This is a genomic window from Desulfosporosinus sp. I2 (genome assembly GCF_000960765.1).
GTDB lineage: Bacteria > Bacillota > Desulfitobacteriia > Desulfitobacteriales > Desulfitobacteriaceae > Desulfosporosinus.
Genome location: NZ_JYNH01000007.1, coordinates 1 through 89,985, shown reverse-complemented (window position 1 = coordinate 89,985; position 89,985 = coordinate 1). Strand labels below are relative to the sequence as shown.

At 42.0% G+C, this 89,985-nt stretch carries 90 protein-coding genes and 2 riboswitches; of the genes, 71 read left to right on the top strand and 19 right to left on the bottom strand.

Going from position 1 to position 89,985, the window contains the following annotated elements:
* The first annotated feature begins 445 nt into the window (after positions 1 to 445).
* The 18 genes from UF75_RS03675 (at position 446) to UF75_RS03585 (ending at position 21,817) form a co-directional block, all read left to right on the top strand.
* On the top strand, positions 446 to 1,795 hold the full coding sequence (locus UF75_RS03675; protein WP_045573241.1) for a nucleobase:cation symporter-2 family protein: 1,350 nt from the start codon (positions 446 to 448) through the stop codon (positions 1,793 to 1,795).
* A gap of 81 nt (positions 1,796 to 1,876) precedes the next feature.
* Positions 1,877 to 3,061 carry an NAD-dependent dihydropyrimidine dehydrogenase subunit PreA gene (gene preA / locus UF75_RS03670; RefSeq protein ID WP_045573240.1) on the top strand — a complete coding sequence of 395 codons (1,185 nt, stop codon included), beginning with the start codon at positions 1,877 to 1,879 and terminating at the stop codon, positions 3,059 to 3,061.
* A gap of 89 nt (positions 3,062 to 3,150) precedes the next feature.
* The gene (gene ssnA, locus UF75_RS03665; protein ID WP_045573239.1) at positions 3,151 to 4,479 is read left to right on the top strand and encodes a putative aminohydrolase SsnA; all 1,329 of its coding nucleotides are present in this window, start codon (positions 3,151 to 3,153) and stop codon (positions 4,477 to 4,479) included.
* Between the two features lie 10 nt (positions 4,480 to 4,489).
* Complete coding sequence (thrC, locus tag UF75_RS03660) at positions 4,490 to 5,761, top strand: threonine synthase (RefSeq protein ID WP_045573238.1); 1,272 nt, start codon at positions 4,490 to 4,492, stop codon at positions 5,759 to 5,761.
* Positions 5,762 to 5,895: 134 nt separating this feature from the next.
* Positions 5,896 to 7,377: a pyridoxal-phosphate dependent enzyme gene (locus UF75_RS03655; RefSeq protein WP_045573237.1), complete on the top strand. Its 1,482-nt coding sequence runs from the start codon at positions 5,896 to 5,898 to the stop codon at positions 7,375 to 7,377.
* A 450-nt stretch (positions 7,378 to 7,827) separates the two neighbouring features.
* A complete protein-coding gene (locus tag UF75_RS03650; protein ID WP_045573236.1) occupies positions 7,828 to 8,625 on the top strand; it encodes a methyltetrahydrofolate cobalamin methyltransferase in 798 nt (265 codons plus the stop codon).
* 85 nt (positions 8,626 to 8,710) lie between these two features.
* Positions 8,711 to 9,340 carry a cobalamin-dependent protein gene (locus tag UF75_RS03645; protein ID WP_045573235.1) on the top strand — a complete coding sequence of 210 codons (630 nt, stop codon included), beginning with the start codon at positions 8,711 to 8,713 and terminating at the stop codon, positions 9,338 to 9,340.
* A 2-nt stretch (positions 9,341 to 9,342) separates the two neighbouring features.
* Positions 9,343 to 10,452, top strand: coding sequence for a uroporphyrinogen decarboxylase family protein (locus tag UF75_RS03640; RefSeq protein ID WP_045573234.1), 1,110 nt, complete (start codon positions 9,343 to 9,345; stop codon positions 10,450 to 10,452).
* Positions 10,453 to 10,592: 140 nt separating this feature from the next.
* Positions 10,593 to 12,434, top strand: a complete 1,842-nt coding sequence (locus UF75_RS03635) for an ASKHA domain-containing protein (RefSeq protein WP_242860099.1) — start codon at positions 10,593 to 10,595, stop codon at positions 12,432 to 12,434.
* Positions 12,434 to 13,165, top strand: a complete 732-nt coding sequence (locus UF75_RS03630) for a GntR family transcriptional regulator (RefSeq protein ID WP_045573233.1) — start codon at positions 12,434 to 12,436, stop codon at positions 13,163 to 13,165. Before UF75_RS03635 ends, UF75_RS03630 begins: the two co-directional genes overlap by 1 nt.
* 4 nt (positions 13,166 to 13,169) lie before the next feature.
* A complete protein-coding gene (locus tag UF75_RS03625) occupies positions 13,170 to 13,856 on the top strand; it encodes a cobalamin-dependent protein (protein WP_045573232.1) in 687 nt (228 codons plus the stop codon).
* A gap of 17 nt (positions 13,857 to 13,873) precedes the next feature.
* Positions 13,874 to 14,578: a DUF1638 domain-containing protein gene (locus tag UF75_RS03620; protein ID WP_045573231.1), complete on the top strand. Its 705-nt coding sequence runs from the start codon at positions 13,874 to 13,876 to the stop codon at positions 14,576 to 14,578.
* 11 nt (positions 14,579 to 14,589) lie between these two features.
* On the top strand, positions 14,590 to 15,222 hold the full coding sequence (locus tag UF75_RS03615) for a GTP-binding protein (RefSeq protein WP_045573230.1): 633 nt from the start codon (positions 14,590 to 14,592) through the stop codon (positions 15,220 to 15,222).
* Positions 15,219 to 15,647, top strand: a complete 429-nt coding sequence (locus UF75_RS03610) for a hypothetical protein (RefSeq protein ID WP_045573229.1) — start codon at positions 15,219 to 15,221, stop codon at positions 15,645 to 15,647. The genes UF75_RS03615 and UF75_RS03610 overlap by 4 nt, the downstream gene beginning before the upstream one ends.
* 42 nt (positions 15,648 to 15,689) lie before the next feature.
* The gene (locus UF75_RS03605; RefSeq protein ID WP_045573228.1) at positions 15,690 to 16,388 is read left to right on the top strand and encodes a Vitamin B12 dependent methionine synthase activation subunit; all 699 of its coding nucleotides are present in this window, start codon (positions 15,690 to 15,692) and stop codon (positions 16,386 to 16,388) included.
* 706 nt (positions 16,389 to 17,094) lie between these two features.
* Complete coding sequence (dpaL, locus tag UF75_RS03600) at positions 17,095 to 18,318, top strand: diaminopropionate ammonia-lyase (protein ID WP_045573227.1); 1,224 nt, start codon at positions 17,095 to 17,097, stop codon at positions 18,316 to 18,318.
* 172 nt (positions 18,319 to 18,490) lie between these two features.
* Positions 18,491 to 20,254, top strand: a complete 1,764-nt coding sequence (locus UF75_RS03595) for a sigma 54-interacting transcriptional regulator (protein WP_242860098.1) — start codon at positions 18,491 to 18,493, stop codon at positions 20,252 to 20,254.
* A 318-nt stretch (positions 20,255 to 20,572) separates the two neighbouring features.
* Positions 20,573 to 21,817 (top strand): YgeY family selenium metabolism-linked hydrolase, encoded by a 1,245-nt coding sequence (locus UF75_RS03585; RefSeq protein WP_045573225.1) that lies wholly within the window; start codon positions 20,573 to 20,575, stop codon positions 21,815 to 21,817.
* A gap of 12 nt (positions 21,818 to 21,829) precedes the next feature.
* On the opposite strand, the gene UF75_RS27970 is transcribed toward UF75_RS03585, so the two are convergent.
* Positions 21,830 to 21,976 carry a hypothetical protein gene (locus tag UF75_RS27970; protein WP_156146201.1) on the bottom strand — a complete coding sequence of 49 codons (147 nt, stop codon included), beginning with the start codon at positions 21,974 to 21,976 and terminating at the stop codon, positions 21,830 to 21,832.
* A 289-nt stretch (positions 21,977 to 22,265) separates the two neighbouring features.
* Between UF75_RS27970 and UF75_RS03580 the strand changes: the two genes are divergently transcribed.
* The 16 genes from UF75_RS03580 to UF75_RS03505 all read left to right on the top strand — a co-directional run bounded on the left by UF75_RS03580 (position 22,266) and on the right by UF75_RS03505 (position 42,676).
* Positions 22,266 to 23,270: an ornithine carbamoyltransferase gene (locus tag UF75_RS03580; RefSeq protein WP_045573224.1), complete on the top strand. Its 1,005-nt coding sequence runs from the start codon at positions 22,266 to 22,268 to the stop codon at positions 23,268 to 23,270.
* A 2-nt stretch (positions 23,271 to 23,272) separates the two neighbouring features.
* Positions 23,273 to 24,223: a carbamate kinase gene (gene arcC, locus UF75_RS03575; RefSeq protein WP_045573223.1), complete on the top strand. Its 951-nt coding sequence runs from the start codon at positions 23,273 to 23,275 to the stop codon at positions 24,221 to 24,223.
* 356 nt (positions 24,224 to 24,579) lie between these two features.
* The gene (gene hydA, locus UF75_RS03570) at positions 24,580 to 25,983 is read left to right on the top strand and encodes a dihydropyrimidinase (protein ID WP_045573222.1); all 1,404 of its coding nucleotides are present in this window, start codon (positions 24,580 to 24,582) and stop codon (positions 25,981 to 25,983) included.
* Positions 25,976 to 28,534 (top strand): selenium-dependent xanthine dehydrogenase, encoded by a 2,559-nt coding sequence (gene xdh / locus UF75_RS03565; protein ID WP_045573221.1) that lies wholly within the window; start codon positions 25,976 to 25,978, stop codon positions 28,532 to 28,534. The genes hydA and xdh overlap by 8 nt, the downstream gene beginning before the upstream one ends.
* A 123-nt stretch (positions 28,535 to 28,657) precedes the next feature.
* A complete protein-coding gene (locus UF75_RS03560) occupies positions 28,658 to 29,557 on the top strand; it encodes a hypothetical protein (RefSeq protein ID WP_045573220.1) in 900 nt (299 codons plus the stop codon).
* Positions 29,539 to 30,150 carry a nucleotidyltransferase family protein gene (locus UF75_RS03555; protein ID WP_045573219.1) on the top strand — a complete coding sequence of 204 codons (612 nt, stop codon included), beginning with the start codon at positions 29,539 to 29,541 and terminating at the stop codon, positions 30,148 to 30,150. The genes UF75_RS03560 and UF75_RS03555 overlap by 19 nt, the downstream gene beginning before the upstream one ends.
* An 18-nt stretch (positions 30,151 to 30,168) precedes the next feature.
* Positions 30,169 to 31,017, top strand: a complete 849-nt coding sequence (gene yqeB, locus UF75_RS03550; RefSeq protein ID WP_045573218.1) for a selenium-dependent molybdenum cofactor biosynthesis protein YqeB — start codon at positions 30,169 to 30,171, stop codon at positions 31,015 to 31,017.
* A gap of 110 nt (positions 31,018 to 31,127) precedes the next feature.
* Positions 31,128 to 31,227: riboswitch (purine riboswitch) on the top strand.
* A 57-nt stretch (positions 31,228 to 31,284) separates the two neighbouring features.
* Positions 31,285 to 32,127: an FAD binding domain-containing protein gene (locus tag UF75_RS03545; protein ID WP_045573217.1), complete on the top strand. Its 843-nt coding sequence runs from the start codon at positions 31,285 to 31,287 to the stop codon at positions 32,125 to 32,127.
* Positions 32,124 to 32,588 (top strand): (2Fe-2S)-binding protein, encoded by a 465-nt coding sequence (locus UF75_RS03540; protein WP_045573216.1) that lies wholly within the window; start codon positions 32,124 to 32,126, stop codon positions 32,586 to 32,588. Before UF75_RS03545 ends, UF75_RS03540 begins: the two co-directional genes overlap by 4 nt.
* Positions 32,588 to 33,853, top strand: a complete 1,266-nt coding sequence (locus tag UF75_RS30670) for a molybdopterin cofactor-binding domain-containing protein (protein ID WP_045573215.1) — start codon at positions 32,588 to 32,590, stop codon at positions 33,851 to 33,853. Before UF75_RS03540 ends, UF75_RS30670 begins: the two co-directional genes overlap by 1 nt.
* On the top strand, positions 33,850 to 34,863 hold the full coding sequence (locus UF75_RS30665; protein WP_045573214.1) for a molybdopterin cofactor-binding domain-containing protein: 1,014 nt from the start codon (positions 33,850 to 33,852) through the stop codon (positions 34,861 to 34,863). The genes UF75_RS30670 and UF75_RS30665 overlap by 4 nt, the downstream gene beginning before the upstream one ends.
* Before the next feature lie 217 nt (positions 34,864 to 35,080).
* Positions 35,081 to 36,442 carry an NCS2 family permease gene (locus UF75_RS03525; protein ID WP_045573213.1) on the top strand — a complete coding sequence of 454 codons (1,362 nt, stop codon included), beginning with the start codon at positions 35,081 to 35,083 and terminating at the stop codon, positions 36,440 to 36,442.
* Positions 36,443 to 36,650: 208 nt separating this feature from the next.
* Positions 36,651 to 37,982 carry a 5'-deoxyadenosine deaminase gene (locus UF75_RS03520; RefSeq protein ID WP_045573212.1) on the top strand — a complete coding sequence of 444 codons (1,332 nt, stop codon included), beginning with the start codon at positions 36,651 to 36,653 and terminating at the stop codon, positions 37,980 to 37,982.
* Positions 37,983 to 38,111: 129 nt separating this feature from the next.
* Entirely contained in the window at positions 38,112 to 39,872 is a 1,761-nt protein-coding gene (gene ade, locus UF75_RS03515) for an adenine deaminase (protein ID WP_045573211.1), read from the top strand.
* Between the two features lie 165 nt (positions 39,873 to 40,037).
* Positions 40,038 to 41,405, top strand: a complete 1,368-nt coding sequence (locus tag UF75_RS03510; protein WP_045573210.1) for a sodium-dependent transporter — start codon at positions 40,038 to 40,040, stop codon at positions 41,403 to 41,405.
* 203 nt (positions 41,406 to 41,608) lie between these two features.
* Entirely contained in the window at positions 41,609 to 42,676 is a 1,068-nt protein-coding gene (locus UF75_RS03505) for an HD-GYP domain-containing protein (protein WP_045573209.1), read from the top strand.
* Between the two features lie 107 nt (positions 42,677 to 42,783).
* On the opposite strand, the gene UF75_RS03500 is transcribed toward UF75_RS03505, so the two are convergent.
* Entirely contained in the window at positions 42,784 to 44,919 is a 2,136-nt protein-coding gene (locus UF75_RS03500) for a thioredoxin domain-containing protein (protein WP_045573208.1), read from the bottom strand.
* 309 nt (positions 44,920 to 45,228) lie between these two features.
* Between UF75_RS03500 and bioF the strand changes: the two genes are divergently transcribed.
* The 7 genes from bioF to bioA are packed head-to-tail and all read left to right on the top strand — an operon-like array spanning position 45,229 to position 51,110.
* Positions 45,229 to 46,407, top strand: a complete 1,179-nt coding sequence (bioF, locus tag UF75_RS03495; protein ID WP_045573207.1) for an 8-amino-7-oxononanoate synthase — start codon at positions 45,229 to 45,231, stop codon at positions 46,405 to 46,407.
* Positions 46,408 to 46,424: 17 nt separating this feature from the next.
* Positions 46,425 to 47,213, top strand: coding sequence for an alpha/beta fold hydrolase (locus UF75_RS03490; RefSeq protein ID WP_082074994.1), 789 nt, complete (start codon positions 46,425 to 46,427; stop codon positions 47,211 to 47,213).
* Positions 47,210 to 47,431, top strand: coding sequence for a hypothetical protein (locus tag UF75_RS28940; protein ID WP_197079312.1), 222 nt, complete (start codon positions 47,210 to 47,212; stop codon positions 47,429 to 47,431). Before UF75_RS03490 ends, UF75_RS28940 begins: the two co-directional genes overlap by 4 nt.
* On the top strand, positions 47,364 to 48,056 hold the full coding sequence (locus tag UF75_RS03485; protein ID WP_045573205.1) for a methyltransferase domain-containing protein: 693 nt from the start codon (positions 47,364 to 47,366) through the stop codon (positions 48,054 to 48,056). The genes UF75_RS28940 and UF75_RS03485 overlap by 68 nt, the downstream gene beginning before the upstream one ends.
* 45 nt (positions 48,057 to 48,101) lie before the next feature.
* Complete coding sequence (gene bioB, locus UF75_RS03480) at positions 48,102 to 49,067, top strand: biotin synthase BioB (protein WP_045573204.1); 966 nt, start codon at positions 48,102 to 48,104, stop codon at positions 49,065 to 49,067.
* Positions 49,064 to 49,750: a dethiobiotin synthase gene (bioD, locus tag UF75_RS03475; RefSeq protein ID WP_045573203.1), complete on the top strand. Its 687-nt coding sequence runs from the start codon at positions 49,064 to 49,066 to the stop codon at positions 49,748 to 49,750. Before bioB ends, bioD begins: the two co-directional genes overlap by 4 nt.
* A 16-nt stretch (positions 49,751 to 49,766) precedes the next feature.
* Positions 49,767 to 51,110, top strand: a complete 1,344-nt coding sequence (bioA, locus tag UF75_RS03470; RefSeq protein WP_045573202.1) for an adenosylmethionine--8-amino-7-oxononanoate transaminase — start codon at positions 49,767 to 49,769, stop codon at positions 51,108 to 51,110.
* An 89-nt stretch (positions 51,111 to 51,199) separates the two neighbouring features.
* Here bioA and UF75_RS26800 read toward each other — a convergent pair whose 3' ends face one another.
* The gene (locus UF75_RS26800) at positions 51,200 to 51,373 is read right to left on the bottom strand and encodes a DUF255 domain-containing protein (protein WP_242860097.1); all 174 of its coding nucleotides are present in this window, start codon (positions 51,371 to 51,373) and stop codon (positions 51,200 to 51,202) included.
* Positions 51,374 to 51,567: 194 nt separating this feature from the next.
* Here UF75_RS26800 and UF75_RS03465 point away from each other — a divergent pair, with 194 nt between their 5' ends.
* The 3 genes from UF75_RS03465 to UF75_RS27965 all read left to right on the top strand — a co-directional run bounded on the left by UF75_RS03465 (position 51,568) and on the right by UF75_RS27965 (position 52,693).
* Positions 51,568 to 51,816 carry a type II toxin-antitoxin system prevent-host-death family antitoxin gene (locus tag UF75_RS03465; RefSeq protein WP_045573201.1) on the top strand — a complete coding sequence of 83 codons (249 nt, stop codon included), beginning with the start codon at positions 51,568 to 51,570 and terminating at the stop codon, positions 51,814 to 51,816.
* A gap of 2 nt (positions 51,817 to 51,818) precedes the next feature.
* A complete protein-coding gene (locus UF75_RS03460; RefSeq protein ID WP_052692979.1) occupies positions 51,819 to 52,157 on the top strand; it encodes a type II toxin-antitoxin system RelE/ParE family toxin in 339 nt (112 codons plus the stop codon).
* Positions 52,158 to 52,525: 368 nt separating this feature from the next.
* Positions 52,526 to 52,693, top strand: a complete 168-nt coding sequence (locus UF75_RS27965) for a hypothetical protein (protein ID WP_156146197.1) — start codon at positions 52,526 to 52,528, stop codon at positions 52,691 to 52,693.
* 108 nt (positions 52,694 to 52,801) lie between these two features.
* Here the strand turns inward: UF75_RS27965 and UF75_RS03455 are convergent, their stop codons facing one another.
* A complete protein-coding gene (locus tag UF75_RS03455) occupies positions 52,802 to 53,212 on the bottom strand; it encodes a hypothetical protein (RefSeq protein WP_045573200.1) in 411 nt (136 codons plus the stop codon).
* A gap of 320 nt (positions 53,213 to 53,532) precedes the next feature.
* On the opposite strand from UF75_RS03455, the gene UF75_RS30660 reads away from it, so the two are divergent.
* The 8 genes from UF75_RS30660 (at position 53,533) to UF75_RS03420 (ending at position 59,991) form a co-directional block, all read left to right on the top strand.
* Positions 53,533 to 53,745, top strand: a complete 213-nt coding sequence (locus UF75_RS30660) for a pentapeptide repeat-containing protein (RefSeq protein ID WP_082074993.1) — start codon at positions 53,533 to 53,535, stop codon at positions 53,743 to 53,745.
* A gap of 316 nt (positions 53,746 to 54,061) precedes the next feature.
* A complete protein-coding gene (locus UF75_RS03450) occupies positions 54,062 to 55,342 on the top strand; it encodes a VTT domain-containing protein (protein ID WP_045573199.1) in 1,281 nt (426 codons plus the stop codon).
* Between the two features lie 162 nt (positions 55,343 to 55,504).
* Entirely contained in the window at positions 55,505 to 56,056 is a 552-nt protein-coding gene (locus tag UF75_RS03445) for a sigma-70 family RNA polymerase sigma factor (protein WP_045573198.1), read from the top strand.
* Positions 56,057 to 56,058: 2 nt separating this feature from the next.
* Positions 56,059 to 56,340 carry a hypothetical protein gene (locus UF75_RS03440; protein WP_156146195.1) on the top strand — a complete coding sequence of 94 codons (282 nt, stop codon included), beginning with the start codon at positions 56,059 to 56,061 and terminating at the stop codon, positions 56,338 to 56,340.
* Complete coding sequence (locus tag UF75_RS03435; RefSeq protein WP_045573196.1) at positions 56,337 to 57,284, top strand: zinc ribbon domain-containing protein; 948 nt, start codon at positions 56,337 to 56,339, stop codon at positions 57,282 to 57,284. Before UF75_RS03440 ends, UF75_RS03435 begins: the two co-directional genes overlap by 4 nt.
* Before the next feature lie 82 nt (positions 57,285 to 57,366).
* The gene (locus UF75_RS03430) at positions 57,367 to 57,936 is read left to right on the top strand and encodes a phosphatase PAP2 family protein (RefSeq protein ID WP_045573195.1); all 570 of its coding nucleotides are present in this window, start codon (positions 57,367 to 57,369) and stop codon (positions 57,934 to 57,936) included.
* Between the two features lie 117 nt (positions 57,937 to 58,053).
* Entirely contained in the window at positions 58,054 to 58,662 is a 609-nt protein-coding gene (locus UF75_RS03425; RefSeq protein ID WP_052692978.1) for an undecaprenyl-diphosphatase, read from the top strand.
* Between the two features lie 585 nt (positions 58,663 to 59,247).
* Positions 59,248 to 59,991 (top strand): DUF421 domain-containing protein, encoded by a 744-nt coding sequence (locus tag UF75_RS03420; protein WP_045573194.1) that lies wholly within the window; start codon positions 59,248 to 59,250, stop codon positions 59,989 to 59,991.
* A 58-nt stretch (positions 59,992 to 60,049) separates the two neighbouring features.
* On the opposite strand, the gene ilvD is transcribed toward UF75_RS03420, so the two are convergent.
* Together ilvD and UF75_RS03410 are read right to left on the bottom strand one after the other, a co-directional pair.
* Positions 60,050 to 61,708, bottom strand: a complete 1,659-nt coding sequence (gene ilvD, locus UF75_RS03415) for a dihydroxy-acid dehydratase (RefSeq protein WP_045573193.1) — start codon at positions 61,706 to 61,708, stop codon at positions 60,050 to 60,052.
* Positions 61,709 to 61,912: 204 nt separating this feature from the next.
* Positions 61,913 to 62,599 carry a FadR/GntR family transcriptional regulator gene (locus UF75_RS03410; RefSeq protein WP_045573192.1) on the bottom strand — a complete coding sequence of 229 codons (687 nt, stop codon included), beginning with the start codon at positions 62,597 to 62,599 and terminating at the stop codon, positions 61,913 to 61,915.
* A gap of 544 nt (positions 62,600 to 63,143) precedes the next feature.
* On the opposite strand from UF75_RS03410, the gene UF75_RS03405 reads away from it, so the two are divergent.
* The 3 genes from UF75_RS03405 to hgcB are packed head-to-tail and all read left to right on the top strand — an operon-like array spanning position 63,144 to position 64,921.
* Positions 63,144 to 63,602: a MarR family winged helix-turn-helix transcriptional regulator gene (locus UF75_RS03405; RefSeq protein WP_045573191.1), complete on the top strand. Its 459-nt coding sequence runs from the start codon at positions 63,144 to 63,146 to the stop codon at positions 63,600 to 63,602.
* A 1-nt stretch (position 63,603) separates the two neighbouring features.
* Complete coding sequence (gene hgcA / locus UF75_RS03400) at positions 63,604 to 64,602, top strand: mercury methylation corrinoid protein HgcA (protein WP_045573190.1); 999 nt, start codon at positions 63,604 to 63,606, stop codon at positions 64,600 to 64,602.
* A gap of 19 nt (positions 64,603 to 64,621) precedes the next feature.
* The gene (gene hgcB, locus UF75_RS03395) at positions 64,622 to 64,921 is read left to right on the top strand and encodes a mercury methylation ferredoxin HgcB (RefSeq protein ID WP_045573189.1); all 300 of its coding nucleotides are present in this window, start codon (positions 64,622 to 64,624) and stop codon (positions 64,919 to 64,921) included.
* Positions 64,922 to 65,056: 135 nt separating this feature from the next.
* Here the strand turns inward: hgcB and UF75_RS03390 are convergent, their stop codons facing one another.
* The gene (locus UF75_RS03390) at positions 65,057 to 65,980 is read right to left on the bottom strand and encodes a LysR family transcriptional regulator (protein WP_045573246.1); all 924 of its coding nucleotides are present in this window, start codon (positions 65,978 to 65,980) and stop codon (positions 65,057 to 65,059) included.
* Positions 65,981 to 66,148: 168 nt separating this feature from the next.
* Between UF75_RS03390 and UF75_RS29820 the strand changes: the two genes are divergently transcribed.
* The 4 genes from UF75_RS29820 (at position 66,149) to UF75_RS03375 (ending at position 68,248) form a co-directional block, all read left to right on the top strand.
* Positions 66,149 to 66,688: a CidA/LrgA family protein gene (locus UF75_RS29820; RefSeq protein WP_348983025.1), complete on the top strand. Its 540-nt coding sequence runs from the start codon at positions 66,149 to 66,151 to the stop codon at positions 66,686 to 66,688.
* The gene (locus UF75_RS03385) at positions 66,573 to 67,220 is read left to right on the top strand and encodes an LrgB family protein (RefSeq protein ID WP_242860100.1); all 648 of its coding nucleotides are present in this window, start codon (positions 66,573 to 66,575) and stop codon (positions 67,218 to 67,220) included. The genes UF75_RS29820 and UF75_RS03385 overlap by 116 nt, the downstream gene beginning before the upstream one ends.
* A gap of 26 nt (positions 67,221 to 67,246) precedes the next feature.
* Complete coding sequence (locus UF75_RS03380) at positions 67,247 to 67,456, top strand: DUF3231 family protein (protein WP_242860096.1); 210 nt, start codon at positions 67,247 to 67,249, stop codon at positions 67,454 to 67,456.
* 282 nt (positions 67,457 to 67,738) lie between these two features.
* The gene (locus UF75_RS03375; protein WP_045573186.1) at positions 67,739 to 68,248 is read left to right on the top strand and encodes a GNAT family N-acetyltransferase; all 510 of its coding nucleotides are present in this window, start codon (positions 67,739 to 67,741) and stop codon (positions 68,246 to 68,248) included.
* Between the two features lie 29 nt (positions 68,249 to 68,277).
* On the opposite strand, the gene UF75_RS03370 is transcribed toward UF75_RS03375, so the two are convergent.
* A complete protein-coding gene (locus UF75_RS03370) occupies positions 68,278 to 69,237 on the bottom strand; it encodes a cation diffusion facilitator family transporter (protein ID WP_045573185.1) in 960 nt (319 codons plus the stop codon).
* 133 nt (positions 69,238 to 69,370) lie between these two features.
* Between UF75_RS03370 and UF75_RS03365 the strand changes: the two genes are divergently transcribed.
* Positions 69,371 to 69,991 carry an SGNH/GDSL hydrolase family protein gene (locus tag UF75_RS03365; RefSeq protein WP_045573245.1) on the top strand — a complete coding sequence of 207 codons (621 nt, stop codon included), beginning with the start codon at positions 69,371 to 69,373 and terminating at the stop codon, positions 69,989 to 69,991.
* A gap of 11 nt (positions 69,992 to 70,002) precedes the next feature.
* On the opposite strand, the gene UF75_RS03360 is transcribed toward UF75_RS03365, so the two are convergent.
* A complete protein-coding gene (locus tag UF75_RS03360; RefSeq protein WP_045573184.1) occupies positions 70,003 to 70,653 on the bottom strand; it encodes a VTT domain-containing protein in 651 nt (216 codons plus the stop codon).
* Positions 70,654 to 70,816: 163 nt separating this feature from the next.
* On the opposite strand from UF75_RS03360, the gene UF75_RS03355 reads away from it, so the two are divergent.
* Positions 70,817 to 72,370 carry a sensor domain-containing diguanylate cyclase gene (locus UF75_RS03355; RefSeq protein ID WP_045573183.1) on the top strand — a complete coding sequence of 518 codons (1,554 nt, stop codon included), beginning with the start codon at positions 70,817 to 70,819 and terminating at the stop codon, positions 72,368 to 72,370.
* Between the two features lie 14 nt (positions 72,371 to 72,384).
* On the opposite strand, the gene UF75_RS03350 is transcribed toward UF75_RS03355, so the two are convergent.
* The 5 genes from UF75_RS03350 to cobT form a co-directional block, all read right to left on the bottom strand.
* Entirely contained in the window at positions 72,385 to 72,891 is a 507-nt protein-coding gene (locus tag UF75_RS03350; protein WP_045573182.1) for an HD domain-containing protein, read from the bottom strand.
* Positions 72,892 to 72,904: 13 nt separating this feature from the next.
* Positions 72,905 to 73,642 (bottom strand): putative ABC transporter permease, encoded by a 738-nt coding sequence (locus UF75_RS03345; protein WP_045573181.1) that lies wholly within the window; start codon positions 73,640 to 73,642, stop codon positions 72,905 to 72,907.
* 307 nt (positions 73,643 to 73,949) lie between these two features.
* Positions 73,950 to 74,681, bottom strand: coding sequence for an adenosylcobinamide-GDP ribazoletransferase (cobS, locus tag UF75_RS03340; protein ID WP_045573180.1), 732 nt, complete (start codon positions 74,679 to 74,681; stop codon positions 73,950 to 73,952).
* Between the two features lie 6 nt (positions 74,682 to 74,687).
* Positions 74,688 to 75,335, bottom strand: a complete 648-nt coding sequence (gene cobU, locus UF75_RS03335; protein WP_045573179.1) for a bifunctional adenosylcobinamide kinase/adenosylcobinamide-phosphate guanylyltransferase — start codon at positions 75,333 to 75,335, stop codon at positions 74,688 to 74,690.
* A gap of 50 nt (positions 75,336 to 75,385) precedes the next feature.
* Positions 75,386 to 76,465: a nicotinate-nucleotide--dimethylbenzimidazole phosphoribosyltransferase gene (gene cobT / locus UF75_RS03330; protein WP_045573178.1), complete on the bottom strand. Its 1,080-nt coding sequence runs from the start codon at positions 76,463 to 76,465 to the stop codon at positions 75,386 to 75,388.
* Between the two features lie 107 nt (positions 76,466 to 76,572).
* Positions 76,573 to 76,748, bottom strand: a riboswitch (cobalamin riboswitch).
* Between the two features lie 170 nt (positions 76,749 to 76,918).
* On the opposite strand from cobT, the gene UF75_RS03325 reads away from it, so the two are divergent.
* From UF75_RS03325 to UF75_RS03285, 9 genes are all read left to right on the top strand, one after another.
* Positions 76,919 to 78,028, top strand: coding sequence for a ParM/StbA family protein (locus UF75_RS03325; protein WP_045573177.1), 1,110 nt, complete (start codon positions 76,919 to 76,921; stop codon positions 78,026 to 78,028).
* Entirely contained in the window at positions 78,025 to 78,450 is a 426-nt protein-coding gene (locus tag UF75_RS03320; RefSeq protein ID WP_045573176.1) for a hypothetical protein, read from the top strand. Before UF75_RS03325 ends, UF75_RS03320 begins: the two co-directional genes overlap by 4 nt.
* 173 nt (positions 78,451 to 78,623) lie before the next feature.
* Entirely contained in the window at positions 78,624 to 79,925 is a 1,302-nt protein-coding gene (locus tag UF75_RS03315) for a hemolysin family protein (RefSeq protein WP_045573175.1), read from the top strand.
* Positions 79,926 to 80,015: 90 nt separating this feature from the next.
* Complete coding sequence (locus UF75_RS03310; RefSeq protein ID WP_242860095.1) at positions 80,016 to 80,441, top strand: PaaI family thioesterase; 426 nt, start codon at positions 80,016 to 80,018, stop codon at positions 80,439 to 80,441.
* Entirely contained in the window at positions 80,434 to 80,892 is a 459-nt protein-coding gene (locus UF75_RS03305) for a thioredoxin family protein (RefSeq protein WP_242860094.1), read from the top strand. Before UF75_RS03310 ends, UF75_RS03305 begins: the two co-directional genes overlap by 8 nt.
* The gene (locus UF75_RS03300) at positions 80,889 to 81,284 is read left to right on the top strand and encodes a MauE/DoxX family redox-associated membrane protein (RefSeq protein ID WP_045573173.1); all 396 of its coding nucleotides are present in this window, start codon (positions 80,889 to 80,891) and stop codon (positions 81,282 to 81,284) included. Before UF75_RS03305 ends, UF75_RS03300 begins: the two co-directional genes overlap by 4 nt.
* A 49-nt stretch (positions 81,285 to 81,333) precedes the next feature.
* Entirely contained in the window at positions 81,334 to 82,128 is a 795-nt protein-coding gene (gene nudC, locus UF75_RS03295) for an NAD(+) diphosphatase (protein WP_045573172.1), read from the top strand.
* Between the two features lie 126 nt (positions 82,129 to 82,254).
* A complete protein-coding gene (locus UF75_RS03290; protein WP_045573171.1) occupies positions 82,255 to 83,433 on the top strand; it encodes a cyclopropane-fatty-acyl-phospholipid synthase family protein in 1,179 nt (392 codons plus the stop codon).
* A gap of 73 nt (positions 83,434 to 83,506) precedes the next feature.
* Positions 83,507 to 83,977, top strand: a complete 471-nt coding sequence (locus UF75_RS03285) for a hypothetical protein (protein WP_045573170.1) — start codon at positions 83,507 to 83,509, stop codon at positions 83,975 to 83,977.
* A gap of 52 nt (positions 83,978 to 84,029) precedes the next feature.
* Here the strand turns inward: UF75_RS03285 and asnB are convergent, their stop codons facing one another.
* The gene (gene asnB, locus UF75_RS03280; protein ID WP_045573169.1) at positions 84,030 to 85,916 is read right to left on the bottom strand and encodes an asparagine synthase (glutamine-hydrolyzing); all 1,887 of its coding nucleotides are present in this window, start codon (positions 85,914 to 85,916) and stop codon (positions 84,030 to 84,032) included.
* A gap of 268 nt (positions 85,917 to 86,184) precedes the next feature.
* Here asnB and UF75_RS03275 point away from each other — a divergent pair, with 268 nt between their 5' ends.
* Entirely contained in the window at positions 86,185 to 86,616 is a 432-nt protein-coding gene (locus UF75_RS03275) for a DUF2695 domain-containing protein (RefSeq protein ID WP_045573168.1), read from the top strand.
* Between the two features lie 99 nt (positions 86,617 to 86,715).
* Here UF75_RS03275 and UF75_RS03270 read toward each other — a convergent pair whose 3' ends face one another.
* The 4 genes from UF75_RS03270 to UF75_RS03255 form a co-directional block, all read right to left on the bottom strand.
* Entirely contained in the window at positions 86,716 to 87,600 is an 885-nt protein-coding gene (locus UF75_RS03270) for a CAP domain-containing protein (RefSeq protein WP_348983024.1), read from the bottom strand.
* Positions 87,601 to 87,825: 225 nt separating this feature from the next.
* Positions 87,826 to 88,551, bottom strand: a complete 726-nt coding sequence (locus UF75_RS03265; protein WP_045573242.1) for an amino acid ABC transporter ATP-binding protein — start codon at positions 88,549 to 88,551, stop codon at positions 87,826 to 87,828.
* Positions 88,552 to 88,583: 32 nt separating this feature from the next.
* Positions 88,584 to 89,252, bottom strand: coding sequence for an amino acid ABC transporter permease (locus tag UF75_RS03260; RefSeq protein ID WP_045573167.1), 669 nt, complete (start codon positions 89,250 to 89,252; stop codon positions 88,584 to 88,586).
* Between the two features lie 53 nt (positions 89,253 to 89,305).
* The coding region (locus UF75_RS03255) for an ABC transporter substrate-binding protein (RefSeq protein ID WP_045573166.1) at positions 89,306 to 89,985 on the bottom strand (680 nt) is incomplete at its 5' end.

Here is an 89,985-nt window from a genome sequence, read left to right as displayed (position 1 = left end):
ACTTTCTAGGAGTGCTTTGTTGCAAGGGAACTCATTTCGATAAGAACGTTTATCAAAATGATTAGCCTCCTTAAGGTTATAATTCGCTGAATTAATACATAGTTCGATAGAAAATTTCCGAATTATCTGGAAGGTTTGGAGCTTGAACTTATCATTTTGAGAAATTGGTTATCGCGAATGCCTTGTTAAAGCGCTTTTAAGAGGGATATAGGCTTATATGTCGAGTTGGCACGAATCTTGCTACATTCTTTCGATAATACGGAACTGTATCTTAGATGATTCATGCATAGTTTGTTTTCAACCGACCCTTTAACGTCAACTCAACAGGTCGGTTGAAATAGGCACCTTGATACAGTTGCGGGACTAGATTCAAGGACGAAGAGCCAGGAGGTGATTTGGTTTAAAGATCTGTGCCCCGATTTTAAAATAAGGAGGAATGCAAATAATGGCTAATACTAATCACGGGGTAGCGCCAGTCGACGAAATGCTACCTGCTGGGAAACTTTTTCTATACGGGTTACAACACGTACTGGCTATGTATGCCGGAGCAGTTGCTGTTCCTTTGATCATTGCCGGAGCAGCCGGTTTAAATCAAGCACAAACTGCCTTTTTGATTAACGCTGACTTATTTACTTGTGGTATTGCTACACTGCTTCAAACCTTAGGGATTTGGAAGATTGGCATTAAGATTCCTGTGATTCAAGGGGTTACCTTTGCTGCCGTTACGCCTATGGTTATCATGGCTAAACAGGGCGGGTTGACGATGATCTTTGGATCCGTAATTGTGGCTGGTCTATTTACATTTTTAATGGCACCATTCTTTAGTAAGTTAATACGCTTTTTCCCACCGATTGTTACGGGTAGCATCATCACAATCATTGGGGTATCTCTCTTGCCGGTGGGTGTAAACTGGGCCGCAGGGGGAGTTGGAAATAAGAATTTTGGTTCGTTAACGTTCATAGCGGTTGCTACAATTGTGCTCTTAGCTATTCTCCTGATCAATAAACTATTTAAAGGGTTTGTCTCCCATATCGCAGTTTTACTCGGTTTGGTCGTCGGTCTTATTGTAGCCATGCCCTTAGGACTTGTGAACTTTTCGGGGGTTGCTTCTGCCCCTTGGATTGGTATTGATACTCCTTTTTTCTACGGATTTCCGACGTTTGATCTGGGTTCGATCATCGCTATGATTCTTGTCATGTTGGTTGTCATGGTTGAGTCAACGGGGGATTTTCTGGCCATTGGTGAGATGGTTGGTAAAAAGATCGGTGAAAAAGAACTTACAGCTGGATTACGAGCGGATGGATTAGCCACTGCACTCGGCGGTATATTCAATGCCTTCCCGTACACAGCCTTTGCACAGAATGTTGGATTGGTCGGGTTAACAGGGGTTAAGAGTCGTTTTGTCGTCGCGACGTCCGGTGTAATCTTGGTGGTCATGGGTTTATTTCCTAAGTTGGCCACAATCATTGCCTCCTTGCCAAACGCAGTCCTAGGGGGAGCTGGAATTGCCATGTTCGGAATCGTGGCTGCCAGTGGGATTAAGACTCTTGCTAAAGTCGATTTCGAGAAGAATGTTAATAATATTTTTATTGTTGCGATCAGTATCGGAATTGGTCTAATCCCAGTAGTAGTTCCTAATTTCTTTCAACATTTCCCAGCGTGGAGTCAAACGATTATGCATAGTGGAATTACCTTAGGTTCAATCACGGCTATTGTCCTTAATGCTTTCTTTAATGGTGGCAAAGGCGCAGGAGATTTAGATGAACTCAAAGCTCATGCAGGTATTCGAGAGTAATAATCAATAGTGTGGGAGAGAGATCCTCTCCCACACTCTCTAGATATTATTTAACCAGCATGTTAGAAGGGGTTATAGGATATGACAGTTGATTTATCCGTGGATTTTTGCGGAATCAAATTTGAAAACCCCTTTATCTTGGCCCCTTCGCCTTGTACAGATCATATCGATCTCCTAATACAGGCTTTTAAAGAAGGCTGGGCTGGGGCTGTCTTAAAGACCGTTGCGGTCGATTCAAGAATCGTAAGTCGAGTTTTCCCATTGGTTACCCGAATTGAGCAACAAGGTAAATTTATCGGTCTACAAAATATAGATCTCGTCTCGGAACATACTGTGGAGATTATCGAGCAAACTGTAAGAACCTTAAAAAAACGATTTCCGGGTAAAATTGTGATCCCCAGTATTATGGCTAGTACCAAAGAAGATTGGCAATTGTTAGCTAAGCGATTTGTGGACGCTGGCGCTGATATGATTGAATGTAGTATTTGGCACCCCCATGGTACAGAGTGGGGGTTATGTACTAAAGTACAAGAGCCTGTGGGGACAGAACATATTGTGCGCTGGGTAAAGGAAGTAGTTGGAGACGTTCCCGTAGTCATTAAATTATCTGCGCAAGATTCCGATCTTATTGCCACGGCAAAAGCGGTTAAACGTGGTGGTGCAGATGGGGTTAGCGCAATAAATACGATAAAAAGTATCACTGGAGTCAACTTAGATACCTTAATTCCCTATCCGAATGTAGCCGGGCTATCGACCTATGGAGGGCTTTCAGGTGCGGCGTTGAAACCGATTGCCTTGCGTTGTACTGCTGAAATTGCACAACAAGTGGATATTGATATCACGGCAAGTGGTGGGATAACTACTTGGCAAGATGGAGCTGAATTCCTTCTTCTTGGGGCAAGTACCTTGCAAATTTGTACGGCGGTATTGCGTTTCGGTTTAGGGATCATCAGGGACTTATTACGTGGTTTGGAAGGGTTTATGGAGGAAAAGGGTTTTCAAAGTTTAACAGATGTGATCGGCAGATCATTACCTTATCTAGTGGAGCATTCCCAACTCCCAAGGGGCATTCAGGTAGTCGCAAACATTCAATCAGAGGTCTGCGTTGGTTGTGGTACCTGTTATACTGCTTGCCGAACGGGTGGACATGATGCTATAGTCCTAATTAAAGGGCGTCCACAAGTTGAAATAAGTAAGTGTATAGGGTGTGGAATATGCCGAGCGATGTGTTCTTCAAAGGCTATTTCCTTAGCCAGACCGATCTAATCAATATTCATCTTACCTGACATTTAGTAAGAATCCCCCGTTTGTAGAGATAAGGGGGTTGGAAAAATTAGATAGAGAGGATGTTGACCATGTTATTAATCGGTAATGGTACGGTTTTAACTTTAGGCAAGCTAAATCAAGTCATTCCAAAGGGTGGCGTGCTAATCCAAGATAAAAAGATTTTGGAAATTGGTTCAACTCAAGATTTACAAACACGGTTTCCAGATGCCGAGTTTATCGATGCCCATGGAAAATTGATCATGCCCGGAATGATCAATACCCACATGCATCTTTACAGTACGTTTGCTCGGGGAATGGATTCGAAGAGTAAGCCTCCTAAAAATTTTGGAGATATTCTCGAAGGACTTTGGTGGAAACTTGATAAATTACTCACCCTGGAGGATGTCTATTATAGCGGACTCACACCATTAATCGAATGTATTAAAACAGGAACAACCACCATCATTGACCATCATGCCAGCCCTATGGCTATTACAGGAAGTTTGTCCACGCTGGCTAAAGCGGCCCGAGAAATTGGAGTTCGTGCGGCTTTTTGCTATGAGGTCTCTGATCGGGATGGGGATAAAATTGCCCAAGAAGGAATCAAAGAGAACGCTGACTTTATTGCAGCTTGTCAGGCCCAACCGGATGAGATGGTTGCCGGTATGTTCGGACTGCACGCCTCTCTGACGTTATCCGATCGCACTTTGTATAAATGCAGTGAAGAGGCTAAACGTCTGGGAGCAGGATTTCACGTTCATGTTGCCGAAGGAAGAGAAGATTTAGAAGATAGCCTTTCCAAATATGGAGTGAGAGTAGTCGAGCGTTTAGAAGGATTTGATGTTTTGGGACCTAAGACCATCGCGGTGCATTGTGTACATATCGATGATCACGAGATTGAGCTCCTTAAAAAGTCGCACACACAAGTAGTGCACAATCCAGAATCTAATATGGGGAATGCTGTTGGAGTAACCCCTGTTCTGAAAATGTTAAGCGAAGGGGTTAAAGTAGGGCTTGGAACGGATGGGTATACCTGTGATATGTTTGAAAGCGCAAAAGTAGGGAATGTGCTTCACAAACATGCCGCGGCTGATCCTAGTGTTGCGTGGGGCGAAATTCCGCAAATGCTCTATGGGAATAACCCTGAAATCGCTTCCCAATTGTTTGGTGGGAAGTTAGGAGAGTTGTCAGAAGGAGCTTGGGCTGACGTCATCGTGGTCGATTACACGCCACCGACTCCACTGGATTCTAATAACTGGGGTGGACATCTTCTCTTTGGTGTCTCAGGTCGGTCTGTTGAAACAACCGTCATCAACGGGCGCGTGCGCATGCTGGAGAGAAAGCTTATAGATATTGACGAAGAAGCGATTGGTGCTCGGTCAAGGGAGTTAGCTCAGGAAGTTTGGAATAGAATTTGAGGTGATCTTAATGAAAAATGTGTTAGGACTCCGCTGTATTGATTGTGGAAAGCTAGTCCCAGCTGTAGCTGGGACGTATACTTGTCCGGTATGTGGCAAAACGGGCGGCATTATGGATGTCGAATACGATTACCAAGAGATTAATCGGTTGACCTCTCGTGAGCAATTAACCCAGTCCAGAGACTATTCTATTTTTCGCTATCTTCCTTTTCTGCCAATTGAGCCAGATTCTGTTCGCCCTCATCTGAGAGTGGGCTGGAGCCCACTTTATAAACCGCAGGGACTTGGGAAGAGTTTAGGCATGAGTAACCTGTATGTGAAAGATGACGGACAGAATCCGACCGCTTCACTGAAAGACAGGGCCTCGATCATTGCGGTGATTAAAGCGGTGGAGGAAAAGGCTCCTACGGTTGCCGCTTCTTCAACGGGTAATGCGGCCTCATCCTTAGCAGGAAGCGCTGCAGCGATGGGTATTAAATCCGTCATTTTTGTCCCAAGCCGTGCTCCACAAGGGAAGATCGCTCAATTGTTGATCTTTGGAGCGACAGTCATTAGTGTTCAGGGGTCTTATGAAGATACGTTCAGACTTTCCGCAGAAGCAATTGATCGCTTTGGTTGGTATAATCGAAATGCGGCTATTAACCCGTACTTGGTCGAAGGGAAGAAGACGGTCGCACTGGAGATTGCCGAGCAATTAAACTGGGAAGTGCCTGACTGGGTGATTCTTTCGGTCGGGGACGGTTGCACCATTGCAGGAGTTTGGAAAGGCTTTAAGGATCTTTACAATGCTGGATGGATCGAACGCATGCCTAAGATTGCTGGAGTTCAGTCCACAGGTTGCTGTCCACTCGTTGATGCTTTCTTGGAAAATCGACCCTGGCGTCCCAAGGAAGAGAATACAATTGCCGATAGTATTGCGGTCGGAGTGCCGCGTAATCCAGATAAAGCTTTAAATGCTGTTCGAGAATCAGGTGGCACGATGGTGGCTGTATCGGATGAAGCGATCTTGGATGCCATGCGCGAACTGGGTAGAACCAGCGGTATTTTTGGGGAACCGGCGGGTGTGACTGGAACGGCTGGACTTAAGGTTTTGGTGGAAAAAGGGGTCATTGGAGCCGACGAAAAAGTGGTTTCAATCGTCACCGGTAATGGGTTGAAGGATGTTCAAAACGCCATTAAAGCAGTGGGTGAGCCCATTAAAGTCGAACCTTCGCTGAAAGAATTGCTGGTGAAGCTTGGTGGGAGGCTCGATGCGCGAGGCATGAGGTACTACGATTCTTGATTCAGTGGCACAATTTAGAGTTCACAAATACTGCATTTCGATGATCTTACTTTGATGCGAAAAGCACGTGGATGAAGCAAATATTCGAACATCGAGTCTCGAACATCGAGCCTCGATAATAAGGGAGGGCAACTATGAAAAGCTTGATTGATTTAACCGTTAATGAAGAGCAGCTTATAAAGACGGTGCAGAGCGTTAAGGAAAAAAACATTGTTATCCCAACCATGGCTCAGATGAAGGACCCTAATAAGATACCTGCATCAGTCAAGGAGAAGTTAAAGAAGACAGGGTTATGGGATGTTAACCCGATCAACTTGTTTAGAATTTCTTGGAAAAACCAGCCTGTTAAAGATGGCGGCTTATTCAATCCGTTGCCAAACTATGTAGAAATCCCTTCTGAAATTTCGGGAGTTAAAGCTAGAATTATCGCCATGTCAGGAAAGTATTTTCCAACCGGAGCACATAAGGTTGGTGCGAGCTTTGCTTGTTTAGTTCCACGCTTAGTAAGTGGACAATTTGATCCTAAATATCATGAAGCAGTTTGGCCTTCAACGGGTAATTACTGTCGTGGTGGAGCCTATAATTCCGCCTTGTTAGGGTGTAAATCGATTGCTATTTTGCCGGAGAATATGAGTAAAGAGCGTTTTGATTGGCTTAAAACAGTTGCTGGAGAAGTCATCGCAACTCCTGGCAGTGAAAGTAATGTCAAGGAAATTTATGATAAAACCTGGGAACTCCGTAGAACCCGAGATAACGTTGTGATCTTTAATCAATTTGGAGAATTGGGTAATCATTTATGGCATTATGAAGTCACGGGAAATGCTATGCATGATATTATTAAAGCGGAAATCGGCTCGAAGGGAAAATTTGCAGGGGTATGCTTAACTTCAGGTTCTGCTGGCACGCTTGGTAGCGGAGATTACTTAAAAGATCAATACCCACATGCCAAACTTGCCGTTGGTGAAGCCTTACAATGCCCAACCTTACTCAATAATGGTTTTGGGGAACATAGAATTGAAGGGATCGGAGATAAACATATCCCTTGGATTCACAACGTGAAGAATACAGATATGGTTATTGCCATTGATGACAATGATAGTCTAGGTATGTTCCGCCTCTTTAATGAACCAGCTGGACAAGACTATTTAAGAGAGCAAGGTATTTCCGAAGAAGTCATTTCCAAACTTTCCTGGGTAGGGATTTCCGGAGCGGCCAATATTCTATCCTGTATTAAATTTGCTAAATACTATGAGTTAACAGAGAATGATATTGTAATCACTGTGCTTACGGACTCCGCGGAAATGTATCAGTCAAGATTGCAAGAAATGCAAGCAGAAAGAGGCCAAGAGTATAGTTCCTTGAATGCTGCCATCGACCATAATAAAAATGTATTGGGCGTTAGGACCGACAGTATGGAAGAATTAACTTACATGAGCAAAAAGCGCATTCATAACCTTAAGTACTACACTTGGATTGAACAACAAGAGTATGATTTGAGTGAGCTAAATGCACAATGGTATGATTATGACAATTACTGGGGTAAGCTACACCAAATGGGACCAGAACTTGATAAACTCATTGAAGAGTTCAATGAGAAAACTGGGGTCGCGAAATAACGATTCCCCATCACGATTTAGAGATATACTAGCTACAAGGGTCTGTTAATAGAATATGTAATAGATTGTATAGAGGCAGCGGTTCTTGCTCAGGAACCGCTGCCTCTTTTTAGAGAAAGGGGATAATACTATGTCCATTTTGAGGGTTTCAATTTTCCTCTTAGAACGTTCTGATTACCATAGAGACATGTTTTGGTGAAATTATCTGAGATAATATCACCATTTTTTTAATGAACGGCGGTATTTTCTACTGGAGATACCGCTTTGAAATACTGCAAATGTAGTTTTTTCACTATTGACAAAAAAGTAAAAAGTTTATAATATAAAAGCAAATATACACGTGTACACCAGTGCAAATTTTCGTTCTGATGTATTGATGTACTGATGGAATTAGGTTCATCTATGAATTCGCAAGAGTACACGTGTATACTAGAGATAAGGAGGTTTGAGATGGTTGTCGTAGGAGAATTGATAAACACTAGCCGAAAAGCAATTCGCGAAGCGGTCGAGAAGAGAGATGCTGACTACATTCAACAAATTGCCAAAGCTCAGGAAGAATCGGGTGCCCACTACTTAGACATTAACTGTGGTACTATGATTGGCGAAGAAGTTGCAATTATGGAGTGGCTCGTTAATACAGTCCAGGAGGTTACGAACCTCCCTTTGTGTATTGACAGCCCTAGCACCGAAGCTTTAGTCGCGGGTTTGAAACTTACTAAAGCACCCAATCCTATGATCAACTCTATAACCGCTGAAGAAAAGCGGTTTCAAAGCGTACTCCCCTTAATTAAAAAATACAATGCAAAGATTATTGCTCTCTGTATCGAGGATGCCGGGATGCCAGAAACAGCGCAGGACAGACTACGGATTGCACGGGATTTGGTGACAAAGCTGGAAGCTGAGGGTATCCCCCAGGGAGATATTTACCTCGATCCATTGATTAAGCCTATAAGCGCAGGAGATAAGTATGGCAGGGAAGTATTAGAGAGCATTAGACTTATCAAGGAGGCATTTCCTGAGGTTCATTTCATGTGTGGCTTAAGTAATGTTTCTTATGGCCTCCCAAATAGGGCACTTGTAAATCGATTGTTTATGGTTCAGACCATGGCAGTAGGAATGGATGGATATATTTTGGACCCCACAAACAGAGACATGATGGGTGCTTTGTATGTTGCCACAGCTCTAACTGGTCAGGATAAGTACTGTAGAGGATACTTAAAAGCACATCGTAAAGGGCTATATAGTTAGAACTATGTCGTGGCCGTCGAATTAGTGGGAAATTATGTTACTCGCCTGTAGAGGCTTAGATAAAAAATATGAGGAGGAAGAGACTATGTACGAGGAAATTTCCAAAGCATTGGCGGAATTAGAAGAGGATTTACTATTAGATGGTGTTAAAAATTTATATGAAAAAGGGGTTCCTGTTTTTGATATTCTGGCTGCCCTTCAAAAAGGAATGGAGGAAGTGGGCAAGAAGTTTGAAGCTAAAGAATACTTTCTCTCTGAACTTATTATGTCTGCCGACGTTTTTAAGGAGGCCACTGGCCTTTTAGGGGATGCGTTTGCTGGAAATACTTCGGAAATGCTAGGAACCGTAGTCATGGGTACGGTCAAAGAAGACATTCACGATATTGGTAAAGATATTGTGGTCACGATCTTAAAGTGTAATGGATTTCATGTCATTGATTTGGGCGTTGATGTGCCTTATGAGAAGTTTGTCGAGGCCATCAAGGAACATAATCCACAGATTATTGGTTTGTCCTGTCTTTTAACTTCCGCATTTGAGAATATGAAAGAAACGATTGTTTCTATTGAAGAGGCAGGGTTAAGAGAAGGGCGGACAATTTTAATTGGCGGAGGCCCGACGGATCAGAAGGTTTGTGATTATGTCAGAGCGGACCTTATTTGTAAAAATGCCCAAGAAGCCGTAGAAACTTGTAAAAAGATTGTGGGGGTGAACTAAGGATGGATAATCAAATGTTGTTAGCCGAAAGAAAGGACAGAATTGCCAAAGCAGTAGCACTCGAAAAAACAGATCGAACACCAGTAGTCCTAGAGATGGCGGCATTTAGCGCAAGAACCGAAAAAATGCCAATCGCAAAGTGGGGAAGCGATAGCTTAATCTCGGCTCAGGCAATGATAAATACCTTTAAAAAGGTCGGTGGAGCAGATGGAGTAGATTACGGTAGCCTATATCCACCAGTGCTTTCATTATTATGGCTGAGTAAGGTAAAGTTAGCGGGTAAAGAACTGCCAGAAGATTCCCTCTGGCAAGTGTCAGAAGCTGAGTTAATGACTAAAGAAGACTATGACAGAATTATCGCAGAAGGCTATCCAAACTGGATGATGTCCTTTTTCCAAGAAAAGATTGGAGGTGATGTATTTCAAAAAATTATGGGCGAAATGGAAAAGGGCCCAAAAATACAAGAGATGTGGAAAAATGAAGGAATACCTGTGATGCAAAGTGGGATTGCATCTATACCTTTTGAATATTTTTGTGGAGCACGTTCTTTTGCGAAATTTGTTCGTGATCTATACAAGATACCGGATAAAGTACAGGCAGCGATGGATGCGGCACTACCATTTATGGCTCCCCAAGCGATTCAAGGGAACATAGCACTGGGCAATGAGTATATTTGGGTAGGGGGATGGCGCTCAGCGGGCTCTATGCTTTCTCAACCTCTATGGGATCGCTTTGTTTTCCCATATTTTGAAAGAGTCATTAACGAAACCATTGATGCTGGGTTGATCCCGATTCTCCATTTTGATTCTGATTGGACCCGAGATTTGGAACGGTTTAAGGTCTTTCCTAAAGGTAAATGTATTTTGGAATTAGATGGCTTGACTGATATTTTCAAAGCTAAAGAAATTCTGGGAGATACCATGTGTATTATGGGAGATGTGCCAGCTTCTCTGTTTACGCTTGGGACCCCCGACGAGGTATACAAATACAGCTGTAAACTAATTGATGAGATAGGCCCCAAAGGATTCATCCTCCATTCAGGTTGTGACATTCCAGTTGATGCAAAGTTAGAGAATGTGCAGGCCATGGTAGCAGCGGCAACAGGTAAATAAGATTTAAATAAAATTTTACAAATTAATTTAATCGGGTGGTAGCAATTTTAGTTCCAACAGATTCGCTGCCACCTTTATTACTTATTGACGGTCGAAATATCAAGAAGCTATAATAGATGTGTATACAAGTAGGTGGTAGAATGGAAAAGACAACTGGCAAGAAAAAGGTAAAATTAACAATTAGCGGTACCCGGGCTTTTGAAGTACCGACTCACGAAACTTTACTTCGTTCTCTGACTGAGGCGGGAATCATGCTCGAAGCCACTTGCGGTGGTCAGGGTTCTTGCGGAAAGTGCAGAATCAGGGTGCTTAGCGGGAAGGTTGTTGATGGGCAGGAAAATCTGGTTGAACCAATGGAGGATGATTGGTATCTGGCTTGTCAAGTATACCCCGCTGAGGATCTTGTGATTGACAAAACGACTCAAGCTAAGGTCAATAGCAAGGGGGAAATAAGTGATCGATTCTTAGAAAATGTCGACTTACTTCCTTCAATTAGAAAGGAACTTATAAAACCAGTTTATCCCACATTGCAGAATAACTACTCTCTTCAGGAGATGATTAGACAGGCTAGCGGTGGAGATGAAGATATATCGATTGATATCAGTGCTTTGAAAGAATTGGCCCGGGTAGCTCCCCAAAAGTTAGACGAGATTACGATACTCCGCAGTGCCAACCAAATCATGGCTTTTGAGGCTGGGGATACCTCAGCGTCATTGTATGGCGTGGCGTTCGACATTGGTAGCACCACGGTAGCAGGAATGTTGGTGGATTTAAATCAAGGCAAAGTCATTGCTGCAGCTGCTGAGACAAACCCTCAGGCAGCGTATGGAGCTGATGTCATTTCCAGAATCAAAGCTGCTAGGACTGAAGACGGGTTGAACACGCTGACGTCAGTCGTTAGAAAATGCTTAAATGATTTAGTGGCCAAATTGTGTACAACGGCGGGTATTTTCAATAAGGATATCTATTGGGTCACAGTAGCAGGTAACTCAACGATGGAACACCTGTTACTGGGTGTCTCGCCTGAGTATCTTACCGTCAGCCCTTATGTACCAGTATTTAACGATGTACCACAGTTTCCTCCAGACGTTATAGACTTAGATATTAACACTGGCGGTAGAATCATAGTATTACCCAATATAGCGAGCTTTGTGGGAGCAGACACTGTGGCCGCGATAGTTGGGGTTGATCAGGATCTAACCACCAAGATGACGTTACTCATCGATCTTGGCACTAACGGTGAAATAGTACTCGGAAACAAGGATAAGATGCTCGTCTGTTCTACTGCAGCTGGTCCCGCTTTTGAAGGCGCCCAGTTAAGCTCCGGGATGCGGGCTGCCAATGGGGCTATTGATGATGTTGCCATTGCGGATGATGTCTACTTTCACACGATTAAGGAGGAATTGGCTAGGGGAATTTGCGGTTCAGGAGTAATAAAGGCCATTGCCGAATTCGTCAAAGTAGGAATCATAACGACTTCCGGCAGATTTGTTAGTAACGACCGGATTGCCCTCTTGCCCGATAATATAGGAAAGAGGCTTATAGTCCAAGACGGCCAAAAGGAATTTGTCCTTGTTTTTGCGGAGAAGAGCGCAACCGGAAGGGATATATCGATTACTCAGGGGGATATCCGAGAAATACAATTAGTAAAGTCATCGATCTTTACGGGTGTTGAAATCTTAATGGAGAGTTACGGGATCGCGTTTGAAGAAATTGAGCAGGTACTGATTGCGGGAGCCTTCGGTAATCACCTTGATTTAGAGAGTGCTTTGGCAATTGGTCTAGTGCCGCTTGCTGACCGGAAGAAGATTATCCCAGTGGGTAATGCAGCGGGAACGGGTGCAGTCAAAGCAATGTTATCCGAACGTATTATGGAACGGTGTCGTTCTATCTCGAGTAGAGCAAAGTTTATAGAGCTTGCTAATCACCCGGGGTTTCAGAAGAAATTTATTAAAAACATATCGTTTCCGGAGGGGATTTAATGAAATCTAATAGGGACTTTATGCCGGTATATTATCAATTGGCCGATGATTTGAAACAGCAGATCGAATCCGGGGAATTAAAGCCTGGAGATGCCGTTCCATCAGAATCCCAGCTGGTTAGTGACTACGGTATCAGTAGGGTAACCGTCAGACGAGGGTTGGCTATATTGTTAGAAGCGGGATTGCTGGAGACCGTAAGAGGAATCGGTAACTTTGTGGCCAAACCTAAATTGAATCAGGCGACCTTGACCTTTCAGGAGAATGATCCCCTTAAAGAAAATAAGCTCAACTATCAACTGCTAGAAGTGAAACGAATTAGTGCTGATGATATAACCGCTTGCAAGCTTGGTGTTTTCGAAGGGACAAAAGTCTTTATGATTAGGCGGTTGATTAAGGGCGATACTGGTCCTGTAGGAATTGATATGAAGTATCTGCCTTATATTAAGGGTCAGCCGATGCTGGAAAATGAAATAGAATATGCTGATTTCCCTGCGATCGTCGCCAAACATACCAACGTGACGATTCACAAAATTGAAATGGGGATATCTGCAACGCCATTGTCAGTTGAAGAAGCAAAGCTGCTTAAGACCGTTGCCGGACACCCTGCGTTATGTGTTCATCGGGCTTTTTACGCTAAGGATGGAAAGACATTAGGTTTTTCCAGAACGATTTACCGGGGAGAATCCTTTGAATTAAGTGCCGTCTCTTATCCATACTCTGCAAAGGTGTGATTAGATGGGTATTAAGAATAATGTTGAAGAATTCAAAGCAAGACGATTCCTTACGCATGCGATGGGAAAACTGGATGAAGACACTGTGCTCAACCTTGTTAGACTAGGACTCGAACAAGGTGTGGATACTCTTGAACTGATCGAAGAAGCGAGGGCCGGTATGGAAAAGGTCGGGGAACTCTACGATGAGGGTAAGTATTTTCTCTGCGATTTAATGGTGGGAGCGGAGATATTTACGGACGCCATAAATTTAGTCTTAAAGTCAACGAACATTGAGCCCGTTTCTATTTTCCCACCGATTATTTTCGGTACAGTAGGTGGAGACATTCATGATATAGGGAAAAATATTATGATTTCGGTCCTAAAAAGCAAAGGTTGCCAAATCTATGACTTAGGAGTGGATGTTCCTGAAGCCGCCTTTATAAAAGCCGTTAAGGAAACAGGAAGTTCCGTGCTTTGTCTTTCGGGGTTAATTACCACTGCTTACGAATCCATGAAAAAGATTGTGGATTTGTTAGAAAAAGAAGGGTTGCGGTCTAAAGTTTCTGTAGTAATTGGTGGATTGGTAAACGAAGCTGTCAAAAATTATACGGGTGCTGATTATTGGGTTACGGATTGTGGCAAGGGCTCAGAACTTTGTATACGAATTATGCACGATCACAGCAGCAAGCAAGCGATTGCCTGTTTGTAAGGAAGGAATTAACTGAATTGAGTACAATCATCGTTGCTTGTCAAACTATAAGGGATGAAGTAAATCTGGCAATTTCAGAAACCGGAGTTAATTATCCTGTGCTTTGGGTTGAATCTGGACTGCATAATTTTCCAGATCGACTAGGCCAGAAAATTCAGAAAGTGATTGATAGAATCGAAAATATTGAAACCATTCTTCTGGCCTTTGGTTATTGCGGGAATAGCTTATTAGGCATAAAATCGTCACGAGCTCAATTGGTCATTCCTAGAGTAGATGACTGTATCTCACTTCTTTTAGGTTCATATGAACGGAGGCAGAACCTATACAAAGAAGTTGGAACTTATTTTTTAACCAAAGGTTGGTTAGAAAACGAACAGAATCTCTTATCGGAATATGAACGCTGTGTTGCGAGGTATGGCAAGGATAAAGCACTTAGGGTTATGAAGATGATGCTCAATAATTATCACCGTTTAATGGTAATTAATACCCAAGCGTATCATTTTGAAGATATCCTCATAAAGACAAAGGGTTTTGCAGACGCCTTAGGGCTGACTCACGAGAAAATCGAAGGATCAACGAGATTTTTAAAGAAACTTCTACTCGGCCCGTGGGATAAAGAGTTCGTGGTAATCGCACCGGGCGAAGTAATAACGCTAGAGCATATGGTAATTAATGACGTAGAGGACCAATGTAACAACCAAGCTTTGTTTGGTTATTCTTAAGGAGTAAACTAATGAATATTTTGCTGTTTGGAGGGTTCTTAGGTTCGGGCAAAACTTCAATCATATTGCAGGTAGCGAGACACCTTGTGGGAGATATAGAAGAAGGATTTTCGACAAGGCAGTCAGATGGCGGAAAAACTTCCTTGGTAATTATTGAAAACGAAGTAGGGGAAACGGGTATTGATGATAAAATCCTAAAAGCAGAAGGACTAAGCGTTCGGGATCTCTTTGCGGGGTGTATTTGCTGCACGCTGAATGCAGAACTTACTATTTGCCTCAATGAAATTCAGGAGGAATTGTCTCCCAAATGGGTGATTATTGAGACAACGGGAATGGCCTTCCCAGATAGAGTTGCGGAAACGATCACTAAGTATGGTAAAGATATTGAAAGTCTAAAAACAATTGTGGTGGCTGATGCGGAACGATGGGATGAACTTTCTACGGTCATGCCCGGGTTGGTCGAAGGGCAAATTTCTAAAGCAGACGTTATCCTCTTGAACAAAATTGATTGTCTAGAACCTGAGCAAGTTAGCGACGTCGAAGAAAGGGTCAGGGGGATAAATTCTTCAGCGCTTTTCTACGCAATATCTGCACAGCATGAAGTTGATTCGCAAATCTGGCGCGAGGCGGTGACCGGAAAGTGAGTGAAGAGCGGCACGAACACTTGCCAGAGCATTCGCATCAACATATACTTGAGTGCTCGAATCAACAACCTGACCCAGCTATCTTTTCTGAAACACATGGTTTGGTGTTTCTAGAAAAGGTGAGCTCTGAGAAAATTCAACAAGCCCTCACTCAATGGGTCGAAGAGATTAGAGAGTGGGCAAAAAGTAATGCTTATTTGGTTGGACATATCAAATTATTTGTTGAAGGTCCGGAAAATTTATGGTTATCTTCTACTGGTAGGAGCATTAATATCAAGCACTCCCAAGGGTGGAGTGAATGGTTTACATACAGGGTCAACCTAAACGTGACGGCCATTATTTTTGGGACATCAAAGAAAGCTTTGGGGGAAGTAGCGCAAGTAAGGCTTCAGGCCTGTATAAAGAGGATAGACTCCGATGAGTAAGAAACACCGCCAGGTTCTTTTATCAACGGATGGAGGGGGAAAATGAAAGAGCCAGTCATTTGGGACATTCCCATACCTGAGATTACTTTAGATGAAGTGTTTCAGGCAGAAGGGGCCGATTATAGTCAACGTCTTCCGCATCCAAGGATACTGAAATCACACCACCAAATTATGGAGGAAGCCGCAAGCTTGGTGCGACCAACTGCAATTTGGGTCGAGGTTGGAGTGACAAGTACAGGCGTTGGTGAACTTTTTCTAGAGGACGGATATAAGTTTACCAGCAATCTTCTACCCAAGGTCGCTGGGACAGCAGAAAAAATGCTCTTAATCTCGATTACCATCGGAACCGCGATTGACGATCGTATGGAGGAGTATAAAAAAGCAGGAAAAATGTCTGAAGCATTTGCCTTAGATGCGTGTGCGACAGCATACGTGGCTAAAGCTAGTACGACAGCTATGAGTCGGGTAGAAGATGCTTATCATCTTGAAGGCATGAAAACAACCTTTCCAATGGGTCCAGGTCACTCCTATTGGAAGGGGTTGGAGGACATGCAGGTTATTTTTCATTTTCTTAGAGCAGAACGTATCGGCCTTCATCTAAACGATTCGAACTTGATCATACCCCGTAAGTCGGTGGCGATGGTGATGGGAGTGGGCCATGATCTCTCTGATTATAAGGGGAAGACACATTGTAACTTCTGTAATTTACAAACAACTTGTCCACTTAGTCAGGCTGTGTAGGCAAAACGAAACTCGCTGATGCCAAAGGGGCATTCAGTGAATTTCACAGTAGATTTAATACCCTACCGTGAGGCAGGTCGGTCGGAGAAAAAACACCGTCATCGGACACTATTGATATGTTGCGATGGCAGTGTTTTTCTTTTTGAGTAATATTTAGCTTTTCGGGTATGTAAATAGTTTGGTTTCAAAGCAGACGATAGTGATCCAGCTGCTTATTGTTTTTTACCTGTAACTTGTGTGCTGCCTTAAACAGAAGGTCTTCTAAAAGGCAGCACCTTGGCTATGTTTTTCTTTGGTAATGGGTCCCTGTCGTTGCATGATTCAAACCCAACCGCCACAGCCAGTTTTATTGCCAATAAATACTTTGCGTCACCGCCATTTTTCGTCTATTAGCTCTACATGGGTCTCCACTTCATACTGGGGTCCACGTTGCTGATTGGCTAATCTGGATTACCTTATGCAAGGTAATCTTTATCTCCATCGTTAATTCTGAAGGGTCTGAAAACTAGAGTTCTATTTATTTTGTAGGTCCAGTGTCATTCCTTTGGTATTGGCATAATAATTGCATAAGATATTATCCGAAGTTAGCTCAATAATTCATTAGGGGGAGATAGGACATTATTATAAGAAAACAAGAAATTGTTTTTTCAATACGGTATCAAAAGGCTAGTTTCGTTACAAAATACTAAAAAAGAGGAGATTGGACATGAACGAAGAAATACGTTGGATACAAAATAATATGCAAAAAAAGAGCGGTGCTGGAGTTTCTACTGGTCTTTTCAGTAAGACGGAGATCGAAAAGGCTATTAATTTTCATCGGACATTCCCGAGTTATCAACCAACCCCGCTTCGTCAGCTCAACAAACTTGCTGCGAATATGGGGGTCGGTGGAATTTATGTTAAAGATGAGTCATATCGTTTTGGCTTAAATGCCTTCAAAGCCCTCGGCGGTTCGTATGCGATCGGCAGGTACCTGGCTCAACGACTTAATAAAGATATTAGTGAATTACCTTACGAAGTTCTTACATCTCCCGAAGTAAAGAAACAATTAGGGGATATTACCTTTGCCACCACAACCGACGGCAATCATGGCCGAGGAATCGCTTGGACCGCTCGACAATTAGGCCAGAAATCGGTGGTCTACATGCCAAAAGGTTCTTCGCAATTCCGTTTAGATAAGATTAGGGAGGAAGGTGCAGAGGCCTCCATTACAGATCTCAATTATGATGATGCTGTGCGTATGACAGCTGTGGAGGCCGAAAAAAATGGTTGGGTAGTAGTACAAGATACTTCTTGGGAGGGGTATGAGGAAATTCCAAGTTGGATCATGCAAGGCTATGGGACGATGTCTGCTGAGGCTCTGGAAGAGATGAACAATTACGGGGTGAAGAAACCGACTCACATTTTCATTCAAGCAGGAGTTGGTGCCCTAGCGGGGTCTGTTCAAGGGTATTTTGAATCCATATTTCAAGAGGATCGCCCTAAAGTTGTGGTCGTTGAAGCTGATAAAGCGGATTGCCTCTATAAATCGGCAGTAGCTGGGGATGGAAAACCGCGGGTGGTCGGCGGGGATATGTCCACAATTATGGCTGGATTAGCTTGTGGAGAACCCAATCTGATTGGCTGGAATATTTTAAGGGATTATAGTGACATGTTTGTTTCTTCTCCCGACTGGGTTGCGGCGAGGGGAATGCGGGTATTGGCTAATCCTCTCTTAGGGGACCCTAAGGTTATTTCAGGCGAATCAGGTGCTGTTACTGCAGGATTGATCAGCGTGATTATGAAAGACGATGCCTTTAAAGGGGCACGAGAGGCGCTCCAACTTAACGAGACTTCACAGGTCTTAATTTTTAACACCGAGGGAAACACGGATCCCTTTAAATATCGTAGCATTGTTTGGGATGGAGAATTACCATCGGCTGGTCGATAATCTCAAATTTATTAGTAATATGGAAGTGCAAATGGGAAGTTCTGTGCTTCCCATTTTTAATGTTAGTTATTTTTTCTTAATGTTTCAGGTAGAAGTAGGTACAAGGGACAATAGTTGTATATAATGCAACTAATAGCAAATAATATGAGGTGTAAAGCAATGTATCACCTTCGTGACATTTAAGAGCACAGTTCAACAAACTGCAGAGGCCATCGCTGCAGCTCTAAAAATTGAAGTGGAAATTGCGGATGCGGATCTCATTCGAGTTGCCGGGACAGGGAAATATAAAAGCCGATGTGGTTGCGCAATGGATGATGGTTTTGTCTACCGGCATGTAATTAAGACAGGAATGCCAGTGATCATTGACAATCCAGGCTTTAATCAACTCTGTCAACCTTGTCCATGCCGTGGAAACTGTGTGGAGTATGCAGAAGTTGCCATCCCTATCCGAGCTGAGAATCAAATTATTGGAGTGATTGGCTTAGTAAGCTTCAGCGAGGAACAAACAAAACGGCTGATGGATAATAAGCAATCTCTACAGCTATTCTTAGAAAAAATGGCCGAACTCCTTGTCGGGAAAGTAATCGGAAATCAGCAGAACCATGAGCAAAAACTGCTCACAAGTCAACTACTTACAGTGCTGAATCTTTTGCATGATGGGATTTTACTCATTAACACTCAACAGCAAGTGACGCATTTTAATACATTGGCTGCTAAACTACTGGATATTGATCCGCAACAAGAACAGGTTTTATATCAATTATTGGACAATAAAAAACTTTGGCTTGCTGTAGAACAAGGGGAATCATTTTCTGGCCCAATTCAGGGAAAGAGGGTCGCTACACAACTCTACTGTGACGTAGTGCCGATTAAAAATAATGGAGTTATTGAAGGGGCAGTTATTACGCTGAAGGATATTCAGCAAATCAAAAAGTTAGTTAAAGCGGCTACTGTCAGTGAGATAGAAACGCATTTTTCTCAGATTGTCGGGGATTCTCCCAAGATGAAAGAACTTAAGGCCATGGCTTTGCATGTAGCTCCAAGTAAAGCAACCCTTTTAATTCAGGGGGAGAGCGGAACGGGGAAGGAACTTTTAGCTCGTGCCATTCACCAGAGTAGTACTCGAAAAGGGCATGCCTTTATCGCGATTAATTGCGGAGCTATTCCTGAAAATTTACTGGAAAGTGAATTATTTGGCTATGAAGAAGGTTCGTTTACGGGAGCCAAACGAGGGGGCAAACTGGGCAAATTTGAGCTTTCCCATAATGGGACGATTTTTTTGGATGAAATAGGGGACATGCCACTCCACTTACAAGTCAAGATCTTAAGAGTACTGCAAGAAAGAAGGGTTGAGCGTATAGGAAGCACACGTTCTACCCCAGTGGATGTGCGGGTTATTGCGGCTACTCACCGAGATCTCGATAATATGGTGAAAACGGGAGAGTTTCGAGAAGACCTTTATTATCGTTTAAATGTCATTCCCTTAACGATTCCACCACTTCGTGAACGTTTGGCGGATGTACCCATTTTGGTTCAGTTTTATCTGGATTATTATGCTACCGTTACCGATAGGAAAGTGAGCGGAATTACACCTGAAGCAATTGAGCTTTTGTCTAATTTTGATTGGCCTGGCAATGTCCGTGAACTGGGTAACGCCATTGAATATTGCGTGACAATGGTAGCTGGGGGAATGATTACTGCTGATACGTTGCCTAAACGGATTAAACAGGGACCCAAATCTAACCCACAAAGCTCTTCCATTAGCTCAACTTTAAATCTAAAACTTTTAGAACGGGATGCGATCATGAGAGCCTTAACTCTGGTTGATCCTGAAGGGCATAAGGAAGATGTGGCAAAATTATTGGGGATTAGCCGTGCCTCTCTCTATCGCAAGATTAAGGAATACCAAATTGATGAAAGTAAAACCTTTTCCTAATTTAAATTGCAGGTAGATCCTCTTAAAAGGGTGTTTCAAACATAGACGAATGTATCAAAATGAGACTGGACGCAAAAATCGGGGAAATTAAGGTTAACTTAAAGAATATTGCCCCCTTTACTCTTTTATCACGTCTCAATTTGAGACGTGATAAAAGGAGCAGAATAATGGTTAAAGGAAATAAGGTAGTAAACAAGCTAAAAAAGAATGTTAAGAGTAAAAGCAAGGTTTGGCATAGAATTTGCAATATATAATCTCCGAACGATGATTACACTGTTTCATAATATCAAACGTAGCGAAAGGGGAATTTATTTAAACATGGAATTTAAAAAAGTTCTTGAACTGGCCCAAAAATATGAACCTGATATGAGTCGATTTTTAAGAGATCTTATCGCTATCCCTGGGGAAAGCTGTGATGAAAAAGGGACAGTACTTCGCATCAAGGAAGAGATGGAAAAAGTCGGCTTTGATAAAGTTGAGATTGACCCACAGGGTAACATTCTTGGTTATATCGGCCATGGTAAACACTTAATTGCTATGGATGCACATATTGACACGGTGGGCGTTGGGAGCCTGGAAAATTGGCAGTATGACCCATATAAAGGTTTTGAAGATGATGAGATCATTATTGGCCGAGGTGCCTCTGACCAAATCGGTGGTATGGCATCAATGGTTTATGCTGGTAAGATTATCAAGGATCTTGGCATGGAAGGCGAATACACTTTGGTGGTTGTTGGTTCTGTACAGGAAGAAGATTGTGACGGATTATGCTGGCAGTACATTATCAAAGAAGACAAGCTAGTACCCGAATTTGTTGTTATTACTGAACCAACCGATGGAAAGATTTATCGTGGACATCGTGGCCGGATGGAAATCAAGGTCATGACAAAAGGAGTTAGCTGTCATGGTTCTGCACCAGAACGTGGCGACAATGCAATTTATAAAATGGCACCGATTTTACAAGAGCTTCGCAGCTTACACGAAAACCTCATCGACCATCCGTTTCTCGGTAAAGGTAGCTTGACTGTTTCGGAAATCTTCCACACTTCCCCTTCTCGCTGTGCAGTTGCAGATAGTTGCTGGATTTCCGTCGATCGTCGCTTAACTGCCGGAGAATCATGGGAGTATGCTGTTCAACAAATTAAAAACCTTCCGTCTGTAAAAGCCGCTGGCGCAGAAGTTACGATGTATATGTATGATAGACCATCCTATACTAACCTTGTTTACCCGACAGAATGCTATTTCCCAACCTGGCTCATCGAAGAGGGACATCCAGTAACCAGCACTCTAGAAGATGCTTACAAAGGATTATTTGGTAAAGATCCAGTGGTAGACAAGTGGACATTCTCGACAAATGGTGTTTCTATCATGGGACGTTATGGAATTCCTTGTATCGGTTTTGGACCAGGACATGAGGACCAAGCACATGCTCCAAATGAGCGGACCTGGAAAAAGGAATTGGTTGATTGCGCAGCTATGTATGCAGCAATTCCAAGCATTTATGTTAAGGAGTATGCTGATAAGATGCCGAAGGATACGGAGAATTTAGTAGAGATTAAGTAGGGCGAGGCGTGATTACGCCGGTCGCACACGTTCCGTCGCTACTCCGGTCAAAGCTGAGGCTAAAACGGGGCGAGTCGTGATTACGCCGATCGTACACGTTCCGTTGCTACTCCGGTCAGCACTCAGGCTAAAACGTCGAAACCTCCTAGCTTTCTGCAAGTCAACCTCGACGTTTCTTCACGCCTCAGCACTAACCTCCGTTTAACGCAACTCCACTAACGTGCTCACTCTGTAATAACGCCCCGCCTGGCTGGGGACGACGGGGGGGTTGTCGCGATTCGGCGTTGACCTTCGGTTAACGCTACTGCGCTCCTGCTGTGTAACCTTCGGTTACTTCGGAGGTTACCGCGGAGGTTACTACGGACGTTGACTTGTTGAGATAAATTAACAAGTTTGTAGCTTTATTGGCTACTGTAAATAAAGTAAAAAAATATTGGAGGAATAATAAATGAATACAGTATTTAGAGGAAGACATTTTATTAACTTAGAGGACTTTACTAAAGAAGAAATAGACACAATGCTTGATGTTTCTTTAGATCTTAAGAGAAAGTTTGCAATGGGTGAAGATACTAATTATCTTCATAACAAAACGGGCTTTTTGATGTTCTTCGAGCAATCCACTCGGACCAGAAACTCGATGGAAGCTGGTATGGCTCAATTGGGTGGTCATGCAGGATTCTTGGATTCCAGCACAATGCAGGTTGCACATGGTGAGACTGCGAAGGATACAGCGATTATCCTTTCACGTTTTGGACACATGATTGCTTGCCGTTATTGCAACTGGGGTAGAGGTAATGTCTACTTGAACGAGATGGCTAAATGGTCGTCAGCTCCGATCATGAACTTGCAGGATGACCTTTATCATCCATTCCAAGGTTTAGCAGATTTACTGACGATTAAGGAGAAACTTCCTGATTTGCGTCGTAAAAAGATTTCAATCATTTGGGCGTATGCTGAGAGCCACAAGAAACCGATTTCAGTGCCTGTAACCCAAGTTCTTCTCTTCCCTCGTTATGGTATGGATGTATGGTTGGCTTATCCAAAAGGTTGGGAGCTTCCTGAGTGGGTTATTTCTCAAGCTAAAGCAAATGCTGAGAAGCATGGTGGTACTCTGACAATTACTCATGACGAAGCTGCAGCGTATAAAGATGCAGATATCGTTATTCCAAAAAGCTGGGGTAACTGGGTTACTGACCAAACTGGTGCTTCTGCTGCGGGCGCAACTAAAGTTATTGATGATGCTCTTATTGCAAATAAGAGCTGGAAGTGCACGGAAGCCAAAATGGCTACGGCTAGCAAAGATGTAATGTATATGCATGCACTGCCTGCTGACCGTAACAATGAAGTTGAGGATTCTGTTATTGACGGCCCACATTCCATTGCTTATGATGCTGCTGAAAACCGTTTGCATACAGCTAAAGCTGTTATGACCCTGTTGGTAGGTGGAAAATAATAGTGAGTACATTAGCTGTAGTAGCCATCGGTGGAAATTCTCTGATTCGTGATAACGCGCATGAGTCCGTTGAGGATCAATATCAGGCTGTCGTAGAAACAGCTAAGCATATTGTAGGAATGATCAGTCAGGGCTATGAAGTCATTGTAACGCATGGCAATGGTCCACAAGTTGGGTTTATCTTACGAAGGTCGGAAATTGCGAAGGATGTTGCAGCAATGCATCAGGTACCGTTGGTCAGCTGCGGGGCAGATACCCAAGGGGCAATCGGTTACCAAATTCAGCAAGCTATGGATAATGAATTCCGAAAAAGGGGCATGGATAAAACTGCAGTCACGGTTGTGACACAAGTAGTCGTTGCGGAAAATGATCCAGCCTTTCAAAAACCGACTAAACCTATTGGCTCATTTTACAGTAAGGAGCAGACGGAGCAAATTCAAAAGGCTAACCCATCGTGGGTAATGATTGAAGATGCTGGTCGAGGGTATCGTCGGATGGTAGCCTCCCCTCAACCGCAAGAGATTGTCGAAAAAGAAGTTATCAACAAGCTCGTACGCGATGGTTATTGTGTTATTAGTGTGGGTGGCGGCGGTATTCCTGTGGTTAAACGTGCGGACGGCATGTTGCAGGGTGTCGATGCGGTAATCGATAAAGATTTTGCGACGAGTCTTTTGGCCTCGGATATTAAGGCAGACTTGTTAATTATTTCAACGGGCGTACCAACCGTTTATTTAAACTACGGTAAACCTAATGAAAAGGCTCTTGACAAGGTGACATTAGCGGAACTAAAACAATATGTGTCGGAGAACCATTTTGCTCCTGGAAGCATGCTCCCGAAAATTCAAGCTGTGATTAGCTTTTTGGAAAATGGCGGAAAAGAAGCGATCATTACTAACCCAGAGTCGTTAGAAGAGGCTGTTGCAGGAAAGACCGGGACCCATATTTTCGCCTAAACGTCTATAACAAGACTTGAGATGGAGCTAAAACTCCATCTCAAGTAAGTTCCTATTTAGTTCTAGTTATTAGATTAAGTAGGGAACGTAGAATTGGATAAGTAGAGAGAGATCAATTTCGAGAAAAATTGAATAGGTTCATGGAATATAAAAGAGTACGTGGTTTTTTAAGATACGGAATCAGTACTCTGGAATGGCTGATTGGGAAGTGCTCTGCGTTGAGGTTCGAGGTTCGAGGTGCGAAGTCTGAAATCCGAGAATAAGGTCTAAAGGTTCGGGAGTTGGAATTATAAGTCCGATGTTGACGCATCGCGCATCGCGCATCGCACTTCATGCATCGCAAAGGAGAAATGAACATGGGTATAGTATTACACGGTGGAACGATTGTTACGGCTGCAGATATGTATCAAGCAGACGTCCGCATTGAAGGCGAGAGAATTGTAGCCATAGGCTACGAGATCAAGCAACCTGGAGATCAGGCAATAGATGTGGATGGCTGCTTTTTATTTCCAGGTGGAATTGATCCGCATACTCACTTTGATCTGCCTATGGGGACATTTTCTACTTCGGACGATTTTTTTACGGGGTCGAAAGCGGCTTTGTTGGGCGGAACAACGACCATCCTTGATTTTGCTACTCAGTTTAAAAGAGAATCCCTAAAAGAAGCTTTGGGAAATTGGCATGCCAAAGCTGAGGGCAAGTGTTATGTCGATTATGGTTTTCATATGGCCATTACAGATTGGAATCAACAAATTTCACGAGAGATTACAGATTTAGTTCAATTAGAAGGTGTGCCCTCCTTTAAACTATATATGGCCTATAAGAATACCTTACAAGTGGATGATGGCGCTTTGTTGCAAGCTTTGCGCCGGGCTGGAGAGAGTGGAGCTTTAGTTTGTGTTCATTGTGAAAATGGAGATGTCATCGAGGATTTAGTCCATGAGGCTATTGCCCAAGGAAATACGTCTCCGAAATATCACCCGTTAACTCGACCTCCAGAAGCGGAAGAGGAAGCGACTGTGCGTGTTATTACCCTTGCCCAAATAGCAAATGCCCCTGTTTATATAGTCCATCTTACCAATCAGGGAGCGCTCCAAGCTGTGGCTAACGCCAAGTTGAAAGGAAATGAGGTTTACGCAGAAACCTGTCCTCAATACCTTTTGCTCGACAACAGCTATTACGACTTAGAAGGGTTTAACAGTGCTAAGTATGTAATTTCTCCCCCCCTACGACCGATTGAAAATCAAAAAACCTTGTGGTCAGGTCTTCGAACAGGGGTTTTAGATGTGGTGGCGACGGATCATTGTGCCTTTAACTACAAAGGACAAAAGGAGTTAGGCCTAAACGACTTTAGTAAAATCCCCAACGGAGCTCCTGGAGTGGAAACTAGGATGGGATTACTCTATACCTATGGGGTTATGGCTGGAAAACTATCAATTTCTGAATTCGTGGCCCTAACTTCTACAAATGCAGCAAAGTTATTTGGACTGTTTCCTCGCAAAGGAACGATTGCTCCGGGAAGTGATGCAGACTTAATAGTCTGGGATCCTCGCATCTCGTCCGTCATTACAGTGGATTCATTGCATCAGCACGTCGATTATACTCCTTACGAGGGGTTCAAACAAATCGGTCAAGCCACTCACGTATTTTTACGTGGCAAGTTAGTGGTTCAGAATGGGCAGCTTGTTGAAGATAAACCCTTGGGAATCTATGTATCCCGTAAACCATTCCTTAAGAGAAAGGGTGAGGAAAATGTATAACATTGATATTAATAACACAGTTTACTCTGTGCAAGAGGATATGAATCTACTGGATTTTTTGCGTGACGAAGCACAGGTTACTTCTCTGAAAAATGGGTGCGGAGAAGGGGCTTGTGGTGCTTGCATGTTGCTGGTTGATGGTAAAGCAATGCGAGCTTGCTTATTAACGGTGGCGAAAGCCTCTGACAAGAAACTTCTGACGGTGGAAGGGTTATCCGAACGGGAAAAGGATACCTATACTTGGGCATTTGCGGAAGCTGGGGCGGTTCAATGTGGCTTCTGCATTCCAGGGATGATTATTAGTGCTAAAGCCTTACTTGATAAGACCCCTAATCCGACAACCCAGGAAATAAAGCAGAGTATACGTGGCAATATATGTCGTTGCACCGGGTATGTAAAAATTGAACTAGGTATTTCCTTAGCGGCTCGGGTTTTAAGGGGAGAACTTCATCCTAAGTCTCTCACGCAGCCTGGTGCAGGAATCGGAACTAATTTGCACCGTGTAGATGCTCGCGAAAAGGCCATGGGAACGGGAGAATATGTGGATGATATGCATGTCGAGGGGATGTTGTATGCTGCCGTTCTTAGGACTCCCTATCCACGTGCGATTGTCAAAGGGATTGATATTACTGCAGCGCGCGCTTATCTTGGTGTGGAAGCTGTTTTAACGGCTGAGGATATTCCTGGAGACCATGATCACGGTCATATATTCCATGATTGGCCGACCTTAGTTTCTATCGGCCAAGAAACCCGTTATATTGGAGATGCGATCGCGTTAGTTGCTGCCCAAACTAAAAAACAAGCTCGGGAGGCTGTGGCCTTAATTAAAGTGGAGTACGAGGAATTGGAACCGATACTCAGTCCCACAGAAGCCCTAGCGGATCAAGCTCCCAAGATTCATCCTAAAGGAAATCTTTTGAGCACCACTAAAATCTTCAGAGGAAATCCTCAAGAAGAATTAGCCAAATCTGCCCATGTAGTCACGAATCACTATTCGACTCCACCCACGGAACATGCCTTTATGGAGCCCGAAAGTGCTTTGGCGATCCCTCAGGAAGATGGGGGAATTACCATCTATGTTGGGGACCAAAGTGTCTACGATGACCAACATGGAATTATGGCTATGCTCGGACTACCCGCGGATAAAGTTCGCGTGATAAGCAAATTGGTGGGTGGAGGATTTGGTGGCAAAGAAGATTTAAGCGTTCAGCATCATGCTGCGCTGTTGGCTATGAAAACAAAAAAACCTGTCAAACTGACGTTTACCCGTCAAGAAAGTATTTTAGTACATCCGAAGCGACATGCCATGGAATTAGAAATCACAACCGGTTGTGATGCAGATGGAAAGCTAACGGTGATGGTTGCTAAGATTGTGGCGGATACAGGTGCTTATGCTTCCTTGGGAACAGCTGTTTTGCAACGGGCCTGTACTCATGCCAGCGGTCCTTATCAGTTAACAAATGTCGATATTACTGGGCTTTGTGTTTATACCAATAATCCTCCAGCAGGAGCTTTTAGGGGCTTCGGTGTTCCACAAGCGTCCTTTGCCGCTGAAATGAACATGGATCTTTTGGCTGAAAAGGTTGGAATTTCCCCTTGGCAAATTCGCTATATCAACGCTTTGGAACCGGGAATGGTTAATTCTACGGGACAGATCACGGATGAGGGGACAGCGATTAAAGAAACTCTCCGGGCGGTCCGTGAAGTCTATGAATCTCACCCTCATGCCGCAGGAATTGCATGTGCTATGAAAAATACCGGGATTGGAGTGGGCCTCCCTGATACTGGTCGGGTAAAACTCAAGATTCTGAATGGAAAAGCTTTGGTACTTACTAGTGCTGCTTGTATAGGTCAAGGCTTTGCCACGATTGCAACCCAGATTGTCAATGAGGCCACTGGTTTACCCATTCATCAGATTGACGTAGGGGCTCCTGATACATTTTTGACTCCCAATTCTGGTACAACGACTGCATCGCGCCAGACCATGTTTAGTGGTGAGGCGGTGCGTCAAGCCGCGCTTAAATTACAACAAGCCTTGCATAAATCAACGTTCGAAGAATTAGAGGGCTATGAGTTTGATGGTGAATATTTAGGGGTGACGGATCCGATGGATTCAGATAAACCGAATCCGATTAGCCATGTGGCTTATAGTTATGCAACTCATGTTGTTTTATTAAATGAACAGGGAATTGTTGAAAAAGTTGTCGCTGCCCACGATGTGGGTCGGGCGATCAATCCAAGAGCCATAGAAGGACAGATCGAAGGCGGAGTTGCCATGGGATTAGGGTATGCTCTACGCGAGGATTTCCCACTCAACAAAGGCGTGCCGACTGTGAAGTATGCGAAGCTAGGGCTTTTCCGTTCGACAGAAATGCCTGAAATTGAGTCCGTTATCATCGAAAAGAATTCCTCCCCGCTAGCTTATGGTGCCAAAGGGGTAGGAGAGATCGCTTCTATACCGGTTGCCCCTGCAGTTGCGTCAGCTTATTATAAGTTCGATGGTAAGTTAAGATTATCTCTTCCTTTACAAGGAACGCCTTATAAGAAATAACGGTTGACAAGTCAATTATTGACAAGTCTTAAGAGGTATGTGAAGACTTGTGGAACCATTGAACTTTATTTCAAATTAATGTAAACTAAACAAAACTAATAAAACGCCATTAGGAGAAAGAATGTGGCTAGTTCAGACACAGGGCTGCAAAACGGTTGGGGATCTGGTGGCTTGTGGGATATGACTCGGCGTGTACAGGTGGTTACGTTTATTGGTGCTGGCGGAAAAACAACGTGTCTGCACTCGATCACTCAAGAACTGGAGTCTTTCGGAAAGCAGGTCATTGCTACGACAACGACGAAAGTTTTCCCGGAGGAACACATGACCGCTTGGATAAGTGATGATGTGCCCAAATCGCAAGATAAGGCTTGTTTTTGGTACGCTAAAGTGGAAGATAAAAGCGGGAAGTGGATTGGTCCCACCGTTAACGCGGTCGATACTGCCATCTCTGATGATCTTCTTTCGTTTAAGTGCCAAGACAATCAAGAGTCGGAACAAACTAAGAAATCAAGGTATGCAAGTTCAGGAACCGTCCCTAACTTGCATACCTTGCATTGGGTTATTGAAGGAGATGGGGCTCGGGGTCTTCAGTTAAAGTGCTGGGAGTCCCATGAGCCTCAAATTCCTTTGCAATCAAATTGTGCAGTGTTAGTGTTGGATCGAGGGTTATGGGGAAACGTCCTGCAGCCCAATCAAGTTCACCGGCCTCAAAGGTGTTCTGACCTTCTCGGACGCGTTTGGAATGCTGAAAGCTCATGGCACTATTTCTTAGGCTCTCCTGTTTTTTCAACTCTATATCGGGATTTTGCTTGGGTTATTCTCTTGAATGGGCCAGGAGAAATCATAAAGACAGTAAATCCCATGATTAATCAATCTTCTAAGGATATAAATATTCTAAAAGAACTTTCACAGAAATGGGCGGAAATTCAAGCGGGGGCTAATAACCTCAATAGACCAACCCACTTACGGCTCGCCGTAGGGGATGCTAAGGAGGGTGTGATTCAGTGGTGCGATTTGTGGTAATGGCTGCGGGTCTAGCTACCCGGATGGGGAAAGATAAGTTAGCACTACCCTGGAAAGAATCCACTGTGCTTGCTTATGTTCTGCAAACTGTATTAGGAGGAATTGAACTTCAGCAGGCTCATGCTGAGGTTTTTGTCGTTGCAAGACAGCCGATAGAGACCTACCTTTCGACAAAGGACATTGCGAGATTTAAAACGCTAAATGGAGTATGGTATCAAGCCCCCGGACCACAACCACTTGCCGAGACAATCAAGATGGGATTACAAGATTTAAAAACAGAGGTGCAATGGATCGGATTTTTACCTGGTGACCAATTAGGGGTATCAGTTCCAAGTCTGTCTGCCTGCCTTCAAGAAGTCTTCCGAACTCATCCAGACTTCCTTGTACCAATGGCAGGAGATAAATCTGGATCTCCCGTGTTTTTCCACCGCCGGTATTTACCCGAACTTTTGGCTCTTAGAGGGGAACAAGGAGGGCGGGAAGTTTTATATCGCTATCCTGAACGTTGGAGCAAGTTTCCAGTAGAGGAGCACCTATTTCAAGATGTTGACACACCTGAAGAATATCAAGCGTTACTAAACCTGATTGTTTAGGAGAGGAGAACAGAGCGGATGAAAAACAATCTTGCGATGAATGGACCGGTCGTATTAGTACGTGGGGCTGGAGAACAAGCCTCTGGAGTTGCCTGGACCTTGGCCAAAGCTGGGTTTAGGGTTGTAATGACTGAAGTGGCAAAGCCACTCATGGTTCGCTGGCCAGTCTGTTTTGGAACTGCGGTGGCAGAAGGGCGATGCGAAGTAGATGGAATTGCAGCTTGCCGTGTGGAGGAGCCGAATCAATGTGAAGATGTTTGGCGGGGTGGGGAAGTTCCTGTTTTAGTTGACCCTGATTTAAAAGGGTTATCAGAGCTTAAACCTGCTGTATTGGTTGATGCAATTCTGGCCAAACGTAACTTAGGGACAAAGCGAGATATGGCTCCAATGACAATTGGGTTAGGGCCAGGGTTTACGGCAGAAATCGATGTCGATGTGGTTGTCGAGACAAATCGTGGCCATTATTTAGGCCAGTTGATTTATTCTGGTATGGCGCAAGCAAATACAGGAATACCAGGAGTCATCGAAGGAGTTTCCAAAGAGCGGGTTGTCTATTCGCCTAAAGCTGGAGTGTTCAAAGCAAAACGAATTATTGGGGAACAGGTCCTGGCTGGGGATTGCTTGGGAGAGATTGAGGACGAAATGGGTAAGGTGGAGGTTTTCTCTGCTATAAATGGAGTCCTGCGAGGATTATTGCGAATGGATACTCCGGTTGAAGCATTGGTCAAGATTGCAGACATAGATCCTCGAGGGCATAAGGAATACTGTTGGACGATTTCCGAGAAAGCCCGGGCGATAGGGAGTGCCGTTTTGCTAAGTATTCTGTCAAGCCATTTACTCAAACCTCTTTGTCTAAAAGAAAACTGATAACGCTTAGTCTAATGGACCAAGGCTTGAATATTGATAATTTTTTATAATTATTTTTTTATTTGGGAAGGAGAATTCAATTTCATCGCGAATTGTATATTGTAATGTGAATTGTATAATGATTTATAACTCATATATCCTTGATAATCGGATCAGGGGTTTCTACGAAGCGACCGTAATTGCTTCTCTATGAGCCAGCAGATGGTTAATAGAGTTTTTATTCGGCCGTTTTTTTGTTGTGTTTAATTATAAGGAGGGGGTGGGAAAATGAAGTATTTTCAACCACAGAGCGTGAGAGAGGCTGTAGAAATTGCCCAGACATCCGAGGCAGCTTTTTTGGCAGGGGGAACTGATCTTGTACTGTTTATGCAAACGGGCAAAATTAAGCCGATCGCCCTCATTGATCTCGGTAAAATTCCTCAGCTAAAAATGATACGTGAAACAGAAGGGTATTTAGAGATTGGCAGTATGGCAACGTTTGCTGAAATGGGAAACAACGAGCTTATTTATAAGCAAGCCCATGCTCTTTGGCTTGCTTGCCATACGATGGGATCTCCACAAATTCGGAATCAAGCGACTATCGGTGGAAACCTAGGTAACTGTTCCCCTGCTGCTGACGGACTCCCTCCGTTGCTTGCCTTAGGAGCAGAGGTTCATTTGGTTTCAGGGAACGGTGATGAGGTTATCGCCTTAGAAAGCTTATTGAGTCGTACGCCTCTTCTTGCCCAAGATACTCTCATCCAGGGATTTAGAATTCCTTTAAAAGGTTTTCAAAGTGGGTTTGCTAAACTAGGTCGGCGAAGGGCTTTAGCTATTGCGCGGCTTAGTGTTGCAGTGGCTATTGAAGTAGATGGTAATCTAGTGACCCAAGTTCGAGTCGCCTTAGGGGCTGTGGGCAGGCGCGCATTCCTTAGTGAAGCCCTCAATCAAGATTTGAGCGGTCAAGAAATTAATGAAGCTTGGATTGAAAAAGGAGTCGAACAGGTTCAACGAATCGTTCGGGAAGCTTTGGGAACCCGAGCATCAGCACCGTACAAACGTGTAGCAGTATCTGGGGTTTTTAGAGAGGCTCTTGACTCATTCATCACCGAAGGGGGATCAAACGCATGATGGATATTAAACTAATGGTCAATAATAAGCCTTACACTTTGAACATCGAGCCAAGTGAACGTTTATTAGATGTTTTGCGTACCCGCTTAGGTCTGATGGGAACAAAGGAAGGATGCGGTGAAGGAGAGTGTGGTGCCTGTACCGTGATTGTTGACGGGAAAACCGTCAATTCTTGCCTTGTTCTCGCTGCTCAAGCGAATGGATCCGAAATAACCACGATCGAAGGTGTGGGGAATCGGCGCAAGCCTCATCCAGTGCAAAAAGCGTTTGTTGAAGTGGGAGCGGTACAATGTGGTTTTTGCACGCCTGGTATGGTGCTCTCCGCCAAGAATCTCCTTGATAAGAAATCAAAACCCAGCGATGATGAAATATCCGTGGCTATGTCGGGCAACCTTTGTCGTTGTACAGGGTATGATAAAATCCTGCGTGCGGTCAAATTGGCCTCTCAGGAGGGAAACTAATGAACACGAATGTAGTAGGTTCTCGTGTTATCCGAGAAGATGCCTGGGGAAAAGTATTCGGACAGAGCAAATTCCCTGCAGATGTGAATTTGCCGGATCAACTCTATGGGGTGGTTGTGCGTAGCCCTTACCCTCATGCTCGGGTCCGAAACATTGTGACCGAAAAGGCGCTGGAGTTAGCGGGAGTGGTCACGGTCTTGACGGCCAAGGATGTTCCACATAATTCTCATGGCGTGCTTTTCCGGGATCAACCGGTCTTGGCAGACTATGTACGCATGGTCGGAGATCCAGTAGCCGTGGTAGGCGCTGAGACCATGGAAATTGCCAGAGCAGCCGCTAAGCTCGTTGAAATAGATTACGAAGTGCTGCCAGCAGTGTTCGACGCAGAGCAAGCCATGTTGCCGGAGGCGCTTCCACTTCATCCCGAGCTCAAGCCGACAAATGTCCTCTACCATATGCCAATCCGTCGCGGAACGATGGAGGATGGTTGGGCTTTGGCAGATGTGGTGATAGAAAATGAGTATAATACGCAACATGTCGACCATGCTTTCTTACAACCCGAGGCAGTGCTCGCTTATGTGGATGAACGTGGGCATATGGTGGTACAGACAGCGACCCAATACGCCCACTATGATCGAGGCGAAATCGCCCATGCCTTGGGTCTCCGTTTTAGCCAAGTTCAAGTCAAAACCTTGGCAGTTGGAGGGGCTTTCGGAGGACGTGAGGACATTTCACTCCAGATTATTGCGGCTTTATTAGCTTTGACAACGCTTCGACCCGTAAAAATGGAGAATACCCGGGAAGAGTCGTTTTATTCTCATTCTAAACGTCACCCGATGCGGATGTATTATAAGACTGGGGCAACCAAGGATGGCAAACTTGTGGCCATGGAAGCTAAAATTGTTGGAGATGCTGGAGCTTATGCGTCTTGGAGTATTAATGTTTTGCGTAAATCGGCAGTGCATGCTACCGGACCCTATGTGATCCCGAATGTATCGATTGATAGCTTTGCCGTGTTTACCAACAATCCATATGCAGGGGCAATGCGGGGGTTTGGAGCGGCTCAAACAGTCCTAGCTTATGAGAGTCAAATGGATCTCTTAGCCAAGGCGCTGGGGATTTCTGCACTCGAGATTCGCTTACTCAATCATTTTAAGGTGGGAAGTACGACGGCTACCGGGCAAGTTTTAACGGGTAGCATCCCACTTGATCAGTGTCTTGCAAAAATCGCACCGTATCTCCAGAAGGGGGATGGCATTCTATGAAAAAGCGGGGAATCGGTCTGGGTTGTGCGTGGTATGGAACCGGTTACGGGAATGGCTTCCCGGATGTCTCAAGTGCCTTTGTGGAAATTCATGATGACGGCTCAGCCACAGTTCTGACAGGGGCGGTCGATGTGGGTCAGGGAAGTAATTCGATTTATGCCCAAATTGCTGCTGAAGAACTTGGGCTTCAAGCTCAGGATATCTGTGTCTATTCTGCCGATACGGATGCTACACCGGATTCAGGGACAACCGCTGCAACTCGGCAAACCTACAATACTGGAAATGCTGTTTTGAGAGCAGTTCGCCAAGCGAAAGTTTCTCTATTGGATTATGCAGCCCACAAGTTTTCGTGCCCAACTGCTGAAGGAATCGAACTTAGTGGGGGATATATAGGAGTCAAAGGAGATCCATCCCGTCGAATGCCTTTGGCGGATATGGTCTTTCAGGCTCGTTTGCAGGGTGAGCGCTTTATTAGTGCCGAAAGTTCGACAGCTCGTTCAACTCCAGTGGATCCAGAAACCGGGCAGGGAGCACCATATTGGCCTTATGCGTTTGGGTGTCAGGTTGCTGAGGTGGAAGTGGATACTGAAACAGGGCTGGTTCACGTCCTCAAGGTCGTTGCGGTTCATGATGTGGGAAAAGCCCTCAATCCTACGCAAGTAGAAGGGCAAATTGCTGGCGGGGTAGCACAAGGGATTGGTTATGCACTGCTTGAGGAGCTAGAGTTACACGAGGGGAAAATCAAGAATCCGGCGTTATCTAGTTATTTGATTCCCACGGCCTTAGATGTGCCTAATATAGAAGCCTTTTTTGTGGAAGAGGCAGAAGCCACAGGTCCTTTCGGTGCCAAGGGACTTGGAGAACCTGCCATGCTTCCGACGGTTGCGGCGGTCATCAATGCTATTGATGACGCTGTGGGAGTGAGAATAACATCGCTACCAGCGACGCCAGAAAGGATCCTGCAAGCACTTGCAGATAAAAAGGAGGAGGCGAATTTAAAGGGAGAATAAAGAGAAATATTGACTAGAGGAGCAAACCAGAAATTCGAGGAGAATCAAGGCAGGTAGGTAAAACAAAAAGTTAAGGCAAGTAGTTAAAACAAGTAGTTAAAGGCACTGTAGCTTTTAGTGAGTTAACTATTGTTAAAGCTATCATAATTTTTGTTACTTTGATTAAACTACAGCTATGAAGAAACATGAGAAAATTATTTTAATGGGAGGGCTGTTCATGTCAACCGTTACAAATAAGAAGAATCCCAACCAGCCAGAAGGCTTTTTGGAACGTTTTTTTCATCTCAATGAATTAGGTACGAATGTACGTACAGAAGTTTTAGCGGGTATTACGACCTTTGTTACGATGGCCTATATTCTGTTTGTCAACCCGAATATTTTGAAAGATGCTGGGATGCCCGTAAATGCCACATTTGCGGCAACCGCAATTGCTGCAGCGGTCGGTACACTAATTATGGGCCTATATGCTAACTATCCAATTGCTTTGGCACCTGGTATGGGACTGAATGCGTTCTTTACCTACGCTGTTGTTCTTGGGATGGGCTTGAGCTGGCAAACAGCGCTCGGTGCAGTCTTTATTTCCGGGGTCGTATTCTTCCTTATGACTGTCACCAAAGTACGGGAGTGGATTATCGAGGGCGTTCCACAGGTTCTGAGGCTTTCTATTGGAGTTGGTATTGGTTTATTCATTGCCTTCATTGGACTAAAAAATGGTGGACTAATTGTCGCTGATAAGGCTACGTTCGTTACGCTAGGGGATATGAAGTCAGCGGGTGTTCTTGTGACTGTCTTCGGTTTGATTATTACAGCTTGGTTAATGGCTAAGAAAGTTAAAGGCGGCTTATTAATTGGGATCGTCGTTACTACTGCTTTCAGTATGATCATGGGTGTTTCCCCTTGGCCTACCGGTATTTCGAGTTTTGTCTCCACTTCTAATCCTATTTCAGCCATTGCACCTGTGGCATTTCAACTAGATATTATGGGAGCTATAAAGTATGGTTTCATCTCCATTCTCTTTGCTTTTACGTTTGTTGATTTGTTTGATAATATTGGAACCTTACTTGGGGTATCACGTAAAGCAGGACTCTTAGACAAGAGCGGAAATCTACCTCGTGCTGGAAAAGCCTTAATGGCCGACTCCGTCGGAACCATGTTCGGAGCTGTTGTAGGAACTCCCACAGTCACTTCCTACATTGAAAGTGCCTCGGGCGTCGCTGAAGGTGGTAAAAGCGGTTTAACGGCTGTCACAGTCGCTGTTCTTTTTGCGATCTCCCTGGTTTTTGCCCCTCTGGTTGGGTTAATTCCTGGACAAGCAACCGCTCCTGTTCTTATTTTGGTGGGTGTCTTGATGATGAGTGAAGTGACTCAAATTAAATTTGATGATTTCACAGAAGCTTTCCCAGCTTTTATGACGATTGTTATGATGCCATTAACGTTTTCAATTGCTCAAGGTTTAGCTTTTGGATTTATGTCTTACACGATCATAAAATTGGTAACTGGTAAGTTCAAGGATAACAATGCTGTTACGTATGTTCTAACGGGTCTCTTTATCATTCACTTTATTCTCGGTGGCGGTTAATGATTTGTCGAAACCTTTAAAGACGCAGTGATTTTTAAAGACATTTGATGTACGATGTTCAACCTCGGATATCATACATCAAATGTCGCGCCTTGAATGCCTACTCCATAGATTAGATTAACTTGGCTCAATAGAGTCAAAACGAAACACTGTGCGCCATTCGGTTGGCGAGGAGTGCCTTTCGCGGAAGGGAAAGGGAGGAAAAAGGATGCGTATTCTTTTTAAAAATGGGAATATTGTGACTATGAACGCACAACGCGAGCTTATTCATGGGGATCTGCTTGTCGATGGATCTCGGATCGTTGAGGTCGGAGGAGTTATTGACCAGCCTGCTGATCAAGTGATCGATCTACGGGGAGATTTGCTCATTCCCGGTTTGATACAAACGCACATTCATTTATGTCAAACATTGTTTCGGGGACAGGCTGATGATTTGGAGCTCTTAGACTGGCTTAAACAAAGAATTTGGCCGCTGGAAGGTGGACATGACCCAGAGTCCTTATACGATTCCGCATTACTTGGGATTGGTGAATTATTTCTTGGAGGAACAACGACCATTGTAGATATGGAAACTGTGCATCATACTGAACATGCCTTTGAGGCCATTCTCTCGAGTGGTTTGAGAGCTTTGAGTGGGAAGGTTATGATGGACGATAGTAATGGAGATATCCCACGTTCCTTACAAGAGTCGACGGAAGATTCCTTGCAAGAAAGCGTCAATTTATATGAAAAATATCACGGAAAAGGAAATGGGCGACTTGAAGTAGCGTTTACGCCGCGTTTCGTTATTTCCTGTACCGATACATTATTGAAAGAAGTATCACGGCTTGCTTGTGAGAAAAATGCCTTTGTACACACCCATGCGTCCGAAAATCGCTCTGAAATCCAGCTTGTGGAAAGCACTCGAGGGATGCGTAATATTATTTATTTGGATAAGGTCGGGCTAACCGGTCCAAAGCTCATTTTAGCCCACTGTATCTGGTTAGATGAGGCTGAAAAAGAAATTTTGATTAGGACAAGAACGCGAGTTTCACATTGTCCTTCTTCAAATTTGAAATTAGCTTCCGGAATTGCGCCAATTCCGGAACTTATCAAACGCGGAGCGGAGGTTTCTTTGGCCGCGGATGGAGCACCTTGTAATAATAATCTTGATGGATTTCGAGAGATGCGTCACGCAGCTTTAATCCAAAAACCCCTTCACGGGCCGACCGTCATGCCTGCCCAAAAAGTATTTGAACTAGTTACTCTAGGTGGAGCACGGGCCATAGGGCATGAGCACGATTTGGGAAGTATAGAAGTTGGTAAAAAGGCGGATTTGGCAGTGATATGCTTACAGGGTTTACACACTTGGCCTAATGAACACGTTGATGTTTATTCACAACTAGTTTATCAGGTAACGTCATCTGATGTTCGCCTCACCATGGTGGATGGGCAAATCGTAATGAAGGATCGACAGCTTCTGACGATGGATGTCCCTCGGCTCAAAGAAAGCGCGACAAGTAGTCTGAATCGAGTCATGAAGCGGGTGGGACTTCTTTAGAGGGGAAGTATAGGGCTGGTTCTTGTGCTTCAATTTCATCATAAGTTCAACAAGTTCAGGGGCGGTTCTTGTGTTTGCTCGTGCAAGTCCAAGAACCGTCCCTGACTCGCACTGAAAAGGGGTGTTAGCATGTCGAGTTTTAAGCAGAGAATGGATGAGGCTCGGGGGCTTGTTAAAATTGACTTGGTTCTGAAAAGGGCTAGGTTAGTGAATGTTTTTTCGGGCGAAATTCATGAAACGGAAATAGGGATACACCAAGGTTACTTCGTCGGAATTGGCTCGTTTACGGATGCTGAGAAGGAGTTGGATTTGTGTGGGAACTATGTTGTTCCTGGGCTGATCGATGGACATGTCCATATCGAAAGCTCAATGCTCAGTCCTGAGGAATTTTGCTCACTCCTTCTTTCACACGGCGTAACTACGGCTATCATAGATCCGCATGAGATCGCCAACGTCATAGGAGTTGACGGAATTCGTTACATACTCGATAGTGTCAACCCTTTACCCTTTAATGCCTATATCGCTCTACCCTCCTGTGTTCCTGCGACTAAGTTAGAAACATCTGGGGCTAGTCTTAGAGCTAGGGAACTCTCCGAGTTTTTAGGACATCCCAGAGTCATTGGACTTGGGGAAGTTATGGATTTTCAGGGAGTAATTCAAGCACGACCAGACATGGTGGAAAAGTTAGAACTTCCCCTTTCATTTAAAGATGGACATGCTCCCGGGATTTCCCCGCAGGATCTCAACGCCTATTATCGAGCTGGAATACATACTGAACATGAATGTTCAACAGTTGAAGAGGTGAGAGACCGATTACGCCGTGGTTTTCATGTTATGCTTCGAGAGGGCAGTGCCGCTAAAAACCTGATGGATCTCTTACCAGCAGTAACGTCCAAAAACTCTGGACAATGTCTATTAGTAACGGATGATCGCCATCCGACTGATTTAATCCATGAAGGGAGCATTGACAATCTGGTACGGTTAGCAATTAAGTCAGGGATGGACCCAATCCAAGTGATCCAAATGGCGACTATTAATGCAGCTCGAGCGATTGGACTTTCGGGTTTGGGTGCTATTGCTCCAGGTTATCAAGCCGATTTTGTCATCTTAAAAGACCTAAATCAATTTGAAATAGAGGAAGTCTATTGGCGGGGAGTTAAACAAAGTACTAGAGGGGAGCGTCCGCGGTTTTCACGCTTCAGTATTTCAGGACTTACGGAGAGTGTTCATCTTGGTAATTGGTCTCCTTCAAAACTAAGAGTTTCGACGAAACGAAATCTAGATTCAGGTTTAGAGACTGGTTCAGATGATGAAGCTTCAGAGTTTGTCAAGGTCCGGGTTATTGGAGTTCAGAGTCATTCTCTAGTTACGTCAGCTTTGATCCGAGAACTTCCGGTCATAGACGGATGTGTCCAAACAGATTCCAAGCAAAAAATTGCAAAGATTGCTGTGCTCGAACGGCATCATGGAACAGGGAATGTAGGGGTAGGATTTGTCGAAGGGCTTGGCTTAAAAAGGGGGGCTATTGCCTCTACCGTTGCCCATGATTCGCATAACCTAGTAGTCGTGGGGATGAGCGATGAAGAAATGAGTCTTGCGATCCAAACCTGTGTCGATATGGGAGGAGGACTTTGCTTGGTCGCTGGGAATCACGTGATCGGGAAAATACCCTTGCCACTTGCGGGTCTCATGACAGACCAGGATGCTGAAGAAGTCGTCCGAATTCTTGATGAGTTACACGAAAAGGCGCTGACCCTTGGAATTAGTAGGAATGTCGACCCTTTTATGACCTTAGCCTTTCTTTCTCTGCCAGTGATCCCAGAATTGAAGATAACGGATTTAGGGTTGGTGGATGTGGGTCAATTTCGGTTGGTGGAGACAGTTTTATAAACACTTTACTCAAGAACACTCAAGATAGGGTTTTAAATCATGATATAAAAGCCTTCTTCGGAAAATAATATCATTTACAGAGAAGGCTTATTTAGGTATGATATTTAACAGTGTGGCCAGACACATAAAGTTAAAAGAAAGAACAAGAATTAGGGGGGAATATCTTTGCAACAAGATAATCTAAAAAAACGCGAAGGTTTTTCAAGTAGTATTGGTGTCATCGCCGCGGTGCTCGGTTCAGCAGTTGGATTGGGAAACATATGGAAATTTCCGTATGTTACAGGCGCAAACGGTGGCGCTGCTTTTATATTGATCTATTTAGTCTGTCTTGCTCTAGTGGGTTTGCCGGTGATGCTATCTGAGCATCTGATTGGTCGTAACACAAAGTCGAATGCAGTGGGGGCATTTAAAGTCTTGCAACCTAAAAAACCTTGGTTTTTAGTAGGAGGTGCAGGAGTGTTAAGCGCCTTCTTGATTATGGCGTTTTACACTTCGGTTGCAGGTTGGGTTTATGCTTATATCTTTAAAGCGGCTGGCGGAGGGCTTCTGTCAACTAATCCGAAAGAAACGTCTCTTGTTTTTAATACACTGGTGTCCGGGGTCGGTGAACCCCTGTTTTGGCAAATGTTTGTCTTATTAGTGACCGGGACCATCATTATGGCTGGGGTGGCCAAAGGTATTGAACGGGTAACAAAAGTCCTGATGCCAATTCTTTTTATACTGTTAATAGTCATCGATATTCGGTCATTAACACTTCCGGGCGCTTCGGAAGGACTTTCCTTCTTATTTAAACCTGATTTTTCCAAGATAACTGTCAGTGTCATTTTAGCAGCGTTAGGACTAGCTTTTTTCAAGCTGAGTGTCGGAATGGGTGCGATGATTACCTATGGCAGTTATGTGGGTGAGAACGAAAACCTACCTAAGATGGCTCTAAAGGTGGCTCTTTCGGATACGTTGGTTTCTCTAATGGCTGGCATTGCAATTTTTCCAGCTGTTTTTGCGTTTGGCTTTGAACCAAATGCGGGACCACCGTTGTTGTTCATTACCATTCCTACCGTCTTTAGTTCCATGCCCTTTGGCGGTGTCTTTATGGTCCTATTCTTTGTTCTTACGGCAATAGCCGCAACCGGAGCTATGTTATCTCTTCTAGAAGTTCCAGTTGCCTATTTCACAGAGCAGCATAATTGGTCAAGACGAAAATCAACCTTGGTAACAATTTTGGGAATAGGATTACTAGGATCCACCGCGACTCTTTCGAATAGCATCTTAGCCAATGTCACAATCTTTTCCAAAAACCTCTTTGATTTCTATGATTTTATAACTTCTAATATACTTCTTCCACTAGGAGGCATCTTTATTGCTTTATTTGTGGGTTGGCAGTGGGGGAAGAGCAAGGTTTATCAGGAAATATCAAATAATGGTCAAATTAATAATCAAGGATTAGCCGATGTATTTTTATTCTTAGTCAGATTCGTTGTTCCCATTGGGATAACCTTAGTCCTTCTGGCGGGTTTGAAAATAATTAGTTTTTGATTAAAGTTTGAAAACTAAGAAATTCAAAGGAAATTCAAAAGAAATCATAAATATAATAATCAGGATTGCGAGGGATCGAAGGCGTCTATAGGACTTATGGGAAAAATTTTCATGATCACGTAATTTCTAAAGGTTTTTAGGGAATTTTGACGAACTAAATCGTTTAGAGGTAACAAGACGAATTTGGGTAAGGTGAGAATTCAATGCGTTTGGTAAACACTCGTTATGTTCAAGAAGGATCAGTTCTTGCGCGTCCAGTGATCAACTCTTCTGGCAGGGTTTTATTACAGTCAGGGGTACGCGTAACTGCTTCTTACATTAACCGATTAATATTGATGGGTTATGATGTCTTATTTATTCAGGATGATCGGCTAGAGGACGTAGAATTTCATTTAGCAATTACAAGTCAAACCCGTGAGGTTGCCTATAAGACCATTAAAAATGTTAGCAGTTACATTGAAAGTGGTTTAGAAGGTTCTTTAGTAGTGGCAAACGTTCGATCGTCTGTCCAACACATGATCAATGATCTATTGTTTAGTACAGATATTCTGGGAAATTTATCAGAAATTCAGGGGTATGACGATTACACGTATCACCATTCAGTCAACACTACCATTATTGCGCTTATTTTGGGCATTGCTTCCGGATATTCAGAACAAAAGTTGATTGAACTGGGTATGGGAGTTCTCATGCATGATATAGGGAAGATCAAGATACCAGAGCGAATTCTTAATAAGAAGACACCTCTGACAGAAGAAGAATTTGGGGAAATTAAACGACACACGATTAATGGGTTTGATATTCTACGCAAGAACAATGATTTTAGTTTGCTTTCTGCCCACATTGCTTTTCAGCACCAAGAGAAATGGAATGGTGCTGGGTATCCTAGGGGGCTAAAAGGAAGCGAAATTCATGAGTACGGTAGATTAGCGGCAGTCGCTGATGTGTATGAAGCTTTGACAAGTAAACGGGTTTATAGAAAGGCTATGGAAACAAATGATGCCTATGAATATATTATTTCACAAGGAAATATTCATTTTGAACCGCGAATATTAGAAGTTTTCAAGAAGAATATTTCTGTATATCCCACTGGGTCAGGTATTGTCTTAAGCAATAATCAGAGAGGGAATGTTGTAAAACAGAACAGAGCTTTTCCAAATCGTCCCTTTGTGCGAGTTTTTTATGAAAACGAACAACCGCTTCAGATACCTATTGATTATAATTTAGCCGATTATCCGTCACTAATGATCATAGCAGTTGATAATCGCTGATACTTTTTGTGAATTAAGGCTCAATAATTAAAAGTAGTTGTAATAGAAGTAGGGTCTTATTAGGCTAATCAAATAAGCCTGCCATATTGGCAGGCTTATTTGATTGTCTAAGAGTTTTCTAGAAGGGCTTTAAATGCTTCAATTTGGTGTACTGGGCGTTGACAAGTGAAGTTTTGACATAAATAGGCAGTCATTTGGTTAGGTATGATAGGATAATCCTGGATCCAGGGGACAATTTCGATAAGGTTTCCTTCTTGGTATAGAACAGAAGCATAGGGACGGAACGTAGAAAAGAATAGTTTACGCATCTCTGGTAGTTCAGGTGTATTGAGAGAACCAGCAAGAATCAGTTCCTGACTAGGATGAAGAGCAAACTGGAGAGCTTGAAGAAAAGCGGTGTAGCCTGAAGGATGTTCCTCAAGAACCGGTCGAAAATCAAGGAGTTGTTGTTCAGCTTTACGTTCCCATCGTTCGTCGCCAGTCATCCGAGCGAATCGAAAGAGGTTGAGTGCGGTGATCGAGTTGCCTGAAGGCAGGGCTCCGTCATAGCTTTCTTTAGGGCGGAAAAGAAGTTCTTCGGCATCTGAACCAGTAAGATAGTATCCACCTTCCTCTTCGTCTCTAAAGAGTCGATCTTGTTCGGCTTGAAGTTGAAGCGCTATTTGAAGGTGGTAGGGTTTACCACCAGCAGTGTAGAGCTCTAGGAGTCCCCAGATCAAAAACACATAATCGTCTAAGTACCCAAGAAGGGCAGAATCCCCTTCACGGAAACGAGCTAAGAGCCGACCATCATTGCGACGAAGGTGGGTCAGGATGAAGTTGGCAGCTTTTTCTGCAGCATCGAGGTAGAGCGTATTTCCTAAGACTTGGGCCCCTTTGGCCATTGCTGCAATCATAAGCCCATTCCAGGCTGTCAATATTTTATCGTCTTTATGGGGGTGAATGCGTTTCTCACGTGTCTCAAATATAGTTTGGCGTGCTGTCGCTAGGGATTGCAACACGCCATCTTCAGATTGAGTGCCCTCGTGAATGATTTTCCCTAACGATCCTTGTAAAAGGTTGGGAATACTTTTCCCCTCAAAGTTACCCTTTGGAGTAATGTCATAGGTCGCACAGTATTTAGCGGCGGTCTCTTTGTCCAGCACAGCTTCAATTTCCGCAGGAGTCCAAACATGGAATTTTCCCTCCACTCCTTCGGCGTCAGCATCTTCTGCAGAGTAATAACCTCCTTCAGAGGAGGTCATGTCTCGAAGTACATAGGCGAAAATTTGCTCTGCGATTTGAGCATCCCTATAAAGATGACTAACTTGATAATTTTCTAAGTATGCTATTGCGAGTAGGGCATTATCGTAAAGCATTTTTTCGAAGTGAGGGACAAGCCATTTTTCGTCTGTACTATACCTAGCAAACCCGAAACCAACATGATCATAGATACCTCCATGGGCCATACCATCTAGTGTTTTGCGAACGATTTCTAGAGCTTTGTCCTGCGGGTGGTCTTGAGCATAACGCAGGAGAAAGGTTAAAGTATGGGGCGTGGGGAATTTTGGAGCACGACCAAATCCGCCGTAACGCGCGTCAAAGCTATGAGCTAAAACACGATAAGCATTTGCGATAATCTCTTTGCCCCAAGCCTGAAAAGCTTCGGAACCTGTGCCTTGGTCGTTCGGGGAGGCGAGGTCGTTGATCGGAGAGGATAGGGGAGAGGGTTTGGTCGGGATTGACCGTTGGGATTGTACAGCAGATACAATCTCCTCACTAGACCCGCGCAGTTTTGCTTCATCTGTTTCCCAGAGAGTTCCTACTTGTTCCAAGAGTTCCATAATCCCTTTATGTCCATAGCGCTGAGTTTTTGGAAAGTATGTGCCTGCGAAAAACGGCTTTTTCTGGGGAGTCATCATAATGGTCAGCGGCCAACCGCCGGACCCGGTCAGAGCTTGGCAGAAAGCCATGTACAAATGGTCAACATCCGGACGTTCTTCACGGTCCACTTTAATGGAGATAAAGTAGCGATTGAGTAATGCTGCAACCTCTTCATCTTCGAAGGATTCCCGTTCCATGACGTGACACCAGTGGCAGGTGCTATATCCAATACTTAGAAATATTGGTTTATTTTCCCTCTTAGATTTAGCAAAAGCTTCCTCATTCCAAGGATACCAATTAACTGGATTATACGCATGTTGCAAGAGATACGGACTTTTTTCGTCAAGTAGTTTGTTGGCTTGTTTGCTGGTATTTCCCATAGTAACCTCCGTTGTGTTGGATATTTAACATGACATGTTATTAGTATGTCAATATGGAGAACATTTAGCAAGGAATCGTAAATATTTAATCGGAATGTTCAGTTGAATTGGTGAAGGTGGTGTTTGTACTTTAGGCCGGAGTTGAAGTGAGGGAGATACCTCAGATAATATCATTAAGTTGACAATTATTTGGATAGAATATATATTTATTGTAAACCAAAATATTATAACTAGTTTACAATAGTAATGAGTAAATATATATTTATGAAGGAATTAGAAGCTAAGTATCAATAAAAAGGGGCAGAGTGGATGAAAAATTTTTACACGAATCTGGAAAATGCGTTGCATAAATTAGATGAACAGCATCTTTTCCGAGAGATGAAAATTGTACATGGGGCATCGACCGAATGGGTGGAGATCAAGGGAAAAAAGCTATTAAATCTTAGCAGCAATAATTATCTGGGCATTGCTGATCATCCTATGTTGAAAAGAGCAGCCATTCAAGCGATTCAACAATCGGGCTGTAGTGCTACTGCGGCACGCCTGATAGTGGGAAACTACGAGTTGTATGATCAGGTGGAAAGAGACTTAGCCCGGTTTAAAAACACTGAAGCAGCTCTGATATTTAACTCCGGATATGCGGCTAATGTGGGAATAATTACGGCTCTGGTAGGCAGAGGAGATATAATCATCAGTGATAAACTCAACCATGCCAGTATTATTGACGGTGCCCGCCTGAGTGGGGCAGAAATTCTGCGCTATAAACATATAGATATGGCAGATTTGGAGCGGTGTATGCAAAAGGCGGAGGGTTACAGTCGTAAATTGATTGTCACTGACAGTGTCTTTAGTATGGACGGAGACCTTGCTCCCCTTCCTGCAATAGTAGAATTAAAGGAAAAGTACAGAGCGGTTTTGATGATAGATGAAGCCCATGGGAGTGGAGTCTTTGGAGAAAACGGCCGGGGATTAGCGGATTTCTACGGGATTTCTGATCTGGTAGAAATTAACATGGGTACATTGGGTAAGGCTTTCGGCTGTTCCGGTGCCTATGTAGCTGGGCGGAAAGTATTAATAGACTATCTGTGTAATAAAGCTCGCAGCTTTATTTTCACCACGGGTCTCCCACCAGCCGTCGTGGCCAGTATCCAAGCGGCCATTCAGGTAGTACAACTGGAGAATTGGAGGCAAAAAGATGTTTTGGCTAAAGCTTCTTGGGTGAGGGGAGAACTAGCCAAGGCAGGATTTAATTTGTTAAACAGTGAAAGCCAGATTATTCCTATCTTGGTAGGGGATAATGAAGCAACTCTGGAGTTTAGTAGCCGCCTTTTTGATGTAAATATCTTAGCAGTGGCTATCAGGCCGCCAACGGTACCACCCAAGGCAGCCCGCTTACGTTTGACTATTATGGCCACTCACAGCAGAGAAGATTTGGCTTGGGCAGTGGAACAGATAAAGCTTATCGGTCGGGAACTGGGGATAATTTAAGAGGGAAGTGAACGGAGATAAAAAATATCGTACTTATTCATGGCTGGGCCTGTGATGAAAGTATCTGGCAGGAGACCAAAAACTACCTAGAACAAAAATATCGCTTGTATACTATTAACTTGCCTTCAATGAAAAATATGCATAGTTATCGAGATGCTGTGATTGAGTTGATTGAGCAAAAGGGTCTGACTAGAGTAGTTTTGGTAGGTTGGTCTATGGGGTCCCTTGTTGCCATCCAGGTGGCAAGTTACCTTCTACATAAAGTACAGGGATTGGTATTAGTCAGTGGAACGAGTAAATTTCTAGCAGAAACACAGACCTCGGTTCTGAGTAGCAGAACCTCTCTCAAGGATACAGATTTTGAAAATAACGAGCTTTATCAGGGAGGTATTCCTTCAGTTTTGGTAACAAAAATAAAAAAACGACTAAGCAAAAATCCAGAGAGAACATTCAATGATTTTTACAAGCTGATGTTTAGTTCTAAGGAGCAGGCTCGGGAATTGGATGACAAAATTATAGACAATTACCTCTGCCATGGACGGATATGGGATCTTCTCGAAGCCCAGTCTGGTTTAGATTTTCTGATGGAAGCTGATGTCAGGGCATATTTGCCCAATATTACTTGTCCTACTTTGTTGCTTCATGGTGAAGAGGATAACCTTTGTCCCTTAGAGGGCGCTAATTTTATTGAACGGCAGTTACCCTATGCCCAATTAGTCAGTTACCCCGGAGTTGGACACATCCCATTCTTAATTGAATTCAGGAATTTTCATCAAGTTCTAGAGGAGTGGTTATCTGTTCTATGATGGTCGATAAAGTGCAGGTGCAAAAAAAATTTGGTCAAAGTGCAGCTACTTATGACGATTATGCTATAGTTCAGAAGGAGATGGCTAGGGAACTTCTTGCCAAGATTAAGAGCACAGGGCGTTGTTTTCAGACCATATTAGAGATCGGCTGTGGTACTGGATTTTTTTACAGAACTCCTTGCCAGAGAATACCCAAAAGCCCTAATTACAGCGGTTGACATTGCTCCGGAAATGATCGATTTAGCTAAAGAAAAGTTATCGGGTTTTGCCAATATTAGCTATTTAATAGCTGATGGGGAAAAGCTGCAAATAGGTAACGAATCACTAGGCGCCCCATCCTTTGACTTAATTGTATCCAATGTAGTTTTTCAGTGGTTTACCGACTATGCCAAGCCCTTAGCTCAGTACTATGCATTGTTAAATACCGATGGTTATCTGATTTTTAGCACGATTGGCGCCGGAACCTTTAAGGAATTATATGTTTGCTTGAATAATAGCTCAAAGGTTAATACCCAACATGAGCTAAGTTGCCGTGAAGGGCACACAAAAAGGGAACCATTTATTGAAGGCAAATGCCTTCATGACTACTTAATTAGAACTGGATTTAAGTTTGTTAGTGTAGAAGAAGTCACAAAACAAGAATATTTTAGTTCGTGCCGCGAATTTTTAAGAGCTTTAAAAAAGATTGGGGCTAATAATTACCTTGATGGGGAACTGGTTGTACAGGGGATAGGTTCTGGCATTTTTTCTCTCATGAAGAGCTATGATTCGATGTTTATTAATGAGCAGGGGGTGTTTGCCACCTATCAGTGTTTATTTGGCTGGGGGCAGAGAGATATATAAGTGAATATCTAAATAAATTTTAAGGAATATTGGTGGTGTTTGTAGATGTCTTATATTAAAAAACTAAAAAATAATATTATTAATGGTTACAGAATAACAAAGGAAGAGGCTCTATTACTTTATGATTGGCCCCTTGATGAACTGTTAGCGTTGGCTAATGAGATTAGACAAGTTTTATGTAAAAACGCTTTTGATATATGCACAATAATTAATGGAAAAAGTGGGAATTGTTCAGAGAACTGTAAATATTGCGCCCAGTCAGTACATTTTAAAGCTTGTGTCGAGGAGTATTCACTACTTTGTGGAGAGGAGATTTTAGACAGTGCTTTAACCAATTACCAAAAAGGCGTGCTTCGCTTCTCAGTTGTTACATCTGGACGTGGTTTGGATAATAATGAGATTTTGGATATTTGCGATACATACAAGTCAATTAAAGAAAAATGTAACATATCGTTATGTGCTTCTCATGGCTTATTAACCTATGAGCAGTTCAAACTGCTTAAAAAAGCAGGGGTTACAAGATATCATTGTAATCTTGAGACATCAAGAAGATTTTTCCCAAATATCTGCACTACGCATACGTATGATGACAAAATAACGGCAATTAAAAATGCTCAACAGGTAGGATTTGAAATTTGTAGCGGTGGTATTTTGGGGCTTGGAGAAGAATTTGAGGATAGATTGGATATGGTGATGGATTTAAGAGAGCTTGGCATTAGGTCCATACCTGTTAATATTCTAAACCCTATTGAAGGTACTCCTTTGGAGCATAACCCAAAGCTTTCCGACGAAGAGGTACTAAGAACAATTGCTATTTTCAGGTTTATCATTCCTGATGGCGCAATTCGCCTTGCAGGAGGCAGGGGGTTGCTTGCTGACAAAGGTAAGAGAGCTTTCTTATCTGGAGCTAATGCTGCTATCACGGGTGATATGCTTACTACAAGCGGTATATCTATTAAAGAAGATAAAGAAATAATAAGTGGCTGCGGGTATAAGGTGCAAATGCTATGAGTAAAGGAATATTTATCACTGCAACAGGTACAGATGTTGGTAAAACCTACATTACTGCATTAATTACAAAAGCTTTATGTGATCATGGAATAAATGCAGGGTACTATAAAGCGGTACTTAGCGGAGCAGAAATAATCAACGAAAAGATTATTGCTGGTGATGCCAAACTTGTGTTTGATTGTGCAAAAATTGAAAAAGAACCGAATGATTATGTTTCCTACATTTTAAAAACTCCTGTCTCACCACATTTAGCGGCAGAACTTGAAAACGTTACTATTGAACTTAATAATATTTATAGTCATTTTAATCGGATTAAATCAGAATTTGAGTATATAACGGTTGAGGGAAGCGGTGGCATTATATGTCCAATACGGTTAGATGGTGAAGTGATAATGCTGACTGATATTATTAAAAAACTAGGGCTTGAAGTGCTTATAGTTGCTTCAGCAGAACTCGGAACAATAAATCATACTGTTTTGACAGTTGAATATGTAAAACAACAGGGTATTTGCATTAGAGGAATTATTCTTAATAATTATGACGACAAAAGCTTTATGCACAGGGATAACAAACAGATTATAGAAAGGTTGACTGGCATCGAGGTGATTGCAATGGTAGAGAAAGGTGCAAAAAGGCTGAATGTGCAAAATGATATGCTGTGCAGCTTATATAAGGAGATTTGAAAGGAGATTTGAGTATATGAATCTTGTGGAAAAAGACCTTAAATATATTTGGCATCCATGCTCTCAAATGAAGGACTATGAAGAACTTAAACCAATCGTTATAAAAAACGGAAAGGGTGCTTATATCTTCGATATAAACGGGAAGAGATATCTAGATGCTGTATCCTCTTGGTGGGTAAATCTTTTTGGACACTCAAACAACAGGATAAATAGAGCAATTAACGAACAAATAGAAAAACTGGAACACGTTATTTTTGCAAATTTTACCCATGAACCTGCTATTCAGCTTGCAGAAAAAATAGTGAATATTACTCCTGATGGATTAGATAAAGTTTTCTTTTCAGATAATGGTTCGTCTGCTATCGAAGTTGCATTAAAAATGAGCTTTCAGTATCATCAACAAACGGGAAAAATAAAAAAACAACGGTTTGCGGCATTGCAAAACGCATATCATGGTGAGACTTTAGGTGCTTTGTCAGTAGGAGATCTTGATTTATATAGCAACATTTTTAATCCACTTTTGCTCAATACATTACGTCTTGAAAGCCCTGATTGTTACCGATGTGTATATGGTAAATGTAGAGATAATTGCAATTTTGAGTGTTTTGCGAACATGGAAAAGGATATTATATTGCATCATGAAGAACTGTGTGCTGTTATTATAGAACCATTGATACAGTGTGCTGCCGGTATGAAAATGTATCCACCTGCTTATCTAAAAAGGTTAAGAAAATTATGTGATGAATATGATATACATCTAATTGCAGATGAAATAGCTGTTGGTTTTGGGAGAACAGGTAAAATGTTTGCCTGTGAGCATGCAGGAATTTCACCGGACATCATGTGCCTATCAAAGGGGATTACAGCAGGGTATCTTCCACTTGCCCTAACCGTAACTTCAGATAAAATATATGAGACCTTCTATGGTGATTATTTAGAGCACAAGGCATTCATGCACAGCCATAGTTATACTGGCAATCCGATTTCTTGTGCAGTTGCAAATGAGTCACTAAGCATTTTTGAAACTGAGGATATAGTTGCAAAGAACAAATTTACCGCAAAGTACATGTTAGAGTGTGCAAATACCTATTTCTCTGAGAGTAAAAATATCGGTGAGTATAGACAGACAGGAATGGTTGGAGCTATTGAGCTGGTTATGGATAAAAACACAAAACAGAGTTTTGAACCGCAAAAACGCATAGGTTATGAAGTGTATAAAAAAGGCCTAAACAAAGGTATTGTAATTAGACCTTTAGGTAATGTGATTTATTTTATGCCACCTTATGTTGTTAATCAAAATGATATTGACTTTTTATATTCTCAAACAATAGAATCTATAACTGAGGTTTTAAATCAGTAATGTGTTCTCTTGTCGAAAGCGAGGGTGGTTCGAGGAAACAATGAGTGATGTTCATAAAGTAATTATTGGTTCAAGAAACGTACATGCCATCAATGACAGGTAGAATATCCAATACTTAGAAATATTGGTTTATTATCCCCGGAAGATATAGCGAAAGCTTCTTCATCCCATGGATACCAATTAACCGGATTATAAGCATGTTGTAAGAGATAGGGACTCTTTTCGTTAATTAATTTGTTAGCTTGTTTGCTGGTATGTATCATAATAACCTCCGTTTTATTGGATCTTAACATGCCATGCCATTAGTATGTCAAAGTATAGAATATTTAGCAATGGAAGCGAAAGTTCAACGAGATATTCAATGGCAAAGATTTTTTCAATAATGCTGTAAAAATTGGGGTTGTATTTTACGAATTATTTGCATATAATGCTAACAACAAGCTGTGGAGGTGTGAAAATGCCGAATATTAAACCGGTATCAGATCTAAGAAACTATAACGATGTTCTCCGTTCCTGTCAGATTGGCGAACCAGTATTTTTGACTAAAAACGGCAGAGGCCGCTATGTCCTTTTAGATATCCAGGAGTACGAAAAACAACAAGCAGTAATAAAGCTACTGTCCAAGCTTTCCGAGGCAGAGGATGCTGTTAAAACAGGAGAGGAATGGAAATCACTTGACGATCTCAAGAAAGCATTGGAGGTCTGAGAGTGAAATTCATAATCCGAATCAACCCTGTTGCAATAGCTGATGTCCAGGAGATAAAGGCTTATATGTCCGAGGACAATCCAGTTGCAGCCGAACGAACAGGTAACGATATTTATGCCAAGGTTGAAAAACTGGCAGAGTTTCCTCATATGGGTGCATCTCTCGGTTCAAGAATTAACATAAAAACGGATTATCGCTTTCTTGTATGTGGGATGTATCTCATCTTTTACAAGATTGAAGGGGAATTCGTATCAGTTTATCGTGTCTTGAATGGTATGAGGGATTACCTGTCGATTCTTTTTAAAGAAGATCTGCATGGACACTTAAACAAACCTATTTGAAACCAATTACGAAAATATAGTGGCGTTTATATCCATAGGGATTAAATTCAGAGGTGTACACTTTCAGGACATTCCTTCATTAAAAGTAAAAAAAGTTAATTCTTCTGAGCTATCGTAAGAAAACGATGGCTTATTTGCTTAAGAATGTAATAATCAATTAGCTTGAAATTCTCTTTTCTTGTTGTAAAAGGCCACGCATATTGGCAACTGCTCGTTACTCCACATAATATGACCACAGGTTTAAATTATGGGAGCTTGAGCTTCTTTCGGAGGAAACAGTCAGATCGGTTATTTTAGCTGGATTCCCAGAGAACAATTGCTATCCAGAGGAATTAGCGGACTTACTAAGATTACCACTCGTTCTTATTTTGTATCTTCTTTTAAGTGGCTCTGAGGTCACCAGAGGAGAGCTTATCAGAGCATTTCAGAAACAACCAACGATTGATCTGACAATCGCAGACGAACTTTTAAAGGTTATGGGTGCAGGGACAAGAGGAGGACAGATTACGAGATTGACTAAGTCAGATGAGTTGTAGAAATGATCAACGGACAGTCGATATCTGAAGTTTAAAATCCCCACAACCATTTTGTGGGGATTTTACTTTCAATCTATATCAGCCCTAATATGGGGGGCATTTATAGGGCTAGATAATTGAAGCATTGTTATAGCATATGCCTGGGTTACGGTGATGAGTTGCGGGCATGGCATTAAACGCGTGGGTAATATGCCGCACACCCCACTGCACAGCCAGTTCCATCTGAGCTAAATCGGCGGCGGTATGTCCGGCTGAGGGGATTACGCCATGCTCTAGGCAAACCTCAGCAAGGTCTCGTCCATCCGGTCGTTCCGGAGCAAACGTCAGGATCTTCAAGAGACCTGGAAACTCGCGCAGCAGGTTAGCCAAGAATTGTGCACTCCCATCTCTAGCTCCATCCCAAATCAGTTCCGTTGCTTGTGCGCCTCGGAACTCCTCCGCTATAAAGGGACCTTCTAAATGTAGTCCAATTCGATCCGGCAGAACCAATGTTGCGCCGCGTACCAAACCCCGGTCCATTCGTATGCCTCCCCAAGTGCCTACACTATTATTCCATCAACTAAACCTTTCGCGATATTCTATAAATAGACCAGACTGATTCCGGTCTTTTTGATAAGGACTATATATGACTATATCCATTACACTATCATAACCTTTGAGATATTATCTATATTTTTGAGAACAATGAAACAACCAAGGGGTTTAATTACCCTTGGGTTTTAAAAACTGCACTTAGATATTGATCTTGTAGCAAGCAGGCCTACAGTTCGACTTGCTTGCCTTATCATTTGTTACCTAAACCGCCTCTTAGTACAAACATCAAGATGGCGATTGCATGATTGCTAAACTTTAATCATACGGATTTTAGTTATTCGGATTTGTCGGATGTATGTTTTGATAATCAAACGTTAGTTGGCACTATCTTCAATTGCTCGGAGTTAACAGGGACATCCTTCAAAAATATCGTTTTTAGAATAAACCATTGTAGAAGACATATGGACATTTTCTTTATGATAGCCATTACTTTCACGTTGCAAGGCATAAGATTTTAAGTGCGCTTACACTCATTCTGTAATTGGATTAAGATATCGACAAATTCACGTGAGGCCAATTGTCATCTGTTCCAGAAATTGCTCGGTCATGCTCAGATTACCTTATAGCAAGATAACTAAGATCTCCACCCATTTTGAACGGATGGAGGTCTTTTATTGTGCTCTCATAGAATAAATGAGATATTATTTACTAACGAGCTAAAACTTTTTCTGATTTTAAACGTGTAATTAATAAAGGGTTAAACAGAATATGAAACACCAGAAAATGGTAGCCTAAGAAGAGATTTAGTTAAGTTGACTCACCAGGAGGATAATCATGCATTTCATCACTGATCTATTCAATAATTATGGGTATATTGTATTATTTGTAGCACTCATGCTTGAACTTATAGCTTTTCCGACACCGGGGGAAAGTTTGATGACCTACTGTGGGTTTCTTGTATTTCAAGGGAAGCTAAATTGGGGGCTCAGTGTTATTGTTGCAACTATGGGTGTTATAGCGGGCATTACGATTTCCTACTTTATTAGCCGCACTTTAGGTACTCCTTTTTTTCAGAAATACGGTTCCTACATTCATTTAGGGCCAGATAAGTTAGAAAAAACATCTCAATGGTTCGAAAGGTACGGCAATGGTTTGCTGGTCATCGCTTACTTTATTCCTGGGGTAAGGCATATTACGGGTTATTTCTCAGGAATTGCCAAGATACCTTATAAAAAATTTGCTTTAAACGCTTATATCGGGGCTTTTATTTGGACAGGTACTTTTATTTCTTTAGGCAAGATTTTAGGGTCAAACTGGGAGAAATTTCACGGTGCGATTAAGAAATATCTGATCATAGGTGGAATTATTCTTGCAATTGTTTTGTTATGTATTTATTTTTATAGGAAATATAAGGAACTCATTATTGATATTGTTATGGAATCTTTAGAAAACGGTATCCAAATATTTCATTCGCTTGGGAAGATGAAAGTGGCTATCGTTGGGATTGCTGCAATTTTTATTGGCTTATCGATTGTCTTGATTGGACTTATTCAGGACTTTTTAGCCCACGAATTTAGCCAATTTGATACGATTGTTACGTATTTAGTTAGCTTGATCTTTCCGGAAAACTGGTCCTATGTAATGGAATTGTTTAAGTTTCCAACGGCACCAGAAGTCTTGCTTGCCTTGACGTTACTAATATTGACGTGGATTATCCTCAAAGGCAGGAATCGACTTCTGGAAACAGGGTTTCTTTTCATTACCGTTTTTGGGGGAGCACTATTGGAAGAAGGATTGAGACTTATTTTTCATCGCGTGGGTCCGAGTGGATTTATCTCCACCTTTCCCAGTCGAGAAACCTTATTAGCTGTAGTTGTCTATGGCTTTGCCTCGTTTATGGTATTGCGTCATTCCAAAAACAGGTGGATTGGCACGTTGCTGTTCATCATGACACTAGGTGTTTGTATAGTCACAGGTTTAACGGACATCTTCTTTCAGGTACAATATCCGAGTGATACAGTCGCTGGTTATGTTTTTGGTGGAGTCTGGTTAAGTTTAAATATTGTGCTGATGGAAGTTTATCGTGCATTATCGGAAGTGAACTCGTTCAACTAAAGTTGAACGATCGAGTCTTCGGCTGGGAACTCTACCCCCACCGAAGCGGAGCCGGGGGTCCCACTCCCACTTGAAGTGGGAGTCTCACGATTGGATGAAGCGTGACCAAAAATAGAAACTATTATCCCTAATGCTGGCTGAAGATTGAGGTGATCGTGAATTGTGGAGGAAAGCAACTTAATAAAAAAGTGTCAGCGGGGGGACAAAGAAGCATTTCAATTATTAATAAGCCAGTATCACCCTTTTGTCGTTAAATTCCTTGTCAAGATAACCAATAATGATCAGACAGCAGAGGATTTAACCCAGGAAACCTTTTTAAAGGTCATCCGAAATATTGAGAAATTTGACACAGCGGGTCAGGCAAGATTCTCAACCTACGTCATCTCGATCGCCAAAAACGCCTATATCGATTATTTAAGAAAAGAAAAAAAGTTTATGCAGAATATCCCTATTCATGAAAACCTCAATGTAGAGGATGTCAATATCCAGGTTGAGAATACAGTCGTTGATAAGTTATACGGGCAAGGGATTTTAGCGAACATGGAAGATTTACCCGAAGAACAAAGAATAGCCATCAAGTTGAAATATATCGAAGGTCTAACCCTGAAGGAAATTGGTGATCAGCTCAATCTTGAACCAAAAACAGTAAAAAGCAGGATTCATAACGGTATTGTAAGGTTAAGAAAATTATTAGAGAAAGGTGATGAAAGATGAATATGAAAGAGATTGAACAACGGGCGACAGCCGTTTTATTAGCATCCTTAGACAAGGAGCTTGATTTAAAGTGTATGCAGCTTAAAGAAAAACAGAAGGAAGCAAATTTACAGAAGATATTCTTTTCAAGCTGTTCCTTTATACTTTTTTCTTTCTTGTTACAAGCATTCTTTAAGGTCTTTAACTTAAATTTCTTGTGGATCTTTTTGATTTATCAGGGTTTGGCATTATCTCTTTTAACACCTTTCGTGCTTAATTTCAATAGAGGGGGTATATCTCAATGAATAGGCTGGAGGAGTTGATCCGTAAGCTGAACTTTAAAAAGGCAACTTTAGCTTATATCGTCATTTCGGGGATACTTTTGCTACTTTGCCTATTGAGCATAGCGTATGTATCACGTGACAAAATTTCCATGGCAATAGACTATCAAAGGGTTTCCGATACTTTTGTAAAAGAGGGTGTGACAGATAGGTTAAGAACCCAACTACAGAAGCTAGCCTCGGACTCAAAGGACATCAATAATGTTGTGGTATTAGATAAGAATAACACGATTGTTTTTAAAACCAATAACAACCTTATCAGCGACAAGACAAGACTGCAATTGATTCCGTATGGAGTAGGCAGTGGATACCTCCAGGACAGTTCTAATCCTGATCAGCTTTATAAGGTTGTAAAAGAAGAAAACATGATTCTGAACAAAGATTATATACCAAATGATCAACAGGCGTGGCAGGCTATTGAGGATGAATTGACTTACGAAACGGATTTTAACTCGAAAAAGGTCTATTTACTTAACTACTTAATGGACAGAAGCACCCAAAGCAAAGTCCTTATGATCAGGACGGCAAATCCCATACCTTATGCGGAAAGGCTCCTTGAAATTACAGGGGCGTTATTAGGATTGATCATGGCAATCTACTGGATTGGGTTAGCTCTTTGGGTCTACAAAAATGCGGGTAGAAGGAAGTTGAATGCCTCTTTATGGGGATTACTGATTTTAATTACGAATTTAGTTGGGTTCATTGTTTATCTGATTTATAAACAAAATAACCGAACCTGTTACAAGTGCGGAGCTTTGCAGAGTAGGTTCAACGCTTTCTGCAGTCATTGTGGAACCGAGATTAAGGAATCCTGTGATCATTGCAAGGCGATGATCAGTAAAGAGGATAATTACTGCAGTCGATGTGGGAGCAAGGTTGACCGATTTTTAGGAGGCAATGAAAAGTGAATTTTATAAAGCACGGCATCGATGTGTTACTTCATCTTGACAAGTATTTGAACGCGATTATACTGAAGTATGGAGAAAAAGCATGACTGTTATACAAAATTTGGATTGGTTAGTTTTAAATTTCATTAATAACTATTTTCATAATCCTTTTCTCGATAAGTTGATGATTATCCTAACTTCATTGGGAGATATGGGATTGATTTGGATTATAATTGCCATAGGTCTATTGATTACCCCCAAATATAGAAAAGTGGGATTCATGACCATTTGTGCTTTAGTATTAAGTTCTATTTTGGGTGAGGGATTATTAAAGAATCTCATACAGAGACCAAGACCCTTTATGGCTGATCCTGCGGTTCAACTTCTCATATCAAAGCCTTTATCCTTCTCCTTTCCATCAGGACATACTGCCTCCGCATTTGCAGCGGCAGGAATACTTGTGAAAATGGTAAAGAAATACAAAGGCTTTGTGATCACTTTGGCTTTGTTGATTACTGTTTCAAGGATGTACCTATTTGTCCATTATCCTTCAGATATAGTTGGAGGGATTATCGAAGGTCTTATTTGTTCCAAAATCGTGTTGTATTTCTTTGAGCTTAGAAGTCAAAAGTCTATTCATAAAGAAGAGGGCAAAGGACGTATTAGTATATAAGGTTGAAGTAAAAATTCATAAAGATATAGAGAAAAAAGAGTTAAGTTTTGCAACCTGACTCTTTTTTTGACGTGTAATAGAGGTGACCAGAAATAATTAAAAGGGGCCGATGGATAAATGTTTATGAATGTACCTGTATTTAAGGCAATTAACGGGGTTGCCCATGTGAATGGAACGCTTGACGAGATCATGATTGTGTTTTCAAACTATAGTCCACTTTTTTTTGTAGCTGCACTTACAGCGCTCTATCTTTATGGAGTTTATCGTAAGGATAACATGTTTAGATATGCAGCAGTCGATGCATTGGCCATAACAGTGATGAGTTTATTGTTAGGCTTTGTAATCGGCATATTTTATTATGAACCGAGACCTTTTGTCACTGATCATGTTAATTTACTAACACCCCATGCTCCAGATGCTTCTTTCCCTAGTGATCATTCTTTAGGAACGATGAGTATAGCGTTGGGGATTAAGAACAACTATAAATTTTTGGGGGCAATATTGATTATCTTATCTTTGCTCGTAGGTGTCTCAAGAGTCTATGTCGGTGTTCATTATCCAATGGATGTGCTTGGAAGCTACTTGATCGTGTTGGTAGTAAACTTCACTTACAGGCGTTTATTATGCGGAAAAATAAGGGGCTTATATTCTAAAGTAGAAAAGTCTTTATTGAAGCGTATTTCTGGGATAAACAGGGAAAATCACAAAGAAGGTTTTAAGCAATAGAAGAAGCGGTTAGAGAACATGGCGTAACAGAGATAACGGATGTAAATTTAACGGTATTAGAGGTGGATGGAAATATTAGTGTACTGTCAGACAATTATAACCATAAGAGTGTGAAAAGGCGAAAAGCACACAAGACCATAAATAAGAATACATAATGATTAGTTTAAGTGGTTACAACAACTAAAAAGTGTCCTCCTTTCACTGTCAAAGTGGAGGGAGGATGCTTTTTTATAGATCAAAAGTGGGAATGTGCGTTATCTATGAATACTACTTAAGATATTACTAATTGGATATAATAAGAAAACTTGTTAATAATTCCATTGGGGGATGCGTCACTAGAGCCATAAACCATGATGGACAGGATGCCTGGATTCGTGCCCCCTGGTGGAGCATGACCTTAAGACCCAAAGTTATTGCAGCAAAAGACTTACTCAGACAGTCATCAAGGAAGAGCAAGCAGAACTAGCTTATTATGAATAAAATAAGAATCCCCTTGCTAGTAAAGAATTATTAATGAATATGTTTCCGATGCCAATATTTGGGGGGGGGCTTATTTTGAATTGGATTTTATGGGATGTGAATTAATTGGATTTCTTCAAAAGTCAAGAAACGTTAACAACTGTCGAATGGATATTAAGAAGTATTGTTAGCTTTGTTTTTTTACTCCTTGCAACCAAACTGATGGGACAACGCTCTATTTCTCAATTACGGTTTCTCGATTTCATTATTGCTCTGACTCTCGGCAATATTTTAGCGCATCCGCTTTCAGATGAGAAATTGGGATTAAAAGGCTCTATGACCACCACCCTTGTTCTCATTTTGTTATATGTTTTAGCGACATGGCTAAGCCTGAAATGGCCGATATTTAGACGATTTCTCGATCCGCCACCAATTAAGCTCATTAAGAATGGACAAATCCAATTTCACAACCTATCGATTGCAAGAATTTCTATTGAGTATTTATTTTCTGAGCTTCGAAAAGAAAAAGTGGAGGATATACAAAAAGTATCCCTCGCATTATGGGAACCGGGTGGAAATATATCCATTTTCATGAACCCCCAATACCAACCGCTTACTCCCGCAGATATGAAGCTTGAGACCCCTCCGTTTAACCTCACAAGGCCGATCATCGTTGAAGGAAAAATCGATATATCGCTCCTTAGAGAAATCGGAAAAGACCCTATATGGCTTAAAAAAATAATAGCACCTACTTATGCAGAAATTCGCGATGTGATATTAGCGACCATTGACGAAAACGAGAACGTGCGTGTCTACTCCCTGCACGACAATCATTCTAGTAAAGGTAATACCTCTGTGGATAGTAAATAAAAAGGAATCAACCAACTTAAGTTGCTTAAAGCAGTTTAAGTTGGTTGATTTTGAGCTATTACTTATGAATTTCTAAAATTGCGCCTCTGTTTCCCGATGTGACCATGGCAGCATATCTGGAAAGGTAGCCTGTTATAATTTTAGGCTTTCTTGGTTTCCAATTTGCTCTGCGTTTTTCTAGTTCTGTATCACTTATAATAAAGTTAATTTCATTGGCCATAATGTCAATTTGGATGATGTCACCTTCCTCTATCAAAGCAATATTACCTCCAATAGCTGCCTCAGGAGAAACATGGCCGATTGCTGCACCTCGAGTGGCACCACTAAATCGCCCATCGGTAATCAGGGCGACGCTTTCTCCAAGTCCGCGTCCCATAATGGCTGAAGTAGGATTTAACATTTCCCTCATGCCTGGGCCCCCCTTCGGACCTTCGTATCGAATCACTACAACATCTCCTGCTATAATTTTGCCAGAATTAATTGCTTCCATGGCATCTTCTTCGCAGTCAAATACTTTTGCAGGACCTTCATGTTTGAGCATTTCAGGTGTTACTGCGGAACGCTTGACGACACAGGAATCGGGAGCCAGATTTCCTTTTAATACAGCAATTCCACCAGTTTTACTATACGGGTTTTCGACAGGCCTAATTATATCCGTATTCTTATTAATACAGCCAGCGATGTTTTCCCCAACGGTTTTGCCTGTGCAGGTCATCAAGTCTGTCTTGAGCAAGCCTAATTTATTTACTTCATTCATCACCGCATAGATGCCGCCAGCTTCATTGAGCTCTTCAATGTAAGTATGTCCGGTAGGCGCGAGATGGCAGAGATTCGGTGTCTTGTCACTAATTTCATTGGCGATATCAAGATTTAATTCAAGGTAGCATTCGTGGGCAATTGCCGGTAGATGGAGCATGCTGTTGGTGCTACACCCCAAGGCCATATCGAGAGTCAAAGCATTTTGGAAGGCTTCCAGGGTCATGATATCCCTCGGCCGAATATCCCTTTTTAGCAGCTCCATGATCTGCATACCCGTGTGTTTTGCAAGCTGAATCCGGTCTGAATAAACTGCAGGGATCGTACCATTGCCTTGCAACCCCATTCCTAACACCTCTGTCAGGCAGTTCATGCTATTGGCAGTATACATGCCTGAACAGGAACCGCAGGTTGGGCAGGCTTTGTTTTCAAATTCCAGTAATTTTTCCTTTGTCATTTTTCCTGCCTTGAATGAGTTGGCTGCTTCTGAAACACTGCTAAAGCTGATTTTCTGCCCATCCACTTTTCCTGCAAGCATCGGCCCGCCGCTGACAAAAATGGTTGGAATATTCAACCGCGCTGCGGCCATTAACAATCCGGGAACGTTCTTATCACAGTTCGGAATCATGACTAGGGCGTCAAAGGCATGGGCTAGCGTCATCGCTTCGGTAGAGTCTGCCACCAATTCTCTCGTAACAAGTGAATACTTCATTCCCTGATGTCCCATTGCAAGACCGTCACATACTGCAATCGCGGGGAAGACAAGAGGAGTTCCTCCGGCCATGGCCACACCCAGCTTTACAGCCTCCTCAATTTTATCCAGATTCATATGTCCGGGAACGATATCATTTTTGGAGCTGACAATTCCGATTAAGGGCCTTTCAATTTCCTCATTTGTCAACCCCAGGGCATGAAGCAAAGCGCGTTGAGGCGCGCTTTTGGTTACTGCATCACTATTCATTATACAAACACCTCTTTATAATATAGTTGTATTATTCATTATAAATTGTATGATGTCTAATGTCCATGATAAAATTACACAAATACAAATACAAATACATCTACAAACTACAAACTACAAACTACAAACTACAAAGTTATACCTCAAAGCTATATAAAGCGGTATTAAAGTCTTTTTATAGCTCTTCAACCAGCTCGATTACGTTTATTCTTCCTTGATACCAAAGCCCCTCATTGCATGAATGATATGCAGCATCATAGCGGTTTTCGCCCCTTCAGCATCCCGTTTTGATAAAAACTCCATGATCATCCGATGGTCATTTAAGGTATTCTGCACCATTTCTTCATTTGTATCTGATAAATGGACTCCCTTATCAATGGCCTGATAAAGGATAGGCATTAGCCGATTCATAAACTCGTTATGAGTTGCCTTGGCGATTGATTTATGAAATGCTTGTTCAACCTCGGTTCGATCTTCCTTCTTTAGAATCTTTTCTTCTTCTAACCTTCCATAGTAAAGAATACGCTCAAGTTCTTTATCTGTAGCTCGTTTTGCAGCATAATAGGCTGATTGCGGCTCAAAAATTAGACGCATTTCATATAAATCTTTCACGTCCAGTTGAAACGTTGAAAGCTCGTTCAAGCCAGACCTCTCGTTTAGCTCAGGATTATGCTTCACATAAGTTCCTTTTCCACGTTGAATTTCCAAAACATCATGAACGACTAAAATACGAATGGCTTCTCGTAATGTGGTGCGGCTTACCTGCAAATTTGCAGAAAGTTCGTTCTCATTGGGGAGCTTATCTCCTATTGCGAACTTTTTATCGATTGTTATCATTGCAAGAATATTGTCTGCTACATTTTCGGCCAGACTTCTTCTTTCTCTTGTCACAGTGCGATCCCCCATATAAAAAGTATGATTTCATTATACGGCACTAGACAACATTATTAAAGTAAGATGTCTGATGTCTAAAAGTGGTAGGGTAATTAGGGTGTATTTCTATAAATTGGTTTAACTTTATCAAGAAATATAGTGTAGAATATAGATATTTGATGAATAATGATTATTCTTAGGAGATGGAGGCAAAATGAGTAATACTGGGATTTCTGGGTCTGCGGACCCAATAATACAGTCGCGACTTAATAGAAAACCTGCAGGAATCTATTATTACAGCCGCAAGAAAAATCGCTTAAGGCAGCTATTAAAGGGAATACTCAGTCTAACCCGTCAAACCGTATAGTAAAAGGTTTGGCGGGTTCTTTGAATTTATGAACAGTTTAAAGATGTAACGTGGGATCTTATGAATGGATAAAAACATTGAAACTTGCTTAAGCGGGTTTCGGGTTAATAAGCATTGATTGCTATTTATTGCTCTATACAACTATTATATGTTACAATAGTTGTATAGAGATTTGTTCGGAGAGAAGGTATCAGGATGAGTGAAGCAAATACTGCAAAGCAATTACGTGAATTGATTCGAATACTCGAAAGAAAGCTCGGAGCCCTTGAAGATGTTCAGATGACTTGTTGCGGTGTCACTATGGCCCAATGTCATGCTTTGGTCGAAGTAGGTCGAGCCAATAATATTTCTTTAAACGAACTAGCAGAATTATTAAATCTTGAAAACAGCACAATGAGCCGAACCGTTAATAATCTTGTAAATAATAATTTAGTCAATAGAGGGATTGACCCACAGGATAGAAGATATATAACGATTTCTCTTACCGAAAGTGGCCAAAAGTTTTTCGATGAGATTGAAGAAAGTAGAAACGTTTATTATGAAAAAATCTTCGATCATATCCCAGAACAAAAAAGAGAGCAAGTGCTTGAGAGTATGCAACTATTATTGGAAGCCTTTGGAAAGGGCGATTGTTGTAAAAGGGAGGGGTTGTAATATGGACATTACTAGTAGAGAGATAAAGATTATGCCTACATCAACTCAATTGACTATTCGCGATGTTTTAGGTTCTTGGAAAGCCAGGTGGGGCATTAATAGAATGAATTATAAGGTTGACCCAGGACTTTATAGTATCGGGAACCCAGATAAATCTTCCCCTGTTTTGGTTACAGCTAATTACAAAATGAGCTTTGATAGCTTGAGAAAAGAATTAACAGGGTTGGACGCATGGATACTGGTTCTTGACACTAAGGGAATAAATGTATGGTGTGCCGCAGGAAAGGGCACATTCGGGACCAGTGAACTGCTTAACCGTATTGCTATCGTGCAACTAGAAAAGGTTGTGTCTCACAAAACTCTTGTATTACCACAATTGGGTGCGCCAGGTGTAAGTGCTCACGAGGTTTTAAAGTATTCTGGTTTTAAAGTGACCTATGGACCGGTAAGTGCAAAGGATGTTAATGAGTTTATCCATTCTGGAATGAAAGCCACTACGGTAATGCGAACGGTCGAGTTTAATACTTTCGATAGACTGGTTTTGACTCCGATAGAATTAGTCGGTACGTTCAAGATTTCTCTGATTATTTTTGGGATACTCTTTTTGTTAAACCTTATTGGCCTAGGGCCTTTTGGTATCGTTGATTTTTACGGATATATGGGTGCAGTGATTGTCGGATGTGTCTTAACTCCGGTGTTGCTGCCCTGGATTCCTGGTAGGGCTTTCGCATGGAAAGGTTGGCTATTAGGATTTATTTGGGCTGTCATAGTTAATATGCTTAATGGTTGGCCGTATGTACCTCAATTTAGTTTATTAAGAGCTTTGGGGTATTTACTAATCTTACCTTCAGCATCTGCGTTTTTTGCAATGAATTTCACAGGTTGTTCAACATTCACTTCCTTCTCAGGAGTTTTGAAGGAAATGAAAATAGCGATTCCTGCGATTATTATCTCTATATTCTTAGGGACAGTCTTGATTTTGCTAAATAGTTTTATTTAAGTTTAGAGGAGTTTTAACAATGAAGAATAGGTATTTAAAGAATGTAGCTACTTTAAAAATGAAGTCTGATAAGTGTACGGGCTGTGGAAAGTGCATCGAGGTTTGTCCACATAATGTTCTCAGTATTAGTAATGGTAGAGCAATCATTGTCGCTATAGACCGTTGTATAGAATGCGGTGCATGCGTTAAAAACTGTCCCTTTAATGCCTTAGAAGTGAAGCCAGGAGTTGGCTGCGCTTCTGCCGTCCTTAAGGGCTGGTTGACTGGTACTGAACCAAGTTGCGACTGTTCGGATAACAGCGGTGGGGGTTGCTGCTAATTAGGTTTTCTTGTTTACTTAGAGCAGTTGGTGGTTACGAGTAATTGTAGGAGAAGCTTGATATAGAGAAGTTGAAAGCCGGTTTTCAAATTGAAATTGAAAACCGGCTTTTTGATTCTAATATTATGCCTGCTCCTATTTTAATTGTAGGAGACTTTTATCGGGTATATGCTGATTAGCTGAAAAATAATTTTGAGCAAACTGTAACCATAATTGAGCGGCGTGAGACATCGAGCGTCCTCGTTTCCATACTATAGACATGTTGTGTATGATCTGAGGTTGCGTTAATGGTACTGAGACAATGCGATTAGTGTTTAATTCCTTGCACACAGCACTGGGCAAGAACGCAATTCCCAAATTTGCGGCGACCATTTGCGTCATAAGCTCAAGCTGAGAGGTTTCAAAAATAACGTTTGGGGAAAAACCTACATTTCTACACTGATTGATGATCTCATCATGTAGGCTAAAATCTTTACTGTATAATACAAAAGATTCGTTAGATAATGATGCTAGCTTAACTGACGGTAACTGGCTTATGGAATTCTGAGGTGAGACAATAACGAAAATAGGGTCCTTGGAAAAAGAAAAGGAGTCATAATAATGATTATCGGGTACTATGCAGATTACGCCAGCATCTAAAGTTCCGTCCTGTATAGCAAGTGCTACTTTTTTTGATCCATATTCAGACAGACTAATTTCGATTTGCGGATACTTCTTTTTAAATTCGCCCAGCAACTCAGCAAATATAGTAGAGCTAGTGATGGGAAGTAAGCCAATCGAAATTTTCCCTTTTTCTGTTTTAATTTTATTTTCAAATTCAGTGGTGAGATTATGAAACATTACCACTAATTGCTGAGCTTGATCTAAAAAGATAATGCCCGTGTCCGTTAATTGTACATACTTCGAGGTCCTATTAAATAAGGAAGTTCCTAGTTCTGTTTCCAAATCCTTAATCATCTTGCTAATCGCTGATTGGGATACGTGACTAATAATAGCGGCCTTACTAAAACTTTTTTGACGAGCCACTTCAACAAAATATTCTAAATGTCGGATATCTATAGTGAACACCTCCAAATACAGTTTACTATCTTTTTAAGTCATAGTAAAGATTACTATTATGTGTTTTACTTATAAAGAGATTGGATTTAGAATAATGACAGAGACAAGAGATAGCATCAATAATTGTTGATAGATCCTGCAAACTAAATTTTAAAGAGGTGACTTTTTTTGAAAAACTTAATTATAATTGGACAAATCTTTTTGCTATGGACGATTTACTACATTGGCACATGGGTATCGAAATTTTTGCACTTTCCTATACCAGGGAGTGTTCTGGGTATGATCTGCCTTTTTACGTTGCTCTCTACAGGGGTCATCAAAGAACAATGGTTGTCAGCTACTACAAATTTCCTACTTAAACATCTATCCTTTTTCTTTATACCTATAGCGGTAGAACTAATGGAATGGGGTGATCTGTTTATTCAGAAAGGATATCTCCTTTTTCTGCCCCTAGTAGTCAGTGCCTTAGTAGCATTACTAACAACAGGAGGAATCGTTCAACATCTTGTTAAACCCCACCACGTAAAAAAAGGAGTGACCCCATATGCAAAACATCGTAATGAATGCTTTCACTATTATCCTTACAGTGGCCATATATTTTATAAGTCGAAAAATCTTTATAAAGACACAAAATGCGCTACTAAACCCTTTGTTACTCAGCACCGTTGCCATCATTCTTATCCTGCACTATTCAGGAATCACCTTTGAACAGTACAAGCCTGGGAAAGATATAATGACCTTTTTACTTGGACCTGCTACAGTCGCACTGGCGCTACCGCTTTACCAAAACCGGCATGTTTTGAGGAAATCATGGGTCCCCATACTAATAGGTTTGGCCTGCGGAGCTGTAGCTACTTTAACGACCGCCGTGTTGTTAGCTAAAATGAGTGGTCTGGATTCACTCATTGTTAAATCCATTGCCACTAAATCCATAACCGCTCCTATAGCTATCGAAATCTCCCATATTACAGGTGGCGACCCGGCTATTGCCGTGGCCTTTGTAGTCTTTACAGGCACACTGGGTTCAATGATTGGCGCTGGCTTCCTTTCTTTATGCAAAATTGATAACCCTTTAGCAAGAGGACTAGCTATGGGAGTGACGGCTCACGGCCAAGGTACAGCCACTATTCTGGAAGAAGGACAAACCCAGGGAGCAATGGCAGGAGTCGGTATGGCGCTGTCTGCTATTTTTATTTCATTAATTGCCCCATTTTACATTCCTTGGCTTATAAAGTTCTAGTCAAACTACTATGAATTGTGCGCGAAGTGGGTCAAGTAACTGTAACAATGGCCTATATTATATCGAGTTATGGACTTGGGCTGACTAATACAATGAGAAAAGATGTCGCTTTATCTTTTAGTCGTTTGATGGCAGAAATTTTAGACTATGTCAAGGATGGCGCAGATTTGTTGATTGAAAATGGATGGTTAGAAAAAGTTCCAGAAGCCGCAGATCGCCAAGAATTAACTCATTAAACCTTAAAAAGTAAATATATAAAATGAAGACTCAGTATATTCATGTAAAAGATTAACGGTTGGAGAACTTTAAGGTAATTTTGTAGTACCTATTAAGTTCTCATTCTTAGCTCTTCCACACATTTCCGTCCCTCCTAAATCAAGAATATCAGTGAGAGAGTTATAAAAGTATGATTGAAGTCGCATATTTTTTGTGATATATGATTCTAAATCAAAGGATAAGGGGGAGACACGCCCTTAAATTATTGGTATACTTGATTCTCGGAGGGGGATTAAATAAGAATGATGAGAATCGCTGAATTAGCAGATATCAAGCAAATAATGGCTATAATCCAAGCTACGATTATCGAAATGCGTACTTATAACAATACTCAATGGGATGAAACGTACCCTCAGGAAAAGGATTTCGTCAATGACATTCGAGAAGGTAATTTGTATGTCTCGGAAAGAGATAGTCAGCTTGTTGCTTTTGTATGTGTCAATAAAGTTGAGCCGGATGAATATGAGGAGCTTAATTGGACGTCGAAAAATAAGGCCATGGTGATCCACCGGATGGCCGTGGCCCCTCAGCATAGAAGAAAAGGGATAGGTAAGGAACTGATGAAATTTGCAGAAGACTTATCCCTCCAGAACAACATCACTTATCTCAAAACGGATACGAATTCGCTCAATGAGAAAATGAACGTTCTCTTTATTCGTTGCGGCTACACAATGATCGGGGAAATGAGCTTTTTAGGAAAAGAAACGCCCTTTTATGCCTACGAAAAAGCTTTGCATGGTACGACCAGCTAAGACTAAACATCGGTACTGATGAGTTAGGTTTAAATTGTTGTCCAGTCCTTAACTCCTGTATCCTCAATTATTCCTAACGTTACATCTGTGACATCCTCATAGGCCAAGAGCTTATCTCGAATCCTGAATTTGATGTCATCAGCCACGGCTAAGGATAAGCCAGGCCGCAGTTCTATGTAACTTTCGACGTGATAAAAACGTCCCTCTTGGAGGATTCGCATTTTGTTGATATCCGTAACATCAGGGTCGGAAAAAATAATCTGTGCAATTTTGTCTTCAACGTCCTTGGGAGCTGAAACACCGATCAGTCCAACCATGTTGTCATATCCTACGAGAAAGGCAACTCCACCCATGAGGAGTCCGATAATGATCGCAGCAAAACCATCTAAGGCCTTGATGGAAGTATAGTTAGATATCAAAATCGCTATTACTGCCAGTACGGCCCCAAAGGTGGCTACAAGATCTTCATAGAAGACAAGGCGCGTGGCTGGCGAGGCACGTTTGACATTTTTAAAGGCTTCTGAAAATATGCCCAATCCGGTTCCCGTAGTCCGTGTTTCGCTCAATATTTCACGCATGGCCTTAGATAGGACATACCCATCGATGGCGATCGAGGCAGTGAGACTAAAAATCGTTAAGCCCAGCTTTCTTAGAGGTACTGGATGTTGAATTAAATGGATCCCTTCTAGAACTGTTTCATAGGCCATGATCGTCACTACGATGACTGCCCCCATACAGAAGACATTAATGACTCGTCCAAATCCTGACGGAAAACGGGGCGTTGGTTTTCGTTCGGCAAGAATGCTACCAATAAAGACAAAGAGTTGGTTGACAGCATCCGCCCCTGTGTGCATGGCTTCAGCAAACATTGCTCCGCTTCCACTAGAAATTGCGGCAATTCCCTTGATAATAAGCAAAAAAAGGTTGCCAAATGTCGCGTATAATGAGGAAGTATTTCCTTTACTAATAAGTTCCCGAATTGTCGTCATGCCCCTCACCCATTTCAAAGCTTTTTGATACTATCATCCCATATTTTCGGTGGTTTATGCCCAGGCGTGACATAGAGTGCCTAATATGCATATCCTATAGGAAAAATATGGTGCTTTGAAAGCGGTGATAAAAGTGAGTCTATATGTAGCATTAGGGGACTCCATTACAGCAGGATACGGCGTAGCGAGCCCCTTCTCGTTTCCCAATCTTTATGCAAATTTTCTTAGACGACATGACAAGGCTCTGCACGTCCTCAATCTAGGAGTCAACGGCTTAACAACCAGTGGACTGCTTAATTTATTAAAGTTTAATCAAGGCTTCCGTCATTCTATTACGCAGGCTTCTTTGATTACACTGACGATTGGCTCAAATGATTTACTTCGTCTTATAGACAGCATGCATCAACGTTTAAACCAATCACAGATTCCCTTAATTTTTGTGAATATGAACAAAACATTGGGATTAGTTGGCCAAGAGATTAGGATACTGAATCCGAACGTTGTCGTCAAAGTGGCGACTCTTTATAACCCCTTAACTGGGTGGGTGCCCTATGCAAACTATTATGGGTTGGTACAGGGAATGATTGACAAGGCTAATGCTATAATTATCACATGGGCTAGAAGCTTTGGAGAGGTCGTAGTCTATCTGGACCGGGAATTTAAAGGTAAAGAGCCGTTGCTGATAGGTCAGGATCATGCACATCCCAATGCGCTTGGTTATCAGGTAATTGCAAAAGCCTTTGCTCGTTATTGAGAAAAAACGTATTAGGGTTCAGGGCTTTTAAGACGTTTAAAGGTAACACGCCAGTACAAGCTTATTAATCCAAGGAGAAGAACTCCAATTGCTAAGGCCAGTAATAATCGTTCGGGATGATGCCTTACTTGCCAAAAGTAGTGTCCCACCCAAGACTCCCATAAAATCATGGGTATTTTACCAATGAGGCTGGCTAATAAAAATTTCGGGAAGGTCATAAGAGATAAGCCTGCGGCATAATTGACGGCAGCGGCAGGAAGAACCGGAATCAGTCGGGAGAGTAAAATAATTAAAAAGCTATTCCCTTCGATCAGGATACCCCACTTGCCAAGCTTCCCAATTTTAGGTTGGGCCCATGTTTGTCCAAGAGTACGAGCCAACCAAAAACCTACTGAGGCCCCTAACAGGCTACCACTCAAGGAGAGTAAAAATCCACCGACCCACCCGTAAAGAAGTGTGTTCACCCCTGCGATTAAGACAAAGGGTACTACTGGAAAAAGGGCCAAAAGAATGATAATAAACAGGTCGATAATGATCCCGATCCATCCCCACTGGGTTACAAACGCTTGGAAAGCTTCAGGATGCTGGAGTTTCGGATATAGTAGCACTACAAACGTGAGGGAGATGACCAAGGTTAATAGTGAAAAGTATTTTTTGCCCATGGATTACCCTCCTTTAAAGTTAGTGCTTACGATAATATATTAGTGTGAGAATATAAAGTTGGAAGTAAATTTTTTCAATTATCTGATATATACCGTATATTTAGAAGGTTTATGATAAAATGTTACTTAAACGATTCATTCAATAAGGAAAGGTTGATTAGCTATGCCGCTTCCTCCTCAATATAGACTTAAGCCCGAAGATATTTTAGAGCTTCTTCACGAAATAAATTATGAGGAGGATTTAGAAGATGCTTTTAAAATTTTAACCAAACGAGGGCTTGATTTTTTCAACTGTACTATGACGGGTGTCTGGTTATGGCAGGGTGAAGAGTTTAATCCCCTAGCCATTAAGGCTCGAACTGAAATTCAAGAAACCTTTTTAATGGGCAATGCTCTCCCTGTAGACTTTCAATTATTTATCAGGAAAGTAACTCAAGGGAATAGTTATATAGAACGGAAAATGATGCTCTATGAAATTGAAGACGAAGGTGATGAACGATACAGATGGGATTCAGAGGGGATGCATTGTTTCGAAGCTTGGCGAGCGACTCTCAGAGAATTTAAGGTTCGGCGGATCTTTTGCACTCCGCTCCTCCATTTTGGACAATTATTAGGAGTTTTATTGCTCTTTAGTGACGATCCCTCTTCTTTTAACGAGGGGGACGTCTACTGGTTAGAACAGTTAATGCCGTTACTCTCCTCCAGTGTTTATGAACAACAACTGCGTATGGCAGCAGTTGATCGCGAACAAGCCCTATCATTACTACTCAGAGGAACAGAAATTTTGGTTAAGGCTGTGTCTGAAGAGCAGTTATTCGCTGAAGCGGGAGAAATGGCTATGGAGATTCTTTATTTAGAAGCTGGTTTTTTCCATATGGAAAAGGATGGAGAATGGAAAATACGTTCTCCCTTTGGTCGGCTTAAACAATCTGAAGAGATTTGGCAGGAATGGATCCAAAGAGATAAGCATGTTCACTTTCCACTTGGCTATATACCGAATGAGGCCCCTACCTTACGAATACTTGAAGAGGATGAACATAAAGAACTTCCCTACCCTGTCGAAAGAATCCTTATTCAGCCTATTAAAACCTATCGGGGAGTCGTGGGAGAACTTTGGCTCATCGATTCCAAGACGCGAGACATTATACATACCCAAGAGATACTTTACGCCTTTGTACGGATGTTAAGTATGGCTTTAGAGACTATCCGACAAAGAAAGGAACTTGAACATCTGGCCACGACGGACCGTCTCACTGGAATCATGAATCGCCAGGGGTTTGAGCAAAGGATCCTAGGGGAAATGGCGAGAACTCTTAGACGTGGCTCGGCGTTCTTATTTCTGCTCCTTGATTTAGACGGATTTAAGAATTTGAACGATACAAAGGGACACCCAACAGGAGACTTGGCCTTGAGTCATGTGGCAGAAAAACTCCAGAAGTCCGTACGAAGAGAGGATATTGTCGCTCGTACAGGGGGAGATGAATTTGCCGTTGTATTAACAGATTTAAAGTTAAGCCCGGATGCGCTGAATATAATGAGTCGCCTAAGGAGTAACTTAGATTTAGAAAAGTATGGTTTAGGCATAAGCATGGGGGTGGCAGAATTCCCCGCTGAATCTAAAGATTATGAATCTCTTTATAAGCTTTCGGATCATCGGCTTTATCTAGGGAAGCAAAGAGGTAAGGGAAACATAGTAACCGAAAGTACGTACGAATAAGTAATCTTTCACAATCAATTTTCACGAGTTGTTTTTATGAGGTGAAGAGACGTATAGCGTTCTGACGGTGGAAGATGACGTTTGAATTTAAAGCGGAATTCCTGGATAGAGGCCATTTTGTCAGCAACCATGACGAGAAAGGCCTCACGGGTTTTAGGTAAACGCAGGGTGAGCGGCCACATATGGCTTAGAATAATGTCTTTTTCTTTCTCACTTAGCTCAAAACAGCGTTCTGCGTTCTGACAAGCAATACGAGGATGACGAAAACCATGCCATCTGGATCGATCCGGCCTAGGTTTATGCCAATCATACAAGAAAAAGTCATGGAGTAGTGCACCACGTGTGATTGCGTGAGTGTCCAATTTAAGTTTGCTTTCTAGGCGTATGGACCAGTTATAGGCGATCTGAGCAACCCGAAGAGAGTGTTCTAAAGTAGTAAAAGGGCGATGATGGGTAAAGAGCGCCAATTGTTGATACTCTTCGTGGTTTAAAATGTCCTCAACATGTTCTGATAAATCCATTTAATACACCTTCTTAGTCAAGTGAGTGTGGGCCGTTTTCTTTACCTAGGTTAGAGAATTTTTTTCGTTGAAGGCTTAAGAAATGTTCAAGCGCTTCTTGCTTAGCATAAAGTAACGCCATTTTCTCGCTTATAGTATGGCGCATTTTAGGATAAGTATGAAGAAATCGTCGAAATGGAGAGCTAGCAGAGTGAAACAGCATAAGTTCTGAACGTTCATAGCGCTCTTGGAACATGGTGACAAAGTATTCTAAGCGACGAAGTAAGAGGGTGGAATGGATAATATCCCAAATAATATAGGCTGTTAAAAGGATAGCAAGGAGAGAACGAAAGGTTTGTGGGATACGTAACATTTGAATTTGTACGGCTGGATGAATGATGAGATGAAACACAAGCCCTAAAATCCCCCAGAGAAGGGAAAAAGGGAGAGCAATCCGCCCTTTTAGATTAAACGGTGTTGTATGATAATCCCAAAGTTGCAAGTGAAAAAAACGTTCAAAAAACCACCCAGCGACATATTCCAGTAAGGTACTTAAAAATACAAAACCAAGAAACTGCCATTCCCAAGCTAGTTTAGATAAGCTTCCAGAAAAGCAGATGACGAGCGTGGTAAAGAAACCGTAAATTGGGAGGAAGGGGCCGACCAAAAATCCAGGGTTTACAACCCGTCGTTGCTTGATTGTTCGATAGATTGTTTCCATTACCCAGCCAGCAAACGCATAAAACGAAAATAATAGGATAAAATCGGTCATATTTTTTCCTCTCTGTGTAAGACGCTAACTATTGTTTAATAATTATCTCTAGTGTACTCTAAAAGTGCCTTAATGTACATTTGTGGACTAATCCAATACTATTAATTGTTTACAAAAAATAATACATTCATAGGAAATAATTCTGAGTATTACCACCGAATAACTAATGGGGCTGTTGCAAAATGAACTTCATAGTTCGTAGAGCAGCAGCCTACTTTTGTACTCTTAAATAAAAAGGGAGTATCGCTAACTACTTGTTAAAAGTAGTTTTGCGACACCCCCTTTATGTTTTCCAGACTGAAGTTCACTAAACAAATGGAAAAGCGACTAATAAGATTATAACTTCGGAAAGTTCAATAAAAGCACCGTATAGATCCCCTGTCAAGCCCCCCAGTAAAGAAGAAATTTTGAAGGCTATTAAGGATATGATTAAGGAGGAGATGACAAAAGCGAGCGGCCCGGCAAATCCGAGCAGGTAAAAAGATATCCCACAAACTGTTATTCCACTGAGAACGAAAGGAATCCATTGTGTTGCTTCATGAAACCCTTTACCAAGCCCCTGGGAGCGGGCATAGGGAAATCCGATCATCCCAATCTGAAAAACCCAGCGAGAGAGCATCGGCATGACGATGAGAAGCGGTAACTTTGAAACTGTTAGATTAGCCAGTAATGTAAATTTCAAGAGTAGCAAACCTACAAGGGCCATTGAGGCATGGGCTCCAACTCGGCTATCTTTCATAATATCTAAGATTTTTTCAGGGCTTCGAGCCGATAATAAACCGTCCATACTATCCATGAATCCGTCAAGATGGATTCCTCCAGTGAGCATTAACTCTGCACCCAAGATGAGTGCTCCGAGAACTAATGGAGGATAATAGGGTAACAAGATTTTTGCCAAAAGCCAAAGAAGAAGACCTAAGACCAGTCCCACTGCGGGATAAAAGCGATAACTTTTAATAAACTCTTCTGAAGAAACATCCTTCGGTAGTGGAAACGGAATTCTAGTAAAAAAGGTTAGGGCAATTATAAAACCGCGCAATCATAATCACTCCTTAAGCAGAGAAGCCAAGAACTTCTCGCTAGAGTGTTTAAGCTCCATGGGGTAACCTGCTACAACCATATAGACCTGGTCCGCACAACGAGCCAGAATTTGATTGCTACGTCCAGCTAAATCCCGGTATGCTCGGGCTAAACGGTTTTCGGGGACAATTCCTTGGCCTACTTCGTTAGTGACAAATATGACCTTGGGTTTAATCGTTTGGGCCATTTGTGCGACAGTTTTAACGGTATCAAGGATTTGCGGTTCGATGTCTAGGAATAGATTATCTTGTTTGGATGAGTCTGGTGTGATCCCTTCTCCTTCATGACCAGAAAGGGTGGCACGTTCAGCCGGTCCGCCTTGTCCAACTAAGAGAAGATTTGTGAGCCAGAGTGTGACGCAATCCAGGAGAATGACTCCGTCATAATCTTTGAGTTGACATAAGGTATCTCGAATGTTCAGGGGTTCCTCGATGAGTTGCCATGTAGAGGGACGTTGTTTTTGATGTTTCTTGACGCGGTGGGCCATTTCTTCGTCCCAGATTTGGGCGGTGGCGATGTATGTGACAGGACGCTTGGCCGAAGCGGCTAGGAGCTCTGCAAAACCGCTTTTCCCGCTCCGAGCACCGCCAGTAATCAATGTAAATTGAGACATAGCATTCACCGACTCCCTGTTTATTAACTCATTTGTCATATTAAACAAAATTAACTTGACTGCTCACTGACTCCAGCATCAGCGAACGTTGCCATTTCTTCTAGTATATGGAGAGCTGCTTCGACTAAATGAAAGGTTAGGACAGCTCCAGTCCCTTCCCCAAGTCTCATATTGAGGTTAATGACCGGATCAAGACCTAGGCTTGCCATGGCCTTACGGTGACCAGGTTCAACTGAACCGTGGGAAGGAATCATGAAGGCAGTACATTGAGGGGCAATTTTCGAAGCAATGAGTGCACCAGCTGTTGAGATAAACCCATCAATTACAATAGGTACACGACTAGCCGCCGCCTGAAGAATAGAACCAGCAATCGCCGCAATTTCAAACCCGCCAACTTTACTTAAAACATCAAGAGCATCGTCCGGATTAGGTTGATTGACGTCGAAGGCCTTTTGTATGGCTTGGCGTTTTTTAATTAACCCTGCATCATTAATCCCAGTCCCCCGCCCCACAACTTCCTCAAGAGGGGAATTGGTCAAGAGGGCAACGATAGCAGAGCTAGGGGTGGTGTTGCCAATCCCAAGGTCACCCGTCGCAAAAAGGTTATATCCTGCGCGGATTTTTTCCTCAGCAACTTCTGCACCGACCAGTAGCGCTTGCAGTGCCTCATGACGGGACATAGCTGGGCCCTTAGCCATATTCTGAGTTCCATTTGCAACCCGTTTGTGAATAAAATTTCCTTCTAAAGGGAAGGCAACTCCGACATCTGTGCAAAAGACGTCGGCATTGGCTTGGCGAGCCAGTACATTAATTGCTGCGCCACCACTGATAATATTATACACCATTTGAGGGGTAACTTCTTGAGGAAAGGCGCTAACTCCTTCGGCAGCGATACCATGATCTCCAGCCATCAGGAGAACGGCTTTCTTATTGATTTTAGGGTTAGCGGTCCGTTGAATTCCACCAAGTTGCTTGGCAATACTCTCTAATTGTCCGAGACTCCCCTGAGGTTTGGTCAGCATATCTAAGCGTGCTTGGACTTTGGTCATAGCTTCCTCATCAAGTTCTGTGATGTTCGCAATGAGTGTTTCGAGTTGGGTGTGGAGTTGTGTTTCCGTCAACTTTTTCATTCTAATACTCCTCCTTAAATTGTTTCGCAAAAAACAGAAAAGTCCCGACCACAAATAAATCTGTGGCCGGGACTTTACCTTCATCACCGTCGCTTCCCACGATGTGGAAAGACTTTAACATTTTAGGCAGGTCTCCTGGCTCTCGAATCATTGCTTAATTTGTCACCTTCCCAGCATAGTGCCAGTGGCTTCAAAGCTCATCGAATACAGTGGTGGGTCCGCGTCGGTTTGAAACCGAACTTCCCTATTCTCCCCAAAGGGCACCTAAAACGTCGATATTTTTTATTTAGCATATCACAACCTTTTTTCAATCTCAAGCATAAGTATGCAATTTTTTGTTGAAGCATCTATAACACATTTTTACAAGCGTGTAACCTTCGTATATAATAGTAGATATGGCAGTTGCCGTAATGAGTTTGTGTACATTATTGATTGTATCGAGGAGGAACAAGAGTGTTAGAAAGTGATATTCTCGTGGCCGGAGCAGATCCGGGATTTGGTGCGATTAAACTAGATACTGGAGAAATGAAAGTCTTATTTCCAGCCGTGATTTGTAAGGGGAATGAACGGATTTTCTCAACCTTGGGCAATTCCTTGATTAGTAAAGGATCTGACCTGGAAACTCAGATTTCTTCACTGGATGTTATGGTCAAGAATAATTCGACCGGTGTGGAACGTCATTACTTCATGGGGAGTTTAGCGGAAAGTTTGAATCCAAATGAAGCTCATTATTGCTGGGATGAAGACAAATCATCGGATGAAGAAGCGACAGCGCTACTTGTCGTCGCTTTAGCCCTTGCTCAAAAAAGCCCAAAAGTGAATGTTTATCTCGGAACCGGCGTGCCTGTGAAGTATTATGCTAGTTTAAAGGACAAGTATGAAGCAGAATTAAAGGGGTCTTTTTCAGTGACCTTTCATTCAGGTCCTATGGAAGGATTGACACGCCAACTAAACATCCTGCGGTCCCGAGTGCTTCCCCAGAGTTATGGGGTCTTTATCAAGGAGACTCTCAATGAATATGGGATTCCGACCAGCGCCAAACTCTTCAGTGGGTATGTAGTGGTTATCGATCCAGGCTTTCGGACGACCGATATCGCTACCTTTTATGATGGCGTTATGCTCGATCCACCCAATTCCTTCAGTCTTGAGAAGGGGCTAAAGTGGGCTTATACTGGCGTTGCTGAAAAACTGAAAGAAATGACCGCGAATCATGCCAACCCGATTGAAACGGATGATAAGGAATTGGATAAAATTTTCCGTGTCAACGGAGGCTTGTATCCTTGGAATAACGGCTCGATTAATCTGAATCCCATCATGAAGAGTATGCTTAACCAGTTAGGAACCGATATCTCTCGAGAAGTTAAAAAGGCCATAAAACCCATGCTTGGCAAATTACACACCGTTCTAGTTGCCGGAAAGGTCGGAGAAATGGTCTATGAGCATATTCAATTGGAAAATAAGCTCCTGATTGACGATCCACAATTCGGCAATGCCACAGGTTTCCGGATTATGGCTGCCACTCTGGTAAATAATATTACCAAGAAATCGAACCCCTCAGTATGATTAATGCTCAGTCTTCTTTTATTCCGCTGTTTTTTGATGAAGCTGAGACGGATCTCTGGTTAGCGTTACAAGAAATTGAACCAGAGGAGAGAAGCTCTTTTATTAAAGCAATTTTGCGGAAAGCACTATTAGGAACATCTGCTGATATGCTTTTAATAAAGAAAAACCAGAACTCTGAAAGCAGCGTACTCGACGATACAGATAATATGGAGTTAAATGAACCGGAAATCCAGGAGGATTTGCCGTTTTCATTGGAGGCTTTATTTGAAGTTAATGTACCTGAACAAGACTCAGAGCGTGTCGTTGAACCAATTCGTTCGACGGGTTTAGAGTATATGATGAAGCATATTATCGGTACAGAAGATGATGAGGTGGTTCTGAAGGTTTTGCAAGGTTTTCCAAGTGATAGGTTAAATGATTGAGTTTTACGAATAACCCTTTGATATAAGTAACGATAGTGATGTATAATTATAGTCTAGCATAAGTACAAATAATCATAGATACAGTCAAGAGTATTTGGTCTTTAGATAATAAAAGGAGGAGAAAAATCATAGACGGTCTGCTCTGGAGTGGCACAAAGGTTTTAATAGCTTTCATGTTGGTCGGCTTAAATGGTGTTTTTGTGGCTGCCGAATTTGCTATGGTTAAAGTACGCAAGACGCGATTAGCGGAACTTGCGGAGAACGGTTCGAGGAGAGCACAAAGCGCGCTTGATGTCACATCACAACTTGATGCTTACCTATCTGCCTGTCAGTTAGGCATTACACTTGCTTCCTTGGGTTTAGGTTGGTTAGGAGAACCGGCAATTACATCCCTGATCGAGCCGTTGTTTTTGGGAGTCGCTGGTTGGAATACGATTTACACTCATACCATTGCAGTAGTTATAGCTTTTTTATTTATCTCCTTTTTACACATTGTCTTGGGAGAGCTTGTCCCTAAGTCATTGGCGATTCAAAAGGCAGAGGATATAGCACTCGGAACTGCCGGCTTCTTAAAAATTATCTACTGGATTTTTTACCCAGTTATTTGGGCCCTCAACAGTATTGCCAACGTAGTATTGCGTATCTTTAATATCGAACCGGCAAATGAAGCTGATTTATCCCATAGTGAAGAAGAACTTAGAATGTTAGTCGATGCCAGTCAAAAGCATGGGTATTTAGATAAGATGGAAGGAAAACTTTTAGACAATGTTTTCGAGTTTTCGGATCGTATTGCTAGTGAAGTGATGATCCCCCGCCAAGATATGGTATGTATCTTTATCCAGGATACGTTTGAAGAGATTCTCGAAATTGTCAAAGAGTATGGGCATACGCGTTATTTACTATGTGATGATGATAAAGATCATGTCCTTGGGCTAGTGCATATGCGGGACATCTTTCGGCTTCAAGAACAGGAAGGCGAGAAAGATATTACTCAGATTAGAAGAGATATCATCGTCGTTCCAGAGGGAATGCCAATTTCTCATCTCGTCCAGAAAATGCGAAGTCAACGAACGCATATGGCGATCGTAGTCGATGAATTTGGTGGATCCGCTGGGTTAGTCACAATCGAAGATATGCTGGAAGAATTAGTCGGAGAAATTTATGATGAATTTGAATTGGAGCAGCCTCCCATTCAGAAGGTGGCTGAATACGAATATTTCCTTAATGGACGAGTCCTGATGGAAGAAGTTTCCGAACTTCTGGGCATTGAACTTGAGGAAGAAACGGTTTCTACAATTGGTGGATATGTCTTCTCTAGGTTAGGTCGAAGACCGATTAAAGGGGATACCATTTATTTTGATGGATTTCACTTTGAAGTGATGGAAGTGATCGGTTTTAGAATCACTAAGGTTAAGGTGACGAAAAAGATGCCTGAATTAGCCAGTGATGTGAAAGAAGTTCACGAAGCGGTTTAACTTTTAAGTCATTTTTAGGTTAGATTCTATAATGGCCCGCAGCCGAGTAATGCGGGCCATTTTGAATATGCAAGGTTCTATCACTAGTTAATGCCAAGAAAGGATGAACTTATGAGTAATGACATTATAACTTATTTTGGAAAGGATAGGTTTGCAGCTCTTGCGGGAATAAAACTAGTTGAGGTTAAACCCGGTTATGCAAAGGCAAACATGGAGATTACAGATAAACATTTAAATGCAGTAAACATTGTCCAAGGGGGAGTAACATTCACTTTAGCGGACTTTGCTTTTGCCGCTGCCTCCAATTCGTATGGACTAGTTTCATTAGGGATTAATGCAAATATATCGTATTTTCAGCCGCCTAGAGGGAAAATGCTCATTGCTGAAGCGCAAGAAATCTCAGCAACTAAGAAAATCGCTAACTATAATGTTGACATATATGATGAAGATAAGAACGTAGTTGCTAGGTTTACAGGCATGGCTTATAGAAAAAAGGATAAGCTGGAATTTGCTTAAAAGTGTAAATTATAATTTGACGGGAAAAGTGGTAAAAATGAAAAAAGCATTTATTATAATATTTATAGTTGGAATTTGTTTATCCCTTGGAATTTATTTATGGCAGTCACGAATGTTCAAAACAGCTCAGATACCAGATATTACTCCAAATCAGTTACAACAAATGATAGACGATGGTGAGAACTTCTATGTTTATTTCTATTCACCTACCTGTGTTCAATGTATTGAGTCTGAGCCTAAGTTGATCCAGGCAGTGGGAGAACTTATGATCAAGAAAATTGTAAAAGTAGATCTACAAAGATTTGAATACCTACGCAAAGACCTCCAGATACAGGGGACTCCATCTATTTTTGTATATCGTAATCATAAAATGATCAAAGGTATTACGGGAGGCTTTAAAACAGTTGATGAGTATAAGAACTTCTTTAGAGAAACAGGTGAGACAAGTTGATTTTCAAAGTATTGTTAGCAGTTATTTACTTATTAGCTGGAGGAAGCAAGATTTTTAATCTTTACCTTTTAAAAGTTACCATATTGGCATACTACTCATTTTTGCCGGAATTACTAGCATTATTGATTGCTATTGTATTTCCTTGGGTTGAAATATTGGCTGGCTTATCTTTGATTTTGAATTGGAAAACAAAGTTTTCTAGCGGGCTTTTGTTTTTGCTCTCCTTGTTTTTCTTTATTCAGGTAATCCTAAACTACAGTAATATACTGCCTTATGGGTGCGGATGTTTTGGCTTTAGTGGACCAGAAAAAATTACTTTCTATCACGTAGCTAGAGATTTTTCAATTATGCTTTTAGCCGGTTTTGTTTGTTTAAGAGAATGGAAAAAATAAGCATTGTAAAAGAAGAGCAACTTTCAAACATAGAAATGAGGAATGCCTAATGTTTTGCAAAGTTGATGGAGATGCAACTGCCTATTGGTTGCTATTTAGAGGGAACAAAATTCTTACCATAAAGGATAAAGTGCAATTAACGTTATCAGACCTTGAGTTGCATAAGTTAAGCGAGAAGTTGGTAAGGAGACAATATCTTGGTCAAGTTGAAGGGCATTCATGTTATGTTGCTGAACTTAGCCCGGATACGGTTGTATCCGAAGCTATCACATTAAACAACTTGAGGCGTTTGCTCGGACAAATTCCGGAAGATCTATTTTTCTTAGCGGGTAAAGCTTCTCAAATTTTACATTGGGATCGTACCCATCAGTTTTGTGGCCAATGCGGAGCACATACGGAAAATAAGATAGATGAACTGGCTAAGCTTTGTCCTTCTTGTGGGTTTGTTAACTATCCACGGATTTCTCCAGCGATTATCGTGGCTATTACCAGGGAAAGGGAAATTTTGTTAGCAAAGGGAAGTCGATTTCAAGCTGGCTTCTATAGTGTTTTGGCTGGTTTTGTGGAGCCAGGGGAAACATTTGAAGAGTGCGTACAAAGGGAAGTAAGAGAAGAAGTGGGCCTGGAAGTCAAAAACGTTAACTATTTTGGCAGCCAACCTTGGCCCTTCCCTGATTCTCTGATGGTAGGTTTTACCGCCGAGTATGCTAGTGGGGACATAACTATTGATAATAAAGAAATCTTAGATGCTGGGTGGTTTACAGTCGAGCAACTCCCGCTGATACCTGGCATCGGAAGTATAGCCCGGAGTTTAATAGATTGGTTTGTTAAACATAAAGGATAAGGATATTAACTTCTAGGCATAGAAATTAGGCATATTCGGGATGGCCTCCCCGCTCAACTGGGGAGAATAAAAAATTAATTTAAATACATATTAATATGTATCAATTTTTTAGGGGAGGCATAAATGATGAGCATTGACAAAACATTTTACCGAAACTTTATGAAAAACCTTTTTACAGATCCTTGTGAGGTTAGGTTTTGGGATGGAGATGTCGTGAATTATGGAGGGGATGGTGCTCAGTTCCGGATCAATTTAAACGAGCCGATTGACAAAACTGAAGTTATGAGTGACCTGTCCTTAGCCTTTGGCGAAGGGTATATGCAAAAGAAGATTGATATTGAAGGAAGCGTCCAGAAAGTCATTGAATCCCTTTATAACAAACAGGATAGTTATCTCCATAAAAGTGCCTATGTTAAATGGGCGAAAATCATTTCCAACAATATTCGTAAGAGTAAAGAGAATGTTCAATTCCACTATGATATTGGAAATAATTTTTATCGTTTATGGTTGGATGAGACCATGACTTACTCATGTGCTTATTTTAAAACGCCAGAAGACAGCTTAGCTCAGGCTCAGAAGAACAAAGTCGATCATACTCTAGGCAAACTTAACTTAAAGCCTGGACAAACCTTACTGGATATCGGCTGTGGGTGGGGAGAACTTATTTTAACCGCAGCTAAAAATCATCAGGTTAAAGCTCTTGGGATCACGCTTAGTTCCGAGCAATATACTCGGGTCCTCGAAAGAATTCAAAACGAGGGTCTCAAGGATCTTGTTGAAGTCCAGCTCGTGGACTATCGAGAATTAAGGGACAGAACTTTTGACCGGGTACTAAGCGTTGGGATGATTGAGCACGTAGGGAAGGAACATTTAGAGGAATATTTTTCGGCGGTAAAATCACTTCTAAATGAAGGCGGAGTATCTCTCTTACATTGCATTACTAGCAATGAAGAAGGGGGAATGAATAGTTGGATTAATAAGTACATTTTCCCAGGTGGATATATTCCTGCAGTTCAAGAACTGGTTAAGCTTATGGCAGAAAATTCGTTCCATCTCAAAGACCTAGAAAGCCTTCGTGAACACTATACTCAAACCTTGGAGCACTGGGCCAAAAACTTTGAGGAGGCTCTCCCGTTAATTCAGAAAACAAAGGATGAAACCTTTATTCGGATGTGGCGTCTCTATCTCAACTCTTGCGCTGCTTCGTTCCATTGCGGTAACATTGATATTCATCAGTTCTTGTTTAGCAAGGGAGTAAACAACTCATGGCCAATGACCCGTGGGTATATGTATTCACATCATTAATAACGAAGTGAAAGTGCCACTTATCATGACTTCAAATCCAACAGTGCATCGAATAATTAAGGCGGTTAAAGTTATGGGATACAATGTTACAGATATAATTAATAAAGCAGTAGCTATTGCAATTAAAAGAAGAACGATAAATGAAACTATAGGGCAAGAAAATCCTGATAACCTATCTATCAAGATAATATCAAATGTATTAATAAAAGAATTGGATAAGACAATTGAATATTACGAAACATTATTAAGTAAAATTAGTGATGTAGAATTTGAAGAGATTGATTTTTCAATATACGATAAGATGTCATCTTTGATCAATGATTTCAATAAAAGAATCGATATAGAAATAAAAATAAATAATGTAAGGGAATATTTGAGATTTTCACTAGAACTGGAAAAGTCCATATATTCCTTGATGATGGATATACAAGGGAGGTTTGTGAAAAACACTAGTGACATTCATTCAAAAACCTATAAGATATTGTCTAATATTATTGATAATAAGGTTAAGCATATCGAAATGCTAGAAAAGATTACGGAATAATATTGAGACAGTGTCTTCGGGCACCAGCCAAGTTTTCTTTAGTTACTAATCTTTAAATAAGTCTAATTTTGTTCTCTTGTAACCAAAAATTGACTTGAATAAGGTAGGCGAAGAGCTGAGGAACGTCCATTAATTGTCCGAACCAAGGTCGACCGGAAGGCAGGGTATCAGAAAGTTTGATCAGATCTCGCAGGGCGGTTTGGCTTATTAGGGGGAGAATCGGAGAGGTTTTATCTTCTAGGATTTCAATTAACCATGTGCGAACTGCCTGTAAATAGTGGGGGTGATGAGTTTTTGGATAGGGGCTTTTGCGTCGCCAAAGCACGTCATCAGGTAAGATTCCGGTGAGAGCACGTCGTAAAAGCCCTTTTTCTCGACCCTCAAGCGCTTTCATCTCCCATGGGATATTCCAAGCATATTCGACTAAGCGATGATCGCAGAATGGTACCCTTACCTCCAAACCAGTGGCCATCGTCATACGATCTTTCCGATCGAGTAGGGTAGGCATAAAACGAGTTAAGGTCAAATAGGTAATCTCTCGAATTCGAGCGTTACGTTTTTGATCATGACTGCATTCGGTGTTTCGCTTAATAGCGGTCGAAGACCCTGGAAGATTAGGAATTTCGGCAAGGGCTTCTTCGTAACGTCTCCTTAAATAGGCTTGGGGCTGAAGACGTTCGATAAGTTCGGGAGAAAGCACTTGCAAACGATTTTGTACTTGCAGGGCCCAGGGAAAAGTCGTCCCCTCGAGAGAGTCTTGACGATGAAACCAAGGGTAGCCTCCAAACACTTCATCGGCACATTCTCCGGATAAACCAACGGTGATTCTTTTCTTAATCTCCCGTGAAAAGAGTAACAACGAAGAATCAATGTCAGCCATACCGGGTAGATCCCGTGCTATAGTCGATGCTTTGAGGGCTTCAACAAGTTCGGGGATCTTGAACGTACAGTTCGTGTGCTTAGTTCCGAAGGTTTGGGATACTCGTTCAATCCAAGGTCCATCAGCACTAGGTTGAAAGTCATTGGCATGGAAATATTTATCATTTTCAGCATAGTCGACGGAAAAAGTCGGAAGGGGTCCTTGCCCATTGAGGTTCAGGAACTCTGCCGCGATTGCGGTGATGGCGCTTGAATCCAGTCCACCAGATAATAGAGTGCCTATCGGGACGTCAGAAACCAACTGCCGTTGGACAGTATCGACAAAAAGATCACGGATCTTCGCGGTGGTCTTCTCTAGATTATCTTCATGAACATGATTAGGTAAGGCCCAATACCTGCGAATGTACAGACCGTTGGCAGAATAGATGAGAAAATGCCCAGCTCTAAGTTCGGAAATTCCTTCGTAAACACCCACTCCAGGAGTCCGCGCAGGACCTAACAAGAAAACTTCGGATAATCCATCGGTTCCAAGGTCCGGGGAAATAGCGGGGTGTTTTAATAAGGCTTTAAGTTCTGAAGCAAAAACAAGGGTTTTGGGCATTTCACTATAAAAGAGTGGTTTAACCCCCAATCGATCACGCGCTACAAATAATTGTTCCTCCTTACTGTCCCAAATTCCAAAGGCGAAAATTCCGTTTAGACGTTCGACACAGGAGGGCCCCCATTCTAAATAGGAAAGAAGGACGGCTTCAGTATCAGAATGCCCTTCGAATAAATACCCGCGACTCATTAGTTCTTGACGAAGTTCTGGTGTATTATAGAGTTCACCGTTGTAGATCAAGGTGAATGTATGATCACCCCGTTGGCGAATCATTGGTTGACGACCACCTATGGGGTCTACAACCACCAGTCTACGGTGTCCGAAAGCCGCTCGAGGAGATAGCCAGTACCCTTCAGCATCGGGTCCCCGAGGTATTAGAGTTTGTGTCATACCTATTAAAACATTTTTTTGAAGAGTTAGATCATGTTCCCAATCTACTTGACCGACGATACCACACATCTTAAATCCTCCTTTTATATTGAAACAGATAACCATTATCAATTAATCCTATTCTTATAGGTCGGTAATTGTTACAAAGATTTATGTAATATTAACTTTAGTTTATGTAACAACATTTAACATGACCCTAAGTGAGTGAAGCCTTACGCAGTACTCGGAAGGTTGGGGCAGTAAATTGACTTGATTTGGTTTACAAGAACGCTGGTGTGGGTACGATATAAGCGGAGTATAATGTATGGTCAACGCTAAAAGAACAGGGGGAATGTTCATGTCGCTTGGTGATGCCAAAAGAACAGCTAATAAAGAAAAACGCAGAGAACTCCGAGAACAGCTAACCCCTGAAGATGAGGTTCTAAAAGACCGAAAATTAATTAGAGAAGAAGTTAATCGAAGACTTGTTTCGGGATTACAAACGGCAAATTTAGACTATGATTTTCTATTTAATGAGGAAAAGGCAAGTTTAAACAAGGACTCCGAATTATTGAGCTCACTTTTTCATAGAATGTTCTTTTATAGGTTGAACGAGAAACTCGCAGGATTAACATGCAAGCATGATTTCCGCTTGAGCGATCAAATTCTTTCTCAGATGCAGTTTAGCCGAGGTAAAATGAACGAAATAATAGAGGTATTTAAAAAGAACGGTGGGCAATGTGATTGTGAGGTTATTTATAATGTCGAGAGTCGGTTAATAGGTAAATAGGTAAATAGGTGAATAACTATAATGAGCCTTAGTCCATTGATAGGAGTAGGCTCTTTTTGGTCTGTTGCTTGTCATTACAAGGGTAAGAATTTGAGCTAATTAACGCCCGATAAACATTTGCACGAATACTTTTCCATAAACGGGGCTTGGGGAAATTCCAATACCGATATAGTCATAACTAGAATTTAATATATTTTTTCTGTGTTCTTCTGATAGCATTAAAGCATTATGAGCGGCTTCAACTGATGAGTTCCCTGCAAGGTTTTCAGCAGCAGTTTGAAAAGTAATTCCGAATTTTTTCATCATATCAAAGGGGGACCCATAAGTAGGTGAGGTATGTGAAAAATAATTGTTTTTTACCATATCCTCCGCTTTGAGCTTCGCAACCTCCATTAATTTTGAGTCTAACTTGAGGGGAGTTAACCCAACCTTAGAGCGCTCGGAATTTATTAAATCGAGCATTTTTTGTTCTTCCACGTTACTAATAAGTTGTGAAGGAGTAGGAGAAGGAGTAGGTGCAGGGCTGGGTGGATAATAAGGTTTTGCATAATTACCCGAAACTAATCCAACGGTATCATTTTCTAAATGTATTACCCACCAAGTCCCTATTTTACCGATACAGTCAACTATTTGGTCCTTATAAAGTAGTCCTACTACTATTTTTGCAACCGATGGTCCAGATCTAACATTTAGAGAGGAAGCGGTAATTTTTACTTGTGCGGGTACATTTGCTCTTGTGAAGAGGGTCTGAGCATTAACGGTTGAGGTGAAGACTGTAGTTGATAGACATAGACTTAGCAAAGCTGTCCATAAAAGCTTTAAGTATTTACGATTCATTGATATTTCCTCCTCGGCAGTCAAAAGTTTCATTTCTATAGTATTCTTCAAACATGAGGTTTTTATTTCTAAGAACTTACTCTCCAGAACTTTGATTATAAAGAACACTTGGCTACCACTAGCCCTGAAAGGCATTGTTTTAGCCAAGTGTTCTTTGTTGCTAATTCTTAAACAATTCTAATTGTGTTCTCTTGTAACCAGAAATTGACATGAATAAGGTAGGCAAAGAGCTGGGGAATGTTTATTAATTAACAAAAGTAGGGATCATAAAAAATTTAAAAACCACGGGTGTAGGAAGAAACGATATTCCTACACCCGTGGTTTTTATAATTAGAAATATATCGACCCTACAGAAGGGTAGGCCTACGTTATTCAATGATTTAATCTGCTGAGGAAGGCTTTGGTTCGTTTTTCCTGAGGGTTACCAAAAATCTGAACAGGTAAACCTTCTTCGACAATCCGGCCTTCATCTATGAAGATCACCCTATCCGCAACTTCCCTAGCAAAGGCCATTTCATGGGTTACAACAACCATAGTCATGCCATCTTCAGCCAACTGTTTCATGACTGTGAGAACTTCTCCGACTAGTTCAGGATCAAGGGCCGAAGTTGGCTCATCAAAAAGCATTATTTTAGGATGCATAGCAAGCGCCCTAGCAATTGCCACTCTCTGGCCCTGCCCTCCTGAAAGGGTTGCTGGGTAATTATCGCGTTTATCGTATAGGCCAACCTTTGAGAGGAGCTCTTCAGCAACTTGGATTGCATTGACTTTCTCTTGTTTAAGCACATGAATGGGAGCTTCGATGATATTCTCCAACACAGTCAGGTGAGGGAACAGATTGAATTGCTGGAACACCATTCCCACCTGACGGCGAATTTGCTTGAGACTGCTTGATTTATTTTCAAGCGGTACGCTATCGATCAAAATTTCTCCCGCGGTGAGTGTTTCCAGTCCATTCAAACAGCGTAGAAAAGTGCTCTTTCCCGAACCACTCGCTCCGATCAGCACTACAACCTCGCCTGCAGACACTGTTGCATCGATACCGTTAATGACTCGTGTCTTGCCGAAGTCTTTGATTAGACCATTAACATTAATCATTGACTTTTCAGGTTTGTATGCTAATTCCATTATTAACACCCCCTTGTCCGATTTTCTTTAGATAATCGCCATTCAAAACTGCTTAGAACAGCTGATAACACAGTTGTCATCAGTAAATATAACACTGCAGCCGCAGTGTAAAATTCCATTGGGGCAAACGTCACACTGGCAAAGCGTTGGGAAGTTTGAAGAAGCTCCGACATCGTAATGACGGAACAAAGAGATGAATCTTTTAAACTGATGATAAACTGATTGCCTAATGACGGTAACGCTATCCGCAAGGCTTGGGGAAAAATAATTCTGCGCATGGTCAGGAATTTCCCCATGCCAAGAGATGAAGAGGCTTCGGTTTGTCCTACCGGGATAGCTTCAATACCTCCTCTAAAAACCTCGGCGAGGTATGCCCCGCTGTTGATTCCCAGTCCCAGTACAGAAGATGCAAAAGCACTCAATGTGATGCCTAGCTGTGGTAAACCAAAATAGATGAGAAATAGCTGAACAAGCAAAGGGGTTCCACGAATCAGCCAAATGTAAAAATGTGCAACAAACCGCAGAGGCGTATGGGATATCTTTAGTAGAGCTGCAACCAGACCTATGAGAATACCAAAGGCAATTCCCAAAACAGCAAGTTCGATGGTTAAACCTGCCGCCTGCAACAAATAGGGTAGATATTTTAGGATGATACTAAAGTCAAGATTCAAAGCAATTCCCCTCCAGTCTGCACAGAGCTACCCCTTTGCTGATTCGTTTCCGCTTAGCGGATATCTGCACTAAAATATTTTTCACTGATTTTCTGATAAGTTCCGTCATCCATCATTTCGCCCAAAGCATTGTTTACGGCCTCCAGCAATTTTGGACTGTCCTTACGAATCGCGATACCCATCTTCTCCTCATATAACAAATCCCCCACTAGTTTATAGGGATAATTGTTCTTTTTAATGGCATTTAAGCCGACAATTTTATCAGTAATTACGGCATCCAGCCTTCCATTGGCCATATCATTAAAGGCATCGGGGTCACCTTTATAGGTCTTTACGGTTGCCCCCAATTCTCGTGCTTTCGTTTCGAATGTTGTGCCCAAAACGACTCCAACCGTTTTGTCTTTGAGATCAGCCTCTCCGCGGATGTTCGAGTCAGAGGGCACAATAACTTGGGCTCCTGAACGGTAATAAGAGGCACTGAAGTTCACTTCCTTCAGTCTATCGTCCGTAATTGCCATGCTCCCTAAGATCATATCAAACTTGCTGGCTTTTAACCCAGCGATGAGTCCATCCCATTCTGTTGCGATAGGAGCTGGGTTCACATTAATTCTTTTGGCAATCTCTTGGCCTATTTCCACATCAAATCCAGTAAGCTCGTTCTGCTCGTTAAAGAAATTGAAGGGTGGATACTGCCCACTCATGGCATAGGTCAACTTTCCATCGGCTTTAATCC

Coding starts and splice junctions, on each gene's coding strand:
- UF75_RS03675 (WP_045573241.1), top strand. CDS start 446: ATGGCTAATACTAATCACGGGGTAGCGCCAGTCGACGAAATGCTACCT.
- preA (WP_045573240.1), top strand. CDS start 1,877: ATGACAGTTGATTTATCCGTGGATTTTTGCGGAATCAAATTTGAAAAC.
- ssnA (WP_045573239.1), top strand. CDS start 3,151: ATGTTATTAATCGGTAATGGTACGGTTTTAACTTTAGGCAAGCTAAAT.
- thrC (WP_045573238.1), top strand. CDS start 4,490: ATGAAAAATGTGTTAGGACTCCGCTGTATTGATTGTGGAAAGCTAGTC.
- UF75_RS03655 (WP_045573237.1), top strand. CDS start 5,896: ATGAAAAGCTTGATTGATTTAACCGTTAATGAAGAGCAGCTTATAAAG.
- UF75_RS03650 (WP_045573236.1), top strand. CDS start 7,828: ATGGTTGTCGTAGGAGAATTGATAAACACTAGCCGAAAAGCAATTCGC.
- UF75_RS03645 (WP_045573235.1), top strand. CDS start 8,711: ATGTACGAGGAAATTTCCAAAGCATTGGCGGAATTAGAAGAGGATTTA.
- UF75_RS03640 (WP_045573234.1), top strand. CDS start 9,343: ATGGATAATCAAATGTTGTTAGCCGAAAGAAAGGACAGAATTGCCAAA.
- UF75_RS03635 (WP_242860099.1), top strand. CDS start 10,593: ATGGAAAAGACAACTGGCAAGAAAAAGGTAAAATTAACAATTAGCGGT.
- UF75_RS03630 (WP_045573233.1), top strand. CDS start 12,434: ATGAAATCTAATAGGGACTTTATGCCGGTATATTATCAATTGGCCGAT.
- UF75_RS03625 (WP_045573232.1), top strand. CDS start 13,170: ATGGGTATTAAGAATAATGTTGAAGAATTCAAAGCAAGACGATTCCTT.
- UF75_RS03615 (WP_045573230.1), top strand. CDS start 14,590: ATGAATATTTTGCTGTTTGGAGGGTTCTTAGGTTCGGGCAAAACTTCA.
- UF75_RS03605 (WP_045573228.1), top strand. CDS start 15,690: ATGAAAGAGCCAGTCATTTGGGACATTCCCATACCTGAGATTACTTTA.
- dpaL (WP_045573227.1), top strand. CDS start 17,095: ATGAACGAAGAAATACGTTGGATACAAAATAATATGCAAAAAAAGAGC.
- UF75_RS03585 (WP_045573225.1), top strand. CDS start 20,573: ATGGAATTTAAAAAAGTTCTTGAACTGGCCCAAAAATATGAACCTGAT.
- UF75_RS03580 (WP_045573224.1), top strand. CDS start 22,266: ATGAATACAGTATTTAGAGGAAGACATTTTATTAACTTAGAGGACTTT.
- hydA (WP_045573222.1), top strand. CDS start 24,580: ATGGGTATAGTATTACACGGTGGAACGATTGTTACGGCTGCAGATATG.
- xdh (WP_045573221.1), top strand. CDS start 25,976: ATGTATAACATTGATATTAATAACACAGTTTACTCTGTGCAAGAGGAT.
- yqeB (WP_045573218.1), top strand. CDS start 30,169: ATGAAAAACAATCTTGCGATGAATGGACCGGTCGTATTAGTACGTGGG.
- UF75_RS03545 (WP_045573217.1), top strand. CDS start 31,285: ATGAAGTATTTTCAACCACAGAGCGTGAGAGAGGCTGTAGAAATTGCC.
- UF75_RS03540 (WP_045573216.1), top strand. CDS start 32,124: ATGATGGATATTAAACTAATGGTCAATAATAAGCCTTACACTTTGAAC.
- UF75_RS30670 (WP_045573215.1), top strand. CDS start 32,588: ATGAACACGAATGTAGTAGGTTCTCGTGTTATCCGAGAAGATGCCTGG.
- UF75_RS30665 (WP_045573214.1), top strand. CDS start 33,850: ATGAAAAAGCGGGGAATCGGTCTGGGTTGTGCGTGGTATGGAACCGGT.
- UF75_RS03525 (WP_045573213.1), top strand. CDS start 35,081: ATGTCAACCGTTACAAATAAGAAGAATCCCAACCAGCCAGAAGGCTTT.
- UF75_RS03520 (WP_045573212.1), top strand. CDS start 36,651: ATGCGTATTCTTTTTAAAAATGGGAATATTGTGACTATGAACGCACAA.
- ade (WP_045573211.1), top strand. CDS start 38,112: ATGTCGAGTTTTAAGCAGAGAATGGATGAGGCTCGGGGGCTTGTTAAA.
- UF75_RS03505 (WP_045573209.1), top strand. CDS start 41,609: ATGCGTTTGGTAAACACTCGTTATGTTCAAGAAGGATCAGTTCTTGCG.
- UF75_RS03500 (WP_045573208.1), bottom strand. CDS start 44,919: ATGGGAAATACCAGCAAACAAGCCAACAAACTACTTGACGAAAAAAGT.
- bioF (WP_045573207.1), top strand. CDS start 45,229: ATGAAAAATTTTTACACGAATCTGGAAAATGCGTTGCATAAATTAGAT.
- UF75_RS28940 (WP_197079312.1), top strand. CDS start 47,210: ATGATGGTCGATAAAGTGCAGGTGCAAAAAAAATTTGGTCAAAGTGCA.
- bioB (WP_045573204.1), top strand. CDS start 48,102: ATGTCTTATATTAAAAAACTAAAAAATAATATTATTAATGGTTACAGA.
- bioD (WP_045573203.1), top strand. CDS start 49,064: ATGAGTAAAGGAATATTTATCACTGCAACAGGTACAGATGTTGGTAAA.
- bioA (WP_045573202.1), top strand. CDS start 49,767: ATGAATCTTGTGGAAAAAGACCTTAAATATATTTGGCATCCATGCTCT.
- UF75_RS26800 (WP_242860097.1), bottom strand. CDS start 51,373: ATGATACATACCAGCAAACAAGCTAACAAATTAATTAACGAAAAGAGT.
- UF75_RS03465 (WP_045573201.1), top strand. CDS start 51,568: ATGCCGAATATTAAACCGGTATCAGATCTAAGAAACTATAACGATGTT.
- UF75_RS03455 (WP_045573200.1), bottom strand. CDS start 53,212: ATGGACCGGGGTTTGGTACGCGGCGCAACATTGGTTCTGCCGGATCGA.
- UF75_RS03450 (WP_045573199.1), top strand. CDS start 54,062: ATGCATTTCATCACTGATCTATTCAATAATTATGGGTATATTGTATTA.
- UF75_RS03440 (WP_156146195.1), top strand. CDS start 56,059: ATGAAAGAGATTGAACAACGGGCGACAGCCGTTTTATTAGCATCCTTA.
- UF75_RS03435 (WP_045573196.1), top strand. CDS start 56,337: ATGAATAGGCTGGAGGAGTTGATCCGTAAGCTGAACTTTAAAAAGGCA.
- UF75_RS03430 (WP_045573195.1), top strand. CDS start 57,367: ATGACTGTTATACAAAATTTGGATTGGTTAGTTTTAAATTTCATTAAT.
- UF75_RS03425 (WP_052692978.1), top strand. CDS start 58,054: ATGTTTATGAATGTACCTGTATTTAAGGCAATTAACGGGGTTGCCCAT.
- ilvD (WP_045573193.1), bottom strand. CDS start 61,708: ATGAATAGTGATGCAGTAACCAAAAGCGCGCCTCAACGCGCTTTGCTT.
- UF75_RS03405 (WP_045573191.1), top strand. CDS start 63,144: ATGAGTGAAGCAAATACTGCAAAGCAATTACGTGAATTGATTCGAATA.
- hgcA (WP_045573190.1), top strand. CDS start 63,604: ATGGACATTACTAGTAGAGAGATAAAGATTATGCCTACATCAACTCAA.
- hgcB (WP_045573189.1), top strand. CDS start 64,622: ATGAAGAATAGGTATTTAAAGAATGTAGCTACTTTAAAAATGAAGTCT.
- UF75_RS03375 (WP_045573186.1), top strand. CDS start 67,739: ATGATGAGAATCGCTGAATTAGCAGATATCAAGCAAATAATGGCTATA.
- UF75_RS03370 (WP_045573185.1), bottom strand. CDS start 69,237: ATGACGACAATTCGGGAACTTATTAGTAAAGGAAATACTTCCTCATTA.
- UF75_RS03360 (WP_045573184.1), bottom strand. CDS start 70,653: ATGGGCAAAAAATACTTTTCACTATTAACCTTGGTCATCTCCCTCACG.
- UF75_RS03355 (WP_045573183.1), top strand. CDS start 70,817: ATGCCGCTTCCTCCTCAATATAGACTTAAGCCCGAAGATATTTTAGAG.
- UF75_RS03350 (WP_045573182.1), bottom strand. CDS start 72,891: ATGGATTTATCAGAACATGTTGAGGACATTTTAAACCACGAAGAGTAT.
- UF75_RS03345 (WP_045573181.1), bottom strand. CDS start 73,642: ATGACCGATTTTATCCTATTATTTTCGTTTTATGCGTTTGCTGGCTGG.
- cobU (WP_045573179.1), bottom strand. CDS start 75,335: ATGTCTCAATTTACATTGATTACTGGCGGTGCTCGGAGCGGGAAAAGC.
- cobT (WP_045573178.1), bottom strand. CDS start 76,465: ATGAAAAAGTTGACGGAAACACAACTCCACACCCAACTCGAAACACTC.
- UF75_RS03320 (WP_045573176.1), top strand. CDS start 78,025: ATGATTAATGCTCAGTCTTCTTTTATTCCGCTGTTTTTTGATGAAGCT.
- UF75_RS03315 (WP_045573175.1), top strand. CDS start 78,624: ATGTTGGTCGGCTTAAATGGTGTTTTTGTGGCTGCCGAATTTGCTATG.
- UF75_RS03310 (WP_242860095.1), top strand. CDS start 80,016: ATGCCAAGAAAGGATGAACTTATGAGTAATGACATTATAACTTATTTT.
- nudC (WP_045573172.1), top strand. CDS start 81,334: ATGTTTTGCAAAGTTGATGGAGATGCAACTGCCTATTGGTTGCTATTT.
- UF75_RS03290 (WP_045573171.1), top strand. CDS start 82,255: ATGAGCATTGACAAAACATTTTACCGAAACTTTATGAAAAACCTTTTT.
- UF75_RS03285 (WP_045573170.1), top strand. CDS start 83,507: ATGGGATACAATGTTACAGATATAATTAATAAAGCAGTAGCTATTGCA.
- asnB (WP_045573169.1), bottom strand. CDS start 85,916: ATGTGTGGTATCGTCGGTCAAGTAGATTGGGAACATGATCTAACTCTT.
- UF75_RS03275 (WP_045573168.1), top strand. CDS start 86,185: ATGTCGCTTGGTGATGCCAAAAGAACAGCTAATAAAGAAAAACGCAGA.
- UF75_RS03265 (WP_045573242.1), bottom strand. CDS start 88,551: ATGATTAATGTTAATGGTCTAATCAAAGACTTCGGCAAGACACGAGTC.